A 90,777-nucleotide genomic window follows, 5' to 3' on the forward strand; every position below is an offset into this window, starting at 1 on the left:
GAGCAGGAACGGCAAGCGGTGGAGTCGGGGTGCCGGCGCCTCGCGGACATCCTGCGCCGAGCCGCCGACGACGGGCAGCCCATCCAGCCTGCCGCCCTCCCCGTGGTCCTGCAACCGCTCCCTCCTCCTACGCCCGGACCGGCCGAGGCGGCGGCCGCCATGGCCTTCATCCGGCGCCTACCGGGCGGTAACTGCGCGCTGGACCTGAACGGGAAGATCACGTTCATCACCCAGGAAGCGGCGGACCTGCTCGGCGCGCCCCTCTCGGACCTCTTGGGCTCCCTCCCCTGGGAAGCGCTGCCCTGGATGGACACCCCGACCATCGAGGACCACTACCGGGCCTCCGTGATCAGCCGCCTGCCCCGGACCTTCGTCACCACGCCCCCCTCCGGGCACAGCCTGCGCTTCGCCCTCTACCCGGACGACACCGGCATCAGTGTCCGGATCACCTCGGGAACCGACGAGCCCGCCTCCCCACCGCCCTCCCCGTCGACCCCCACCGCCGCGCCCAGCCGGGCCGCCGCCCTCTACCACCTCATGCACCTGGCGGCCACCCTCACCGAGGCCGCCCACGCCCAGGACGTGGTCGAGCAGGCCGCCGACCAGCTCGTCCCGGCCCTCGGAGCACAAGCCATGGCCCTGATGGTCGAGGACGAGCGGCGCCTGCGCATCGTCGGCTACCGCGGATACCCGGCCGAACTCATGGCGCGCTATGACGGCGAACCCGTCACCTCCGAAACCGCCACCACCCACGTGCTGCGCACCGGCACGCCGCTGTTCTTCGGGGACGCGGGAGCGCTCCTGGCCGCCTACCCCTCGGTGGTGATCGAGGACGGGATGGCCGCCTGGGCCTTCCTGCCTCTGATCGCCTCCAGCCGGCCCGTCGGCTCCCTCGTCCTCGCCTACGCCCGCCCCCGCCACTTCGCGCCGGGCGAGCGCGCCGTCCTGACATCGATCGCCGGCCTCATCGCCCAGGCCCTGGACCGAGCCCGGCTCTACGACTCCGTGCACCACCTCGCACACAGCCTGCAGACCAGCCTCCTGCCCCACGCCCTGCCACACGTCCCGCACCTCGAAGTGGCCGCCCGCTACCTGCCCGCGGCGCAAGGCCTCGACATCGGCGGTGACTTCTACGACCTCATCCGCATCGACGACACCACCGTCGCCGCCGTCATCGGCGACGTCCAGGGCCACAACGTCAACGCCGCCGTCCTCATGGGACAGGTCCGCACCGCCGTCCACGCCACCGCCGGGGCGCCACCGGCAGAAGTCCTCGCCCGCACCAACAGACTGCTGACCGACCTCGAGCCGGGACTGTTCACCAGCTGCCTGTACGCGCACATCGATCTGGCCCGCCACACCGCCTGCCTGGCCACCGCCGGCCACCCACCACCCCTGCTGCGCCACGGTGACGGGACGACCGACATCCTCGACCTGCCGCCCGGTCTCCTGCTGGGCATCGACCCCGACGCCGGCTATACCGCGACCGAATTCGCCTTCGGCCCGCCCTCCCTCCTCGCCCTCTACACGGACGGCCTCGTCGAAACCCCGGGGCAGGACATCGACGAGGCCATCGGCGAAGCCGCCGCCCGCATCACCCGAGCCCCCCACCGGCAGCCTCTCGGCCTCCTGGCGGACGACCTGATCCACCACGCCCGGCACGCGGCACCCCGAACCGACGACATCGCCCTCCTCCTGCTGCGCTCCCGCGAACCCGGCATGCCCTCCGGCTGAATCAGCCGCGCGGGCGAACGTAGACCGGTCCGTGGCGGGCTTGTTCCGCGACGACGCCCACGGCTTCATGTGCGCCTGGCACTACGTCAACCACTACCTACGACAACCGCTGAGAGCCACCGGCGTCATGACGGTCCGCGGCGCCCGGCCTCGGCCGGGCGCCCAGGTGCCGCTCGCGGCACGCCGTATCAGTCAGCGCCCGGTGCCGACCGCAACCGATTCGATGACGCCCTGCCACATTCTGTGATACCCCTCGCGAAGCGGTCCGCCCACGAGGTCGAGGATCCGTGCGGCCGCATCGATCAGTGACGCCGGGTCTCCTGTCTCGCACAGGTGACGGTGTCCGTCGAGCAGGGCGCCGCCGTGCTCCCCGTCGGCCTCCAGCAGACGCCGGGGCAGCCACTTCCCGCCGCCCACCCATGCGCGGTGGTGGTCGAAGAGGAGGTCGGCGGCGGCGTTGACGACGACCCCGGCGACGGCGAGGCGCTCGATGGGGTCACCCGCGTCCCCCAGATCGTCCACTGCGTCCGTCAGCCCGTACCTCTTCGTCTCGACTGCCGCCGGCTCCAGCGCCGGCGGGCCGCCGCGGAGGTCCGCCTCCGCCAGCGCCCGGGCCTGACCGGCGGCCCCATCGAGGTCGACCAGGACGAGACCGGTGGCATACACGCTCTGCAACACCGCACGACGTGAGGCGACGTCCGCGGCGAAGAGTTCCGCGAGACCGGCACGGGTGTGGATGAAGAGCTCCACCAGGCGCCCCTCGACCCGGAGCGTCTCCCGACAGGTCTCGCCGTCGTCCCCGACGAGCACCGCGAGGTCCAGATCGCTGCTGGCGGTCGCGCGCCCCATGGCGGTGGACCCGCCCAGGATCACCGCGTGCGCATCGGGGAAACGGTCTTGCACAAGACGTCGGGCCAGGTCGATGGGGTCCAGATCCATGGCCGTCAGTATTTCATGCCCGCCCGGTCGCTAGCAGGGGGCCGAAGTGCCGCTCTGGCGGGTGAGGTTGTCGTAGGACATCCAGCCGGAGGTGTTCGCGCTGGCCATGCGGACGTAAGTCCACTTGTTGCCGTACGCGTTGACGATGTAGCAGTGGAACAAGAGCTTCGTGCCGGTCTTTGCCATCGAAACGGACGGGCACGACTGGTACGGCCCGGTCACGATGTGGAAGTTGCCGGACATGTAGCCGTAGGAGCCCGAGGACGCCTCCTTGTGGCTCCAGCCGGTGCAACTCGTCGACACAGGACTCGGCTTGGCCGTCGAAGGCGCCGACGTCTGCGGTGCCGCGCCGCTCGGGGTCGCCGTGGGCGCCTTGCCCTTGGTCTTGCCCGGCTTCGCCGAGGGAGTGGCGGACGGCTTCCCGCTGGAGGAGGGCGAGGACGAGGGGGCGGGGGTGAGCTGCGGCTGGGCGGTGTGCGTCGTATCCGCGCGCGCGGCGCCGTTGTCGCCCACCATGGCGTAGGTGATGCCGCCTCCCGCGAGTACGACGGCGGCCGCCGACGCCGCGATGACGGTACGGCTGCGCCCCCGGGGGCGGTCGCCCGAAGCGCGACCCGCGGCCGGTGCGCCGGTCTGCGGAACCGTGTTCGGCTGGCCGGCGTACGGAGTCGGCGGTGCGGGGTGGCCGGCGTAGGGCGGCTGCGGTGCGGGGTGGCCGGCGTAGGGCGGCTGCGGTGCCTGGTGCCCGGCGTAGGGCGGCGGCTGCGGTGCCGGGTGCCCCGGGTAAGGGGACTGCGGCGCCGGGTGGGCGGCGTAGGGCTGCTGCGGGGAAGGCTGGGAGTAGGGCGCGCCGTACCCGGGCGGAGGCGGCGGGACGACGGCGGGCCCCACTGAGGGGGTGGTGGGCACGGGGGCTACCGGGGGAGCCGCGGGGGCGAAGTTCATGGTCCCGCCCGCGGCCACCTGTTCCAGCATCTCGCGCGCCTGGCCGGCGGCGGGCCGGTTCGCCGGCTCCTTCGCCATCAGCGCCTGGAGCACCGGCGCGAGCGGGCCCGCTCGCCGGGCTTCGGGCAGCGGCTCGGTGACGATCGCCGCCAGCGTGGACCACGCGGACGTGCGACGGAACGGCGACGTTCCCTCAACGGCGGCATAGAGCGTCATACCGAGGGACCAGATGTCCGACGCGGGGCCGGGCTCCTGGCCCTGCGCGCGCTCCGGCGGGAGGTAGTCGAGGGAGCCGACGAGCTCACCGCTGCGGGTCAGCTTGGACATGGCCTCGTCGCCGGCGGCCTCCAGGGTGGCTATGCCGAAATCGGTGAGCACGACCCGGCCGTTCCGCTCCAGCAGGACGTTCCCCGGCTTGACGTCCCTGTGCAGGACACCCGCCTGATGGGCCGCGTCGAGCGCGTCCATCAACTTGGCGCCGATCGCGGCGGCTTCGCGCGGCTCCAGCGGGCCGCCCTTCGTCAGCACATCGTCGAGCGAGGGCCCGTCGACGAGTTCCATGACGATGACGGGCAGGCCCTGATCCTCCGTCACGTCGTGCACGGTGACCACGCCGGTGTGCCGGATACGGGCGGCGGCCTGCGCCTCGCGCTGCATCCGGACGCGCAGATCGGCCAGCTCGGCTCCGGAGGTGTCGGTGTAGGCCCGCATGATCTTGACGGCGACCTCGCGGTTGAGCATCTCGTCCACCGCCCGGGCGACCACTCCCATTCCGCCGCGCCCGATCACGGCGGTCACCCGGTACCGCCCTCCGAGCAGCCTGCCGATCAGCTCTCCGCCGTTCGCCTCCCCCGCCGTCACCGCACGCTCCGTTCGAACCTGTCCGTCAATTCGTTTACTGGGTGGGCCCAAGAGTAAAGGTAGGCGCCGGAGGAGGTCGCACGGCGGGGTGGGCGCAAGGGCTTGCCCGTCGCCGTCGGGTGGCGGAGGGTTGGACGCGGGACGTACACAAGTCGGGGGGAGCAGAGGTGGATCCGGATCCCGCGGCTCGGCCGAACCCGGTTGAGGTGCACTTGGAGGCGCAGGCCTCCGGAACCGCCAGCGTCTACCAGGCCGCGCGGGACCAGCACTTCTACTTTGTCGACGGTGTGCGGTACGTGCGCCGCACCGTTCCGGGCGTGGTGGTGGGGGAGTGCCCCTACCCGGGACTGGCCGCGTTCGGTCCCGAGCAGGCGGGGTGGTTCTTCGGACGGGACAGGCTGCTCGCCGAGCTGACCGACCGGCTGGGCCGACGCCTGCGCACCGGCGGGGTGCAAGTGGTCATGGCTCCGTCCGGGGCGGGAAAGTCCTCGCTGCTCCGGGCCGGTCTGCTGCCCGGGCTCGCGCAGGCCACCCTGCCCGGCTCCGACCGGTGGCCGACGCTGCTGTTCACTCCGACGGCCGACCCGCTCAAGGCCCTGGCCGTCCAGGTCGCGTCGCTGACCGGCGCCGACCCGGCCCGGCTGGCCGGGGAACTCGCCGCGGACCCGCTGCCGGGCCTCGCCGCGCTGTCCCGGTCGCTGCGCGGCCGGCTCGGGGAGGCGGGCGGCCGTCGCGTACGGGTTGTCGTGGTGGTGGACCAGTTCGAGGAGCTGTTCACCCTGTGCGGCGACGAGCAGGCGAGGCGCACGTTCATCGACGTACTCACCCGGATCGCGGGCGGCGGCGACGGGGAAGAGCCGCTGGGGCTGGTCGTCGTAGGGGTCCGGGCGGACTTCTACGCGGCCTGCGTCGACCATCCGCAGCTGCGCGCAGCGGTACAGGACGCGCCTCTGGCGGTCGGCCCGATGTCCGATGCGGAACTGCGCGAGGCGGTCCTCCACCCCGCCCGGGCAGTCGGCCTGGACGTCGAGGACGGGCTGGTCGGGGTACTGCTCCGCGATCTGGGAGCCACGGCGAGGACCGGTACGGCCGGATCCGCGGGATCGTCCGCGGCGGGGCGATTACCGCTGCTGGCCCACGTGTTGCGGGCCAGCTGGCGGCAGCGAAGCGGCAGCACGCTCACGGTCCAGGGGTACGAGCTCACCGGCGGTATCCAGCACGCCGTCGCCCGTACGGCCGACGAGGTTTACGACGGCCTGGACCTGGAGGGACAGCGGCTGGCCCAATGGCTGTTCCTGCGGCTGGTCAAGATCGGGGACGGGACGGAGGACACCCGCCGGCGATTGTCCCGCGCCGAGCTGATGAACGGCAGCGCCGACCCCGCGACGCTCGCGTCGATCGTGGACGCGTTCACCCGGAAACGACTCCTCATCCAGCAGCGGGATACCGTCGAGATCAGCCATGAGGCCCTGCTGCACAGCTGGCCCCAGCTGCGTCGCTGGATCGACACCGACCTCGCCGGCCGGCTGACCCGCCAGAACCTGGAGGAGGCCGCGGCCGCCTGGGACCGCGGCAACCGCGAACCGTCGCTGCTGTACCGGGGCAACCGGCTGGAAGCCTCTGCGGCCTGGGCATCGGAGCACCCGGATGACCTGAGTTCCGCCGCTGAGGCGTTCCTGCGCGCGGCGTCGCGTCAGGAGGAGCGCACCCGACGCCTGCGACGCCGCGTGATCGCCGGGATCACGGCTCTGGCGCTGCTCGCCTCCGTCACCGCGGTCTTCGCCTTCCGCCAGAGCGCCCACGCCCAGGCCGCCGCCACGACGGCCATCAACAACCAGATCTCGGCGCAGGCGTTGCAGCTGGCGGACACCGATCCGTCCCTCGCCGCTCAGCTGACCCTGCTCGCGCACCGCAGGGCGCCGAACCAGGACAGCGCGTCACGGCTGGTGAACCTGGAGAACACCCCGATCGCCACCACCCTGCCCGTATCCGGCGAGGACGTCGCGGCGGTCGCCTTCAATCCCCGCAACCCCGTCCTCGCCACCGGCAGCCGGGACGGCGTCGTGCGGCTGTGGAACACCGGCGACCCGCACCGTCCGACCGCGCTGGGCCTACCGGACAACGCACTCACCGGCCCGGTCGACTCGGTGGCCTTCAGCCCCGACGGGCACACCCTGGCCGCTGGAACCGCCAACGGCACCGCCAGCTTGTGGAACGTGACCGACCCGCACCGCCCCGCCCCTCTCGGCGTGCCCGAGACGGGCTCGCCCGGGCCTGTCGGCTCGCTGGCCTTCAGTCCCGACGGAAGCACCCTCGCCATCGGAAGCAGCGGCGGCGGCGACGGCCGCGGCCACGGCAGAACGGTATGGCTGTCGAACATCACCGACCCTCGCAAACCGGTGCCACTGGGCCCGCCGCTGACCGGTTTCACTGCGGCCGTCAATTCGATGGTGTTCAGTCCGGATGGGCGTGCGTTGGCGGCGGGTGGTGGTGATGGCAGTGTTCGTTTGTGGAACGTGAGTGACCTCGGGTCCCCGTCCGCGCTGGGCGGTCCGTTGGCCGGGGGGAGTGGGCCGGTCAACTCCGTGGCGTTCAGTCCGGACGGCCGTACGGTGGCGGCCGGCAGTGGCGACGGCAGCGTCCGGCGGTGGAACGTGAGCGATCTCCGAGCTCCGTCCCCGCTCGGTCACCCCCTGACCGGCCCCACAGGAGCGGTGAACTCGGTCGCGTTCGGGCCGGACGGGCACACCCTCGCCACCGCGAGCGTCGACGGCACCGTCCGGCTCTGGGATCTCGACGTGGAGGCGGCGATCGAGCGGATCTGCGCGACAAGCTCGGGCGCCCTCACCCGCGAGCGGTGGAAGCAGTACGCGCCCCAACTCGCCTATGAGGAACTGTGCAAGGCCTGACTGATCCCCGCGTCGCCCGGGTCAGTTGTTCTGGACCAAGGCCGGACCGTCCGAGCCGAGTGTGAAGTCGGTGGTGGAGCTCGGGGCCTTGGGCGCGACGATGTGCATGGTCGTGTAGCTCCCGCCGGTCAGGCCTGCCACCGTCACCGTGGCGGCGTAGGGAATGCTGGTGCCGGCGGCGCAGTTCGGCTGGCAGTTGTTCTGCCACATCTGCCCGGTGGCCGCCGCGGTCGGCCGGCCCCAGTTCGACCACGTCAGACCCGTCAGCACCTGACCACCGTCGCCGCAGAGCAGGATGTACGTGTCCGGCTGCGAGACCGGCTGCGCGCCGCAGTCGTAAATGACGGCCTGCGCCGTTCCCTCCGGCGTTGTCGTCACCGGGCTCGGCGCCTCCACGGGCGAGGTGGATTGCGCGGAAACCACCGGTGAGGGCGTCGATGCCGGACTCGTTCCGTGGCTGCTGCACCCCGACACCCAGAGCAGTAACGCCGTTGCGCCACCTGTGGCAGCGAGAACCTTCACACCTCGCCGCCGGTCGGTCTTCCCAGTCGTCTGCTGCACCATGGCCCCCCAGGCAGTCACGAACAAGCTTCGAGAATCAGACGGGAAACCAGCGTACTCATCCGCAGGCGTCCAGGAAATGCGCCGGCGCGCCTGGCGCCCCGCGGGCCAGGCGGGACTTTTAGAACATTCCTAGATCACGGCGCTCTTGTACATGATCGTGGTGGTGCGGGCGCCCGACGTGCCGCCCGCGAAGCCGTAGCACAGCCGCGGGCTGCCGCCGACGACCTGGATCGCCATGCCCTCCGGCTCGCGGTAGACCAACGACTCGCCCGAGGTGATGTGTCGTTGCTCGACGATCTTGCCGGTGTTCATGTCCACTGCGGTCAGGTGGGCGTTGCCGGAGGTCTTCGGTGCTCCGGGGAAGCCCTGCTCCTGGCACCACTTCACGAAGGCCGGGGACGGGGACGGCGGCAGCTTCTTGTCGAAGTCCACCCGGTCGCAGTTGTTGTAGGCATTGCCGTCCAGCATGTACAGGTACTGGCCGTAGGCGGTGTAGCCCTGGAAGATGCCGGTGTACTGCTCGGTGGCCCAGGTGTTGTCGGTGAGGCTGTTGCGCACCTGCCCGGTGTAGCTGAGCGCGGGCTGGGTGAAGGTGGCGAGCGGGGTGTACTTGCGCGCGAGGACGTCGGAGAGCGCGTACACGTAGTAGCGCATGGCGCCGTTCGTCTTGCAGCGCTGGACCAGCCGGTTGTGGACCGGGTCGATGGCGCAGGTGACGTTGGCGGCGCCCTGCACCAGCAGGTGCTTTTCGATGCCGGCGGACTGGGGGGTGAGGGTGGCCCCGTCGACGAACTTGATCCGGGCGAGCTGGAGGCCCACCGCGTCGCCGTCGGTGACCGGGAGTGCGTCCACCTCGACCCACAGCCGGACGTAGGTCGCGGTGGCCTCGGCGGCGATGGAGACGCCGTGGCCCCAGCCGAGGCCACCGCCCTCGGTGAGGTTCATCGCACCCAGCACCTTGCCCGTGAGGTCGGTCTTGGTGATGCGCAGGCGGCCGTTCTCGGTGGAGTCGCCGCCGGCGAGGACCTGGGCGAGGTAGATGTGCCCGCGTACGTTGTCGAAGGCGAAGGACTGGAGGACCGTGTTGGGGTAGATGTCGTCGTTCCACAGCAGGGTGTGGACGTCGCCGGCGAGGCTGATCCGCTCGGAGGCCGGCACGGCGGCGAACGCCGTCCCGCTGCCCAGCACCGGCGTGGCGGCTGCGGCAAGAGCCGCACCGCCGCTGAGCCGGAGCAGCGAGCGGCGGCTCAAGGCACGCCCGGTGAGGCCTATCTGACGATCACTCATGGAAATGTTTCCCCCATCTCGTAGGGCGTGCAAGGCACTTCGGTGGGCCGTTGGGCCGGGGGCCGTAAGGCCGATCATCACTATAGGTTGAGCCTTCTGAATGTGCTCATCTGTCACATCCCTAGCGCAAGTACCTTCCACACCGCGATCGAATCTGACAGCATCGTCCGCTATCCGGTACCTGCGGTCCGGATGGGGGAGGACAAGCACAATGATCGGCTTTGTCGTGCGCCGGTTGCGCGGGCGACTGCCGCTCGCAGCCGCCGTATTGCTCACGGTGCTCATCACCACGACCGCGCTGACCGCGCTGCTCGCATTCACCCGCATGGTGGGAGAAGCCGGGCTCCGCCAGGCGCTGCGCGGTCCGGACCACGCCCGGACCACCGTGGTGGTCGCCGCGGAGCACCCTGCGGGCGCCCGTGCCAAGGACGACGAGGCCGTACGGGCCTTCGCGCCCCGGCTGTTCGGCCGGCTGCCGGTCAGCGTCGAGAGTGTGGCGCGCAGTCGTTCGTACGGGCTGCCCGGCGCGCACGCCCCCGGCAAGGACGCCGATCTCACCCTGCTCGCCGCCTTGGACCGCTCCCGCGTACGCCTCCTCTCGGGCCAGTGGCCGCAGCCCCTCGCGGACAAGTCCGCCCGGATCCAGGTGGCCGTGCCGCAAGCGGTGCTGAACCGGCTCGGACTCGCCGGGAACGCGCTGCCCGCCGAGGTGCGGCTGGACGACCGCTACGGCGGGGCCCCGCTCACGGTGCGGGTGACCGGTGTCTACCGGGCGGCCGAGCCGGACTCCCCGTACTGGCGGCTCGACCCGCTCGGCGGCCGGGAGATCCAGGTCGGCAGCTTCACCACTTACGGCCCGATGCTCGTCGACGACTCCGCGTTCACCGCGGGCGGGATGGCGCAGAACGGCCGCGCGACGCTGCTGACTGCCGACTTCGCCGCCGCGGACATGGCCGACATCGAGGCGGTCCGGCAGGCCGCGGCCGGTCTGAGCGAGGCGGGCCCAGCGGCGGGCCCGGCGGCGGGCCCGGCCGCCGGTGCGAGCGCCGGTGCGACCGCCGCCGGTGCGACAACCGGCGCAGCCGCCGCGCCGCTGAGCGCCGCCGGAATCCAGGCCAGAACCGAACTCCCGGCGCTGTTCACCGAACTGGAGTCGGCCACCGGAGTGGCCAGATCCACCCTGCTCGTCGGGGCGCTCCAGCTCGGCGTGCTGGCTTCGGCCGCCCTACTGCTGGTTGCGCACCTGATGACGGAGCGCAAGGAGGCCGAGCGGGTCCTGCTCACCGCGCGCGGCGCCTCCCGGCGACGGCTGGGGCTGCTCACCGCCACCGAGTCGCTGCTGCTGGCCCTGCCCGCCGCCGTCCTGGCCCCGCTCCTCACTCCGCCCTTGCTGAGCCTGCTCGGCCGGTTCGGCCCGCTGTCCAGGGTGCCGCTGGACACCTCAGGTGGCTGGGTGCTGTGGCCGGTCGCAGCCGGCTGCGCCCTGGCATGCGTCGTGCTGGCCACCCTGCCCGTCGTGCTGCGCGGGGCGGCCGCCGCGGCGCTGCGCCGCAGCGGCAGCCGGCAGGCCCTGGTGGCGGGCGCCGCCCGGTCCGGCGGCGACCTCGCGCTGGTGGTGCTCGCCGTCCTCGCCTACGGGCAACTCGCCCAGCACAGCGGGGACGGGGCCGGCCCGGAAGCCGACGCCGGCGGTCTGGGAATCGACCCGGTGCTCGTCGCGGCGCCGACCCTCGCGCTCTGCGCCGGCACCGTACTCGTGCTGCGACTGCTGCCGTTGGCCGCGCGGCTGGGCGGGCTGATGGCCGCCCGGGGCCGCGGGCTCGGCCCCGCGCTCGTCGGCTGGCAGCTCGCCCGCCGTCCCAAGCGGGCCACCGGACCCGTCCTGCTGCTCGTCCTCGCCGTCTCCAGCGGGGTTCTGGCCCTCGGCCAGCACACCGCCTGGACCGCCTCCCAGCGCGACCAGGCCGATTTCGCCACCGCCGGGGGCCTGCGCATCACCGGCAGCGACCTGTCCGCCATGAGTCAGGGCGGCCGGTACGCGGCCCTGCCCGGCGGCGACCGGGTGATCCCGGTGATCCGCGCCGAGCAGACCCTCCCGGGCGGCCGGACCGGTACCCTGCTCGCGCTGGACGCCGCCGGGGTGGCCGAACGGGTGCCGCTGCGGGCCGACCTGCGGGACGGGCGCCCGATGCGCGAGCTGTTCACCCCGCTGTCGGTGGCCGCCCCGGGCGCCGCCGGATTCGTCCTGCCCGGGCAGCCACAGCGGATCGACCTCGACGTGGCCGTGAAGGCGGACCCCGCGGGGTCCGGCCGCCCCGGCCTGGGCCTGCTGCTGCGCGACCGGTTCGGTCTGACCCACCGGGCGCCGATGGCCCGGCTCCCGGAGAGCGGCGAGGGCACCGTCTCGGTGGATGTCGGCTCGATGGTCGACGCCCCGCTGGGATCCGCGGCCGCGCCGCTGAGCATCGCCGGGCTCGTCCTCTCGTTCACCGCGGAACCCCTCATGTACGACGCGAGGGAAATGGCGAAGGAGGTTGGCGGGGAGCTGATGGTGCGCCGGATCGCCGTGGCCGACTCGCCGGGCGGCAAGGCGGTCCCGGTCGAAACGCCCACTCCCGCCTGGCACCTGACGGCGTCGAAGTCCGAGAGCGGTTCCCGGACCGGGGAACTCCTCCAGAACGGAGGCGAGTTGCTCCGGATGCGCTACCAGGGCGGCTGGCCCTACGCGGTCGGCGGGATCCAGGTGTCGGCGACCCTCGGCGGCGCGCCCGCGACCGAGATCCCCGCAATCGCCACCCGCGCCTACATCGACGCGCTCGGCGCCGCCGTCGGCGACCTGGTCCCCGTCCCGCTCGGCACCGAGTCCATCCCGGTCCGGATCACCGCCGCAGTGGGCTCGCTGCCCGTGGCCGGGGACAGCGCCCTGGCCATCGACGTGAGCACCCTCGGGCGGCTGCTTGCCGCCCGGGGCGGCCAGGGACTCCCGCCGGCCGACGAGTGGTGGCTCCCGGCTGCCTCCGCCGACGACCCGGCCCCGGCCCGGGCCGCCGCGGAACTCCGGGCGGGCGCCGGCGCGCAGCGGGTGCAGTTGCGGGAGGAGGTGGCCGCCGGGCTGCTGGACGACCCGCTGAGCGCCGGACCGCAGGCCGCGCTGGCGGCCCTCGCACTGGCCTGCGCGGTGCTGGCGGCCATCGGCTTCGCGGCCTCCGCCGCGGCCAACACCCAGGAACGGTCGAAGGAGTTCGCGGTGCTGCTGGCATTCGGCGCCCCGCGCCGGGGACTGACGCGAACGGCTGCCGCCGAGAGCGGTGTGCTGGTCGCCCTCGGGACCGGTGTCGGGCTCGCGCTGGGGGCGGCCATCGTGCACCTCGTCGTGCCGCTGGTGGTGCTGACCACGGGCGCACGCCGCCCGGTGCCGGGTGTACGGGTGGATCTACCGGGAGCGGAAACGTTGCTGCTGGCTGCCGCCATCGCCGCGGTACCGCTGCTGTCGGCCCTGTTCGGCGGCCGCCGCAACCGGAACGTCTCGAGCGCGGCCGCCCGGCTGCGGCACGTGGAGGAGATGTGACCAGCCCGGCCACCGAGCCGTCGCCCCAGCGCACCCGCCCCCAGCGCACCCGCCCCGCCCCATGGGTGCGGACCCGGCTGCGCACCGCGCCGCTGACCGCCCTGCTCGCCGCGGCGCTGGCGTTCGTCGCCGTCCTGCTGGCGGCCGGCCTGCCGCGCGCCCTGGACCAGGGCTCCGACAAGGCACTGCGTGCCTTCCTGCACCGCCAGGGCCCCGGCCCCACGAGCCTGTTCGCCACCGCCACACCCCAGTACGGAGCGCAGACCCCGCAGGACCTGGACGACGTACTGTCCACCCTGCGCGCCCGTACCGGGCCGGACTTCGCCCTGGCCGCCGACGGAGCGGTACACGGCACCCGCGCCATGAAACCGCGTGCGCTGGCCACCCCGGGACTGGCCCGCCCCGAGGGCGTGGACCCCGTGCTGAACCTGTTCCACCTGCGCGAGAGCGCCGCCCACACCCGGCTCGTCGACGGGCGCTGGCCCAGCGGCGGCGCCGCCGACGGCCCGATCCCGGTCGCCCTGTCCAAGAACGCCGCCGACACCCTCGGAGCCAAGGTCGGCACGGTCATGGAGGCCGTCCCCAGTATCTCCGGCCCGATCAGCACCGAGGTCGTGGGCGTCTACACGGTCAACGACCCGGCCGAGGGCTTCTGGACCGACCTGCTCTGCCTCACCCGCGCCTGCCCGAAGTACACCGACAGTCGCGAACCCAAGAAGTACTGGCAGGTCTCCGCCCTCGTCGGGCCGGACGGGCTCGGCCGGCTGGCCCCCTGGGGCGAGCGCGCCGAGGACTTCTGGCGGCTCCCGGTTGACACCGGCGCGCTGCGCGCCGACCGACTGCCCGCCGTCCGGGGTGAGGTCGCCGCGTACGTGGCCGGCCCGACCGCCACCGCTCTGGCCGGCGAGACCGGGCGGCGCGATCTGCGGATCACCTCACAGCTGCCGGAGCTGTTCACCAGGGCACGGGCGCGCCAGCAGGCCGCCGCGCCGCTCTCCGCGATCGGCCCCGCCGGGGTCGCCGGGGTGGCCCTCGTGGTGTTCTGCCTCGCCGCCGGGCTCACCGGGGACCGGCGGGAGGCCGAACTGCGGCTGCTACGGGCCCGGGGCGGCTCGCGCCGTGACATCGTCCGCCGTGTCCTGGCCGAATCAGCCGTCACCGTGCTGCCGGCCACCGCGCTCGCGACCTGGCTCGCCGTCCTGCTGCTGCCGACGCCCCGGCTGACCGCCTCCCTGATCACGGGCGCGTCCGTCGGGCTCGTGGCCCTGCTGGCTTTTCCCGTACGGGCCTTCGTGCTGCTGTCACCGCGGCGCGGGCCCGCTCCCCGCCGCCGGCTGGTGGCCGAGCTGCTCGTCCTCGCCGCCACCGCCGCGGCCGTGTTCGAGGTGCGGTCGCGCGGGATCAACCCCGCAGGTGACGATCTGGACCCGCTGTTGGTCGCGGCCCCGCTGCTCATCGCGTTGTCCGGCGGCCTGCTGCTGGCCCGCGTCCAGCCCCTACTCGTAGGGGCCCTGGCCCGCGCCGCAGGACGGCGGTCCGGCCTGATCGGCTTCCTCGGACTGGCCCGCGCCGCCCGGGGTACCGGCGGCCGGGCGCGGCCTTCAGTGCTGCCGCTGATCGCCCTGCTGCTCGCAGTGATCACGGGCGGATTCGGGGCCACCGTGCTGTCGGCGGTGGACACCGCCCGGCTCCAGGTGGCCCGGCTCGGCGCGGGCGGCGACGCCCAGATAGCGCCGCCGGCCGGGGTCCCGGTCTCGGCGGCCCTGGCCAAGGCGGCGGACGCGCTGCCCGGCGTACGGGCCTCCCTCGCCCTGTGGAGGGACACGGACGGCTACGTCTTCGACACCCAGCGCGGCTCCGTCAAGGCCACCGTGGTCGTCGCCGATCCGGTGACGTACGCGGAAATCGCCCGGACCGTGGGGCGCGGGCAATTCGACCCGGCGGTGCTGAGCGGCGGTTCCCCCGAGTCCATACCCGCGCTGTTCAGCAAGGACCTGGTCGCGCAGGCCGACGGCGGTGTCTACCGGGTGCGCTTCGCCGACGGCGAGGAGTTGCGGGCGAAGGCCGCCGGCGTGATCGACGGCACTCCCGCTCTCCCGGACGGGAAGGCCATCGTCGTACTGCCGGCCGGTCCGGCCACCGCCCAGTACCCCAAGTCCGCCCGGCCCACCCACTGGCTGGCGGTGGGCGCGATCGACGACGCCGAGCTGCACGCGCTGGTCCGCGCCAATGCCCCGGCGGAGGCCGCCGACAACTACCTCGTCAAGACCAGCGCGGCGGCGTCCGCCGAGCTTGCCTCTGATCCTTTGCAGCGTTCGGCGGACCGGTTGTTCTGGGCCTCCGTCGCGGGTGCCGCGGGTTTCGCCCTGCTGTCCGTACTGCTCACCCTGGTCCGCGCCGCGCCCGAACGCGCCGCGCTGCTGGCCCGGCTGCGGACCATGGGCCTGCGCCCCCGCCAGGGCATGGCCCTGATCCTGGCCGAGGCCCTGCCCCAGGCGATCGCCGCCGCGGCCGGCGGCGGACTCCTCGCCGCCACCGCGGTCGCCCTCCTCGGCCCCGCCGTGGACCTCACCACACTGGTCGGCTCCCCGGTCCCCACCGGCCTGCACCTCCTCGCCCGGCCATTACTCACCCAGACACTGGGCCTGGCCGCCCTCGTCACAGCAGCCGTATGCGCCGAAGCAGCCATATCCGGCCGACGCCAGATCACCACCGAGCTCAGAGCGGGAGACCAACGGTGACCAGCCCCACACCCACCTACCAAGAACTACAGGCACAGGCGCTGGCCGCCGCCCGGCCCCGCGCCCACACCGCCGGCACCGCCATCACCTGCGACCGTCTCGTGCGGATCTTCAGCACCGACGGCGTCGAGGTCCAGGCCCTCCAAGGCCTCGAACTGACCGTCACCCAAGGCGACCTGGTCGCCCTGGTCGGCGCCTCGGGCAGCGGCAAATCCACCCTCCTCAACATCCTCGCCGGCCTGGACGTCCCCACCGCCGGCACCGCCACCGTCGCCGGCTACGACCTCCTCGAAATGTCGGCGAAAGACCGGCTGCGCTATCGCCGCGAAGCAGTCGGCTTCGTCTGGCAGCAGACCGCCCGCAACCTGATGCCCTTCCTCACCACAGCCCAGAACATCGCCCTCCCCATGCAGTTGAAGGGCGGCGGCCGCAAAGCCACCCGGCACCGGACCACCCAGGTCGAGCGCCTGCTGGAAGCCCTGGAGATCAGCGACCTCGCCCACCGCCGCCCCACCGAACTCTCCGGCGGACAACAACAACGCGTCGCCATCGCCGTCGCCATGGCCAACAACCCCGCCGTCCTCCTCGCCGACGAGCCCACCGGCGAACTCGACTCCGAAACCGGTTCCGCCGTCTTCGAGGCCTTCCGCACCGTCAACCGGGAACTCGGCGCCACCGTCGTCATCGTCACCCACGACCCCCTCGTCGCCGGCGAAGTCCGCCGTACCGTCGCCATCCGCGACGGCCGTACCAGCAGCGAAGTACTGCGCCGCACCGTGACCGACGAACACGGCGAGGAATCCGTCAGCGAACGCGAGTACGTCATGCTCGACCGCACCGGACGCGTCCAGCTCCCGCACAAATTCCTCCAGGCCCTCGGCATGGAACACCGCGTCGCCGTCGACCTCGCCCCCGACCACATCGCCATCCGCCCCGACGACGCCGACGACCCCGACGAGTCCGGCAGCGCACGCTGACGACGCCTTCGACGCCCTGAGCAAGGCGCGCGATGCGGCGGGCCCGCCGCGGGCGGACAGTGGAATTACCAGCCAGCTCGCGGGACCGACTCAAGGAGCAGATCAGGGCCCCGCCCTCTCTGCTCCCTCCCGGAGGCACCCATGTCACGCACAGCCGAGTGGAAGATCCGTCTCTACCTCGTCGAGGAGGACGCCACGACGACAGCCCGCCTGGAACTCGACACCGGCACCACCAAGCTCACCGGCCACGGCCTGGCCCGTTGCGCCCCGGACGACACGGACGTCCCGGAGATCGGCGACGAACTGGCCGTGAGCCGGGCCATGAGCGATCTCGCCGCGCAGATGCAGAAGGCCGCCTACGGGGACATCGAAGCGAGCATGTCGCCTTCACACCCTGAATCCGGCGCACCTCGGGCGGCTTGGCTGGACACGGCGACTTCCTAGCGCCCCGATCCACGGCGCGCCCCGATCCACGGTCGGCCGGTTCTCAATGGACGCTGAGCACCTCGGACGCCGGTCGCCGGGGTGTCGCCCGAGGTTCCGAGCAGGGCGATGTTCGGCCGCCGCTCGAAGGCGGCCGACTCGCGGTCCGGTACGGGACGCCAGGCGCCGAAGTCCCGGACGGGGGCGCTCGTGCCGTACTGGCGGGGCCCGAACGCATCGGCCGGGATGCCCTCCGTCGGGGCTCCCTCGCCGGGCGCGCCGGTACGGGTCCAGCCGGCGGTCTCGGCCCGCAGGGCGGGGTTCGTCGCCTCGCGGTATTCGGAGTCGTGGACGAGGCCGAGGACCTCGTCGATGTGCCAGGCGTCCGGAAGGGCCAGCCGACAGCCTTCGAGAAGAGCCTCGGCGCACAGGCCGTCTTGAACCGCGGCCGGGATCTCCTCGTCGGTGAAGGGGAACCGACTGGTGTGCCGGCGCCGCAACGCGGGGTGGAAAGCGGCGAGGTCCAGCTCCGCGGATCCCAGTTCCCCGAGCCGGATCTCCGCCAGGTACCAGGGATCGTGCGCATCGGGCAGCAGCCGTACGACCGGCTGCCAGCCGGCGTGGACGGCGGCCAGCCTGAGGCTGAACAGGGCTGCCGCGCAGCCCAGATGGAGCGCGCGGTTGTCAGGGTCGGCCTGCGGCATGATGCGCGAGGAGTCCCCGTACAGCTCGATCGTGCCGTCGCCCTCCCGGAAGACGAACTTCCACGGCTGGGCGTTGTGCATGGAGGGTGCGGTGACGGCGTCTTCGACGAGGGAGACGACTGCCGCCGTGTCGACGGGCTGTGCGGACATGGCCTCGTCCTGTCTGCCGAGCGGTCCTGGTCAGAAGGCCGGAGGGGACTCGTCACCGCCCATGTCGAGACGGAAGGGCGGATACTCGTCGGTCATCAGTGCCGAGTACGCGACGACCCGCAGCACCCAGCGGTTCAGCCCCACGATGAGGTCGAACAGGTCGCGCGGGTACTTCTCCGTGAAGGCCAGCGTGACGACCGCGATGAGGGCCAGAATCCCGATGAGACCGCCTCCGGCCCATCCGCCGCGCGGTGCGCCGGTGAAGAAGCAGATGACGAGGTAGTGCGGGATGGCCAGCAGCCACCACTTCACCAGCACCAGCCCGCGCGAGAGGCGCTCGGGGTAGGCGACGTCGAGCCGCGCGGGGTAGTCGGGCTCGGGGCCGAGGCTGAACGGCGGGTACCGGTCGGTGCCGAGGGCGCCGTAGGCGTAGTACGACACGCGCCACGACCAGCGCAGCACTCCCACGTTGAAGTCGAAGAGGGCGCGCGGGTAGCGCTCGGTGAAGAGGATGGCGAAGAAGGCGATCACGCTGACCACGAGGAAGGCGATCCACAGGAAGAACAGCACGATGTAGTGCGGGATCGCGAGGATCCACTTGACCAGCCACAGCCACCGGGACAGCGGGCTGTCCAGTTCCGCGGTCACCTTGACCGGGCGGTATGAAGCGATGCCCATCGTCATGGACCGTCACCGCCCTTCGTTCACGGCGTCGCCGACGTACCCGAGGTACACGAGTGATGTGGTTCTACGGTGTTTCATCGCTTCTCCACCCAGTATGGGTACGACTGGGCGCGAAGGCGCGGCGTACGCCGTGCTGCGCCGTGCTGCGCCATGCACAGGGCCGCCCGGGGGACGGAACGCGCCTTGGCGGGGCCTGTGGGCCCTCGCGGGGCGATCGCGTGCGCGGGATGATGGCGGCAGCCGCTCTGAGGAGTGCCATGCCTTCGCTTCGGAGATTCCCTCTGAAGCCGCCCGCGCTGACCGGCTACCGGCGCGGCTGGCTCCGGGGCGACCTGTTCGCCGGGGTGACCGTCGCCGCGTACCTCGTTCCCCAGACCATGGCCTACGCGGGCGTGGCGGGGCTGCCGCCCGTGACGGGCCTGTGGGCCGCGCTGCCCGCGATGGTGCTGTACGCGCTGTCGGGCTCGTCGCGGCTGCTGTCCGTCGGGCCAGAGTCGACCGCTGCCCTGATGACCGCCGCCGCCGTCGGCCCGCTCGCGGCCGGCGACCCGGCGCGGTACGCCCTTCTGGCGACCGGGCTCGCGGTGACCGTCGGGCTGCTGTGCCTGGTGGCCTGGGCCGTCCGGCTGGGCTTCCTCGCGGACCTGCTGTCGCGGCCCGTACTGGTCGGCTACCTGGCGGGCGTGGCCCTCATCATGATCGTCGACCAGCTGCCCCGCCTCACCCGCGTCCCGACCCAGGAGTCCGGCTTCTTCCGCGAGGCGTGGTCCTTCGTCCGCCACACACCGGACGTCCACTGGCCGACACTGGTACTGGCCCTCGCCGTCCTGGTCTTCCTCTTCGCGGCGCCACGGCTGTCCCGGACCGTCCCCGGCCCACTGATCGCCGTGGTCCTCGCCACGGCGGCGGTGGCCGCGTTCGGCCTGGACGGCCGGTACGGGATCAAGGTGATCGGCGCCGTACCGGCGGGGCTGCCGTCCCCCGCACTCCCGCCCCTCGCGGATCTGCCGCAGCTGCTCCCGGCCGCGCTCGGCGTCCTGCTCGTCGGCTACTCGGACGTCGTGCTCACCGCGCGGGCCTTCGCCGCCCACGACGACCCGCGGCCGCTCGACGCCAACCACGAGCTGTTGGCCCTGGGCGCCGCCAACCTGGGAGCCGGAGTCCTGCACGGCTTCCCGGTGACCAGCAGCGCGAGCCGTACCGCCCTCGCCTCCACGGCGGGCGCCCGCAGCCAGGCGTACTCCCTGGTCGCCGCCCTCGGCGTGCTGACGGTGCTGCTCCTGCTCGCCCCGGTCCTCGCGCACACCCCGGCGGCCGTACTCGGGGCCATCGTGGTCTACGCCGCGGTCCGCCTGATCGACCTCGGTGAATTCCGCCGCCTGGCGCACTTCCGGCGCCGCGAACTCCTCCTGGCACTCGGCTGCACCCTCGGCGTGCTCGCCCTCGGCATCCTCTACGGGGTCCTCGTGGCGGTGGCCCTCTCCGTCGCGGAACTCCTGGCGCGGGTCGCCCGCCCGCACGATGCCGTCGAAGGCCTCGTCCCCGGCATCGCAGGCATGCACGACGTCGACGACTATCCCCGGGCCTGGACCATTCCGGGGCTGCTCGTCTATCGCTACGACTCGCCGCTCTTCTTCGCCAACGCCGAGGACTTCCGCCGCCGCGCCCTGGCCGCCGTCGAGGAACAGCACGAGCCCGTCGAGTGGTTCCTTCTGAACGCCGAGGCCAACGTAGAGGTCGACATCACCGCCCTCGACGCCGTCGAAGCCCTCCGCCGGGAACTCGTCCGACGCGGCATCGTGTTCGCCCTGGCACGCGTCAAACAGGAACTCCGGGAGGACCTCGACGCCTACGGCCTCATCGCCTCCATCGGCGCGGACCGGATCTACCCCACCCTGCCGACGGCCGTGGCCGCCTACCGCGCACGCAAGGCGGCCGGCGGCAGCGATTCTGGTCCGTGAGACCCGGGACCGGGCTCTCGGTCACCCGACGCGCCCGCTGCCCGTGCCCATGGGGCCGGGGCGCGGGTCCACCTGGCGGAGTTCTGCGAGGAGTTCGCTCTGGCCGGCCAGCAGCTCGGTCAGGATGCGGCGAGCCGCACGCAGGAGGTCGGCGACGTCACCCCCGCGAGGGCGTAGCTGACGGTGGATCCCTCGCGGGTGGAGACGACGATGCCCGAGCGGCGCAGCACCGCGAGCTGCTGGGAGAGGTTGGACGGGGGCGACCGCCAGGTCGAGGTCCTTTTCCGCCGCCGAGGCCCCCAGGGCCCATACCGCTGGTGTAGTCCACCAGTGCGGCACCCAGCGCGCCAGGACGCGCCGGACCTGTGTGGGGCCGCTAGGAGTAAGGCGGGCGAGGGAAAACCCGGTGCCGTGGCCGGGCCCCGCCCCTACACTCACTTCTGCGCGCCGACACAAGATCGCGGTGCGTGTTTCGTCGAGTGAGCCGAATGAGGGGAGCCAGGCCGTGTGTTACCGCATCGCTGTCTTCGTTCCCCGGTCGCGGTACGACGTGATCCTGGTGTCCTCGGTTTCCCGGTGACGGCTGCGCGGCCCTCATCGGATGTCCAAGACGACGTAACGAAGACCTGACTGCTTCCGGCTGGTGAGCCGACCCCGCGGTACATCCGGGCACGTCCCGGCCGCGGAGGGTCGCGCCCCGCGCCCTGTGTCGTTTCGTCCGGAAATCGCGCCGCCCTGAATCTCCAGCCCTGAGAAAGGCCTTGGGCCATGCGCACCAACGCACCCACCGCTGTCCGAAACCTCGGCATCCTCGCGCACGTCGACGCCGGCAAGACCACCCTCACCGAACGAGTCCTCTATGCCACCGGCGCCACCTACAAACGGGGCGAGGTCCACGAGGGGACGACCGTCACCGACTTCGACCCACAGGAACGCGACCGCGGGATCACCATCTTCGCGGCGGCCGTCAGCTGTACCTGGGACGGCCACCGGATCAACCTGATCGACACGCCGGGACACGTCGACTTCTCCGACGAGGTGGAACGATCGCTGCGCGTGCTCGACGGAGCCGTCGCCGTCTTCGACGCCGTCGCGGGCGTCGAACCGCAGAGCGAGTCCGTGTGGCGGCAGGCCGATCGCCACGGAGTGCCGCGCATCGCGTTCGTCAACAAGATGGACCGCGTCGGTGCCGACCTGGACGCGGCCGTCGCCTCGTTGCGGGACCGGCTCCATGTCGTTCCGCTGGTCGTCCATCTGCCCATCGGGCAGGAGGGCGGATTCTCCGGTGTGGTCGACCTCGTACGCATGCGCTCGCTCGTCTGGGGCGCGGGCGAGGCCGCCGGGCCGGAGACGTGCGAGACGGGCGCCGTGCCCGACGCCCTGCGCGAGGAGGCGCTGCGGCGTCGACGGCTGCTTGAGGAGCAGGTGGCGGAGCTGCATCCGGCCGCCCTGGAGGAGTACTGCGCCACGTCGGCGCTCTCCACCTCCACGATGGTCACCGCACTGCGCGAGCTGACCTGTGGCGGTGAGGGCGTGGTCGTGCTGTGCGGATCGGCGTACCGCAACCGCGGCGTCGAACCGCTGCTCGACGCCGTCGTGGCCTACCTCCCCTCGCCGGCCGATGTGCCGCCGGTACGCGGGACCAGCGGGATCCGCGGAGCGACGGAGGAGGAACGTATCGCCGACCCGGCGGCGCCCTTCGCCGCGCTGGCCTTCAAGGTGAACGCGACGGCGACCGGACGCCTGACCTGTCTCCGCGTGTACTCGGGAACCATGAGGAAGGGGGACACCGTGCTGGACGCGACGGCCGGCCGGACCGAACGGATCGGACGGATCCTGCGCGTGCAGGCCGACCGCCACGCCGACGTGGAGCAGGCGGTGGCCGGGGACATCGTGGCCGTGGTCGGGCTCAAGTCCGCCCGCGCCGGGGCAACGCTGTGCGCACCGGACGCACCGCTCGTCCTCGAACCGCCCACGGTCGCCGCACCCGTGGTGTCCGTGGCGGTCGAGGCGAGCAGCAGCGCCGACAGCGGCCGGCTGTCCTCGGCGCTGGCGCGGCTGGTCGAGGAGGATCCGTCGCTGGCGGTACGGACGGATCCCGAGACCGGCCAGACGGTGCTGTCGGGCATGGGCGAACTGCATCTGGAGGTCGCGGTGGAGAAGATCCGCCGAAGCCACGGGCTGCACATCGGCGTCGGCCGTCCACGCGTGGCCTACCGGGAAACGGTCGCACGCGGGGTGTCGGGACTGGTGTACCGGCACGTCAAGCAGGACGGCGGCGCCGGCCAGTTCGCCCACGTGGTCCTCGATGTCGAGGCCCTCGAAGGCGACACCGGTGACGCCGGCGGCACCGGCACCGACGGCGGGTTCGTGTTCCGCTCGACCGTCGTCGGCGGCCGGGTGCCGCAGGAGTACGTCCGCGCGGTGGAGGCGGGCTGCCGCGACGCGCTCGTCGAGGGACCCCTCGGCGGCCATCCGGTGACCGGGCTCCGGGTCACCCTGACCGATGGGGCCACCCATCCCAAGGACTCCTCGGAGATGGCGTTCAGGGCAGCGGGCCGGTTCGCGCTGCGCGAGGCCCTGCGCGCCGCCACGATGGAGCTGCTGGAACCGGTGGTCGAAGTCGTGGTCACCGTCCCCGACGAGGCGGTCGGCGGCGTGCTCGGCGACCTGGCGGCACGGCGCGGACGGGTCTCGGGCTCGACCGCGAGGACCGGCACCACGGCGGTCACCGCATCCGTGCCGCTGGCCGAGCTCTTCGGGTACGCGTCCCGGCTGCGCAGCCGAACCCAGGGCCGCGGCACCTTCACCGCCCGCCCCACGGGCTACGCCCCCGTGCCGGCGGCGGTGTCCGCCCAGGTTCTGACCGCGTAGCACCGCGAGCACGGCCCCCGACCGCCACACCGGTCCGGGGCCGTGCCCGGCGGCGAGGGCCGCACCTGTGCAACCCCGCAAGACCCCGTTCCGCACCGGGCTCACCGTCACCCGGAGGCTTCGTCGTAGCAGGGGCCTCACGCCGCCATTACAGGCGGTCCAGCGGTACCGCGGCGTAGGTCTCCCGCAAGGCGCCGATCACCGGGTCGTCCACGCGGAAGGCGACATCGTCCACGGCTGCCACCGGCCGCACACCGATGGACGTGTTCGTCGCGAACGCCGCCCGCATGGAGCGCAGCCGGCCGTCCGTCATCGGGGCGGTGACCTGCCCTTCCCGGCCGGCCCGGAGCAGCCGCATGGTGGTCCCCGGCAGGACGTCGGCCTGCGGCCACACCACGGTCCCGGCCTCGTCGACGAAACCGATGTTCCACGTACAGCCCTCGGAGACGAGCCCGTCCGCCCCGACGAAGAGCACGTCGTCGAAACCGGCGAGCCGCGCCTCGCGCCGCATGCGCAACTGCCCGAAGAGCGAAACGTGCTTGACCGAGGGCGACTCGCGCTCGAAGCGGAGCCGCCGCACGCGCAGCGCAGGCAGCGGGTGGCCGGTGCCCGGCGCGGGCCGGGTCGTCACCAGCACACCGGGCCGCGCCGCACGCTCGGGGGCCGCCAGATTCAGTTCCGGGTCGAAGACGGTGACCCGCACCGTGACCGCCCCGGTGTGCCCCGCGGCCTCCCTGCGTACGCACTCCCGCACCCACTCGGGATCCAGCTCCGCCCCGAACACCGCACGGCAGTCCCCGACCAGCCGGGCGAGGTGCAGGGCCAGCCCCCGTACCCCGCCGTCCTCCACCACCATCGTCGTGAAGTGCCCGTAATTGGTCAGCGCGAGGGCTTGCAGGGCCTCGGGGGAGGCCGCGGAGCCGTTCAGGGTTGCCATACCGGCAGTCTGCACGCCGTGAGCCGGCGATTCGCCCGGGGGTTCCCGTACCGCCGCCTGGTGAGGGATGCCGAGGGGATGGGACGCTCCCTAGCCGCCGATGTCCCGGCTGCGGAAGTCGTCCAGCGTCTCGCGCCGGACGAGCAGGCGGGCCATGCCCTCATGGACCGCTACGACCGGAGGGCGGCCCACCATGTTGTAGCCGGAGGCCATGGACAGCTGGTACGCGCCCGCCACCGGCACCGCGAGCAGGTCGCCGGGGCGGATGTCGCCGGGCAGCTCCACATCGGCCGCGAGGACGTCGCCCGCCTCGCAGTGCCGGCCCACGACGGTGGCCGTACGCGGACCGGCGCTGGACTGCCGGCCGACGAGGCGGGGTGCGTAGCGCACCCCGTACAGGGCGGGGCGGGGGTTGTCGCTCATACCGCCGTCCACGGCGACGAACACCCGGTCGCCGGTGTGTTTCACCGCCAGCACCCGGTAGAGCGCCACACCGGCCGGCCCGACGATGGCCCGGCCGGGCTCCACGACGAGCCGGGGCATGGTCAGTCCGGCCGCCGCGCAGCTCGCCGTGAGCTCGCTACGGAGCTTGCGGGCCAGGGCCGTGAGGTCGAGCGCCGGCTCGCCGGGGCGGTACGCGATGCCGTGGCCGCCGCCCATGTCGATCTCGGGCAGCGTGATGCCGTGGGCGTCGCGGACGCGGGCCATCAGGCCCACCACCCGGCGCAGGGCCGCGACGTACGGTTTGACCTCGGTGATCTGTGAGCCGATGTGGCAGTGCAGGCCCACCAGTTCGAGCTGCGGCTGACCGAGGATCCGGGCGATGGCGTGCTGTGCCGAGCCGTCGGTGAGGGACAGCCCGAACTTCTGGGCGTCCGTACCGGTACGGATCTTCTCGTGGCCGCCGGCCGAGATACCGGGGACCACCCGGACCAGCACCTTCTGGTGGCCGTCCGGGCCCACGGCGGCGGCCAGCCGCGCGATTTCGGACGGGCCGTCGATGACGATGCGGCCGACCCCGAGCCGCAGCGCCGCCTCGATGTCGCGCGGGGACTTCGCGTTGCCGTGCAGGACGATGCGTTCCGGCGGGAACCCCGAGGTGACGGCGAGTTCGAGTTCACCCGCCGAGCACACGTCGAGGCCGAGCTCCTCCTCGTCGACCCAGCGGATCACGGCCCGGGACAGGAACGCCTTGGCGGCGTACAGCACTTCGGCGTCCGGGAAGGCGCCCCGGTACGTCCGGCAGCGGGCCCGCACCTCGCCCTCGTCCAGCAGATACACCGGGGTGCCGAAGCGGTCGGCCGTCTCGGCCAGCGACACCCCGCCGACGGCGAGGCCGCCGTGGGGCAGACGACTGGTGGACGCCGGCCAGACGGACAGGTCGTCCGCGCTCGACACGACCTCGGGCACAGGGGTGATGGTCATGGAACCCCTCCCCTTCAGACGGCCTGGACCGGAAGCCGGCCCGGCTCGGCCGGCACCCGGACGACGGCCGCGGCCGACAGCGTCGGGTCTACGGTGACCAGCCCCGCGCCGAGCGGCTCGCACAGGGCCCGCAGCGCGGACTCGGAGAGCCTGATGTACGCCTGGCCCTCTCCGAGCGTGGCCGCGAGCCGGTCCGCGCTGGTGAAACCGACGGCCGTACGCGTACCCAGCGGAGTACGGAACAGCCGGATCACCGCCTCCGTCCCCCTTCCCGGCCGGACGGGCACGTACAGAGGCCCGGCCGGGACCTGTTCTTCAGGATCCGGATCGTCGGTGTACTGGAACAGACACATGGGGCCCTCCCTGAGGAACCGCGAACGACTGGTGACGCCCCGAGTGCCGAGTGCATGGAGGCGGTCCGGGGCGGCGTACCACCGAAGCTATCCCCGCTTCCGCGCCGTCCGCGCCGGCCCTTTACGGCACTTTGATGGTGACCGGGCGATTCCATACACGTCGCTGACGCAGAACGCGTGTAACAAGGCCGAGCCACACCTCCGGTCAGCGACGACGGGTCAGGGCGTCGACCTCGCGCCTGAGGAACGTCTCACGGCACAAGTCGAAGTGATCGACGCGCCGCAGGTCGAAGACCTGCCGGATGCCCCGCTGCCGGGCCAGCCCCACCACCTCGTTGAAGTGCCGCTCGAAGTGGGTGGAGAAGAGCACTCTCAACGTGCCGGACACCGCCTGCAGTTGTTCGAAGCGCCGGAAGAACAAGTCGTACTGGCCTTCGGGTTCCCAGTACCCCCACAGGTCGCAGGCGTAGCGCTGGACCAGGTGGAGGTCCTTCTCGGTGATCTTGTGCAGGTACTCGCAGATGTTCTGGAACTCGATCGGGGACTGCGGGATATTGACGATGCGCTTGAGCTCGGCGAGCGGTTCCTCCGGGTTCAGTTGTGCCACGCTGCCGGTGATGATCATGGTCGAGTGGTTGATGTTGGGGTCGAGCAGGAGCGCGGAGGACACCCGCGGCTTGCGGTCCGGATGGTCGGCCCACAGCTCGGCGAGCTGGAAGAGCATGTCGGCTCCGACCGAGAACCCCACGAGAGTGAGTTTCTTGTTCGGGTACTGCCGGCACAGGTTGTTGATGGCACCGTTGATCAGGTCGGTATGGGTGGCGAGCCCGATGGCGCGGTAGCGGCCGTCCCGGGCCTCGTCGGCGTTGTGGCCGAACGCGGTGATGGCCACGGTGTGCTGGGGGGCCACGTTCATGAAGGACCGGAAGTCGCCGGCGTCGAGACCGAGGCCGTGGAGCAGGACGACCAGGTGCGAAGAGGACGTGCGGCGTTCGATGTAGCGCAGTTCGCGGCCGATGACGGCGTGGTCGGACGGGAGATCGCCGTCGAAGTCGTCGGCGTGGATGTCGAAGGAGCTCGCCACGATCTCCCGGTGGAGTTCCCGGCGGCGCTCCAGCCTTCCCCGGGCCCACCACGCGGCGGAGAACACCGCTGCGGCGGCCAGGACGACGAGCGTGCCGCCGGCCACCACATGGGACCACGTCCAGCCGATCATGTCGCGGGCCTCGTCGCTGTAGATGCCGATGAGGAGGCTGCCCAGACCGCCGGCGCCGGCGATCACGGCCCGGCGCCGGGAGACGAGGGCCGCGAGCTCCTCGGTGTCGAAGGGCATCACGAACTCCGGTCCACGCCGGTCAGTTCGGCGAATCCGGGGCCGGTCGTCACCCGTCCGACGAAGTGGGCGTCGGACACGTCGGCGACGTGGAGCGGGCTCCGCCCGCCGGTCAGATAGCCGCGGACCTGTGCTCCCATGCGGCGCAGTTCGTGGCCGGGCTCCATGCTGAGGAACAGTCCGGGCCGGCCCAGGCTGCTCGTGATGGCTGCGATGACTTTCTCCCTGGTCGGCTCGTCGTACTGGTACAGCACGAAGTTGCAAGTGACCACGTTGATCCGGTGGGTGCGGAGGAAATCGGTGAGGGCGGGCAGGTCGAGGATGTCGAGTGCCGAGATGCCGATACCGCCGGCGGCGGATTCCGTCTGCTCCAGGGACCAGACCACTTCCGAGAAGCGCTCGGTGTAGTACGCCGAGGGACCGTGGCAGGAGCGCACCCAGTCCAGGGTCGGCAGCGGTGGGGCGTCGACGCCGTAGCGTGCCGTCAGCGGGATGGGCCGGAAGCGCGGCGCCTGCGGGTCCCACTCCAGGCCGGGAGCGAAGCGTTCGAACACGGCGCGGTTGTTCAGCTGCCGGGGCAGCAGTCCGATGCCGGTCCCCATGTCGAGCAGGCGTACCTCGTTGATGCGGTGGTGCTCGGCGTAAGCGCCCAGGACGAGCTGGGGCACCAGAAAACGGCGGGCACCGGTATAGGAGTTGGACTGTTCGGTGACGACGGAGGTGATCTCGTCGTGGTGCCGGCGCAAGGCCTCCGCCAGCAGGTTCGCGCGCTCCGCGGCCGGCAGTTCGGGCTCGAAGACCGCGGCGGCCCGGGGATTGTTCACGGCCACGACGCGCAGGGCGATGCCCAGTAACGTGATCAGGTGAGAATCGCTCATCAGTGGTCGGGAGCGCCATACGGCGGCCAGCAGTTGATCCACGGAAGGGTCGGGACCGGCCTCGGCCAGCAGTGCCATTGACTCGTGGACCACGGACCAGCCGTGGTTGCCCTGTTGGTGCAGTTGCATGTCGGTCAGCGTGCGCAGAAGCAGGTCTTTGCGGTCGGACATCATCGGTGTGCCCCTCTCGTTCGACTGATTCGACCTGTTCGTCAGCTCTGGTGGAACGGAAGGCCGGGCGACGGTCACCGAGGTGGGACAGTCCGCTGGTAGGACCGGAATCGACGATATTTTTCTCCGCCAATACGGCAGCCGGGCGACTATCATCTGATGAGGCCTGAGGATTCGCAATGGTGTCCAGTGCGCCGCCGAGTCCCTTCCCCGCGCTGGATCCTAGTGAGCATATGCATTCCGGCACATGTCACGCAGTGTTGGTCTAGAGTCACTGGCGCACCTGCCGCACACATCTGCCAGAGGAAGGTCTCGATGGCCTCTACGTTGGTATCCGGTCATGTGATCGATGAGCGAACATCGACCGGCCTGAGGTATCTCGAACGCAAGGCCAACTCGGACACTCTGACGGTCTTCTTCCACGGCCTCGGACTCGACGCCACGGACTACCTCGGCTATCTCCGCAGGCACGACAGCCACAGCATCGCGCTGAACCTGCGCGGCTATGAGCCGGACGGGGCGGACGGGCTCCCGCCGGTCAGGCTCGCCGCGCACATCCGGATGGCCGCCGCCTTCGTCGAGGAGGTGAGCCGGGAGAACGCGGACAAGAAGGTCCTCCTGGTCGGGTTCTCGCTCGGCGCCGACCTCATCCTGCAACTCGCCGAGCACTGGCAGAGCCGGGGGCTGGCAGCGCCTCCGATCCACGCGGCAGTGCTCCTCGACCCCAACGTCAACCAATCGACGATGACCATCTCGCGGCTCTTCGCGGAAGCCGATCCCCATGATCCGGTACCGGCCTTCAAGCGGCTGGTCAATCTCGCCCCGGACAAGGACGGATTCCGATCACTCTGCCACTACCTGGCGAAAGTCGCACCCAAGGATTTCGGACAGCTATCGCAATTGTCCCGGGACATGATCACCTATTGGGGCCCGACGGGATATGACCAGTTCGGAACTCGCCTGCACAATGTGACCCAAGTGGCCGATCATGTAAGACTCGTCCTGTCCGCCGCATATCGGGAGCACCTTCCGGCCATGGACGCGGCGGTACGGCGGTGTGGCGACGGTGACAGGATTTCCGTCGAACTCACCCAGCTCGATCACTTCGATTTGATCGGTGAGGAGACACTCGCGCGCGAATTGGCGCCGTTCACCGGATGAGGTGCGTCAGTTCGCGCCCCAGCCGCCGTCCAGGGGGATGGACGTTCCGGTGATGTAGCCGGTGTGGGGCCCGCACAGCCACAGGGCCGCCGCCGCGACCTCCTCGGGCTCGATCAGCCGTTTGATGGCGGACCGGGTCAGGAGCACGTCGGAGAGGACATCGCCGGGGCTGATGCCGTGCGCGGCGGCCTGGTCCGTGATCTGGTCCTCGACCAAGGGCGTACGCACATAGCCGGGGCTGATGCAGTTGCTGGTCACGCCGTACGGGGCGCTCTCGATCGCGGTGACCTTGCTCAGCCCCTCCAGGCCGTGCTTGGCCGCGACGTAGGCGGACTTGTAGGCGCTGGCCCGCAGCCCGTGAACGCTGGAGATGTTGACGACGCGGCCCCACCCGCCGGCGTACATGTGCGGCAGCGTGCGGCGCAGCAGCAGGAACGGCGCGGTGACCATCACCTGCTGGATCAGGGCGAAGCGCTCGGGCGGGAACTCCGTGATGGGGCAGACGTGCTGGAGGCCGGCGCTGTTGACCAGGATGTCCACGGCGGCGGGCAGCGCCGCGACGGCCGCCGGGTCGGACAGGTCCGCGGTGTGTGCCTGCCCGCCCACGGCGTCGGCCACGGACTCGGCCGACTCCCCGTCCCTGTCCACCACGTGCACGGTGGCTCCGGCCGCGGCCAGGGCCACCGCGCAGGCCCGGCCGATGCCGCTGCCTCCGCCGGTGACCAGCGCGACGCGCCCCCGCAGATCCACACCGTCGGGGCCGGCCGGAGAGTTCGGGCGCAAGGCAGGGGATTCGCTCGTCATGGCGAAACAGTAGGCACCCCCGAGGACATCGCCCATGGCGCGCGACGCCACACTCACGGAGCCCGCCATGGCGCACCCGCACACACCCTCCGGCCGGGCCTGTCACCTCTGGGCCGCGGCAAGCCCCAGCCGTGCCGTACAGGCGACGATCAGTACGTTGGCCTGCGGGTAGGCGGTGCACAAGTCGTGCGCCCGGTTGACGGCCGCGCGCGGCGTTCAGGATCGCCTCCTCACTGGCGGCGCAGTGAACGGAGCCGTCCTTGGCCAGAGTCGGCGGCTCGTAGGGTCGGTCGGGATCGGCGAGCCAGTTACCGAGAGTGGCGATGTGATAGAGCATGCGGCAGTTATAGCGGCCTGGCGATCAAGCTCCCGCCGCCCCGGCCGCCTCCGCCCCGGGGTTGTCGGCGCCGCCGTCGCCGTGCCACGAGCGCCACAGGGCGGCGTAGGTCCCGCCCGCGGCGACGAGTTCCTCGTGGCTGCCGAGTTCCGTCAGCCGTCCCCCGTCCATCACCGCCACCCGGTCGGCGTCGTGGGCGGTGTGCAGACGGTGCGCGATGGCGATGACCGTGCGCCCTTTCAGGACGGCGGCGAGCGCGCGCTCCGTACGCCGGGCCGTCCGCGGATCGAGCAGGGCCGTGGCCTCGTCCAGGATGAGCGTGTGGGGGTCCGCCAGCACCACGCGCGCCAGGCTGAGCTGCTGCGCCTGCGATCCGTCCAGCTGATGCCCCCGCGCACCCAATTCGGCGTCCAGCCCCCGCGGCAGCCGCTCCGCCCAGTCGGCGCCGACGGCCGTCAGCGCCCGCGTGAGCTCGGCATCGGTCGCGTCGGGTGCGGCGAGCAGCAGGTTGTCCCGTAGCGTGCCGAAGAAGACATGGTGCTCCTGGGTGACCAGGACGACCTGGCGGCGCAGGGTCTGCGGCGGCAGATCGGAGACGGGGACGCCGCCCACCGACACCGTGCCGGCACTCGGAGTGTCGATTCCCGCGAGCAGTCTGCTCAAGGTGGACTTGCCCGCACCGGACCGGCCCACCACGGCGAGGCGTTCACCCGGTCGTACGGTGAGATCGACACCGCGGACCACATCGCTCTTCCCGTCGTACGAGTAGTGGACGCCGCTCAGCTCGATCCGATCGCCGCCCGGCCGGGCGCTCGGCCCGGCGGCGGGCGCGGCGCCGGCCCCGCTGTCGAGTGCCACGCCCAGCCCTTCGACGCGGGCGAAGGAAGCGCCGCTGCTCTGCAGCTGCTCCACCCACTGCAAGATCATGTCCAGCGGCTCCGCCAGCTGCCGCAGGTACAGGACCGCGGCGACCACCGCGCCGAGCGTGACCATGCCGCGTTCCAGCAGCAGAGCGCCGACCAGCAGAGCGCCGACCACGGGAAGGACATGGGAGGTGTCGACGGAGGGGAAGAGCACACTGCGCAGCGAGAGGGTGCGCATGCGGGTGCGATGGCTGTGCTCGATCCTCTTCAGCGACGCGGCGATGTGACGCTCCTCAAGCCCGAACGCCTCGATCGTGCGCGCACCGGAAGCGGTCACGGACAGCTGCTCGGCCAGAGCCGAGTTGCCCGCCCCCTCCGCCAGATACGCGGCATGCGCCCGGCGCAGGTACCAGCGCGTCGCGAACCAGATGCCGACGAGTCCGGCGAGGCCGCACACACCGAGCAGCGGATCGAGGAGGAACACGGCGGCAAGGATCAGCGGTGCCTGGATCCCGGCGATGAACAGATCGGGTCCCGCGTCCCGCACAGCGGTTCCCACCGCACCGACATCGCTGGTCCCGCGCACCGTCAGGTCGCCCGTGCCCGCCCGCTCGACCACCGACACCGGCAGGGCGAGGGCACGGTCGACGAACCGCTCGCGCACCCGGGCCAGGGTCCGCTCGCCGAAGCGGTACCCGACCAGCCGGGCCCAGCGGGCCAGCAGGAGCTGCGCCACCGCGGATATGAGGACACCGACCGCCAGCCGGTCGACGGTGCTCACCGTCGCCCCGGCCTGGACCTCGTTGACGATTCGACCGAGCAGCCAGGGCCCCGCGAGTCCGGCGGCCACGGCCAGCGTGTTCAGGGCGAGCATCGCCGCGAAGGCGTAGCGGTCCTGCCGTATGAGGCCGCAGGCCGCGCTCACGAGCCGCGCTCGCGCCGCGACGGGCAACGCATGTCCGTCGGCGCTCCGGCTACGGCCGCTCATCGGGCACTCTCCTCGGTCCGGAGCTCGTGGCGGCGGGCCCCCTGGCCCGGTACGGCGACGCTCTCCTCGTCCGCTTCACGGGACACCAGCCGGCGGTACCCGGGCTCGGCGGCCAGGAGCGCGCGGTGCGTCCCGGTGGCGGCGACCCGGCCGTCGACGAGATAGCAGACGGTGTCCGCCCCGTCGAGCACCAGCGGCGAGGTGGTGGTGACGACCGTCGTCAGACCGGCCCGATGCGTGCGCAGCCCGGAGGTGACGGCGGCTTCGGTGTGCGCGTCGACAGCGGAGGTGGGTTCGACGGCCAGCAGGATCTCGGGTGCGGCGAGCAGCGCCCGGGCCAGCCGGACGCGCTGGCGCTGGCCGCCGGACAGGTTGCGCCCCTGTGAGGTGACGGCGGAGTCGAGCCCGTCTGGCAGACCGAGGACGATGTCACGGGCCATCGCCGCGTCGACGGCGCGCTCCACGGCGCCGGCCGGGCGGTCCGTACGGCCGCTGACCAGCTCGCGCAGCGAGCCGGCGAACAGCGCGGCCGCGTTGTCGGCCACCAGGATCCGTTCGCGTACCTGGGTCAGGGCGATGTCACGCAGCGGAACTCCGCCCCACGTGCTCTGCGAGTCGACGAAGCGGCCGAGGCGTTCCACCACGGTCGCCGACTCCCCGGGCCGGGCGGACGCCAGCGCCGTGAACCGGCCGGGTGCCACCTCGACACCGGAGACGGGATCGTGCAGTACGGACGCCCCGTCCGGTGCGTCCAGCCCTGCCGCGGGATCGTCGGAGCTCGGCTGGAGAGCGAGGAACCGGATGAGCCTGCGGGCGGCGACCTGGCCGCGGCTGAGGTCGTATCCGCCCTCGATGAAGGACGACACGGGGACGACCAGCACCGCGGTGTAGCCGTAGACGGACACCAGCTGGCCCGTGGTGATGGAGCCTTCCGCCGCCATGCGGGCTGCCAGCCAGGTCACGGCGGCGAGGAAGACCGTAGGCAGCCCGACGGCGAGTGCCTGGATCCAGCTGGTGACCGTGCCGACCCGGTATCCCTCGGCCTGGACCGCCCGTGAATGACCGCGGTACCGCTCGGCGTAGGCCTCCTTGCCGCCGAGACCGCCCAGCACGCGCAGCCCCTCGACCAGGTCGACCAGGCGGGTGGTGAGGAGGCCCTGCTGGTCCCGGTACGCGGTCTCGGCGCCCTGCAGACGTCCCATCAGCGGGCCGACCAGCACCGCGAGTACCGGTACGCCCAGCAGGACCACGACGGCGAGGAGCGGCGAGACGGACAGCAGCAGGGCCGCCACCACGAGGTACGCGAGGGCGGCCCCCACGCCCGGTCCGGTGATGGTCAGCACGCTGGCGATCTGCGCCACATCGCCGAAGCCGATGGCGAGGACCTCGCTGGACGACATCCGTCGTGGGAGGACGGCACCGAGCCGGGTCGCGTGCTCGGTCACGACACGCACCGAGCGGAACGCGGCGTCCATCCGGACCTTCGTCATGACGCGGTGCCGCATGATGGCCAGCCAGGCGTTCAGCACACCGACACCGAGCAGCGCGGCCGTCCAGCCCAGCAGCACCGAGGACCGGCCGGGCGTCAGACCGTCGTCGATGGCCCGTGACAGCAGGTACGGAGGCAGCATCAGGGCCACCATCCACCCGCTGCCCAGCAGCGAACCGGCGAGCACCCGGCGGCGCTGGCAGGTGATCAGCCACCAGATGTATCTCAGAGGGCCGGTTGTGTCCGGTCTCCCGGGGTGGAGCGAGGGATCGGCCATCGGGTGGACGCGCCCGCGCCCGGCCGTGCGCACGCTGGACTCGGTCATCGCTGGTGGTCCCCTCCCTCGCGCCGTGGTCCACCGTCCGAGAACCGGACCCGGCCATCAAGATCATGATGGCGCGGATCCGGCTCCCGCAACAGCCCCGGCGCCCCACCTCAGCTGCGCACGACCATGTCCTCGAAGGACTCGAGGCGCTTCCAGCGCTCGGCGGGCGCGCGGGTCACGGGCATGAGGTCCGCGCCGGGCAGCGGCCCGAAGTCGAGGCCGGTGAGCTGGACGATGTCGGTGACCGGCACCTGGAAAGTGCGGAAGGCCCCGAGCGGCGGCGGATCGCCGGGCTTGGCGCCGGCCATCGCACGCTCGTAGTCACGGGTGAGGTCGGGGCTCTGGTCGAGGATGTACGCGGTCGAGGCGAGCTTGCCGCCCTGGATGAACGCGGCCACCTTCCAGAACCGCAGCGGTACCTGCATGCCCCGGTAGGGCGGGTCGGAGTCGTGCAGGACCGGGCCGGTCATCACACTCAGCTTGCGGTCGAACTCGGCGGCGTGGTCGAGGAGGTAGTTCTCCAGGCCCTGCCACAGCTGCTTGCCCTGGTTGAAGACGTCCGCCTGGGGGGCGGCATTGGTGAAGTGGAACGTGTCGACGTTGGCGCGGTTGGCCTCCGCCGTGGCGCCCCAGACTGGGTCCAGGCGGCGCACGAGGTGGCCGCGGTCCAGGGGGTTGTCGCGGTAGATGTCGTTCCCGCACTGGTGCGCCTGCGGCACCCGGGGGTCGAACTCCCACTTGTCGTCACGGGGCACGTCCTCGAGGATCTTCGCGCCGTCGATGCAGACGGCGGTGGAGGCGGCCAGCCGGCGGTCGGGGCGGAACACGACGGAGAAGTGCGTGTAGGGGAGGACGACGGTCTTGATCCCGGCGGTGGAGGGCTTTGGGAGGGGGATCGTCGGACCGAGGAACGCCGGGTCGTAGCCGGTGCGGTCGTCCAGGCCGGTGCGGGGGGTCGCGGAGGTCGCCGTCGGATCCGGTGGCGTCTCAATTGCGTTCATAATATGGGATTACCACGCACGAGGGATCATTCACGGTGCCGCGCGCCCGGCCACCCGAACAGCGGTCCGGCCGGGCGGGAACCGGATCGCCGGCCCCTGCGTCGTCGTACGGTGCGGTGTCGTGCACGTGATCACGACGCGAGGAGGTGCCGAACCGGAGAAGCATGGGCGGACGATGGGCGGACAAATGAAGCTTGCGGACCACAGGCGGGGGTGGGTTCTCGCCGCGCTTTCCGTGCTGACCGCCTGCCTGCTGGCCTTTCACGCCGCGGTCCCCAACACGGCCGGCCGTCCGGGCAGCCTCCTGGAGACGTTCCTCCCCTGGCTCGGCTTGACCATCCCGGTACTGCTGGGCCTGGCGCTGCTGCGCCGCTCGGCCGTCGCGTCGTTCGCGCTGCTGCTGCCCGTCGCCGCCTGGGTCGGCCTCTTCGGCGGCCTTCCGGTGTCCGGCCACGATCAGGCTCACGACGTCGTCGCGGTTCAGCACAACGTCAGCGATGAGAATCCGGACCCGGCGGGCACCGCGAGGGCCCTGGCCGGAACGCACGCCGACCTCATCGCCCTGGAAGAGCTGACGCCCTCCGCCGCGCCGCTCTATGCGGCGGCCCTGGCGGCGGACTATCCCCATCACACGACCGAAGGAACGGTCGGACTCTGGTCGAAGTATCCACTCGCGGACGCGCACCCGGTGGACATCAGGCCGGCGGGGGTGGGGGAGGGCTGGAACCGCGGACTGCGGGCGACGGCCAGGACGCCGCGAGGGGACGTCGCCGTGTACGTGGCCCACCTGCCTTCGGTGCGTCTCGGCCTTGCGAACGGATTCAGTTCCGTACGGAGGGACGAGAGCGCCGCCCTGCTCGGCGCAGCGATCGCCGCCGAGCCGCTGGACAGGGTGATCCTGCTCGGTGACCTCAACAGCACGGTGGACGACCGGGGACTGGCCCCGGTCAGCTCGCGGCTGAACGTGCCGGGCTCGGGGTTCGCGTTCAGCTGGCCCGCGGCTCTGCCCCTGGCCCGGATCGACCAGATCATGACGCGGTCCGCGACCGTCACCCACCTCTGGTCGCTGCCCGCCACGGGGAGCGACCATCTGCCCGTCGCCGCCCACATCAGGCTCTGAGGGGTGGTTGACTGACCGGATGCCGCTCGACGACTACGGCGTACTGGCCGGAACCCTGCACCGCCACTTTCGCGGTCGGCCCGATACACAGGGCCGCTGGTTCCACGTCAACCTGGAGGTCGACGCGCCCGCGGGCCGGTACCGGTGCGCCATCGACGTGGACAGCGAGCAGTCCGGCACCGGCGTGCAGTGGAAGGTCCTCACCCTCGCCGCCTCGGTCCTGGACCCGGCGTCCGCGCTGCCTCCCGGCTACCACAACCTCGCCCGTACGCCGGGATCGGGCGCCCTCGACCATCTGCGCCACCCGGCCTTGAACGGCCGGCGCGGCTGGGGGCTCACCTGGCTGGAGGCGGCCCTCGACCGGCTGAACCCGCCGCGCCCCTGGATCTCGGGCTCCTGTCGTGAGGCCTCGGCGGCGCTGGAGGCCGTCCTCGTACCCGGCCGGCCGGTCCTCGTCTTCGGCCAGCCGTTCGACCACGGGGGTCTCGGCATGCGCAACATCCACCAGAATCAGGGAGACCCGCACGGCAGCCGGTGGTGGGACGCCAACGGCAGCTGGCAGGACGGCGCGACGATGACCCGCAGGGACGACGGCTGGTACGACGCGTTCCTGTCCCGGTTCTCCACCCAGGAGACGGGCGGAGAGGGGGGACGCGGCCGGAACCGGTAAGGGCCGCCGCCCCGGAACGCCGACCGCGGCGCCCGGAACGCCGACCGCGCGGCACCACGCAAGTGCTACCGCGGCGCGCCGTGCGGCGGGAACGCGGGTGCGGCAGGCGCCGGTCCCAGGGTGGTCGTGCCGGGCGCCGCGCGGTGGCCCAGCCCCGTCCGGTACGCGTCCAGGGCCGCCTCGATCCGGCCCGTACGCCGCAGCAGGTCACCCAGCAGCCGGCACAGATCGGCGAGGTCGCCCGTCGCCCCGCTGCGTTCGAGCAGAGCCAGCGCCTGTACGTAGTGCTCCTCGGCGGACTCCGTCTCCCCGCGCTCCTCCGCGATGAGGCCGAGCAGCCGGTGCGCGCCGCCGGCGTGTACGGCGCCGTGACTGTCCCCCAGTTCCAGCAGCGCTGAGACCAGCCCTGCTGCCTCCTCGTACCGCCCGAGCCGGCGCAGTACATCGGCGAGTTCGACCTCCACCTGGGCGGTGTAGAGGGCGGCGCGCTTGGCCGCCAGCATGTCCCTGGCCGTGCGCAACTCCCGTTCCGCCGAGGCGAGGTCACCGTTCTGGGCCTGGACGTAGCCGCGCATCCAGTGGCAGTGGGCCAGGTCGGTCCGCAGCCGCAGCTGCCGGTAGACCGCCTGGGCTTTGGCGAGAGAGACGTCGGCGTCGGCCACGCGCCCCTCGGCGAGGAACGTCCGCGCGACCTGCCGGTGCATACCGGCCACCAGTGCCGGATCGCTGACCTGCGGCGCCAGCGCCAGGGCGAGTTCGGCGGCGTGGGCGGCGCGGGCGTGCGCCCCCATGTCGATGTACGGCCCGATGACGGCGGCGTAGAGCAGCAGCAGCGCCTCGGGGTCGGCCAGCCCGCTCGCGTTGAGCTCGTCGATGGTGGATTCGAGGAGATAGCAGGCGTAACGCAGCTCGCCGGCGAGCAGGTGCGCGACGGCGCGCCCCCGGATCGGGCGGGCGCGACGGGGCAGCGGCTGTCCGGCCAGCAGGCGTTCGGCCGCCTCGAAGTGCCGTACGGCGTCGGGGAGTTCACCAGACTCCAGGGCGCAGTCGCCGAGGCCCAGCAGAGACTCCGCCTGCTCGTCAGCGAGGCCGAGGTGCTCCGCGTCGGTCAGGAGCCGCCGGTAGCGGACGGCGGCCTCGTCGGCGGCGCCGGTGGCGAGCGCCTGCTGGGCGTCGGTCAGGGCCAGTCGCAACTCGGTGGCCAGGTGGGCGGGGCGCCCGGTGGTCAGTTCCTCGTACGAGGTGCCGAGGCGCCCGGCCAGGAAGCGCAGCGCGGTCTCGGAAGGCCTGACCTTCCCCGACTCCAGTGTGGAGATGTACGCCGAGGTGTAGGCGGGGTCCGCCAACTGCTTCTGTGTCAAGCCGCGTTCGGTGCGCATGCGCTGAACCCGGCGGCCGATCTCGGCCGGTTCGTCCATGAAAACCCCCTGGTTGCTCCAACTCCCCAGTATTCAGGGGGAGCCGTCCATTGCGCACGCCCCGCACGGCACCTAATTTAAGCAACCGATTCAGCATGCTTACGCATCCGCTTAAGTTCCTTTTCCTGAGGAGGACTTCATGGACTCAACCATCCGCCGGGCCCTGCGGCGCGGAGCCGTCGCGACGGCCTGCGCGGCCGTCGCCCTGCTGACCGCCGGCGGTCCCGTCGACGCGGCCACGGAGCCGCCCGCACCGGTGAAAGCCCGGGTGAAGGTCGAGATACCCGGGCCGGAACACGGCCATGACGCTGGATCCGGCTACGCCCGCGTACCCGCGGCAGGGCGGGAGAAGGCCGCGCCCCGGCTCTCGGAGGCCGAGCGGCAGGCCGACGGCGACGTCACCAAGATGATCGACAACGGCTCCACGGCCGACCGCCTGGACGTCGTCGTCATCGGTGACGGCTACACCGCCGCCGAGCTGGACCGGTTCCACGCCGACGCCCGCCAGAAGTGGTCGGAGGTGGCGGCGGTAGAGCCGTACACGACGTACCAGAACCTCTTCAACGTGTGGACGGTCGACGCTGTCTCCCACGACTCCGGCGTCTCCGGCGACCCGACCCCCGCCACCGTGCGCGACACCGCCCTCGGTTCGTACTTCTGGTGCGAGAACATCGAGCGGCTGCTCTGCATCGACCAGCCCAAGGTGGACGCGTACGTGGCTAAGGCGCCGGCCGCCGACCTCGTGATCGTGCTGGCCAACAGCGCCAAATACGGCGGGGCGGGCTACAACGAGGCCAGCGCCACCCTCGGCTACGAGGGCATATCGACGGCCTCGGCAGGCAACGCGAAGTCCGGCCAGGTCGCCATCCACGAGACCGGCCACTCGCTGGGCAAGCTCGCCGACGAGTACTTCTACCCCGGCCTCCCGGACTACGAGAAGTACACGGGCCCCGAGCCCGCCGAGTCCAACACCTCCACGCTGACCGCCGGCCCGATGGCCGAGCAGCGGACCAAGTGGTACCGCTGGCTGGGCGAGGAGTCACCCGATGGCGGCAAGGTTGGCGCGTACGAGGGCGGCGGCTACTACGTCACCGGGCTGTACCGGCCCACCGACAACTCGATCATGCGGGTCCTCGGCAAACCCTTCAACCTCCCCGGCGTCGAGTCGATGATCGCCGGGTTCTCCCGCCACGCGAGGCTCGTCACCCCGATCACCCCGACCGACCGCACCCTGCGGCTGCGGCACACCGCCAAGGCCGCGGTGCCCCGGCTGACCGGCGCGGACGGACGGCAGCTCGTGGTCCGCTGGTACCTGGACGGCCGGGAGCTGAAGCGGTTCGAGGGCCGGACCGAGGTGCGTGTGGCCGAGCTGTGGCTGCTCGACCTCCGCACGCACAAGCTGTCCGTCACGGCCGAGGACCGGACGCCCTCCGTGCGCGACCCCCGGATCGCCCGCGCCCTGCGCTCCACGGCCGAATGGAGCGTCCGCCTCTAGAGCGCCCCTCAAGCCCCCTTCAAGACCACCCCGTCAAGCCCCCCGGCCTGGCGGGGTGGCTGCCTAGGCCCGGTACACGCGCAGGTCGGACACCTCGTAGCTGATCTCCGACACGCCTTCCTCGGGGGCCGGATGGTAACGGCCCGCGCAGATCGACAGGTTGACGATGAGGTACGCGTGCCAGCCGCGGCCCACGCCCTTGCCGTCGGAGAAGACCCGGGCGCCGTTGACCCACCAGATCACCGACTTCCGCCCGAACTCCACCCGCAGGTCGACCCAGGCACCCGGGCGGACGGTCGGGTCGCGGTAGTAGCGGTGCGCCTGCCTGACGTGGTTGGACAGTTCCAGCAGATCCGGGTTGTCGGGGTGGTACTCGAATACGTCGATCTCCTGGCCGCCGTCCCGCCAGGTCCAGATCGCTGGCCAGGCCCCCAGCCTCAGCGGGAGCCGCACGCGCGCCTCCAGCACGTCGCCCGTGCGGACCTCGAAGCCCTGGTCGCTGCCCTCCGTGGTCAGCAGCCCGGTGTCCCAGTTGCCGTCCGGGCGCGGGGTGGCCCGGAAGATGCCGTCGCGGCTGTAGGAGGGGTCGTCCACCAGGTAATCCAGCTTGTTGTCCCCGGGGTTGACCGGCCCGCCGTCGGGATACGCCCAGGACCGGCCGGCGACCCACTGGTCGGCCGATCCGAAGTCTGCGGTGAACACCAGGGCCCTGCGGTTCCCGATGGCCTCCTCGGCGGGTGCGCCGCCTCCGCCGCCGGAACCCCGAAGGAGGGCCCGCAACCATTCGATCGGTCCTGCCAGCACGATGCCTCCACGGGTGATCGGTACCTCAGGAGGAGTTGTGCCCCCAAACGGAGGAGCATATGCCGATTGCCTTACGTTGAGTGTCTGAGTAACTACTCAAAGCGAGAGGCGGTTGTACGGAGTCCGATGAGAACGTGTGACGAGATGTCATAGGAGGCGTTCGGGTGGTGTGCCCGCGCATCCGCAACTGGGAGTTCCGCCTCCGGCCTCCTCGGTGGCAGTGACGACACACTCAATGCTGGAGGTCCTTGTGGTCAGTTGGAGGCATTCCCCGGTCGCGATGACGGGCCGGGAGCCCGTGGTCGATCCCTACCGCTTCGCGGGCGCGGACTTCGACTGCTGCGACACCGCGCAGTACGGCTGGCGCGACGGGGGCCGGCAGGACGTGGAGCCGCGCGCTGTGGACCGACGCCGCCTTGATCTGCATATGGCGCTCACCGCCGCGGGGATCGCCCCGGCGGCCGCCGATCTGGCGGCGATCGAAGCGCTGTGCACGCTGGACGACATGACGAGCGCGGCCGTCCAGCGGTGGCTCACTCGCGATGTGTGATGCGCGTCACGTTGCTCTGAAGCGGTGGGACCCCGATCCTTTATCCGCGCTTCCGGCTATCCGGGCTAGTGTGCGACCACACATCTGCAAGGGCGCAAGGTGCGAGGGGGCGCGAGATGAGCGGTGTCGTGATCCACGTGGCTGCGGCCGGCGGGGGTGCCGCGGTCACGTTGGAGCTTGGCCCGGGGGCCGTGGCCCGGTTCGGACGGGGTGCACCCGATCACCCGGTCGAACTCTTACTCGGGGACCGGTCCGTGCCTCGGCTGGCGGGTGAGATCCGGGCGTGCGACGACCACTGGCAGTTGAGCAATTTCAGCAGCACACAGAGCTACGTCGTGGAGAACCCGGAGGGCGCGGGCGAGTACTTCCGCGTGGCGCCGCGCCGGATCGGCGCGCCGGTGCCCTTCGAGTTCGCGCGCGTGGTACTGCCCTCGCAGGGCGCCCCGCAGAGCTTCCAGGTCTTCGCACCGGCCCACATGTACTACGACGCGATGCCGCTGCCGGCGACCCCGGCGACCGCCACCCTCATGGCCTTCCCGCTGGACGAGTCGTCCACGTACTTCCAGGTCCTCGTGGCCCTGTGCGAACCACGATTACGCGACGTGTCGGTGTCCGCCGTCCCCACCACCCGTCAGGTGGGCGAGCGATTACGCGCCCGCCCCGGGTTGCAGGAGATCACGGAGGCAGGGGTCAACTTCCACATCGACTACCTTGCCCGGAACAAGTTACGGGTGCGCCAACCGGCCGCGGACGGACAGCGGATGGACGGCAAACGCGAAGCCGTCGTCTCCCTCGCCCTGCGGTTCGGGCTCGTCCGGGAAGAACATCTCAGCCTCCTGCCGCCGCGCCCCACCGCGATCTCCGTGGTCGCGTCATGACGGGCTCCGCGGATCACCACGACGGCGCGACGGCAGTCCCTCCCGGATACCGGGTCGGCGACTGGGAGATCACGGGCTTCCTTGCCGCGGGCAGCTGGGGCAGTGTGCACCTCGCCCGGCGTCTCGGCCCGGTACCCGACGGCGAACCGGCCGAAGCCGCCGTCAAGTTCCTGTCCACGGCAGGCCTCGCCCCCCGGCAGGCACGAGCACTGGCCGAGACGGCGGATCGCGAGGTGACCTTCAGCCGTATGACCGAGCACCCGTATCTGATCCGGGTCCTCGACACCGCCGTCATCTCCGATCCCGACTCACCCGCGCTGGACGGGGCAGTCGCCCTCGTGATGGAACGCGCATCCCGCAGCCTGCTCGACGAACTGTCCACCCCCGCCGAGGGGAACGCCGCGGAGGCGCTGCCGCGCGACGCCGGTGCGCTCCTGATCCAGATCGCCGAGGCACTCGCCTACCTGCACGAGTCCGGCTGGGTCCACGGCGACCTGAAACCGGGCAACGTCCTGCTCATGGCCGACGGCACCGGCCGCCTCGCGGACTTCGGCCTGGCAGCTCAGATCGAAGGCACGCACGGCTACGCGCCACCGCTCGGCTCGCCCGACTACCTTCCGCCCGAGCGCCGCAGCGAGCAGCTCAGCGAACGGGGAGTCGTCACCCGCCCGGCCACCGACATCTGGGCGTTCGGCATCACCGCCCACCAGGTGCTCACCGGAGGGGCCTTCCCCTTCCCCGGCGCCACACCGGCCGCACGCGCCGCGGCCGCCCAGGAGTACGCGGAGGGCAGGACCCGGCTGCGCCTGGGCCCGGAGATCCTCCCGGCCTGGCGCTCGGTCCTCACCTCGTGCCTGGAGGTCGACCCCGTCGTCCGATCCGGACACACCATGGAGTCGCTGCTGCCCCGGATCCGCGCCGCCGTGCGGGAGACCGCCCCGCGCAACCGGCGTCGCGGCAGGTGGCTCCTGGCCGCCGGTGCGCTGGTCTCGGCGGCCTCGGGGGTGGCCGTGTGGTCCGGGCTCCTCGGCGGCGGCCAGGCCCAGGCCGCCACGGTGCGGATCCATGTGTTCAACATCGACGGCAACTGCAAGGACCAGACCGAGCGTCTGCGCGCGTGCAGCCTGGGCCTGGCCCGGGACCCGCACCTCAAGTACGACGCGAACAACGTGGTCTCGCACCGGGTCTGGCACGGTGACGTGCTCAAGACCGACTGCGTCGTGAACGACGGCGACCGGGTGGAGGACGAAAAGGGCATCGGGACCCCGCGCTGGTACAGCATCCGCTTCGACGATCCCGCCGAGGGCCGGGCCTGGCTCCCGTCGGTCCGCACCCACGACGATCCGAAGGTACCCGTCTGCGAGGACACCACCGGAGCCTGAGCCTGACGTCATCCCGAATCCCGACAGATCCCGTCCGATCGATCAGATCGGGCGGGATCTTGTCGTTTTCTGGCGCGAGGGTGGACCAATATGACTGGGAATGAGCCATCCTCCGAAACGGGGGCGCCGGCCCGCGCAGGGTGCGGGCCGGCGCCCCGGGGGAGGCTGGCCTGGTGCGCCCTGCCGCCGCCCTGTGTGTTCCGCCGATACCGGGGCGGAGATGAACGGGGCGGCATCGGTCATCGAACACCTCGGCCGGAGCGGATCCGGCTCGCCGCTGCACGTTCACCACAACGACGACGAATGGTGGTACGTCCTCGACGGGGAGATGACCTTCTGGGTGGCCGGCGGGTCGGCGGCATCGACTACCCCCTCGCCCCGTTCAACGGCTGGTACATGGGCACCGAGATCGGCGCCCGCAACCTGGTCGACGAAGGCCGCTACAACCTGCTGCCCGCCGTCGCCGCGTGCCTCGGCCTGGACACCACCAATGAGAGCACGCTGTGGCGCGACCGCGCGCTGGTCGAGCTCAACGTCGCCATCCTGCACTCCTTCCAGGCCGCGGGCGCCCGGATCAGCGACCACCACACCGAGTCCCGCCGCTTCCTCACGCACCTGGCCAAGGAGGAACGCCAGGGCCGCACCGTACCCGCGGACTGGAGCTGGATCGTCCCCCCGGTGTCGGGTGGCATCACCCCTGTCTTCCACCGCTACTACGACGACGCCGACCAGCGCCCCAACTTCTACCTCGACGGCCGCGACGGAGTATCGGACCGGGGCGGATGCCCCCATCAGCAGTGACGCCGACGTACCGGCGCCGCTACTGCGGCAGGCCGAGCACCAGGAGGATCACGGTCAGCGGCGGGAGCAGCGCGCACCACCCCACCGCCCGGCGCGCGGTGGCGAAGCGGCGACGACCCGGAATGAGCCAGGACGCCAGGAGCAGTGCGGGTGTGGCGGTGAAGGTCGCGAACAGGGCGCCGCTGACGACTCCGAGGGTCTGATCCAGGGCGAGGGAGCAGTTGTCGGGCCCGCAGCTGTCCGTGGCCATCGGAGCGAGTCCGCCGAACAGGAGCGCCACCGGTACGAGGATCACGGCGAGCACCGTGACCCACACGGGTGCCGCCGAGGAGTTTTCGTCAGGGTTCAGGTCGTTCATGAGGCCAGTGAACCGCCTGGCCGGGCCGGAACACCTCGGGCCGCGTACTCAGGCGGCGGTGGTGGTCGTACTCATGTTTCCCCCCGGGCATCGGTCAGCGGGTCGGGGGAGGGGTGTGGACGCGGATGCGGAGCTGCTCGGTGAGAGCGTCTCCGAGGGCGGGGTCCGCGGGACCGCTGTGGTCGATGCCGAGCTGGGCCGCCAGGTCGGTGGTGTGGAGGAGGGCGGCGGCCTCCAGGAGCCGGGCGTAGGCGTCGGCGGCGCCGCGGACGCGCCGGCGAGCGGTCAGGGCGAGCACGGCGGCGAGCGGGGCGGCGGGCCACCACCACGCGGTCAGCGGGGCGTACAACAAGGCCCAGCCACCCAGGGTGGTGGCGCGGGTCAGGGCCTGTTCGGCGGCGGTGATCTCGGTGCGGGTGTCCTCGGGCAGGGTGAGCCACAGGTGGGGCCACAGGACGGCGAGGTCCAGGTGGTGATCGCGCTCCAGGCGGACGGCGACGGCGTGGATGCGGTCGCCGCTCCAGGTGGGCCGGTCCGGCGCCTCGGCTGAGATACGCAGCATCGCGTGGTGCGCGGCCCGGCGTGGAGCGGGGTCGGCCCGGCGCTGGTCGAGGGCGAAGGCGCGGGCGTCGGCGTCGAGTTGTTGCCCGTAGCGGTGCGCGGCGGCGGTCCATCGGGCGTGGCGGCGGTTGACGCGGGTGTGCGCCCAGAACCGCAGCGGGCGCGGCCAGGTGCGCCAGTCGGCCGCCAGCGCGGTGTGCTGGACCAGCGTAGCGAGGCCCTGCGCAGCCAGGCCGGCCGTCGCCGCGACGGCGAGGACCACGCCGAGCAGGACGGCCTGTCCGCCGAGGGTGGTTGCCGCGGGCGTCTGCGCCCAGTGGGTGATCCGGTCGGTGAGGCGGGCGTGGTCCAGGGCGTGAGCCTGCCCGAGGGTCTTGGCGGCTGTGGCGATCGCCAGGAAGAGCGCCCCGGGCAGGACCAGCAGCGTCAGCCAGCGCTCGGCGAGTTTCTGCCCCAGGACGCCGAGGAACCCGTCCACCACTACAGCCGCTCCCGGCGCAGCGCCCGGCCGCTGATGCGGCAGGGGCGCGCGCCGGGGCCGTCGGGCCAGCTGTAGCGCGAGCACTGGCCCGTCGGGCACAGCAACACCCAGGCCTCGGGCGCGGCCGAGTCGATCCCGATCGGACTCAAGCCCCGCACCCGGCCCTGGATTCCCGCCGCGTCGCCCGCGGCCAGCAGCGCCTCGTGCAGCGCGGCCAGTGGCGCGGTCAGATCCACTCGGTCGAGCAGCGCCGCCATCAGGCGATCGAGGGGCGCCGCGCCGCCCCCGGCGCCGTGTGCCGCCTCCAGGTTCGCGCGGATGCGTTCCACCTGGTCGCACACGTACGCCAGTTCCTCGCGCTGCTCGGCGCTGCGGCCGTCGTGCAGGTCGGTCACTCCATGCCTCCCCGTTCGTCGCCGAGCCCCTCGGCGCGCTGCTGTGCGGCTACCGTGTCCGAATTTGACCGGCTCGGCCAACTTGCCGTCTATCTTTCACAGTTGATGATGTCGCAGTGAGGGGTGGGGCGCATGCGAAAGCGTGAAGAGCTGCTGGCAGCGGTGCGGGCGCGGGTGGAGCGGGTGGCCGCCACGGGAGACCCGTCCGCCGTGCTGGAGCCGACCGCGCTCGACGAGGCACGCCGCCTGGAGGAAGACATCGCCCACGACACGGGCGTACCGGATCAGGAAGCCCAGCGTGCCCTGGGCTGGCTCCACTACCGCCGTGCTCAGGCGCTCGGACCAGGGCAGGGCGAACAGGACCGGGAGGCCGCGGTCCGCTTCTTCGGGTGGTCCTTCGTTGTGGGAGTGGACAGCCTGCCTCAGCCGCTGCTCACTGCCCTCGCCGCACAGGCGGCCTATGCCGCGGAGGGCCTGCTCGATCTCGCATTGCGCGCCAAGGATCCCGCACTTCTGACATCGGCCGTGACATTGCTCGGACGTATCGTGCGCAACCTCCCCGACGGCCACCCCGACCGCGCCAGATGCGAGTCCAACCTCGGTTCCGCCCTTTGCGAGAGGTTCGAGCGGACGGGGGAGCTGGCGGATCTGAACGAGGCGGTGGAGCTGAGTCGTGCCGCCGTCCGGGCGACCGCCGACGACCACCCCGAGCGTGCGGGCCGCCTGACCAACCTGGGCACCGCCCTGCGCGCGCGGTTCAACCGCATCGGTGACCTCAGGGACTTGGACGAGGCGGTGGAGGCGAACCGAGACGCCGTGCAGTCCGCGCCGCCCGACTACCCCGACCGTGGGCGCGTCCTGTCCAACCTCGGCGTCGCCCTGTGGGCGCGGTACGAGCGGATGGGGGACCCGGCGGACCTGAACGAGGCGGTGGAGCTGGGTCGTGCCGCCGTCCGGGCGACCGCCCACGACCACCCCGAGCGGGCGGGCCGCGTGTCCAACCTCGGTATCGCCTTGTGGGCGCGGTACCAGCGCACGGGGGAGCTGGCGGATCTGGATGAGGCGGTGGAGCTGGGTCGTGCCGCCGTCCGGGCGACCCCACCCGACCACCCCAACCTCGCCATCCGCCTGACCAACCTCGGCAACGCCTTGGAGGCCCGGTTCGAACATGTCGGGGAGTCGGGGGACCTGGACGACGCGGTGGAGACGCGGCGCGCCGCCGTCCGCGCCGCGCCCCGCCACCACCCCATCCGGGCGGGCCTCCTCTCCAACCTCGGTATCGCCTTGAAGGTGCGGTTCGAGCGGATGGGGGAGTCCGCGGATCTGGATGAGGCGGTGGAAGCGGGCCGTACCGCGGTCCGGGCGACCCCACACGACCACCCGGCCCTCGCCATGCGGATGTCGAGCCTCGGCAACGCCCTGCGCGCGCGGTTCGAGCACGCGGGAGACCTCAAGGATCTCGACGAGGCGGTGCAGGTGAGCCGAGGTGCCGTCGAGGCCACCCCGCACGACCACCCCAACTACGCCAAGTGCCTGTCCAACCTCGGGATCGCCCTGCGTGCGCGGTTCGAGCGCACGGGGGACCTCAAGGATCTGGATGAGGCGGTGGAGATCGGTCGCGCGACCGTCGGGATCTCCCCGGACGACCACCCCGACCACGCGACACACCTGAACAGGCTCGCCAACGCCCTGCGGGTGCGGTCCGAGCGAACTGGCGGACCGGCCGACCGGGAAGAGGCGGTGTCCCTCTGGGAGCGGGCGGTCGAGGTGGAGACGGGCCCGCCGTCGATGCGGCTCCATGCGGCGCGTGCGGCGGCGATGCTGGCTGCCGACTCGGAGCCCGGCCGGGCGGCCGGGCTCCTGGAGCGGGCCGTGCTGATGCTGCCTACGATCGCACCACGTCGACTGCGGCGCGGTGACCAGCAGCACGCCCTCGACAGCCGCAAAACCGCGGGTCTCACCGCCGACGCGGCCGCCCTGGCCCTGGCGGACACGAGCGGCACCTCGGGGGAACGGGCCGCCCGGGCACTGCGCCTGCTGGAGGCCGGACGCGCCGTACTCCTGTCCCAAGCGCTGGACAGCCGAAGTGACCTGACCGACCTGCGCGACCAGTACCCCCACCTGGCCGCACATTTCTCCGAGCTGCGCGAGCTGTTGGACCAGGACCCCGCCACGGCGGCCACCGCGACCGGTGCGGACCGGCGAGGGAGGACGGGACGTGAGCGCCACCAGCTGGTGGCGGAACTGGACGAATTGCTGGGGCGCATTCGAACCTGCGAAGGGTTCGCCGCCTTCGGCCTGCCCCCCACCCTCGACGACCTCCTGGCCGAAGCCGCGCACGGCCCCGTGGTGACGTTCAACATCAGCCAATACCGCAGCGACGCGCTCCTGCTCACCCGCGATGGCGTCACCTCATGCCCGCTGCCCGGACTCAGTCTGGACACCGTCCTCGACCGGGTCACCGCCTTCCGCGGGGCACTGGCCGAGGCGGCAGCGCCCGACGGCGACCGGGTGACGGCGCAGCGGGCGCTGCGTCAGATCCTGGAATGGCTCTGGGAGACGGCGGCCGAGCCGGCCCTCACCGCCCTGGCTGCCTCGAGCGAAGTGAGTACTCCCTCCCAGAACGGGGAAGCGCTGCCACGCGTGTGGTGGGCACCGGGCGGGCTCCTCGGGCTGCTGCCCCTGCATGCCGCCGGCCACCACACCGACCCCCAGGACGGCCCTGGCCGCCGTACCGTTCTGGACCGGGTGATCTCCTCCTACACCCCCACCATCCGCGCCCTGCGCCACGCGCGTCGGCGCCGTTCCCGGCCCGCCGACCAGCTGCCCGCCGACCAGCCGCGGTCCCTGGTCGTCGCCATGCCGACCACCCCCGGCCATACCCCGCTGCCCTACGTCGCGGAGGAAGCCCGCCGGATCCGGGAGCTCCTGCCCCGCCCGGTGCAGCTCACCGAACCCGCCCCGGCACCCGACGGCACCGCTCTCCCTCCCAGCGCCGACACCCCGACCGCCACCGCCCAAACCGCCGACTTCCCGACCGCCGACTTCCCGACCGCCGCGACCGTCCTCGCCCGCCTCCCCGAGTGCGCGATCGCCCACTTCGCCTGTCACGGCGCGAGCGACGGGACCGACCCGTCTCGGAGCATGCTCCTCCTTCACGACCACGCCACCACACCGCTGACCGTCTCCGCGCTGGCCCAGGTCAATCTCGAGCGCGCCCGGCTCGCCTATCTCTCCGCCTGTGACACCGCGAGCCTCAGATCGGGCCCGATCGACGAGGCCATCCACCTCACCAGCGCTTTCCAGCTCGCCGGCTTCCCCCACGTCGTCGGAACGCTGTGGCCGATCGACGACCGCCTGGCCGTCGAGGTCGCCGAGTCCTTCTACACGCACCTGACCACCGGCCCGGCCGGAACGCTCGACCCGGATCAGGCCGCCACGGCCTTGCACCACACCATTCGAGCGGTGCGTGACCGCTACCCGGCGACCCCCTCGCTCTGGGCGGCCTACCTCCATGCCGGCGCGTGAACAAAAAGGGGCAAGCGCGCCAGAACGGCGCGCTCGCACACAAACGACCTATGAAACGGGCTCCCTGCGTCGGCATTGTCCGGATCAGGTGCTGGGGGTCGCGCTTCGGTCTCCCGACCGTTACGCCTCTCAGCCAGACCGTCGACGTCGGCCGCGGCGGACACCAAATCATTCCGCCCAAGTCGGCTACTCCGGTCGAGCTCCCTCGCTCGCCTCATAGGCCTGCTAACAGAATAGTCCTGTTTGCACCAGATGGAACGGCCTATGTCGGTATTTTTCATCGGCCTGGGGGAGGGGTGGCAACCCCGTGGGGCGTGGCTATTCGAATCGACTGGTGTCGCCCGCACCCCGGCGTACGATCTCGGCCTCGCCGCTGGAGAAGTCGATGACCGTGGTCGGCTCGGTCCCGCAGTCGCCGGAGTCGACCACGGCGTCCACCTCGTGGTCGAGCCGTTCCTTGATTTCCCAGCCCTGCGTCATCGGCTCGGCCTCGTCGGGCAGGAGCAGCGTGCTCGACAGCAGCGGCTCACCGAGTTCGGCGAGCAGCGCCTGGGTGGCGACGTGGTCGGGAATGCGGACCCCGACCGTCTTCTTCTTCGGGTGCAACAGCTGGCGCGGCACCTCCTTCGTCGCGGGGAGGATGAAGGTGTAGCTGCCGGGTGTGGCGGCCTTGATCGCGCGGAACACGTCGTTGTCGAAGTGCACGAACTGGCCCAGCTGCCCGAAGTTCTGGCACACAAGGGTGAAGTGATGACGGTCGTCGAGGTTCCGGATCGACCGGATCCGGGATACGCCGTCGCGGTTTCCCAGCTGGCACCCGAGCGCGTAGCAGGAGTCCGTCGGGTACGCGACGAGCCCGCCGGAGCGGATGCTGGCAGCGATGCTGCTGATCGTGCGCTGCTGAGGGTTCTGGGGGTGAACGTCGAAGTACTTCGCCATCCGCTGAGCCTACGGGATCGGGGCGCGGGCACTCCGATTGCGTGCGGGTGCCCCAACCAGGTGTCCGTGGCGCAGGCGGAATGCGGACATCATCCCCCTACGGGCCAAAGCGCAGGTGAACAACCGGAGTCGACGCCGGAGCCGTTCCCGGACTGGTCGGAGCCGCAACGGTCCGTATGGAAATGAACATTCCGCTCCTCTGGCGCCGTGCGGAAGCAGTGGCTGATTTCGATATATGAGGCATGTTGCCCTTTTATCGGACTGATAGTTTCCGCGAGTTGATCTTGCTGTCTCCCTGTCAGGGCCCATCGTGGGGCGGCGCGGCGACGGCACCACTCGCGCAAGGAACCCACATTGCTCCGCCACTCGCTTTCCCGGCCGTCCCGCCTCGTCACCCGCGCCGCGGCAGCGGCCGTACTCATCGCCCTGCTGCCCGCCGTCCCGGCCACCGCCGCCGAGACACCGCACCTCGACGCCGTCGAGCAGGCACTGCGCCAGGTTTCCCCCGGCCTGGAAGGCCGCGTATGGGAGCGCACCAGCGGCAACTCCCTGGACGCGTCGGCGCCCGGCCGGGGCGACTGGCTGCTGCAGACCCCCGGCTGCTGGGGCGACGACACCTGCGCCGCGCGGCCGGGAACGGAGCGTCTGCTCTCGAAGATCACCGAGAACATCTCCCAGGCGGAGCAGACCGTCGACATATCGACCCTCGCACCCTTCCCCAACGGCGCGTTCCAGGACGCCGTCGTCGCCGGTCTCAAGGCCTCGGCCGCCGGCGGCAACAAGCTCAAGGTGCGCATCCTGGTCGGGGCCGCGCCGCTCTACCACATGAACGTGGTGCCGTCGAAGTACCGGGACGAGCTCGTCGCCAGGCTCGGAGCAGACGCGCGGAACATCGACCTCAACGTTGCCTCGATGACGACGTCCAAGACCGCGTTCTCCTGGAACCACTCCAAGATCCTCGTGGTCGACGGCCAGTCGGTGGTCACCGGCGGCATCAACAGCTGGAAGGACGACTACCTGGACACCGCCCACCCGGTGGCTGACGTCGACCTCGCGCTCAAGGGTCCGGCGGCCGCCTCCGCAAGCCGCTACCTGGACGAACTGTGGTCCTGGACCTGCCAGAACAAGAGCAACATCGCCAGCGTCTGGTTCGCCTCCTCCAACGGCGCGGGCTGCATGCCGTCCCTGCCGAAGAGCACCGCGAGGACCCCGGCGCCCGCGGGCGACGCACCGGTGATCGCCGTCGGCGGACTCGGCGTCGGCATCATGCGCAACGACCCCGCCTCCACCTTCCGGCCGGTCCTGCCCACCGCCCCGGACACCAAGTGCGTCGTAGGCCTCCACGACAACACCAACGCCGACCGCGACTACGACACGGTCAATCCGGAGGAGAGCGCCCTGCGGACCCTGATCTCCAGCGCCGACCGGCACATCGAGATCTCCCAGCAGGACCTCAACGCCACCTGCCCGCCGCTGCCCCGCTACGACATCCGCGTCTACGACGCCCTCGCCGCCAAGATGGCCGCCGGCGTGAAGGTCCGCATCGTCGTCAGCGACCCCGCCAACCGGGGCGCCGTCGGCAGCGGAGGCTACTCGCAGATCAAGTCCCTCTCCGAGATCAGCGACACCCTCCGCGACCGCCTCGCCCTGGTGACCGGAGACCAGCGCACGGCCCGCACCGCCATGTGCTCGAACCTCCAGCTGGCCACGTTCCGCAGCTCGGCCGCTGCGAAGTGGGCGGACGGCCATCCGTACGCGCAGCACCACAAGCTGGTCTCCGTGGACGACTCCGCCTTCTACATCGGGTCGAAGAACCTCTACCCCTCCTGGCTCCAGGACTTCGGCTACGTGGTCGAGAGCCCCGCCGCCGCCCAGCAGCTCACCACCCAGCTGCTGAACCCCCAGTGGCACTACTCCCAGCCGACCGCCACCGTCGACTACGAACGCGGCATCTGCCAGGCCTGACGTGACCTGACCTGACCTGACCTGACCTGAAACGCGAAGTGGTGCCACCGGAAGCTCCGGTGGCACCACTTGCGGCGCCTGTCAGTCGTTGATGCAGACGTTGGCGGCCGCCGGGTTCAGCACCCCGATGATGTTGACGCTGTTGCCGCAGATGTTGATCGGAATGTGGATCGGCACCTGGACCACGTTGCCGGAGAGAACGCCCGGCGAGCCGATGGCGACGCCGTGGGCCTCGCTGTCAGCCGCAGCGGCACCGACACCGCCGAGCGTCGCGCTGAGAACCAGGCAAGCCACGGCGGCCACGGTACGGATCTTCATGTGGGTCTCCCATCGAATGAGGGTGTGCGGACCCATCCCACCGCAGAGCCGGTGTGAGGCCCCGGCATTCACCCACTCGTGGGCCGTGGTGCGGAGGAGGAGCCGGTCGCGGCGACCGGGGCGGCGGTCGGGGTAGCCGTCGGGGTCTCCGGGCCGCAGGTCACTTCGTCACGCGGGGTGTAGTGCGTACGGAACGTCTCCCGGTCGACCTCCTGGCCGCCCTGGACGAAGACGCGGTCGACGGCGACGTCGAACCCTTCGAGCGGGGTCTGCACCTCGCAGGTGGGGCCGGTGCCCGTGCGCTTGCCCGGCGGTGTGATGTTGGTGCGCGGGCCCTGGGTGGCGCGTATATCGTCGTACTTCTTCGTGCCCAGGAGGGTGATGGTCACGGAGGTGTCGGTCGACTCGGCCTGGACGTACAGCGCGTGGCCGGTGTCGTTCTTCCAGCGCAGGTCGAGGGTGCCCCAGGCGACGGTGGCCTCGCGGCCTTCGGGGTACCGCTCGATGTAGAAGGAGTGCGCCCCGTGCTCCACCGGCTCGACGCCCGCGAAGAACATGGCGTTGTACATGGTCGTCGCGACCGCCGAGACGCCGCCGCCGGGCGACTTCACGTACTGGCCGTTGTTGATCATGATGCCGTCGACGAACCCGTTCTCCTTGGTCCGCTCGCCGACCGTCTTGTTGAAGCTCCACGTCTCGCCCGGGAGGACGACGGAACCGTTGATCAGCTCCACGGCGCGCCCGATGTTGGTGCTCCGGTAGGGCGCGGCCGGGAAGGCGACGGTGAAGGAGGAGACCTTTTCCTTGATCCCGAGGCGCTGCGCGGCCTCGGCCGTCAGGCGTGGGTGGACGATCGTCGCGGCCAGCTCCCCGGTACGGGCCTCACCCGAGCGCGTCAGCAGCGGGAGGACGGCCTCGCGGAGGGCCTTGGCGGTGACCTGTGTGCCGCTGCGCCCGTCCTCGGTGACTACCGCCCGGTTCGCGGCGTCGACGCGGAAGGTGACGCCTCGCGGCTCCGGGGCGGCCGAGGCCACCTGCCGGGAGACCGCCGGGTCGGCGAGCAGCCCCTTCGCGTCGAGCTCCGGCACGAGGCGGCCGTGGCCGTCCGGCGTGAGCGTCAGGTACCTGCCGAGCACCTCCGGGCGAATGACGATGGGCTTCCCGGCGAGGGTGAGGGTGACCGGGCCGGACATCGCCGGCTCGGCGAACTCCTTCATGGCCCGTGCGACCTCCTGCGGGCCCACGGCCGGAGGCTTCTGCTCCACCGGCAGCGCGACCGGGCCGGCCTCCGGGCGCAGGTAGGCGGCGCGGACGGTGTCCGCCGCCCGGTCGGCCCGCAGGGCGACACCGGTGACGGGGGCGTTGACCTTGGCCGTGCCGTCGTCGAAGGTGATGGCGCCGTCGCGGGCCTCGCGTCCGGCGGCGGCGAGCCGTTCGAGGGCCGCCGTGCCGGAGGGGTTGTCCACGCGGATCACGGGCTCCACGTCGCGGTCCTTCTCCGGGGCGAAGAGGCGTCCGATCACGGTGAAGGGGTCGGATCCGGTGTTCGAGGCGCGCTCGGTGGTGGACGTGGAGTCGAGGGACAGGCCGAAGGAGGCGGGGGAGGCCTTCTCGGTCCGCTCGCCGATCTTCAGCTCCATCGGCGCGGCCGCGGCCGGGCCGAGCTCGCGGTCCAGGACGGCCTTGGCCTCGGAGCGGCTCATGCCGCCGATGTCGACACCGCGCACCCGGGTGCCGTCGGCTATGTCGTCTCCGGCCACGGCCAGGCCGGTGACGTAGAGGCCGCCGAAGGCCAGTACCGCGGCCCCGCCCGCCAGGGGCAGGGTCATCCGCCAGTTGTCCGTAAGCCGGTGTGCACGTCGCATGTCTCTCCCGGTGGCGCTGGTAGTCGGTGTGGTGCCTGGCACCCCACCCGAGGACCGAAATGGGCCAGACCGGACACAAGCATCAGCGAATTCGGACGAAAAGGGTCAAAAATGTGCCGATGCTCACGACGGGAGACTGGTCGGCGCAGGACGGGATTCGCGCCCCAAAAGAAAGGCCACTTGCCCGGGATTGGCCCTGTGTCGATGAGATCGGGATGCCACACCGTAGGTCCGTTGGTCTTTGGCCCTGAAGAAAAGGATCCACTGGTGTCCTTCGCCCCTCCTCGCCCCGCAAGCCGCCTCACCCGTCGGCTGCCACAGCTCTACGTGGGACTCGCCCTGTACGGCGCGAGCTCGGCGTTCCTGGTCCGCGCGGGGCTGGGGCTGGACCCGTGGGACGTCTTCCACCAAGGGCTCGCCGAGCGCATCGGCTGGAGTATCGGCACTGTGTCCGTGGCCGTCGGAGCGCTGGTCCTGCTGTTGTGGGTGCCCCTGCGGCAGCGGCCAGGGCTCGGCACCGTGTCCAATGTGTTCGCCGTCGGCCTGTCCATGGATGCCACGCTCGCCGTACTCCCGGACGTGCACGGCGCCGTGCCGCAGGCGGCCCTGCTGGCGGCGGGCATCGTCCTCAACGGTGTCGCCACCGGCCTCTACATCGCCGCCAGCTTCGGGCCGGGGCCACGTGACGGCCTCATGACCGGACTGCACCGCCGCACCGGACGGTCGCTGCGGCTGGTGCGTACCGGGATCGAGCTCACCGTCCTCGCGGCCGGCTTCCTGCTCGGCGGCACCGTCGGCATCGGCACCGTCGCGTACGCGCTGGCCATCGGCCCGCTGTCCCAGCTCTTCCTGCGCGTGTTCGCCCTCCCCGAGGCGGAAGGCCCGCTTGCCGGCCGACCGGCCGATACCCCGGAACCGGCCGTTGCGAGCTGCTGACGCCCGGTGTGACGGAAGGGTCCGCCACCGAGCGACGGATGTGACGGAAGGGTCCGCCACCGAGTGACGGACCCTTCGCCTCGCGCATGCACGGACCCTTCGCCTCCGCGCCGAGGGTGCGTCAGATTCAAATGCTGAAGGGCTTCTGGTCGAGGAAATCCTGGCTGGGTGTGCCCGTGGTGTAGAAGTTCGGGCTCTGGTTGGGGGGCATGATCTTCTGGATGCCGCGATGGAATTCGCGGTATCCACCGAGGAACCCGCCCTTGTCCCACGCCTTGAGCAGTCGCTCGGTGAACAGCCCGTTGACGCTGCCGTCGGAGGCGACCTGGTTGTCCTGGCAGGCGGCGATCAGGATCGCGTCCGGTACCCGGCCGTTGTTCGCCTTGGCGGCCTTGAGCTCGCGCTGGAGCTTCTCGTAGTGGTCCCGGTCGCGCTCGAAGAGCTGCTGCTGCTTCGGCCATGGCATCATCCGGGCCGCGGCCTCGATCTGCCCGGGGTCCGCGGTCTGGAACTGTGCCTCCAGTGCCTGCGGCGTCAGCGTCTCGCGGACGGACTCGATGGCCGTGCCGCTGTGGCAGCAGTCCAGCAGCACGAAGACCCGTACGCCCTCGGCCAACTGCTGGAACTCGCGGTACAACTCGTCGTCGAGGAACTGGCGGTCGAAGAACACCAGCGTCTCGTCCTGTCGGTCGACCTCGATGTCGCCGCCCGCGAGGTTGGCCATCTGACCGCCGTGCCCCGAGTACGTGAAGAGCAGGATGTCCCCGCTCTTGAGCCGTTTGGCGGCCTTGCGCAGCTCGGCGGTGATGTTGTCCGCCGTTCCCTTCTCGGTCAGCACCAACGTGTCCTCGAACCCGCTGGCGCGGGCCAGCGCCGCCATGTCGCGGGCGTCGTTCTCGCAGGCCACGAGCTGTCCGTCCCACCCTTCGTACTTGGTGGGATCGACCCTGTTGAGGCCGACGTGGAGGGAGATACCTGTGGGCACGGGGACTCCTTGGAGGGGGAGGAGTGGGGGTCGCCAGCATGGGTTCCCGTGGCCGCCGCCGTCTGAATCAGGGCTGGCCGCTATTCGGGTGGCGGGGCGGCCGGATGCCCGTGTGCGGCGGAGGTGGGTTGGCCCCACCTCGGAGCGGGTGGGTAGCCGGATCCCCCCGCGCGACCGCATCCGGAGATGCTGAGCCCGGCAACGAACCACTCGATTCCCATCGAACCCACAGGAGTTGTTCGTGCCGAGCACGCATCCCACGCGTTCCCTTCCCTCCGGCGGCAGCGCGTCGGTCGACGGCCGTACCCGCACCTACACGGCCGCCGTCACCGACGACGGCCGCGCCGCCAACATCGCGGTGACGGTCAAGCCGGCGACCGAGGCGGCCATGCGGCGCGTGGAAGCCGCTGTGGACGCGGCCTCTCCGTTCGCGCTGGAAATCGAACACATGATTGAATTAGGGGATGGCAAGTACTTCCTTCCCCGACGACCTGGTCGAGCTCCAGGCCCAGTGGCTCCGCACCTACCGGCACCTGGCCCGGCAGCCCGCCGCCGAAAGCGCGACCGCGCTCCGGCGGCGCCTGATCGCGCTCTCCTGCCGGATCTCCGCCCACCCCTACTGGGCGTGCCCGGGCAGCTCGGCGGCCGACCGGGTCGAGCTCCGCCGTCTGACGAGGGCCCGCGGATGGGTGAGGGCGGCATGAGCGGCGGGGCCGGGCTTCGCCTCGTCGTGTTCCCGCCGGACCAGCACGGCCGGCGGCGGGTGCGCTACGGCGGGCAGAGCCTCGGTACCGCGCACCGGATGAGCGACATCCCCGTCTTCCTCGCCGGCGCGGGAATGGAGAACGCGGAGGACCTGGATCTTGCCGACCCCGAGCTCGTGGAGTGGCGCGGCGGAGGGCCCGAGGTCTGGCCGGCGTCACCGTCGGGGTGACCTTGATGGCAGCGGGCTCATCGCAGTGAGTACGGTCTGTTCATGCACATCGATGGGGCGGGCCGGCAGCAGCGGGGGCATGTTCTTCTCGTAGCGGGTGATGCCGCCGTCCGGCGTCGTGCCGTTCAGGTCGCGCCGAGTGCGAACCTGGCGGCGCTCGGCGTGGTGCCCCCCGAGCTGTTGCTGAACAGTCAGGTCCCCAGCGACACCACGTACCTCGACGGGGCCCGCGACCCCAACACCGTGCTGATGCGGCTGCGTGCGGCCGCTGCCACGCCGGGCCCGCTGCTGGTCTACCTCTCGGGCCGGCTCACGCTCGACCGGCGCGGCCGCCATCTCCACCTGGCACTGGCCGGCACCGCGGCATCCTCGGTCCGCTACACGGCGCTTCCCTGGGAGTGGCTCGGCACCGAACTGCGGTCCCGGCCCGCCGGGCTGACCACGGTGGTACTCGACCTCGTCGCCGACAAGCCCGCATGGCCGGTGCTGCAGGAGTACGGAGGCCTGCCCGCTTCGTCTTCCGCGGAGGTGTACGGAGTGGTCCTCCCGCCTGCCTTCGCCGGCGGCGGCAACACGGTCAGCTCCTACACCCGTCAGTGGATCGACCAGCTGCGCCGCAGCCCCACCCGACCCGCCAACCTGCACCTGCACGCCTTCTCGGTGGGGGCCGCCGCTCTGCCGCCGGGCACCATCATCCTGCCCGCCACCCGCGAGCTGGCCGCCCCGACCACCGCGGGGCGGGCCGCCTCCCCTTCTCCCGCTCCCGCTCCCGCTCCGGCGGTCACACCGGGTCCGGCCGCGCCTGGGCCGGTCACACCGGGTCCGGCCGCGCCCCCGCCGCAGGACCCGAGGCCCCACATCCACGCCCTGGCCGCCACCGGCCGGCACGGTGAGGCGGCCACGCTCGCGCAAGCCTGGGAGCAGCATGTGCTGCAAACCCACGGGTGCACCTCGCCGGAGGCCACCCACTGGGCGGAGATCCGGGCCGACCTCGCCCGGATGGCAGGCAATTACCGGTCGGCGACCCAGCTCTGGATCAACGTCGGCCGAAGCCGCCTGTCGCAGCAGCCCCCGGACTCCCCGGAGGTGCTCGCCGCGGCGGCCGGCGCCCTCTACTGCTGGACCCAGCTCAAGGACCGGGCAGCAGCCCGCGACGCCGGTCCCGAACTCATCCGCCTGCTGCGTGCCCTGCCCTCACTCGAACCCCGCCTCCTGCGGTTGAGCCAGCAGCGGCTGGAGTTCCTCAACGGCATGGTGGCCCAGCGCTGAGTCCTAGGCCCTGTCGTCAAAGTCCCGCCTGGCCTGCGGCGCCCGGCACCGCACCTCGCCGCGTTGTCGGGGCGCCCGAGTACGTCCAGTACACGGGCGCCCCTCCGCCTTGCGATGCACGGCGCCGGACGCCGCAGGCCTTACCGGCGCTACTTTGACGACAGGACCTAGTGGCCGGCGGACGTCCAGCCCTGCTGCCGGAGGCGGTCGAAGCCGTCCAGGAGGAGGTCCAGGGCGAACTCGAACTCGAACTGGTCGTCACAGCCTTGGCCCACGACGGTCTTCCCGTCGTGGGCCACCGACTTGGCCAGTTCCGTGACGTAGGGGTATTTCTCCGCCATCTCCCGGAACGCGACCTCCTGGACTTGCGGGTCGAGGCTCGGTGAGTCGTCGAACAGCTCCTGGGTGAAGCCCAGTACGCGGCTGCCCATGGCGTGCATCGCGTGGTGGGTGAGGTCGAGGGAGAAGCCGCCGAGCCGGAACATTCCGATCACCGAGTCCATGTACTCCAGGACGGCCGCTGCCGGGTGGGTTCGCGACTGGATGACTTGAGATGCCCAGGCGTGCCCCAGGAGGGCGCGTCGCGCCGAGAGGACGCGCCGGCGGACCGCGCTCTTCCAGTCGGATCCGGCCGCCGGGGGGTCGATCTCGCCCACGACGATCTCCACCATGCCGTCCAGGAGTTGCTCCTTGTTGGCGACGTGCTTGTAGAGCGCCATCGGTACGACGCCCAGCTCCTGCGCGAGCTTGCGCATGCTCAGAGCCTCGATCCCGATGTCGTCGGCGAGTGCGACGGCGGCGCGCAGTACCCGGTCCCTGTTCAGGGGTGCCCGGCGCGTCGCCTCCGGCTGCTGAGTCATCTCGGTGAGCTCCCTTGTGATCAGTCGTGGACCGCCCGTCCCGTCTTGACGAGTGTACGGCGTACGCCTAACGTGAGCGTCAGGTGTACGGTGTACACCAATCAAGGGGAGGTCCAGGTCCAGATGAGCTCAACCAGAAGAGTCGCGGTCGTCGCAGGCGTGTTCTTCGTTGTCACCGAGATCGCCGCGATCGGCGGGCTCGCGCTGTACGGCCCCGTTCTGAAGGGAGCTGATTACGTCGTCGGTTCCGGTGGCGCTGACACCCGCGTGTTCCTGGGGGCGTTGTTCGAAATCGTCCTGGCGATGGCGGTCGTCGGCACCGGGGTCACCCTGTTCCCGGTCATCAAGAGGCAGAACGAGGGGGCCGCCCTCGGCTATGTCTGCGGTCGCCTTCTCGAAGCCGCCGTCATCGTCGTCGGCACCATCAGCGTTCTGTCGGTCGTGACCCTGAGGAGGGACTCCGCGGGAGATGCGGGCGCCGATACCGCGTCCCTCGTCACGGTCGGCAAAACCCTGGTGGCGATCCACGACTGGACGTTCCTCTTCGGGCCCAACTTCATCCTGGGGGCGAACACGCTGGTGCTGGCCTGCCTGATGTACAGGTCGGGCCTTGTGCCCCGGTTCATCGCCGTGTTGGGGCTGGTCGGGGGACCGCTGATCTGCGCTTCCGCGACCGCCGTGATGTTCGGGCTCTACGAGCAGGTCTCCGTGGCGGGGTCCCTCGCGGCCATCCCGGTATTCGCCTGGGAGGTGACGCTTGCCGTCCGGCTCATAGCCAAGGGGTTCAACCCTCTCCCTCACTGCGCTGAGCGTACGTCCGGGTAGAGGCCCAGGTACCGGAACGCGCCCGATTCGACCCGGTACAGGTGGGCGGTGCGGTCGCCGGACAGCACATGCGTGACGGCGTCGAAGCCCAGCTGCTTGACCACGCCCTGATACGTCGTCCGGAAGATGCGGCGGGACAGGCCCGGACGGTCACGCCCCTCGCCCTCCAGGCCGCTCAGGGCGGTGGCGATCAAGCCCACCGCGTCGTACGCCTCGGCCGCCCAGCGGGCCGGCGGTTCGCCGTACGCGGTCCGGTGGGCGGCGACGAACTCGGCAGCGGCGGGCACCGCCGGCGAGTCGGTGAAGAAGGCGCCGAACAGCCAGCCCTCCGCCGCCGGACCGGCGGCGGTGAGGAACGCGGCCTCCATCGCCTGCTCGACCGCCAGGCGCGGGCCCTGGAATCCCGCCGCGGTCAGCGCCCGCGCCAGCTCGGCGGCGCGCTCCGGCGACGTACCCGCGTACACGGCGGCCTCGGCCCGTGCCCCGGTGAGGGCGCGTACGGCCCCGGCGAAGTCGGAGCCGCCCTCCGGTATCCGGTGGACGCTCACCGTGCCCTGCGACGGCGGGGACTGCTGGAAGGCACGGGTGAGCTGCCAGGCGGGCTCGCCGGTCCCGGAGTCCTCCACCACACCCGTACGGTGTGCCGGGCGCACCCGGGACAAGTAGTGGAGCAGCGGGAGGGCCATGCTGTCGGCGCCCGCGCGGGTGTCACACAGGGTCCGCCATTGCGACTGGGCGGTCTGCACGGTGTTCACCGAGACCAGCAGCTGGGCGAGATCCGCCGCGAGGCAGGCGGCGGCCAGCTTCGGCACGGCCGCGTCCCAGGTGGGGCCGATGAGAGCGACCACCGTGGGGTCGGCGATCAGCTCCTTGGCGGCCTGTCCGGCGCGTGTGGCGTCGCCGCCGTCGTCCGCGGTGCGCACGGCCAGCCGGAAAGTGGCGTCCGCCCGGGCGTTGTGCCGCTCCACCGCCAGCCGCATGCCCCGCTCGTGCGCCTGGCCGGTCGCCTTCCCGGGCCCGCTCAGGTCGGCCTGCAGGGCGAGGGTGAGAGTGGGCAGGTCACGGGCGCGCGGCGGCGGTGTCTTGCGCCCGCCCCGCTCGCGGTAGCTGAACCAGGCGATCGGGGTGCCGGCGGCGACCAGGGCGCCGCCGGCCGTCAGCAGACGCCTGCGGGTGAGGCGGCCGGGGGTGAGGCGGCCGGGGGTGAGGTCCCGGCGGGCCGCGGGCGCGTCGGCCCGGGTGGGCTCCGGGGCGGGCAGGTCCAGGGCCCGGGTGGAGAGTTCGGCGATGAGCCGGGGCAGCGGCGCCGGCAGCCAGTCCCCGGCGCCCGCCGCATCGCCGCCGAGGAGGGCGCGGAGTCCGGCGGGAGCCGGCCGGGCGGCCGGGTCCTTCGCCAGGCATGCCGCGACAGGTTCCAGCAACTCGGCCGGAACGTCCTCGAGTTCGGGCTCCTCGTGCACCGTACGGAAAACCACCGCGGCCACGTGCCCGCCGCCGAAGGGGCCGCGCCCGGTCACCGCGTACACGAGGACACAGCCGAGGGAGAACAGATCGCTCGCCGGGCCCGGCGCGGGGCCGCCCGCCCGGGCCTGCTCCGGTGCCAGGTACCCCGGCGTCCCGACGACCGCGTCCACGGCCGTCAGTGTGGTCGCCCCCGCCGCCCGCGCGATCCCGAAGTCGATCAGGCGGGGCCCGTCCGGGGCGAGCAGGATATTGCCCGGCTTGACGTCGCGGTGGACCAGGCCCGCGGAGTGCACCTCTTCCAGTGCCTCGGCGAGCCGCGCCCCCAGCGTACGGACGCTGGCTACGGGCAGTGGACCGTACTGCCCGACGGCCTCGGACAGTGAGGGCCCCGGAACGAACGGGGTGGCGAGCCAGGGCTCGCGCGCATCCGGGTCGGCGGCGACCACAGGGACCACCCAGCGCCCGGACAGCCGCCCGGCGGCCTCGGCCTCACGGCGGAACCGGGCGCGGAAGGCCGGCTCCGCGGCGTGGTCGGCGCGGATCACCTTGACCGCCAGCAGGGCGCCGGTGGGGGACCGGCCCAGGTACACGGTGCCCATGCCGCCCGAGCCGAGGCGCCCCAGCAGCCGGTGCCCGCCGATCGCGGCCGGGTCGGACGGGGCGAGAGGCCGCATCCGCTGCTACCCCGCCGGGAGTTCGGCGGCCCGCCCCGCGTAGCGGATCCGGCCGCCCTCCACCCGGTGGAGGAAGTAGACGTTGCCCTTCACCTGCCGCAGCTCGTCGAAGGCGTACTCCTTCGCCAGGCCCCGGAAAGTCCCCTGGGGGAGGGCGGTCAGCAGCTCGGCGCGGGACGGGCGGCCGCCCGCGCGCACGGCGGTCACCAGCCGGTCGATCACCAGGCTGGTCGCGTCGTAGGCCTCCGCCGTCCAGATCTCGGGAGCGGAGCCGTACGTCGCCCGGTGCGCCCGGGCCACTTCCGCGACCTCGGGTGCCTCCGGGCCGGTGTACGGCGCGAGGAACTGCCAGCCCTCGGCAGCCGGGCCGGCGGCGGTGAGAAACTCCGGGCCGGCGGTGGTGTAGTCGGCGGCCCGGGGCCCCTTGAACCCGGCGGCGGCCAGCAGCCCGGCGCACTTCGCGGCGCCGACCGGGGTGCCGGAGTAGAAGAAGCCGTCGATGCCGTGGGCGAGCATGTCGGTGACGACCGGGGACAGGTCCCGGATACCGCGCGGCACGACCCGCGAGTACAGCGTGGCCTCCGGCGAGAAAAGGCCGAGGGTGCGGCTCAGGTGCAGGACCGCCTGCCACCCCTCGGAGTCGCCGGCACGGTCGCAGAGGACCCCCAGACGGCGCACGCCCTGGTTCCGCGCCAGCTGGAGGTTGACGGCAGAACCCTGACCCAGCGAGAGAGCGCAGTTCTGGAAGAAGCTGCGCCGGTCCGCGATGCCGAAGCTGATGGCCAGGGCCGACACGGTGAGCAGGGGCAACGCCGCCTCCCCGTACAGCTCCAGACAGGGGATCACCGACGCGTTGCCGGTCGGGCCGATCACGGCGAGCACATCGGGCTCGCCGATGAGGCCGGAGGCGGCGGCCGCGGAACGGTCCGCCCGCCCCGCGTCATCGGCGGTGGCGACGGTCAGCGTGAACGGCTTGTCCGTACGGGAGTTGAAGGCGGCGACGGCCAGCCGTACGCCGCGCTCCTGAGCCAGCCCGTACGCCTTCTGCGGGCCCGAGAGGTCGGCGTGCACCCCGATCAGCCACTGCCGGGCGGCCGGCCCGGCGGCGGAGCCGGCCTTGCCGTCGTCACGCAGCGCCAGCCAGCCGGCCACGCCGCCGCCGGCCGCCAGCAGCGCCCCGCCGGAGGCGAGGGCGAGGAAACGCCTGCGCGACGGTGTGCGCCGGTCGGCGCCGGTGCCGGGGGCGGGTGCGGCGTCCGGGTCGGCGGCGGTCTCCTCGATGCCGGGCAGGGCGAGCAGCGCGGCGGCGCGTTCCGCGATCGTGGCGACGACCGCGTCCGGCAGCCAGTCGGTGCCCTCGCCCGGGGCGTCCTCGGCCAGCGCCTCGTCCAGCTCATCCGTGGTGGGGCGGATGTCGGGGTGCTTGGCGAGGCAGGTCCGCAGCAGGCCGGCGAGCTCGGGGTCGGCGAGGACCTCCGGGCCGAACTCCGGCTCGTCGTGGACCGTGCGGTAGAGCACCGCGTCCACCGCGCCCGTACCGAAAGGCAGCCGGCCGGTGGCGGCGTACGCCAGCAGGCAGCCCAGCGAGAAGACATCGCCCGCCGGTTCGGCGGGGAAGCCGCCGGCCTGCTCGGGGGAGAGGAACCCGGGCGTGCCGAGGACGGCGTCCACGGAGGTCAGGGCGGTGTGCTCGCCGCCGCGTGCGATCCCGAAGTCGATGAGCCGGGGCCCGTCCACGCCGAGCAGCACATTGCCGGGCTTGACGTCCCGGTGTACGAGACCCTGCTCGTGCATCACGCCGAGGGCCCTGGCCAGGGACTTGCCGAGGAGCCGTACGGCTCGTGGCGGGAGCGGCCCGTGGGCGGCGACGGCCTCGGCGAGGGACGGGCCGGGAACGAACGCGGTGGCCAGCCAGGGCTCGGCGGCCTCCGGGTCGGCGCCGGTCACCTGCACGGCCCAGGGGCTGTCCACCCGGGCGGCGATGGACGCCTCGCGGCGAAAACGCGCCCGGAAGTCCGCCTCGTCGGCGTACTCCGCGCGGATCACCTTGACGGCGGCGAGCGCCCCGTCGTCCGTACGGCCGAGATAGACCACCCCCATGCCGCCGGCCCCGAGGCGCCCGAGGAGGCGGTATCCGGCGATCCGGGAGGGGTCGGAGGCGTGCAGTCGCTCCATCAGCCGGCCGCCTTTGCAAGAGCCTGCTTGGCCTGGAGCAGCATCCGGCTGGTGCCCTGGACGACGAGCGCGTTGAGGGCCTCGTCGGTGAAACCCGCCGCGTTCTTGCCCGCGATGGCAACCGTCACCGGTCCGAACTGTGACTGGTACCAGATGTAGCGGTAGGGCCCGCCGCCCTCCTCGCTGACGTACTGGCCGGACTCGGTGAAGGCGTCCTCGGTCCAGCCGTTCGTCTGCTCGCCGAGGTAGGTGGAGGCGCCCAGCAGGTTCTTGAGCTCCTCGCCGTCGCGCAGCACCTGCCCGGGGCATCGAAGGAGCTCCTCCATCGCCTCCGCGGTCTCCCAGCCGGACTCCTCGCGGCTGTGGTGGATGGTCACCGTGGCGTTGATCTTCACGCGGCCCCGGCCGTCCCCGGCCGGGATGTGGAAGTACCGGGTGCTGGTGGCCAGGACGTCATCGGGCAGGCCGGCGGTCTGCCACGCGCAATCCTGGTCGAGTACGGGCCAGCGCCCGGGACCACTCTCGAAGGGAGAGCTGCGCACCACCTCCGGCCCGAAGGCCGCCTCGTCGATGACGATCCGCCCGAGGAGGGCGCGGGCCTCGGCGGCGTTCTTCGGCTGCTTCGACTCGTCCAGCTCGGGTACGAGCGGTGCGGCGGACGCGGGGGGAGCGCCGGACGCGCTGGGCGTCGCAGCCTGAACGCCCGGGCTGCCCGACGCGCGCGGAGTGCTGCTCGCACCCCCGTGCGCCGCCCCACCGGTCGAACACCCGGCGAGTACGAGTATCCCCGCCGCCACGCAGCCACCGGCGCGCAGCACGAAACGCTGTCTGTGTAACTCAGGCCCCCGCACGGCGCTGATCGTACCCCGCTGCTGTGCCCGGCAAATGCCTTATTGAAAAGCCGAGTTGGCACCTGTCAACCGAGGTCCACCGCCGGTCGGCCCGCGAGCTGCTCCGGCGGCTGCGGCGGGGTGTAGCCGCGGGTCCGTACGAGATCCCGGGTGAGCTGGGCGAAGGCGCGCGAGGCGGCACTCCGGTAGGCGTTCTCCCGCCGCAGGAGGGCGACGGTGCGTTGCGGCAGGGGTGGTTCGAGCGGGATGGGGCGGAGGGAGGGGTGATCGTGGGTGATGGCGTCGGGCAGGACGGTGGCCAGCGGGGTGCGCTGGACGATCTCGGTCAGGGCCTGGATGGAGTTGGCCTCCACCGCGACGCGCGGGCTGACGCGCTCCTGGGTGAAGTAGGCGTCGATATGGGCGCGGGTGGCGAAATCCCCGCTGAGCAGCGCGAGATGACGGTGCACCAGTTCCGCGACGGGCAGCGGCCGGCCGTCATCGTGGCCGGCGTCGGGTCGGTGGGCGCCGGTGACGAGGCTGAGGGTCTCGGTGAACAGGGCGGTAGCGGCGATGCCGGGCAGGTGGGGGCCGTGGAAGGCGATGCCGAGGTCGAGGTCGTCGGCCAGCAGGGCCGACTCGATCCGGTCCTGCGGCATTTCCTTGACGTCCACGGCGATGCCGGGATGACGGGTGTGGAGCTCGGTGATGAGGGGGCCGACCAGGTAGGCGGTGAAGGTCGGGGTCACCGCGAGGCGCAGGCTGCCCTGGGAGAGGTCCTGGACGTCGGCGACGGCACGGTCGGCGGCGGCGAGCTCCCGTAGGGCGCGGCGGGCGTGGCCCACGTAGATCTCCCCGGCGTCGGTGAGCCGTACGGCGCGGCCGCTGCGGTCCAGCAGCTGCACGCCCACGGTCCGCTCCAGCTGCTTGACCTGCTGGGAGAGGGTGGGCTGGGAGATCCGCAGGTCTTCGGCGGCGCGGGTGAAGCTGCCGTGTTCGGCCACGGCGAGCAGATAACGCAGATGACGCAGTTCCAGGACCATGGGAACAACTATAGATGTCATCGATAGAAGTCATGTGTATTGCGTCTTGGACGCTATAGGTCCAGGTCATGCAGGGTGGATCTCGTCAGCCCCACAGGCCGACACCCAACGAAGGGAGCGACCATGCAAGACCTCGCCGAGGGAGTCCAGCGCTTCAAGCGCGACATTTTCCCCGCCAAGGCGGAACTCTTCGCTCACCTCGCCGACCACCACCGCCCGACGACGCTGTTCATCGGCTGCTCCGACGCCCGTGTCGTGCCGGAGCTGATCTGCGGCAGCGAACCCGGCGAGCTGTTCGTGGTCCGCACGGCGGGCAATCTCGTACCCGCCTACGCCCCGGGCCGCGACGGGATCGCGGCGAGCATCGAGTACGCCGTGGCGGTACTGGGCGTGTCCGACATCGTGGTCTGCGGCCATTCGGCCTGCGGGGCGATGACGGCGCTGGCCGAGGGCCTCGATCTGACCGCGTCCCCCGCCGTCGCCGGCTGGCTGCGGCACGCGGACGCCTCCCAGGCCCGCGCCGCCGCTGCTGCCGAGACCGCTGCCGAGAGCGGTGCCGACATCGATGCCGGCGCGGGCAAGGTGGAGGCGCTGGTGCGCCAGAACGTGCTCGCGCAGCTCGCCAGCCTGGCCACCCATCCCTCGGTCGCCCACGCCCTCGCCGCGCACACGGTCGCACTGCACGGCTGGGTCTACGACATCGCGACGGGCGGCGTCGAAGAGCTCGACCCCGCGACCGGCCGCGGCACCACGATCGCGGCCTGACCCACACCGCACCCGAGGCACGGTCCCATCAGCCACCCCCGGCACTCGCCTCACCCCGAGACCGGCGAACGGACAAGGAAGCCCCGCACATGATCCACGCACAGTTCGACCCCACCGCCCGCCAGACGCTGGCCGCCACCGCCGTAGAGGCCAAGATCCGCAAGAACGTGTCCTGGCAGCAGATCGCCGACGCCGCCGGACTGTCGGCCGCCTTCGTCACCGCCGCCGTCCTCGGCCAGCACCCCCTGCCCGCCGACGCCGCGAAGGCGGTCGCCGAGCTGCTGGACCTGGACGACGACGCGGTGACGCTGCTCCAGACCATCCCCACCCGCGGCTCGATCCCCGGCGGCATCCCGACCGATCCGACGATCTACCGCTTCCACGAGATGCTTCAGGTGTACGGCACCACGCTCAAGGCTCTGGTCCACGAGCAGTTCGGCGACGGCATCATCAGCGCGATCAACTTCAAGCTGGACGTGAAGAAGGTCGCCGACCCCGACGGCGGCGAACGCGCCGTCATCACCCTCGACGGCAAGTACCTGCCGACCAAGCCCTTCTGAGGGCCGGCCACCACGCCGCCCGGGGCCTCCCACGGCCCCGAGCGGCGATGTCCGGTCTGCCGCCCGGTACCACGGCACACGCCGCGACCACCGCATCTCGCCAATCCCGCAATGCCTCATGAGGCGGCCGGGATTCGAGCAGATGATAGGCGAGTTGGCACAAGCTGATCGCCGTGCACGGCCGACCGGCGCACCCATAGACGCGAAGGAAGTTGTCCATGACCGACATCCGCATCGGCGTCCTCGGCTACGGCCTCCGCGGCAGCCTCGCACGCACCGCACACCGGCCCGGCCGCGGCGCCGTCGTCACCGCCCTCGCGGACCCCGATCCCCGGGCCCGCGCGGAGGCCGCGGCCGTTTTCCCCGGTGTGCGCACCACCGCCGATCACGTCGAGGTCATCAAGGACCCCGACATCGACGCGGTCCTTGTCCTCACCCCCGACCACACCCACGCCGAGCTGACCTGTCAGACCCTCGTGGCCGGCAAGCCCGTCTTCGTCGAGAAGCCCCTCGACATCTCCGTGGAGCGCTGTGACGACATCCTGCGCACCGCCCACGAGACGGGCACCCGACTCTACGTGGGCCACAACATGCGGCACATGCCGGTGGTCCGACTGATGCGCGAGCTGATCGCGCGCGGTGAGATCGGCCGGGTCAGGACGGTGTGGATCCGCCACTTCGTGGGCTACGGCGGCGACTGGTACTTCAAGGACTGGCACGCCGAACGCCGGTACACCACCGGTCTGCTGCTCCAGAAGGCCGCGCACGACATCGACGTCCTGCACTGGCTGGCCGGCGCCTACGCCCATGACGTCCAGGCGATGGGTGACCTGATGGTCTACGGCGACAACCCGCACCGGCGCGCGCCCGGCGAGCCCAAGGCCGACGACTGGTACACCAAGACGGGCCACTGGCCCCCGCACACCCAGCGCGCCCTCAACCCGGTGATCGACGTCGAGGACGTCTCGCTGCTCAACCTGCGTCTCGGCAACGGGGTCCTCGCCGCCTACCAGCAATGCCACTTCACCCCCGACTACTGGCGCAACTACACCGTCATCGGAGACGCCGGCCGGCTGGAGAACTTCGGCGACGGTCCCGGCGGTGCGGTGAAGGTGTGGAACGGCCGTCGCTCCGGGTACCGGGCCGAGCCCGACGCGTCCTACGAAATCCCGGAGGCCCTGGAACAGGGCGGCCACGGCGGCGCTGATCCCCTCCTGATCGACGAGTTCCTCCGCTTCGTACGCGATGGGGGAGTGACCGAAACCTCGCCCGTCGCCGCCCGTATGGCGGTCGCCGCGGGCTGTATGGCTACGGAATCACTCCGCGACGGAGGTACGCCTCGCCGGGTGCCCCCGCTCGACCCGCGACTGGTCGCGTATTTCGAGGAGGGCCAGCGAGACCCCCGCTAAAGCATCCCGGCCCCGTTGGCGACGTAGAGGGCGGCGATCGCCGCCATGCACGCGACGACCAGCCAGGATCGTGCGCTCGTGTGGCGGCCTCTACGCGCGGAACGTCCGCGTTGCCTCTGTCGCGGGGCGCGGGCCGCCCTCGGCGCCGCCGGCGAAGGTCCCGGCGCCGTCTCGGCGAGCAGGCGGCGGCACACGGCGGCCAGCTCGGCCGTACCGGCGGACAGGCGCGCGACCGCCTCCGAACGGGCCGGTGCGGTCGTACCGCCGTCGAGTATCCGGCCGGCGCGCACGAGGACCTCGTCCCGGCCCGCGCTGGGGGCCAGGCTGATCCACCGCTGGACGTGCTCCCCCCGGATGACGACACCACCCGCCCTGGTCCGGTACACGGTGTGCTCCCGCCACAGCACGTCAGCCAACTCGTTTGCGATCTCGCGCAGTTGCGCGCTCATCGAGGCCCCCGCCCATTCGTCGATTCGAACAAACAGGGGATTTTAGCGGTAGCTGCTCCCGGCCCGCGTGGCGGGGCTGCGGTCAGGCGAGCGGGGCCGAGGCCGGGGTCTGGGGGAACGGGCTGGGGTCGGGGAGGGGGCCGGGTACCGGTGGCTCGGGCCGCGGGGGCTCGGGGGCCGGGAACGGCGGCGGGGCCGGGTCGGGAGGGGGCTCAGTGTCATTACGGGTGACGGGCATGTTTCCAGCTTCCCGCGACCCGAGCCGTCCCGCCTGCCGACACGCGCCGGACACGCCCACGGCACTAGCGGGTCGCGGTGTGCGGCTGGGGGCCGGAGGCGGAATGGGCCGGGAACGTCTCGGCGAGGACGGTGTCGAAGAGGGTGGTGACTTCGAGGGAGGTCAGACCCTGTTCCTGGGCCAGCCGCATCCATTCTCCGAGCCGGGCCCCCAAAGGGGATGCCGGTGTGGTCCGCGGGGTGGCCAGTGACCTGGTGACGAACGTGCCCGCCCCCTGCCGGACTTCGACGAGGCCCGATCGCTCCAGTTCGCGGTACGCCTTGAGCGTGGTGTTCGGATTGACCTGCGCGGTGGCGGCGACCTGCGCCGCCGTGGGCAGCTTGTCGCCCTCGGTCAGGGCCCCCATCCGCAGCGCCTGCTCCACTTGCTGGATGATCTGGAGGTAGGCGGGCATACCGCTGCGGCGTTCGATGCGAAACACGACCACGGTGCCCGCCTCCCTCTTTCTCGTCGTGGTGGCTTTTCAGCCTAGGGGGTCGTCAGATCTAGATCGGGCCGCGGCGGGTGCGCCAGAGGAACACGGCGACGAACAGCGCGGTCAGCGTCAGGTACAGCCCGACGGCGGTCCACTGCATACCGGCCAACTGGTCGTGGCCGAAGTACTCCCAGACGTTGTTCACGATCCCGAGCCTGGCCCGGCAGACCTCGGTGGCCTGGTCGTTCACGCAGGTGCCCCAGCCGTAGAGCTTTCCGGACGCCGTGCCGACCCACTGGTCCACCTGGACGACGTGGTCGAGCGTGGCCGGCTGCTCGCTGGTGAGCGGGTAGGTGAGGCGGCGCGGGGTGGCGAGCGTGTCCTTGAGGAGTTCGGCGGCCACCAGGACGGCGGCCGAGCCGAGGAAGGTGAGGACCATGGCGGCCACGACGCGCCGGGTCAGTGCTCCGACGGCGATGCCCAGCGAGGTGGTGAGCAGGCTCATCGCGATCAGCACCGGCACGGTGCTGTCGAAGGCGGCTCCGTGCAGCCAGTCGGTCGGGGTGAAGGGCCCGACCGAACCGCGCCACCAGGCGAAGAGCACGCTCAGGACCCCGGTGGTCACCGTGACCAGGAGGAATGCGAATCCCAGCTTCCACAGGAGCCAGCGCCCTCTGGGTACGGACTGGGTGGTGACCAGCCGGGCGGTGCCCTGCTCGTGGTCCGACGAGACGAGCGGGGCCCCGAGGAACACGCCGAGCAGCAGCGGCAGGTCTTCCAGGTAGCCCGCGAACTCGTTGAAGCGGTTGCTCATCGCGTTGTGCACATTGTTGTCGATGGCGTCGGCGGGCTTGGCGGGCCAGCCGGCGGCGTGCAGGGTGTCCAGCATGGAGCTGCGCTCGTAGACGATCCAGGCGGCGCCGAGAACGGTCACGGCGACGCAGGTGAGCAGCATGGCCCGGTGCTGGCGGACCATCAGCCAGGCCAGTCCGTGCAGCCGGCGGGGCCCCGCGGGCTTGGCGCTCTCCGCGGCTCGGGGGTGGGCGAGGGTGCTCATGCCGCACGCTCCTCTCGGTGGGCGGGAGTCGCGGTCGGGGAGAGCAGCGGGGGCGCCGCGGGGGAGCGGAGGTAGGCCAGCAGTACTTCCTCCATGCCGGGCTCCGTGGCGTGCCATTCGGGACTCAGCGGGCCCTGGCGCAGGATCAGCGCGGTGAACTGGCGGCCGGCGGTACGGGTCTCGATCACGGTGTGGGCGGCCAGGGCGTCGGGCAGGCGCTGGTCCGTGGTCACCCCGGTGACCACGGTGTGCATCGGCAGCAGCTCATCGCTGTCCCCGGCCATGCGGATCTGTCCGTCGGCGAGGACGAGCAGGTAGTCGCAGGTGTGTTCCAGTTCTCCCAGGTTGTGGGAGGACATCAGCACGGTGGTGCCGTGTTCGGCGGCCTCGGACATGAGCAGCGAGCTCATCTCATCGCGGGCGACGGGGTCGAGGTCGGCCATCGGTTCGTCCAGGAGGAGCAGTTGGGGCCGCTTTCCGAAGACGAGCGCGAACGCCAGCCGGGTCCGCTGGCCGCCCGAGAGGCTGCTGACCCGGGCGTCCAGCGGCAGCCGGCCCTCCCGTACGATCCGCTCGGCCACCTCCTGGTCCCAGCCCGGATTGAGTTCCTGGCCCATCCGCAGGGTCCTGGCCACGGTGAAGTTCTTGAACAGCGGCTTGTCCTGTCCCAGGTAGGCCCACCGCGGCATGGTGCCCGGGGCGTCGACCGGAGCGCCGAAGATCCGCAGCTCCCCGGCCGACGGCTCGATCAGGCGGGCCACCAGGCTCAGCAAGGTGCTCTTGCCCGCGCCGTTGGGTCCGACGAGGGCGCAGATGCGGCCGGCGGGAATCCGGAAGGAGCAGTCCCGCAGCGCCCACCCCCGGCGGTACCTCTTCCCCAGCCCGCGTGCCTCCAGCGCCCACCGGGTGTCGGCGGGCATGCCGGGAACGGTCAGATCGCGCACGCCTCCCCCTTTCCATGATTCCACTACATGATTAATGGAATCATGGCACACGCCCGCCGCATCGCGAAGCTCGACGACGCCGGCGCGTTCGCGGCGACCACCGCGGCGTTCCTGGGCTGAGCGACCGGCGCCCAGGGGGGTGGGGCCGGCCCGGGAGCGTTGATCCCGTCGTCGAAAGGGAAGAGGCGCTGTATGCCACAAGCATTTGCTCCCCTGCTCCGGGTCCTGCGCCGCCACCACGAACCCGCCGTCGTGCAGACGGTCCGCTCGACCGCGGCCGCCGTCGTCTCCTACGTGATCGCGCTCAGGCTCAGCAGCGAGCCCGCCCCCTTGACCGCTCCGCTCACCGCGCTGCTCGTCGTACAGGTCACCCTCTACTCCACGCTCACCACCGGGATCCGCCGGGTCAACTCCGTCGTGGCCGGCGTACTGCTCGCGATCGGCTTCAGCGCGCTGGTCGGACTGACCTGGTGGAGCCTGGGCCTGATCATCCTCGCCTCGCTCGTCGTCGGCCGGCTGGTGAAGGCGGGCGAGTTCGTCCCGGAGGTCGCGATCAGCGCGATGCTGGTCCTCGGCGTGACCAGGGTGGCGGACACGGCCTGGGACCGGGTTCTGGAGACACTGATCGGCGCCGCGGTCGGGCTCCTCTTCAATGTCCTGTTCGTGCCGCCCGTATGGGTCGGACCCGCGAGCGAGGCGATCACCGACCTCGCCGGGCGCATGCGCGCCCTGCTCGTGCACATCAGCGCCGAACTGGGCGACCACACCCCGGTGGAGAAGGCCGCCGCCCGCCTCCATGAAGCCCGCCGCCTCGACAACGACATCGCCCAGGTCGACGCCGCGTTGCGGCAGGCGGAGGACAGCCTGCGGCTGAACCCGAGGGTGCGCGAAGGCCTCCTCTTCCGGCTGGTGCTGCGCACCGGCCTCGACACGCTGGAGATCTGCGCGGTGGTGCTGCGCGTGTCCTGCCGGACCCTGACGGATCTCGCCAAGACCCGGCCGGCGGACCCGCTCCTCGCGCCCGACATCGCGCGAGCCCTCCAGGAGCTGTACGCCCATACAGCCGTCGCCGTGGAGAGCTTCGCCCAGCTCATCACCGCGCAGGTCAGCGCCAACGCCGAGGACGCCGAGGCCAGGCTCACCGAGGAGCTGAACACCGCCCGCCGCAGCCGGGACCGCCTCGCGATCCTCCTCCTGGATCAGGTCCGCGCCCATCCCGGGGAGTGGCAGCTGCACGGGGCGCTGCTTGCTGAAGCGGACCGCGTGCTCGACGAGCTGGGCGTGGAGAAGCGCTCCGAGCGGCTCATGGAGGAACTCGACCGGCACTCCCGCGAGCAGCGCGAACGCCACGCGCAACTGCACCGCCTGACCGGCCGCCTGCGCACCGCCCGGCCCGGCGGGCGGCGCACCCCGGGCGGCGAGTGACGCCCGGCGGGGCGGGTCAGCGTACCCGGGCGGCGAGTGACGCCCGGCGGCTGGTCAGCGTACCCAGGGCCGCCAGACCCGCTCGTTGCGCTCGACCCATTTCTTGGCCGCCTGCTCCGGGGAGAGCTTCTCCTCGGCGATCATCAAGGCGACCTCGTTCTGCTCGGCGACGCCCCAGTTGAACTTCGTCAGGAACCGCGCCGCCTTCCCTCCCGAATCGGCGAAGCGCGCGTTGAGGAACTTCTGCAGCGGCGTGTGCGGGTAGGCGCAGGCCACCTTCTCGGGGTCGGCGTCGCAGCCCTCCGTGTACGCGGGCAGCTTGACCTCGGTCATCGGGACCCGCTCGAAGAGCCACTGCGGTTTGTACCAGTACGTCAGGAAGGGCTTCTTCTCCTTCGCGAACTGCTTGATCTGGGTGATCTGGGCGGCCTCGGACCCGGCGAAGACCACTTCGAGGTCCAGTCCGAGGTTCTTCACCAGCGCCTTGTCGTTCGTGACGTACGACGGGGAACCGTCCATCAGCTGGCCCTTGCCCCGGCTCTCGGCCGTGCGCAGCTGATCGGTGTACTTGCCGAGGTTCTTCCAGTCGGTGACGTCCGGATGCGCCTCGGCGAAGTACGTGGGCACGTACCAGCCGATGTGGCCCGTCACGCCCAGATCGCCGCCGGGGACGATCGTCTTCTTGTCCTCGACGTAGCGCTTCTCCTGCTCGGGGTGGCCCCAGTCCTCCAGGATCGCGTCGACGCGGCCCTGGCTGAGCGCGTCCCAGGCGGGCACCTCGTCGACCTGGACGGTGTCCACGCGGTAGCCCAGCTCGTGTTCGAGCAGGTACGCCGCGACGGCGGTGTTCGCCTGCGCGCCGACCCAGGACTGCACGGAGAGGGTGACCGTCTTCGCGCCCCGCGCGGCGGCGTACGGGGAGGACTGGCGGGTCATGTCGGCGGCCCCGCAGCCGGTGACGACGGCGAGGGTGGTCGCGGCGGCGAACGCGGCGAGGATACGGCGGCGGGTGTGTCTCACGGGCTCGGCCTTCATCGGATCGATCGGCATCTCAGGCCTCCTTCGCGGGCTGGGTGACGCGGTCGAGCATCAGGCCGAGGCAGACGATCGCGGCGCCCGCCACGAGTCCGGTGGCCAGGTCGCCCTGGGCGAGGCCGAGGACGACGTCGTAGCCGAGCGCGCCACCGCCGACCAGGCCGCCGATGATGACGACGGCGAGGACCAGGACCACGGCCTGGTTGACGGCGAGCAGCAGGGCGGGCCGGGCGAGCGGCAGCTGGACCTGCCGCAGCTGCTGCGCACCGGTCGCGCCGAGGGAGCGGGCGGACTCCAGCGCGGCCGGGTTGACCTCGCGCAGCCCCTGCGTGGTGATACGGACGACGGCGGGCAGCGCGTAGACCACGGCGGCGGCGGCCGCCGGGGCGCGGCCCACGCCGAACAGGGCGACGACCGGGATGAGGTACACGAACTGCGGCATGGTCTGGCAGATGTCGAGCACGGGGCGCAGCAGTCGCTCCGCGCGGGCACTGCGGGCGGCGCCGACGGAGATCGCGAATCCGAGTACGAGGGTCACGGCGACGGCGGCGAGGACCTGCGAGAGCGTGTCCAGCGAGGGCTCCCAGACGCCGAGGACGCCGATGGCGGCCAAGGCGAGGACGGCGGTGAGGGAGGTGCGCCAGGTACCGACGAGCACTCCGAGGGCGGCCACCAGCAGCAGGAGCAGCCACCAGGGCAGGGCCTGGAGTCCGGTGCGCAGCGGGTCGAGGATCCAGCCGGTGAAGTGGGCGGCCCAATCGGCGGTGCCGCCGACGACGGGAACCCCGGAGTAGAGGTGGTCGGTCATCCAGCCGACGGCCCGGTTGACGGGATCGGCCAGGGACACGGTCCAGGATCCGGGCCACTGGGAGGTGCCCAGGATCCGGCCGAGGGTCGCGACGGCCACCGCCACCAGCAGCGTGAGCAGGCGCCCGTACCAGCCCGCGAACACCCGGCGCAGGAAGTGCTGTTCGGCGGTCGGCGGCGGGGTGGCGCCGAACCGGGCGCCCGCGGCGTCGGCCGTGCGGTCGAGGACGACGGCGAGCAGCACGATCGGGATACCGGCGGCGAGGGCCGCACCGACGTCGACGGAGGCGAGGGCCTGGTAGACGCGGTCGCCGAGGCCGCCCGCGCCGATCACGGAGGCGATGACGGCCATGGAGAGGCCCATCATGATGGCCTGATTGACGCCGAGCAGGACCTGCGGGCGGGCCAGCGGGAGCCGCGCGGTGAGCAGCCGCTGGCGTCCGGTCGCACCGAGCGAGGCGGCGGCCTCCATGACCCCGGCGTCGGCCTCGCGCAGGCCGAGCGCGGTGAGGCGGGCCATGGGCGGGGCGGCGTAGACGACGGTGGCGAGGACGGCCGCGGGTACGCCGATACCGAAGACCAGCACCATCGGCAGCAGGTACGCGAAGGCGGGCAGGATCTGCATGGTGTCGAGTACGGGGCGCAGGGCGCGCTCGGTCCGCGGCGAGAGCCCGGCGGCGAGGCCGAGCAGGCCGCCGACGACGACGGAGGCGGCGACCGCCACGACCATCAGGGCGAGCGTCTGCATGGTGGGGACCCACATGCCGAGCAGGCCGCAGACGGCGAACGCGGCCATCGAGGTCAGGGCGAGCCGGATGCCGGCGAGGCGCCAGGCGACCAGCCCGGCCAGGGCGGTCACGCCGGTCCAGCCGGCGGCGAGCAGGATGACGTACACCGCGCGGACGGACATCACGACGGCGTTGCTGACGTGCCCGAAGAAATAGAGGAAGAGCGGGTGGCTGTCGCGGTGGTCGATGATCCAGTCGCCTGCCCGGCCGAGCGGGGCCGACAGGTCGACGGCCAGAGCGGCCGGCCAGCCGCCCGCGCCGGGGTAGAGGATGCCGAGCGCGGTGAGCACGGCCGCGGCGACGGCGAGGGGCAGGACGCGGCGGCCGGCGCGGTGGTGCGACAGGGCTCTGAGGCGGCCGCCCGGCGGTCCCTCGGCCGTCGTAGCCGTGGGCCGGCCCTGCTGCCGCGGGATGCCCCGCGGCGCGGGTTCGCGGACGGGCGCGGCGGTCGCGGTCATCGCGGACCCCTCCCGGTGCCGGGTACGGGTTCTCATGCGGCCACCTCCCCGGTAGCCGGGGCGGGGACTCCGGCGACCACGGCGAGCAGCGCGGCGTCGTCGACCACGCCCAGGCATCGGCCCTGGTCGACGATCCGGGCGGGACCGCCGCTGCGTGCAACGGCCTCGATCGCCTCGACGACCGTCGTGGCGGGGGAGAGGGCCGGGCCCTGTTCGGCCTCGGCGGCCGTCGCGGGGCGCATGGCGCTGCGTACGGTGAGCACCTGCTCGCGCGGCACGTCGCGGACGAAGTCCCGTACGTAGTCGTCGGCGGGTGAGCCGACGATCTCTTCGGGGGTGCCGAGCTGCACGATCCGGCCGTCGCGCATGAGGGCGATCCGGTCGCCCAGGCGGAGGGCCTCGGCGAGGTCGTGGGTGATGAAGACCATGGTGCGGCCCTCCTCGTGGTGCAGCCGGGCCACCTCCTCCTGCATCTCGCGGCGGATCAGCGGGTCGAGGGCGCTGAACGGCTCGTCGAACAGCAGGACTTCGGGGTCGGCGGCGAGGGCGCGGGCGAGGCCGACGCGCTGCTGCTGACCGCCGGAAAGCTGGCCGGGGCGGCGTTCCCCGAGGCCTTCGAGGCCGACCTTGACGATCATCTCGGCGGCCTTGGCGCGCCGTTCGGCGCGGGCCATGCCCTGGATCTCCAGGCCGTAGGCAACGTTGTCCAGCACCGTGCGGTGCGGCAGCAGGCCGAAGTGCTGGAAGACCATGGCGGCGCGGTGGCGGCGCAGTTCGCGCAGCCGGGTCCGGTCCATGGCCAGGACGTCCTCGCCGTCGATTTCGAGGGATCCGGCGGTGGGCTCGATCAGCCGGGTCAGGCAGCGCACAAGCGTGGACTTGCCGGAGCCGGACAGGCCCATCACGACGAAGACCTCGCCCTTGCGGACGTCGAAGCTGACGTCGCGGACGGCGGCGGTGCAACCGGTGCGCTCGCGCAGGTCGGCGGCGGACAGGCCGGCGTGTTCGGAGCCGGGGACCTTGGCGGCCTCGGACCGGGGGCCGAAGACCTTCCACAGGCCGTTCACGGCGAAGACCGGGGGGCTGGAGTCCGCTCCGGAGGCGGTGGACATCGCGTCCGCCTCGTCCACGGGGCTCGCCGGATCGATCTGGTTCGTGGGGTTCATCGGATCGATCTGGTTCGTGGGGTTCATCAGGCATTGCCTCCCAGCAGCTCAGCGGCCTTTTCGCCGACCATGAGCACTCCGATCATCGGGTTGACCGCGGGCATCGTCGGGAAGACCGAGGCGTCGGCGATCCGGATACCGTCCAGGCCGCGGACCTTCAGGTCCGGTCCCACGACCGCCGTGGCGTCGTCGGCGGCGCCCATCCGGCAGGTGCCGGCCGGGTGGTAGACGGTGTGCGCCACGGAGCGGGCGTACGCGCTGAGCTCCTCGTCGCCGGTGATGTCGGGCCCTGGGCACACCTCGCGCTTGAGCCAGCCGGCCAGCGGCTGCGTCGCCGCGATCTGGCGGGCGATCTTGATGCCGTCCACCAGGGTGCGGGCGTCGTAGTCGTCCTCGTCCGTGAAGTACCGGAAGTCCAGGGCGGGTTTCACCTCGGGGTCGGCACTGGTGAGGTAGAGGCGGCCGCGGCTGCGGGGCTTGGGGATGTTGGGGGTCAACGACACGCCGTGCGCGGGGCGTTCGTAGCCGATCCGCTCCGGGTTGTCGGTGAAGGGGACTTGGTAGAAGTGGAACATCAGGTCCGGCCCCTGGGACTCGGGGTCGCGCCGTACGAAGAGCCCGGCATCGCTGTCCATCGCCGAGTTCTCGGGGATCGGACCGTCCGTCTCCCAGACGATCACCGACTCGGGGTGGTCGAGCAGGTTCTCGCCCACGCCGGGCAGATCGTGGACGACGGGGATGCCCAGGGCCTCCAGGTCCTCGCGCGGGCCTATGCCGGAGTGCAGCAGCAGCCGGGGGGTGTCCACGGCGCCCGCGCACACGAGCACTTCGCGGCGGGCGGTGACCAGCGACCGGGAGCCGTCCTTGGCCTGTACGTGAACCCCGCGCGCCCGCGTCCCGTCGAGCTCCAGGCGGTAGGCCCAGGTCTCCAGCAGCAGGGTCAGGTTGGGCCGGTCGTCCATGACGGGATGGAGGTAGGCCACCGAGGCGGAGGAGCGCTTGTTCGTCTCCGGGTGGTAGGCGAGGTCGAAGAATCCGGCGCCCTCGTGGAACGGCTTGCGGTTGAAGCCCTCGACGAGGGGCACGCTCAGCGCGTCCCGGGCCGAGTCCACGAAGTCGCGGGCGATGGCGTTCCGGTCGGCCTCACCGACCGGAACGATGTTGTTGAGCAGCTTGTCGAAGTACGGGTCCATCGCGGCGGCGTGCCAGCCCGCGGCGCCCGCGTCCGACCACTCGTCCCAGTCGGACGGCAGCGGCTTGAACGCGATGAGGGTGTTGTGCGAGGAGCAGCCGCCGAGGACGCGGGCGCGGCTGTGCCGGATGTGCGAGTTGCCGCGGGGCTGCTCGGTGGTGGGGTAGTCGTAGTCGAGCTCGCCGCCGAGCAGGCCCATCCAGCGGCGGAGGGTGAGGACGTCGGGGCGGTCGACGTCGCTCGGTCCGCCCTCGATGACGGCGACGGTGACGTTCGGGTCCTCGGTCAGCCGGGAGGCGATCACCGAGCCGGCGGTGCCGCCGCCGACGATGACGTAGTCGTACTGGTGCGTGTGCGTCGTCATTTCGGTGTTCCCTTTCAGCCCGCGAACCAGCGCACGGGGCGCGGAGCGAGGTTCTGGTAGACGTGCTTGGCCTCGCGGTACTCGGCGAGACCGGACGGCCCGAGCTCGCGCCCGACGCCGGACTTCCCGAAGCCGCCCCACTCCGCCTGAGGCAGGTAGGGGTGGAAGTCGTTGATCCAGACGGTGCCGTGGCGCAGCTGGCCCGCCACCCGGCGGGCACGGCCCGGGTCGGCCGTCCAGACGGCGCCCGCGAGCCCGTACTCGGTGTCGTTGGCGAGCGCGACGGCCTCGATCTCGGTACGGAAGGTCTCGACGGTCAGCACCGGCCCGAAGACCTCCTCCCGCACGACGCGCATCCCCCGGTTGCAGCGGTCGAGGACGGTCGGGCGGTAGAAGAAGCCCGGCCCCTCGGGGCGTTCGCCGCCGGCGCGCAGGACGGCACCCTCGGCGAGGGCGGAGGCGACGTAGGACTCGGTGCGCTCGCGCTGGGCGGCGGAGACCAGCGGGCCGCACTCGACACCGGGGTCGGTGCCGCGGCCGAGGCGGATCCTCTCGGCGCGGCGAGCCAGTTCGTCGACGAAGCGGGCGCTCACCGACTCCTCGATGATGAGCCGGGATCCGGCCGAGCAGACCTGGCCGCTGTGGATGAACGCGGCGTTCAGGGCCTGGTCGACGGCGGTGTCGAAGCCTTCCGCGGTGGCGCAGGCGTCGGCGAAGACGACGTTGGGGTTCTTCCCGCCGAGTTCGAGGGCGACCTTCTTGACCGTGTCGGCGGCCGCGTGCATCACCTTCGTACCGCTGGCGAGGCCGCCGGTGAAGGAGACGAGGTCGACGTCGGGGTGGGCGGCGAGCCGGGCGCCGACGGGATCCCCGGCGCCGGTGACGAGATTGGCGACCCCGGCGGGCAGTCCAGCCTCCACCAGCAGTTCGATGAGGACGACCGTGCTCAGCGGGGTGATCTCGCTCGGCTTGATCACGAAGGTGTTGCCCGCGGCCAGCGCCGGGGCCACCTTCCAGCTGGCCTGGAGGAGCGGGTAGTTCCACGGGGTGATCAGGGCGCAGACCCCGACCGGCTCGTGGACGACGACGCTGTGGATGTCGGGGGATCCCGCATCGACGACCCGGCCGCCGCTCTCGGCGGTGACGAGGTCCGCGAAGTATTGGAAGGCGGCGCTGACGCAGTCGACGTCGATGCGGCCCTCTTCGAGGGTCTTGCCCGCGTCCCGGCTCTCGATGAGCGCGATGCGCTCGCGGTCACGCTGGAGCAGCTCGGCCGTGCGGCGCAGAAGCGCGGCGCGCTCGGCGACGGGGGTCCGCGGCCACTGTCCGCAGTCGAAAGCGGCGCGGGCCGCGCCGACGGCCGCGTCGGCGTCGGCGGCGCCGCCCTCGGCGACCACCGCGAGCACGGTGGAATCGGCGGGGTCGAGGATCTCCCTGGTGGCTCCCGTTGCGGCGGGCCGCCACGTCCCGGCCGTGTGAATGGTCAGTTGCTCCGACACGACGTGCTGTACCTCCGGTTTCCGCACCGCGGCGAACCCGCGATGGTGGTGCAGTCGGCGCACGTGCCCGCTGTTCCCGAAGTCATGTCCCATCGGTCACTCGAAGTGACCGGAGTCACTCGCTGCTCCGTCGCGCGGGGACTTGGACGAATGCGGCGTAACCTGGTCGAAATGCCGTATCCGCCCGTGAGCCAGGGAGGCGGCGCATGACCGACCCGTACGGCTTCCTCAGGACTCCCCGGCGCCCCGTTCCGGCGCGCCCCGCGGATCAGCGGCTCGGCGACTGGGGGGAGGTGCACGCCGGGCAGGCGCTGCTGCCCCTGGTGTCCGAGCAGGCGAACCGGTGCATGGACTGCGGCATCCCCTTCTGCCACAGCGGCTGCCCGCTGGGCAATCTCATCCCGGAGTGGAACGCGTACGCGGCGCACGGCGACTGGCGGGCCGCGTCCGAGCGGCTGCACGCGACGAACAACTTCCCCGAGTTCACCGGCCGGCTCTGTCCGGCACCCTGCGAGGACGCCTGCGTCCTGGCGATCAACGCCGACCCGGTGACCATCAAGAACGTCGAGCAGACCATCGCCGACCAGGCCTGGGAGCGCGGGTACACCCCGCCGGCGCCGCCCGGGCGGCTCAGCGGGAAGACCGTCGCCGTCATCGGCTCCGGCCCGGCCGGGCTCGCCGCGGCCCAGCAGCTGACCCGGGCCGGGCACACCGTCGTCGTCTACGAGCGGGCCGACCGCATAGGCGGGCTGCTGCGCTACGGCATCCCCGCGTTCAAGATGGACAAGGCGCACCTGGACCGCCGTATCGCCCAGATGCGGGCCGAGGGCACCGTCTTCCGTACGGAGGCGGACATCGGCGGCCGGGCCGACGCGGCCGACCTGCGAAGACGGCACGACGCGGTCGTTGTCGCGGTCGGGGCCGCGGAGCGCAGGGAGCTGCCCGTGCCCGGCCGCGAGCTGAGCGGCATCCACCAGGCCATGGACTACCTGACCTGCGCCAACCGGGTCCAGGAGGGCGACCGGGCGGCGCCCGGGGTCACGGCCGAGGGGCGGCGCGTGGTGATCGTAGGAGGCGGGGACACCGGCTCGGACTGCCTGGGCACCGCACTGCGGCAGGGCGCGCTGTCGGTGGTCCAGCTGGACATCAATCCGGAGCCCGGCCCCGGCCGGCCCGACGCCGACCCCTGGCCGGTGTACCCGAAGGTGTACCGGATCTCCCACGCCCACGAGGAGGCGCGCGAACGCGACGGCGCCGATCCCAGGGTCTTCTCCAGCGCCACCGTGCACTTCGAAGGCGATGCGGCGGGCCGGGTACGAGCGCTGCACCTCACCGCGGTGGAACCCGCGCGGAGAAGGTCGCTCCCGGGCACGGAGCGGGTGATCGAGGCCGGGCTGGTCCTGCTGGCGCTCGGTTTCTCCGGTCCCGAGCGGGCCTGCGGCCTGGGCGGGCAACTCGGGCTCACGCGGGACGGCCGGGGCAACTTCGCGCGGGACGCGGGCTTCGCGGCCGTCGGTGAGCCGTCGCCGACGCGGCTGCCCGGCCTGCGGCCTGAAGGGGTCTTCGTCGCGGGTGACGCCGGACGCGGACAGTCCTTGGTGGTGTGGGCGATCGCGGAGGGCCGGGCGGCGGCCGCCGCGGTGGACCGCTACCTGACCGGCACGACGGCCCTCCCGGCCCCGATCGGCGCGCAGGACCGGCCCATGTCGGCGTGACCCCCGAGCCGGGCCACCCATCCCCCGGACAGGCCATCTCTACGGTCCCGAGGTGGATCTTGCAGGTTGGCCCCCTCAGCCCACACTCCACGACAGCGTCTGGTCGGCACTGACCAGGCAGGCGAGGATGACGAGGTCGGCGATGCCCAGGGCGAGGCCGAGGCGCGCACGGCCGGGGCGGCTGGTGCCACGGCGCAGGGCGAGGGTGGCGAGGACGATCGCGACCGGCCCGAGGACGAGGTTCATGGCGAGCGTGCCCACCAGGCCCAGCACGAACGCCGTGACGGCCATGGCGTCGGCGTCGCGGACGCCGCCGGCACGCGGAGCGGTACGGGTGGTGGTCATCGCTGGCGCTCCTGTCGTCCGGTCCCGCGTCGGGTCTGGGCGTGCCGTTCCCGGACTGCGAACAGCAGCAGCCAGCCGGCGATGGCCGCGGTCGCGCCGAGGCTGACGGGGGCGGCCACGTGGGCCACGGTCCCCAGGACGACGCCCAACAGCATGAGGGCGGCTATGAGGAAGAGCATCGTGCTTCCTTCAGGGATAGGTGCAGGGATGGGGTCAGGGATGGGTAACAGTTGTGCACTGACTACCTAGTCTAAAATGATGCATGCACACTTTGGGAAACAGGGGGGTTAACTTTCCGTCATGAGCCAGACCTCTGGGAGCCGCGAGGCTCAACGCCGCAGCACACACCGGGCTCTTCTGGACGCGTCGCTGTCACTGTTGGAGGAACGGAGCCTGGGCGCCCTGGGTCTTCGGGAGGTGACCCGCGCGGCCGGCGTGTCCCCGACCGCCTTCTACCGCCATTTCGGCAGCATCGAGGAACTCGGCATCGCGCTCGTCGAGGAGGCGCTGGAGAGCCTGCACTCGGCGGTCCGGTCGATCCTCGCGACCTCGGGCGATTCAGGTGATTCAGACGATTCGGGCGATGTGGGCGTACGGATCGACGCCGCAGTGGAGCTGATGTCCGAGCTGGTCCGCCGGTACCCGGCGCACCTCCGGTTCATCGTGCGCGAACGGTACGGCGGCGTACGGCGGGTGCGCGAGGTGATCGCCCGCCAGCTCGACGCGTTCGCGTCCGAAGTGGCCGAAAGCTTTCGTCACGACATGCCGGCCACCGGCTGGAGCCCGGACGACGTGCAGATGCTGGCCCGGCTGTACGTCGACCACATGGTGATGACGGCCTCCGCGTACCTGTCCGCGTCCTTGGAGGCCAACGAGTGGGCCGCCGTCACGCGCACGGCACGCAGCCAGCTGTGGCTGATCCACGCGGGCCGGGTGAACTGGCCCGCCGTGCAGCGCGACAGTGCGCCGCGCATTGTCGTCCCGTGACGGGTTCGCCGAGCGGGCCCTTCGCGCGCGAAAGCCGGGCAGGAGACGCACGGGCCGTAGTCGGAGAGTCGCCGCGCGCGTACCCCGCCCAATACCCGGGCTTCCCTACGCGCCGCCCTGCCGGTGAACCCCGCGCGCGCTGTCCGGAGTTGTACGGAGTCCTGTACGAGCCCGTCCGACCTGCGGGAACGCCCTTCCCGGCGGCGGCCGCGGGCTGGCTCTCTGGTGGAGCGCCGCCGGGTCTGCCGGGGCGTGGCACACCAATGCAGTGACCTCGTAGGGAGAACGACGATGCGCAAGACGACCACCACCCTTCGGTCCCGGGCCGGTCTGGCCGCCGCGGCGGCCGCCGTGGCCCTGACGGGCATGCTGGCCGGCGCCGGCAGCGCCGACGCGCGGGCAGCTACATCTCGTCCAACAGCGGGGGCGCGAACGTCCGTACCTGCGCCAGCACGGCCTGCGGCTCGATCGGCTACCTCGGCAACGGCTCCGGCGTCACCATGCTGTGCTGGGTCGACAACCAGTGGGTCTACCCGCCCTACTCGAACTACGCGTCCAACCGCTGGTTCCGCGTGTCCAGCGCCGTCGGCACGGGCTACGTGCACTCGTCGCTGGTAGCGAACCAGACCAGCGTGGGGCACTGCTGACGAACCACCATCATGGACCGCCCCCGCGCCGACCCGGCGTGGGGGCGGTCCGCGTCCCCACATCTGCGACTACCTCCTCGGGCTGACCCGTAGCCGACGCCGCAGGTCACGGCCGGCCCGCCCCGCTCCCGGTCGACACCCGGGCGCGGGCCGGGGAGGATGGAGGAGCGGGCACCGAGCGCGGCCGCCGCGATGCGTGTCGGCGCCGTTGCGGGCCGGTTACCCGCTCCCTGCCTCGTTTCTCCCTGAGGGGAGCACCATCATGCATCGACAGACCCGACGTGCCGTTGTTACTTCCTTGCTCGCGTCCTCGCTCGCGCTGTCCGGTGTGGTCGCCCTCGCGCCGGCTGCCGGCGCCGCGGTACCAGTCGCCAGCTGTACGGTCACACCATCGCCGGACGGGACGTCCGTCACCATCGCCGGCCAGGGTTTCACGCCCCCGCGAGACCTCAGTGACGGCGAATCCAGGGAGCGCCTGAACATAGACGCGAACGGCAACTTCCTGGTGAAACGCTTCCAGAAGAACGTCCACTACACCGTTCTCGCCGTCAACGAGAACCAGAACTTCATCTTCGTGAACTGCAAGGTCGTCCAGTCCGGCAAGAACACCGAGCGCGAGCGTGCTCAGGGCCGCAGGGACGGGCGAGAGGCCGGCCGCGACGCGGCCAGGGAGAGCTGCCAGGTCCGGCCGCGGCCGGACCGGAGAATCAGCCACACGGACGCCTATTGGGAGGGATGGACCGAGGGAGCCAACCGCGCCTTCGACAGGGCCTGCCACATCCGTTGAGCCTCCGCTCCGGGGAGCGTACGACGGCGGGGGCCGGCGCACACGGACGACCCGCGGCCGCGGAACGGGCACACCGGCCCGCGCATTTACCGCGCACGGCACGCGTACGCGCCACATACTCGTTCCCGTACTGCGAGAGAAGCCATCCCCGGGGTAGTGATCGTGCTGATGGCTTCAGGGGGCATGAGGGGGCGACCACGCATGGAGATGGACTCGACACCGCGCACCGACGATCAGGTATCCCGAAGGCTGACGCGAGACCGCCGCCATCTCGCGCAAGAGCTCGCACGGCGGGTGGTGACCGAAACGGCGGATCATGAAACACGGTACTTCGACCAGCGGGCCCGGGCCTATTTCCGCCCGCACCTTCCCTGGGCCGGCCGCCGGACCACACGATTCGATCCGGTCGGGCTGCCCGGGGAGTTGGTGACCCCGGTAGCCCTGGCGGTCGCCACAGCCTTGCTCGGGGCAGCCTCCACGGCAGTGGTGGCCAGACTGGAACGGACCTTCGGCGGCTGGCGTCGGCGTAGGCAGCGGGAGCCAGAGGCCGCGCCGACGAGCACCACCCCGGCCGTGACGACGGACAGCGGCGTGCCGACCGCTTCGTCGTCGACGGGGCTCAGCGCCGCCGACCTCGCGAACTGGCGCGCCATCGCGCTGACCGCCGCCCTTCAGTGCAACGCACCCGAAGGCCTCGCCCGGCGCGTCGCGGACGCCACGCTCGCCGGGCTCGTCCAGCATCTGGCCGAAGGCACGCTCCCCGCCGGTCACGCCGACGCCGGCGAAGGAACCACGGACAACGAGACCCCACCGGAACCGCCGGTAGCCTCCGCGGGCGACGGGGGTCCAGCGAGTTCAGCCGCCGGAAGCGGTGGCTGACCACCGCTGTGTTCCTGCGAGCGCTCCTGTTCTGGCTGACACTCACCGTCTCGGCCGGTGCCATCGCCTTCCCGGCCACACCCGAGCGGTACACCCAGGCCTCCTGGGGCTACCGAACATGCTCCAGCGAAGTGACCGACGTATACCTCGCCCTCCTGCCACTGACCCAGGAGGAGCGGCGCGCCGCCGAAACCCCCTTCTGGCAGAGGTCCTCCGTCCCGGACGTTTACCGCGACGAGGTGAACGGTGCCATCGAGCGACGCTGCCACAAACGGCCCGTCGACCACCCGGAGCGCCGTGCGGGCCTCGCCGTGGGCGTGTTGGCGGCCGGGGGGTTCCTCCTTTACTGGCTGCTGCCCTACCTGAGCATCCTTCGCCACGGCCTCAAGCCCGAGAAACCCCTCGGAACCTCCACCCGTCCGGACGGCACACCCCTTCCCAGCCTCGATGCCGCGATACGCGCTCTCGCAGCCGACGCGAACGTCAGGCCGCCCGCCGTGTTGGTCCACGCCGTCGACACGACCGTGAACGCCGTCGCCTTCGGCCACTGGGGCCGACGGTACATCGAAGTATCCGGCGGCCTGGAGGACCGGCTCAGGACCGATCCGGGAGGCTTCGACGCTTTGGTGCGCCACGAACTGGGCCACATCCGCAACCGCGACCTCGACGTCACTCAGGGAGTGACGGCGCTGTGGTGGGCCTTCGTCACTCTCGTCGCCGGCGCCTTCTGCCTCTCCTTGACGGGATACGCAGGTGAAGGCACGAGCCTGCGCGAGCTGTGCCTGCGGCTCGCCCTGCTCACCGGCGTCGTCTACGCCGCACGCAACAGCTATCTCCAGTCGCGCGAGTTGCACGCCGACAGGTTCTCCGCCGCCTGCCCGTCCGCCGCCTGCCCGTCCGCCTCTTACCCGTCCGCAGCCGCTCGGCCCGGCAGCGGCGAGACGGCCCGACAGGCACTCGACGCGCTCTTCGACGAATCGGCCAAGTCGCGCCCCGGGCGCGGCGGCCATACGGGGTTGTGGCCGTTCGCCACCCACCCCTCTCTGGCGCGCAGAAGGGCCGCTCTGGTCCGGCCCGCCCTCGCGGACGAACTCACCGGATGGGAGGTGGCCCTGATCGGCTGCCTTCTCGCGTTCGCCGTCAATCTGATTCTGGGACACAGCTTCGAACTGATGATGTTCGGGCTCCGTACGGGAATTCTCAAGCTCGACGATGTGACCACGCTCCGGCCGACGTTCGCCTGGACGGCCCTGCCCTTCCTCCTGGGGGCAGGCCCCCTGGTCGCCCTCGGGGTGCGGTACTCGGTCCTCGCCTGGGGCGGCCTCGGGGCCATCGGCCTCCGCCTGGCCGCCCGCCTGGCCGGGCTGGCGGCATGCTTCTGGGCAGGGCTGTGCCTCGGCTGCCTCATCTACCCGGGACCGATCACCGAACGCGCGGGCACGCCCACCGTCCTGCTGTGGCAGTCCCTGACCGGCACGGCGGCACTCGGCCTGGCACTGACATCGACCGCGACCGTCGCGCTCTGCGCGCTCCTGGCCCTCGGCTGCGAAGCGGTGCGACTGCCCCGAGGCCCCGCGATGTTCGTGACCGGCGCCTACGGGGCGCTGCTCGCCGTCACCGGATTCCCCACGGCGCTCGCTGCCGGCCTGGCGCCGTACCTCCGCGGCGTGGCGGTCTCCCTTCCGCTCGCAGGCGCCCTCTGCCTGGTTGTCCGGCGCCCCGCGCAAGCAGGTCCCCGCCGCGCCCTGGGAGCCGGCTACGGCACGGGAACCGTGACCCCGGCGGCCTCGCCCATGCGGCTCCGGCTCCGGCTGCTCTGCCACCTCACCACGCTGGGGATGACGGCCTGGGCGCTCTCCACCGCGATCAGGCTCCTCACCGACTTCGCGCCGAGATCGCCGCTCACCCTGGTCAGCCAACTCGGGCTGATGCTGTTCGTATTCGGCACCGGCGGGGCGGCCCTCGCCCCGCACGACACCGTGTTCCGCCGACGTACACAGGCCGCGGCGGCCTGCCTGGGCGCAGCAGCGCTTCTTTCGGCCGTGGAGCTGTTCGCGGACGGCCGGATCACACCGTGGCTGCTTCTGATCCTCATGGGGCCCGCCGCAGGCGTGGTCATCGCGTCCGAGAACTCGGCGGCAGTTCTCTACGACCTGCGCCACGGCAATGGACGGCGCGGTACTGACCCTCGTAGCCCTTGAGAGCCACCACACCTCAGTCGAGGCGCACGCAGATCGCAACCGGCAGCCTCGGCGACCAGGTCTGGGTGCTGTAGTCGTACGCCTGGGCGTAGCCGTTGTTGCCAGGGGCACAGGGAGCGGAGATGTTCGTCTCCAGGTAGACGGCTCCGCCGGGGACGCCGGAGTTCGTCTTCGCGGTCACGGTCCCGTGGTACTTGACCTGTCCGGAGTTGAACTTGACGGCCACATAGACCCTGCCTCCGAGGGTGAAGTTGCCGCCGCCGATCTTGAGATGGCCCCGGTAGGTGTACTGGAACAGATAGAGACCTGCGGGCGCCTTGTCCAGATCCGTCGGGGTCGACCCGGCAGGGGCGACCATGCCGACGGAGGTGGCGGCGGGTGCCGTCGCCGTCGCGGTCGGTGCGACCCCCAGGCCGACCACGGCCATCGCTGTCGCGGTCACCGCCAGGCGGCGCGGCCAGCGAGATGTCGAGAGCGGGAGCGTGCGCATGACTACTCCTTAAGAAGTAAGCCGCTAGGGGCGGGCGTTCAGGTAGATTTGCGGAGACCACCGGGTGCAGGAAGAACCGGTGAAGGTACCGCGGTTGCATGCCTGGACCGTGAAGTTGTAGTCACCGGACTCCGCGGTGATGGTCCACACCTTCCTCGGGCCACCTGCCAGCTCCTGCTGCTGCCAGCCTCCGGAAGAAGGCGACACGTAGCGGATGTATTCAGTCCTCCGAATGAGGAACTTCTGCTGATTGCGGCGCGGTAGGTAGGCGGGTCCTGAGGACGCTCGCACGGCAGGGCTGCGGCAGGAAGAATGACGGCCCTCGATATCGGCGGCGGCGTCCACGCACTGCGGCCCGGCGGAATACCCACACTCGCTCGAAAACTACTGATTACAGGATATTCCGGACGGTCTCAACCCGCCTGCTGAGCCGCCGTTCCGCAGCGGGCCCGGGCTGTGCGCTGTGGCGCGCGGTCTGTTCACCCGTACGGATGACCCCGCGGCTGGCAGACCGCAGACTGGGGCACGTATCGCCTGACCAACGGAATCTTCCCATGGACAGGACAACCTCATGCCCCTGCGCACCGCCCCTGCCGCCCTCGCCGCCAAGGGACACATCTTCACCATGCTGGATGTGGACGGCGACGGTGTCATCTCCCGGCAGGAGTACCTCGTTCGCCCCGAACGTGCGGCGGCGGCGCTGGGACGCGAAGGGGCCGACCCCCTCGTCCTGGCCGCGCTCGCCGCTCACGAGCGGGTATACGCGTCGATGGACGCGGACGGCGATGGAAGGGTGACATTCGAGGAGTACGCGGCGTGGGCCGGCGCCGAGGCCTTCGACGACGTATGCCGGCAGGCATTGGGATCGCTCTTCGACCTCGCCGACACCGACGCCGACGGAAACCTGAACCGGGCGGAGTTCACGCAACTGCGCGCGGTGCTGGGCAACACGCCGGACAACGCCGAGACGGCATTCGACGCACTGGACACCGACCGCGACGGACGCATCGACCGCGACGAGTACCTGGCCTCGATCCGCGCCTACGTGATCGAAGGCGCTTCGCCGATGGCCGAAGCCCTGCACACGGGCAGCCGCTGACCTACCTGGCCCGTAGCCCCCGCCCGGGTAACGGCGGGGGCCATTGGGCGAGTCAGGCGCGGGTGCCCTAGTACTCCAGCTGTAGAT

Annotated in this window: 75 protein-coding genes, 2 pseudogenes and 1 riboswitch (1 of these 78 cut by a window edge); of the genes and pseudogenes, 34 read left to right on the forward strand and 43 right to left on the reverse strand. The window is 71.7% G+C overall.

Going from position 1 to position 90,777, the window contains the following annotated elements; translation table 11 throughout:
• Positions 1–1,734 carry the 3' portion of a SpoIIE family protein phosphatase gene (locus tag J7I97_RS11470; RefSeq protein ID WP_308369334.1) on the forward strand. 462 nt of this gene lie to the left of the window's left edge, so 1,734 of the gene's 2,196 nt are visible here — the last part of the coding sequence; its start codon lies beyond the left edge, outside the window; its stop codon occupies positions 1,732–1,734.
• Positions 1,735–1,926: 192 nt separating this feature from the next.
• Here the strand turns inward: J7I97_RS11470 and J7I97_RS11475 are convergent, their stop codons facing one another.
• Together J7I97_RS11475 and J7I97_RS11480 are read right to left on the reverse strand one after the other, a co-directional pair.
• The gene (locus J7I97_RS11475; RefSeq protein WP_214933470.1) at positions 1,927–2,673 is read right to left on the reverse strand and encodes a nucleotidyltransferase domain-containing protein; all 747 of its coding nucleotides are present in this window, start codon (positions 2,671–2,673) and stop codon (positions 1,927–1,929) included.
• 30 nt (positions 2,674–2,703) lie between these two features.
• On the reverse strand, positions 2,704–4,479 hold the full coding sequence (locus tag J7I97_RS11480) for a serine/threonine-protein kinase (protein WP_214933472.1): 1,776 nt from the start codon (positions 4,477–4,479) through the stop codon (positions 2,704–2,706).
• 167 nt (positions 4,480–4,646) lie between these two features.
• On the opposite strand from J7I97_RS11480, the gene J7I97_RS39905 reads away from it, so the two are divergent.
• Positions 4,647–7,388: a WD40 repeat domain-containing protein gene (locus J7I97_RS39905; RefSeq protein ID WP_214933474.1), complete on the forward strand. Its 2,742-nt coding sequence runs from the start codon at positions 4,647–4,649 to the stop codon at positions 7,386–7,388.
• 21 nt (positions 7,389–7,409) lie between these two features.
• On the opposite strand, the gene J7I97_RS11490 is transcribed toward J7I97_RS39905, so the two are convergent.
• Positions 7,410–7,766, reverse strand: coding sequence for a hypothetical protein (locus J7I97_RS11490; RefSeq protein ID WP_214933477.1), 357 nt, complete (start codon positions 7,764–7,766; stop codon positions 7,410–7,412).
• A gap of 315 nt (positions 7,767–8,081) precedes the next feature.
• Positions 8,082–9,239: a hypothetical protein gene (locus J7I97_RS11495; RefSeq protein ID WP_214933479.1), complete on the reverse strand. Its 1,158-nt coding sequence runs from the start codon at positions 9,237–9,239 to the stop codon at positions 8,082–8,084.
• 211 nt (positions 9,240–9,450) lie between these two features.
• On the opposite strand from J7I97_RS11495, the gene J7I97_RS11500 reads away from it, so the two are divergent.
• The 4 genes from J7I97_RS11500 to J7I97_RS11515 all read left to right on the forward strand — a co-directional run bounded on the left by J7I97_RS11500 (position 9,451) and on the right by J7I97_RS11515 (position 16,969).
• Positions 9,451–12,807: an FtsX-like permease family protein gene (locus J7I97_RS11500; RefSeq protein WP_214933481.1), complete on the forward strand. Its 3,357-nt coding sequence runs from the start codon at positions 9,451–9,453 to the stop codon at positions 12,805–12,807.
• On the forward strand, positions 12,804–15,548 hold the full coding sequence (locus J7I97_RS11505; protein ID WP_214933483.1) for a hypothetical protein: 2,745 nt from the start codon (positions 12,804–12,806) through the stop codon (positions 15,546–15,548). Before J7I97_RS11500 ends, J7I97_RS11505 begins: the two co-directional genes overlap by 4 nt.
• The gene (locus J7I97_RS11510; protein ID WP_308365101.1) at positions 15,545–16,525 is read left to right on the forward strand and encodes an ABC transporter ATP-binding protein; all 981 of its coding nucleotides are present in this window, start codon (positions 15,545–15,547) and stop codon (positions 16,523–16,525) included. Before J7I97_RS11505 ends, J7I97_RS11510 begins: the two co-directional genes overlap by 4 nt.
• A 141-nt stretch (positions 16,526–16,666) precedes the next feature.
• Complete coding sequence (locus J7I97_RS11515) at positions 16,667–16,969, forward strand: DUF1876 domain-containing protein (protein ID WP_214933486.1); 303 nt, start codon at positions 16,667–16,669, stop codon at positions 16,967–16,969.
• Here J7I97_RS11515 and J7I97_RS11520 read toward each other — a convergent pair.
• Together J7I97_RS11520 and J7I97_RS11525 are read right to left on the reverse strand one after the other, a co-directional pair.
• Positions 16,966–17,802, reverse strand: a complete 837-nt coding sequence (locus J7I97_RS11520; RefSeq protein ID WP_214933488.1) for a nitroreductase family protein — start codon at positions 17,800–17,802, stop codon at positions 16,966–16,968. The two genes, J7I97_RS11515 and J7I97_RS11520, sit on opposite strands and share 4 nt — an antisense overlap.
• A 30-nt stretch (positions 17,803–17,832) precedes the next feature.
• The gene (locus tag J7I97_RS11525; protein ID WP_214933491.1) at positions 17,833–18,480 is read right to left on the reverse strand and encodes a DUF4389 domain-containing protein; all 648 of its coding nucleotides are present in this window, start codon (positions 18,478–18,480) and stop codon (positions 17,833–17,835) included.
• A 263-nt stretch (positions 18,481–18,743) separates the two neighbouring features.
• On the opposite strand from J7I97_RS11525, the gene J7I97_RS11530 reads away from it, so the two are divergent.
• Positions 18,744–20,447: a SulP family inorganic anion transporter gene (locus tag J7I97_RS11530; protein WP_214933493.1), complete on the forward strand. Its 1,704-nt coding sequence runs from the start codon at positions 18,744–18,746 to the stop codon at positions 20,445–20,447.
• A 21-nt stretch (positions 20,448–20,468) separates the two neighbouring features.
• On the opposite strand, the pseudogene J7I97_RS11535 reads toward J7I97_RS11530, so the two are convergent.
• A pseudogene (locus J7I97_RS11535) lies at positions 20,469–20,704 on the reverse strand (ArsR/SmtB family transcription factor); the annotation flags it as partial.
• Positions 20,705–21,215: 511 nt separating this feature from the next.
• Between J7I97_RS11535 and fusA the strand changes: the two are divergent.
• Positions 21,216–23,321, forward strand: coding sequence for an elongation factor G (gene fusA, locus J7I97_RS11540; RefSeq protein WP_214933495.1), 2,106 nt, complete (start codon positions 21,216–21,218; stop codon positions 23,319–23,321).
• Between the two features lie 148 nt (positions 23,322–23,469).
• On the opposite strand, the gene J7I97_RS11545 is transcribed toward fusA, so the two are convergent.
• The 5 genes from J7I97_RS11545 to J7I97_RS11565 all read right to left on the reverse strand — a co-directional run bounded on the left by J7I97_RS11545 (position 23,470) and on the right by J7I97_RS11565 (position 28,376).
• Positions 23,470–24,258, reverse strand: a complete 789-nt coding sequence (locus J7I97_RS11545) for an aminotransferase class IV (protein ID WP_214933496.1) — start codon at positions 24,256–24,258, stop codon at positions 23,470–23,472.
• Positions 24,259–24,348: 90 nt separating this feature from the next.
• Positions 24,349–25,683, reverse strand: a complete 1,335-nt coding sequence (gene lysA, locus J7I97_RS11550; protein WP_214933498.1) for a diaminopimelate decarboxylase — start codon at positions 25,681–25,683, stop codon at positions 24,349–24,351.
• A 14-nt stretch (positions 25,684–25,697) separates the two neighbouring features.
• Positions 25,698–26,036, reverse strand: a complete 339-nt coding sequence (locus tag J7I97_RS11555) for an SAV_915 family protein (RefSeq protein ID WP_214933500.1) — start codon at positions 26,034–26,036, stop codon at positions 25,698–25,700.
• A 205-nt stretch (positions 26,037–26,241) separates the two neighbouring features.
• Positions 26,242–27,369 (reverse strand): hypothetical protein, encoded by a 1,128-nt coding sequence (locus tag J7I97_RS11560; RefSeq protein ID WP_214933501.1) that lies wholly within the window; start codon positions 27,367–27,369, stop codon positions 26,242–26,244.
• Positions 27,369–28,376 (reverse strand): hypothetical protein, encoded by a 1,008-nt coding sequence (locus J7I97_RS11565; protein WP_214933503.1) that lies wholly within the window; start codon positions 28,374–28,376, stop codon positions 27,369–27,371. Before J7I97_RS11565 ends, J7I97_RS11560 begins: the two co-directional genes overlap by 1 nt.
• 357 nt (positions 28,377–28,733) lie before the next feature.
• On the opposite strand from J7I97_RS11565, the gene J7I97_RS11570 reads away from it, so the two are divergent.
• Complete coding sequence (locus J7I97_RS11570; protein WP_214933505.1) at positions 28,734–29,579, forward strand: alpha/beta fold hydrolase; 846 nt, start codon at positions 28,734–28,736, stop codon at positions 29,577–29,579.
• Positions 29,580–29,585: 6 nt separating this feature from the next.
• Here the strand turns inward: J7I97_RS11570 and J7I97_RS11575 are convergent, their stop codons facing one another.
• From J7I97_RS11575 to J7I97_RS11590, 4 genes are all read right to left on the reverse strand, one after another.
• Positions 29,586–30,383, reverse strand: a complete 798-nt coding sequence (locus J7I97_RS11575; RefSeq protein WP_214933507.1) for a 3-hydroxybutyrate dehydrogenase — start codon at positions 30,381–30,383, stop codon at positions 29,586–29,588.
• A gap of 361 nt (positions 30,384–30,744) precedes the next feature.
• Positions 30,745–32,571, reverse strand: coding sequence for an ABC transporter ATP-binding protein (locus tag J7I97_RS11580; protein WP_214933509.1), 1,827 nt, complete (start codon positions 32,569–32,571; stop codon positions 30,745–30,747).
• Positions 32,568–34,337, reverse strand: coding sequence for an ABC transporter ATP-binding protein (locus J7I97_RS11585; RefSeq protein WP_214933606.1), 1,770 nt, complete (start codon positions 34,335–34,337; stop codon positions 32,568–32,570). The genes J7I97_RS11580 and J7I97_RS11585 overlap by 4 nt, the downstream gene beginning before the upstream one ends.
• A gap of 158 nt (positions 34,338–34,495) precedes the next feature.
• Complete coding sequence (locus J7I97_RS11590) at positions 34,496–35,386, reverse strand: DNA/RNA non-specific endonuclease (protein WP_214933511.1); 891 nt, start codon at positions 35,384–35,386, stop codon at positions 34,496–34,498.
• A gap of 175 nt (positions 35,387–35,561) precedes the next feature.
• Here J7I97_RS11590 and J7I97_RS11595 point away from each other — a divergent pair, with 175 nt between their 5' ends.
• Together J7I97_RS11595 and J7I97_RS11600 are read left to right on the forward strand one after the other, a co-directional pair.
• Positions 35,562–36,506 carry an endonuclease/exonuclease/phosphatase family protein gene (locus J7I97_RS11595; RefSeq protein ID WP_374103703.1) on the forward strand — a complete coding sequence of 315 codons (945 nt, stop codon included), beginning with the start codon at positions 35,562–35,564 and terminating at the stop codon, positions 36,504–36,506.
• A gap of 19 nt (positions 36,507–36,525) precedes the next feature.
• Complete coding sequence (locus J7I97_RS11600; RefSeq protein WP_214933515.1) at positions 36,526–37,176, forward strand: DUF2278 family protein; 651 nt, start codon at positions 36,526–36,528, stop codon at positions 37,174–37,176.
• A gap of 65 nt (positions 37,177–37,241) precedes the next feature.
• Here the strand turns inward: J7I97_RS11600 and J7I97_RS11605 are convergent, their stop codons facing one another.
• Complete coding sequence (locus J7I97_RS11605; protein ID WP_214933517.1) at positions 37,242–38,594, reverse strand: helix-turn-helix transcriptional regulator; 1,353 nt, start codon at positions 38,592–38,594, stop codon at positions 37,242–37,244.
• Positions 38,595–38,733: 139 nt separating this feature from the next.
• Here J7I97_RS11605 and J7I97_RS11610 point away from each other — a divergent pair, with 139 nt between their 5' ends.
• Positions 38,734–40,089, forward strand: coding sequence for a M64 family metallopeptidase (locus J7I97_RS11610; protein WP_214933519.1), 1,356 nt, complete (start codon positions 38,734–38,736; stop codon positions 40,087–40,089).
• A gap of 63 nt (positions 40,090–40,152) precedes the next feature.
• Here the strand turns inward: J7I97_RS11610 and J7I97_RS11615 are convergent, their stop codons facing one another.
• Complete coding sequence (locus J7I97_RS11615; protein WP_374103706.1) at positions 40,153–40,812, reverse strand: beta-glucanase; 660 nt, start codon at positions 40,810–40,812, stop codon at positions 40,153–40,155.
• 316 nt (positions 40,813–41,128) lie between these two features.
• Here J7I97_RS11615 and J7I97_RS11620 point away from each other — a divergent pair, with 316 nt between their 5' ends.
• The 4 genes and pseudogenes from J7I97_RS11620 to J7I97_RS11635 all read left to right on the forward strand — a co-directional run.
• Positions 41,129–41,443: a hypothetical protein gene (locus tag J7I97_RS11620; protein ID WP_251058715.1), complete on the forward strand. Its 315-nt coding sequence runs from the start codon at positions 41,129–41,131 to the stop codon at positions 41,441–41,443.
• 116 nt (positions 41,444–41,559) lie between these two features.
• Positions 41,560–42,321: a serine/threonine protein kinase gene (locus J7I97_RS11625; RefSeq protein ID WP_214933521.1), complete on the forward strand. Its 762-nt coding sequence runs from the start codon at positions 41,560–41,562 to the stop codon at positions 42,319–42,321.
• Complete coding sequence (locus tag J7I97_RS11630; protein WP_214933524.1) at positions 42,318–43,703, forward strand: protein kinase; 1,386 nt, start codon at positions 42,318–42,320, stop codon at positions 43,701–43,703. The genes J7I97_RS11625 and J7I97_RS11630 overlap by 4 nt, the downstream gene beginning before the upstream one ends.
• Positions 43,704–44,051: 348 nt before the next feature.
• Positions 44,052–44,504 (forward strand): annotated as a pseudogene (locus J7I97_RS11635) (nitric oxide synthase oxygenase); the annotation flags it as partial.
• Between the two features lie 19 nt (positions 44,505–44,523).
• Here the strand turns inward: J7I97_RS11635 and J7I97_RS11640 are convergent.
• The 3 genes from J7I97_RS11640 to J7I97_RS11650 all read right to left on the reverse strand — a co-directional run bounded on the left by J7I97_RS11640 (position 44,524) and on the right by J7I97_RS11650 (position 46,299).
• Complete coding sequence (locus J7I97_RS11640; protein WP_214933526.1) at positions 44,524–44,862, reverse strand: hypothetical protein; 339 nt, start codon at positions 44,860–44,862, stop codon at positions 44,524–44,526.
• A gap of 94 nt (positions 44,863–44,956) precedes the next feature.
• Entirely contained in the window at positions 44,957–45,904 is a 948-nt protein-coding gene (locus tag J7I97_RS11645; RefSeq protein WP_214933528.1) for a hypothetical protein, read from the reverse strand.
• Positions 45,904–46,299, reverse strand: a complete 396-nt coding sequence (locus J7I97_RS11650; RefSeq protein ID WP_214933530.1) for a hypothetical protein — start codon at positions 46,297–46,299, stop codon at positions 45,904–45,906. Before J7I97_RS11650 ends, J7I97_RS11645 begins: the two co-directional genes overlap by 1 nt.
• A 132-nt stretch (positions 46,300–46,431) precedes the next feature.
• On the opposite strand from J7I97_RS11650, the gene J7I97_RS11655 reads away from it, so the two are divergent.
• Positions 46,432–49,827 (forward strand): CHAT domain-containing protein, encoded by a 3,396-nt coding sequence (locus J7I97_RS11655; RefSeq protein WP_214933532.1) that lies wholly within the window; start codon positions 46,432–46,434, stop codon positions 49,825–49,827.
• Between the two features lie 44 nt (positions 49,828–49,871).
• A riboswitch (TPP riboswitch) is annotated at positions 49,872–50,044 on the reverse strand.
• A gap of 101 nt (positions 50,045–50,145) precedes the next feature.
• On the opposite strand, the gene J7I97_RS11660 is transcribed toward J7I97_RS11655, so the two are convergent.
• A complete protein-coding gene (locus J7I97_RS11660; protein ID WP_214933533.1) occupies positions 50,146–50,766 on the reverse strand; it encodes an L-threonylcarbamoyladenylate synthase in 621 nt (206 codons plus the stop codon).
• Between the two features lie 354 nt (positions 50,767–51,120).
• Here J7I97_RS11660 and J7I97_RS11665 point away from each other — a divergent pair, with 354 nt between their 5' ends.
• Positions 51,121–52,731 carry a phospholipase D-like domain-containing protein gene (locus J7I97_RS11665; RefSeq protein WP_214933535.1) on the forward strand — a complete coding sequence of 537 codons (1,611 nt, stop codon included), beginning with the start codon at positions 51,121–51,123 and terminating at the stop codon, positions 52,729–52,731.
• 81 nt (positions 52,732–52,812) lie between these two features.
• Here J7I97_RS11665 and J7I97_RS11670 read toward each other — a convergent pair whose 3' ends face one another.
• Together J7I97_RS11670 and J7I97_RS11675 are read right to left on the reverse strand one after the other, a co-directional pair.
• The gene (locus J7I97_RS11670; RefSeq protein ID WP_214933537.1) at positions 52,813–53,049 is read right to left on the reverse strand and encodes a chaplin; all 237 of its coding nucleotides are present in this window, start codon (positions 53,047–53,049) and stop codon (positions 52,813–52,815) included.
• 68 nt (positions 53,050–53,117) lie between these two features.
• Positions 53,118–54,878, reverse strand: a complete 1,761-nt coding sequence (locus J7I97_RS11675) for a VanW family protein (protein WP_251058716.1) — start codon at positions 54,876–54,878, stop codon at positions 53,118–53,120.
• A gap of 303 nt (positions 54,879–55,181) precedes the next feature.
• Here J7I97_RS11675 and J7I97_RS11680 point away from each other — a divergent pair, with 303 nt between their 5' ends.
• On the forward strand, positions 55,182–55,850 hold the full coding sequence (locus J7I97_RS11680; protein WP_214933541.1) for a YitT family protein: 669 nt from the start codon (positions 55,182–55,184) through the stop codon (positions 55,848–55,850).
• Between the two features lie 127 nt (positions 55,851–55,977).
• Here the strand turns inward: J7I97_RS11680 and J7I97_RS11685 are convergent, their stop codons facing one another.
• Entirely contained in the window at positions 55,978–56,835 is an 858-nt protein-coding gene (locus tag J7I97_RS11685) for a caspase family protein (protein ID WP_214933543.1), read from the reverse strand.
• A 464-nt stretch (positions 56,836–57,299) separates the two neighbouring features.
• Between J7I97_RS11685 and J7I97_RS11690 the strand changes: the two genes are divergently transcribed.
• Genes J7I97_RS11690 through J7I97_RS11700 form a run of 3 tightly spaced genes read left to right on the forward strand, consistent with a single transcriptional unit; the run spans position 57,300 to position 59,038 of the window.
• Positions 57,300–57,539, forward strand: coding sequence for a hypothetical protein (locus J7I97_RS11690; RefSeq protein ID WP_214933544.1), 240 nt, complete (start codon positions 57,300–57,302; stop codon positions 57,537–57,539).
• On the forward strand, positions 57,536–57,769 hold the full coding sequence (locus J7I97_RS11695) for a hypothetical protein (protein ID WP_214933546.1): 234 nt from the start codon (positions 57,536–57,538) through the stop codon (positions 57,767–57,769). The genes J7I97_RS11690 and J7I97_RS11695 overlap by 4 nt, the downstream gene beginning before the upstream one ends.
• Positions 57,770–57,811: 42 nt before the next feature.
• Entirely contained in the window at positions 57,812–59,038 is a 1,227-nt protein-coding gene (locus tag J7I97_RS11700; RefSeq protein WP_214933548.1) for a hypothetical protein, read from the forward strand.
• 167 nt (positions 59,039–59,205) lie between these two features.
• Here J7I97_RS11700 and J7I97_RS11705 read toward each other — a convergent pair whose 3' ends face one another.
• Positions 59,206–59,898 (reverse strand): TetR/AcrR family transcriptional regulator C-terminal domain-containing protein, encoded by a 693-nt coding sequence (locus J7I97_RS11705; RefSeq protein WP_214933550.1) that lies wholly within the window; start codon positions 59,896–59,898, stop codon positions 59,206–59,208.
• Between the two features lie 72 nt (positions 59,899–59,970).
• Between J7I97_RS11705 and J7I97_RS11710 the strand changes: the two genes are divergently transcribed.
• Entirely contained in the window at positions 59,971–60,723 is a 753-nt protein-coding gene (locus J7I97_RS11710) for a DUF4386 domain-containing protein (RefSeq protein ID WP_308369335.1), read from the forward strand.
• Here the strand turns inward: J7I97_RS11710 and J7I97_RS11715 are convergent.
• The 4 genes from J7I97_RS11715 to cynR form a co-directional block, all read right to left on the reverse strand.
• On the reverse strand, positions 60,696–62,861 hold the full coding sequence (locus tag J7I97_RS11715) for a bifunctional serine/threonine-protein kinase/ABC transporter substrate-binding protein (protein WP_214933552.1): 2,166 nt from the start codon (positions 62,859–62,861) through the stop codon (positions 60,696–60,698). The genes J7I97_RS11710 and J7I97_RS11715 overlap by 28 nt on opposite strands.
• 6 nt (positions 62,862–62,867) lie before the next feature.
• The gene (locus J7I97_RS11720; RefSeq protein WP_214933555.1) at positions 62,868–65,036 is read right to left on the reverse strand and encodes a bifunctional serine/threonine-protein kinase/ABC transporter substrate-binding protein; all 2,169 of its coding nucleotides are present in this window, start codon (positions 65,034–65,036) and stop codon (positions 62,868–62,870) included.
• Entirely contained in the window at positions 65,036–65,854 is an 819-nt protein-coding gene (locus J7I97_RS11725; protein WP_214933557.1) for a hypothetical protein, read from the reverse strand. Before J7I97_RS11725 ends, J7I97_RS11720 begins: the two co-directional genes overlap by 1 nt.
• 98 nt (positions 65,855–65,952) lie before the next feature.
• Complete coding sequence (gene cynR, locus J7I97_RS11730) at positions 65,953–66,909, reverse strand: transcriptional regulator CynR (RefSeq protein WP_214933559.1); 957 nt, start codon at positions 66,907–66,909, stop codon at positions 65,953–65,955.
• A gap of 123 nt (positions 66,910–67,032) precedes the next feature.
• On the opposite strand from cynR, the gene J7I97_RS11735 reads away from it, so the two are divergent.
• The 3 genes from J7I97_RS11735 to J7I97_RS11745 all read left to right on the forward strand — a co-directional run bounded on the left by J7I97_RS11735 (position 67,033) and on the right by J7I97_RS11745 (position 69,643).
• Positions 67,033–67,674, forward strand: a complete 642-nt coding sequence (locus tag J7I97_RS11735) for a carbonic anhydrase (protein WP_214933561.1) — start codon at positions 67,033–67,035, stop codon at positions 67,672–67,674.
• 89 nt (positions 67,675–67,763) lie between these two features.
• On the forward strand, positions 67,764–68,234 hold the full coding sequence (gene cynS, locus J7I97_RS11740) for a cyanase (RefSeq protein ID WP_214933563.1): 471 nt from the start codon (positions 67,764–67,766) through the stop codon (positions 68,232–68,234).
• Positions 68,235–68,452: 218 nt separating this feature from the next.
• Entirely contained in the window at positions 68,453–69,643 is a 1,191-nt protein-coding gene (locus J7I97_RS11745; RefSeq protein ID WP_214933565.1) for a Gfo/Idh/MocA family protein, read from the forward strand.
• Here the strand turns inward: J7I97_RS11745 and J7I97_RS11750 are convergent.
• The 4 genes from J7I97_RS11750 to J7I97_RS11765 form a co-directional block, all read right to left on the reverse strand.
• A complete protein-coding gene (locus J7I97_RS11750; RefSeq protein ID WP_214933567.1) occupies positions 69,640–70,092 on the reverse strand; it encodes a hypothetical protein in 453 nt (150 codons plus the stop codon). The genes J7I97_RS11745 and J7I97_RS11750 overlap by 4 nt on opposite strands.
• A 302-nt stretch (positions 70,093–70,394) precedes the next feature.
• Entirely contained in the window at positions 70,395–70,784 is a 390-nt protein-coding gene (locus J7I97_RS11755; RefSeq protein ID WP_214933614.1) for a GntR family transcriptional regulator, read from the reverse strand.
• 91 nt (positions 70,785–70,875) lie between these two features.
• Positions 70,876–71,862 (reverse strand): ABC transporter permease, encoded by a 987-nt coding sequence (locus J7I97_RS11760; RefSeq protein ID WP_214933569.1) that lies wholly within the window; start codon positions 71,860–71,862, stop codon positions 70,876–70,878.
• Positions 71,859–72,806, reverse strand: coding sequence for an ABC transporter ATP-binding protein (locus J7I97_RS11765; protein ID WP_374195464.1), 948 nt, complete (start codon positions 72,804–72,806; stop codon positions 71,859–71,861). Before J7I97_RS11765 ends, J7I97_RS11760 begins: the two co-directional genes overlap by 4 nt.
• Before the next feature lie 192 nt (positions 72,807–72,998).
• Between J7I97_RS11765 and J7I97_RS11770 the strand changes: the two genes are divergently transcribed.
• Complete coding sequence (locus J7I97_RS11770) at positions 72,999–74,231, forward strand: aromatic acid exporter family protein (protein ID WP_214933571.1); 1,233 nt, start codon at positions 72,999–73,001, stop codon at positions 74,229–74,231.
• 54 nt (positions 74,232–74,285) lie between these two features.
• Here J7I97_RS11770 and J7I97_RS11775 read toward each other — a convergent pair whose 3' ends face one another.
• From J7I97_RS11775 to J7I97_RS11795, 5 genes are all read right to left on the reverse strand, one after another.
• The gene (locus tag J7I97_RS11775) at positions 74,286–75,167 is read right to left on the reverse strand and encodes an ABC transporter substrate-binding protein (RefSeq protein WP_251050527.1); all 882 of its coding nucleotides are present in this window, start codon (positions 75,165–75,167) and stop codon (positions 74,286–74,288) included.
• A gap of 115 nt (positions 75,168–75,282) precedes the next feature.
• Positions 75,283–77,319, reverse strand: a complete 2,037-nt coding sequence (locus J7I97_RS11780) for an ABC transporter permease subunit (protein ID WP_214933620.1) — start codon at positions 77,317–77,319, stop codon at positions 75,283–75,285.
• Positions 77,320–77,351: 32 nt separating this feature from the next.
• Complete coding sequence (locus J7I97_RS11785) at positions 77,352–78,431, reverse strand: glycine betaine/L-proline ABC transporter ATP-binding protein (protein ID WP_214933621.1); 1,080 nt, start codon at positions 78,429–78,431, stop codon at positions 77,352–77,354.
• An 80-nt stretch (positions 78,432–78,511) separates the two neighbouring features.
• Complete coding sequence (locus J7I97_RS11790) at positions 78,512–80,041, reverse strand: GMC family oxidoreductase (protein ID WP_214933573.1); 1,530 nt, start codon at positions 80,039–80,041, stop codon at positions 78,512–78,514.
• 14 nt (positions 80,042–80,055) lie between these two features.
• Entirely contained in the window at positions 80,056–81,540 is a 1,485-nt protein-coding gene (locus tag J7I97_RS11795) for an aldehyde dehydrogenase family protein (RefSeq protein WP_308369336.1), read from the reverse strand.
• Between the two features lie 206 nt (positions 81,541–81,746).
• Between J7I97_RS11795 and J7I97_RS11800 the strand changes: the two genes are divergently transcribed.
• Entirely contained in the window at positions 81,747–83,255 is a 1,509-nt protein-coding gene (locus J7I97_RS11800) for a glutamate synthase subunit beta (protein WP_214933577.1), read from the forward strand.
• A 75-nt stretch (positions 83,256–83,330) separates the two neighbouring features.
• Here the strand turns inward: J7I97_RS11800 and J7I97_RS11805 are convergent, their stop codons facing one another.
• Positions 83,331–83,600, reverse strand: coding sequence for a DUF4190 domain-containing protein (locus tag J7I97_RS11805; protein ID WP_214933579.1), 270 nt, complete (start codon positions 83,598–83,600; stop codon positions 83,331–83,333).
• Positions 83,597–83,779 carry a hypothetical protein gene (locus J7I97_RS11810; protein ID WP_214933581.1) on the reverse strand — a complete coding sequence of 61 codons (183 nt, stop codon included), beginning with the start codon at positions 83,777–83,779 and terminating at the stop codon, positions 83,597–83,599. The genes J7I97_RS11805 and J7I97_RS11810 overlap by 4 nt, the downstream gene beginning before the upstream one ends.
• Before the next feature lie 121 nt (positions 83,780–83,900).
• On the opposite strand from J7I97_RS11810, the gene J7I97_RS11815 reads away from it, so the two are divergent.
• The 5 genes from J7I97_RS11815 to J7I97_RS11835 all read left to right on the forward strand — a co-directional run bounded on the left by J7I97_RS11815 (position 83,901) and on the right by J7I97_RS11835 (position 89,101).
• Positions 83,901–84,587 (forward strand): TetR family transcriptional regulator, encoded by a 687-nt coding sequence (locus J7I97_RS11815; RefSeq protein ID WP_214933582.1) that lies wholly within the window; start codon positions 83,901–83,903, stop codon positions 84,585–84,587.
• 407 nt (positions 84,588–84,994) lie between these two features.
• A complete protein-coding gene (locus tag J7I97_RS40260; protein WP_374103707.1) occupies positions 84,995–85,234 on the forward strand; it encodes an SH3 domain-containing protein in 240 nt (79 codons plus the stop codon).
• A 262-nt stretch (positions 85,235–85,496) separates the two neighbouring features.
• Complete coding sequence (locus tag J7I97_RS11825; protein WP_214933585.1) at positions 85,497–86,021, forward strand: hypothetical protein; 525 nt, start codon at positions 85,497–85,499, stop codon at positions 86,019–86,021.
• 201 nt (positions 86,022–86,222) lie between these two features.
• Positions 86,223–86,900, forward strand: coding sequence for a hypothetical protein (locus J7I97_RS11830; protein WP_214933588.1), 678 nt, complete (start codon positions 86,223–86,225; stop codon positions 86,898–86,900).
• Positions 86,901–86,908: 8 nt separating this feature from the next.
• Positions 86,909–89,101, forward strand: a complete 2,193-nt coding sequence (locus J7I97_RS11835; protein WP_214933590.1) for a M48 family metalloprotease — start codon at positions 86,909–86,911, stop codon at positions 89,099–89,101.
• A 13-nt stretch (positions 89,102–89,114) separates the two neighbouring features.
• Here J7I97_RS11835 and J7I97_RS11840 read toward each other — a convergent pair whose 3' ends face one another.
• Positions 89,115–89,591 carry a hypothetical protein gene (locus J7I97_RS11840; RefSeq protein WP_214933592.1) on the reverse strand — a complete coding sequence of 159 codons (477 nt, stop codon included), beginning with the start codon at positions 89,589–89,591 and terminating at the stop codon, positions 89,115–89,117.
• Between the two features lie 24 nt (positions 89,592–89,615).
• Entirely contained in the window at positions 89,616–89,798 is a 183-nt protein-coding gene (locus tag J7I97_RS11845; protein ID WP_214933594.1) for a hypothetical protein, read from the reverse strand.
• Positions 89,799–90,162: 364 nt separating this feature from the next.
• On the opposite strand from J7I97_RS11845, the gene J7I97_RS11850 reads away from it, so the two are divergent.
• Complete coding sequence (locus J7I97_RS11850) at positions 90,163–90,690, forward strand: EF-hand domain-containing protein (RefSeq protein ID WP_251058718.1); 528 nt, start codon at positions 90,163–90,165, stop codon at positions 90,688–90,690.
• Positions 90,691–90,777 lie beyond the last annotated feature (87 nt).

The organism is Streptomyces sp. ISL-87, from assembly GCF_018614095.1.
In the GTDB taxonomy this organism is placed as follows: Bacteria; Actinomycetota; Actinomycetes; order Streptomycetales; family Streptomycetaceae; genus Streptomyces.

Excerpts from the sequence above, each read along its gene's own strand:
- J7I97_RS11670 (WP_214933537.1), bottom strand. The coding sequence starts at position 53,049 with ATGAAGATCCGTACCGTGGCCGCCGTGGCTTGCCTGGTTCTCAGCGCG.
- J7I97_RS11780 (WP_214933620.1), bottom strand. The coding sequence starts at position 77,319 with ATGACCGCGACCGCCGCGCCCGTCCGCGAACCCGCGCCGCGGGGCATC.
- J7I97_RS11805 (WP_214933579.1), bottom strand. The coding sequence starts at position 83,600 with ATGACCACCACCCGTACCGCTCCGCGTGCCGGCGGCGTCCGCGACGCC.
- J7I97_RS11640 (WP_214933526.1), bottom strand. The coding sequence starts at position 44,862 with ATGAACGACCTGAACCCTGACGAAAACTCCTCGGCGGCACCCGTGTGG.
- J7I97_RS11675 (WP_251058716.1), bottom strand. The coding sequence starts at position 54,878 with ATGACCCTGCCCCTGGCGGGCGGGGCCGCGGTACTGGCCTTCGGCGGC.
- J7I97_RS11720 (WP_214933555.1), bottom strand. The coding sequence starts at position 65,036 with ATGGAGCGACTGCACGCCTCCGACCCCTCCCGGATCGCCGGATACCGC.
- J7I97_RS11610 (WP_214933519.1), top strand. The coding sequence starts at position 38,734 with ATGGACTCAACCATCCGCCGGGCCCTGCGGCGCGGAGCCGTCGCGACG.
- cynS (WP_214933563.1), top strand. The coding sequence starts at position 67,764 with ATGATCCACGCACAGTTCGACCCCACCGCCCGCCAGACGCTGGCCGCC.
- J7I97_RS11825 (WP_214933585.1), top strand. The coding sequence starts at position 85,497 with ATGCATCGACAGACCCGACGTGCCGTTGTTACTTCCTTGCTCGCGTCC.
- J7I97_RS11760 (WP_214933569.1), bottom strand. The coding sequence starts at position 71,862 with ATGAGCACCCTCGCCCACCCCCGAGCCGCGGAGAGCGCCAAGCCCGCG.
- J7I97_RS11585 (WP_214933606.1), bottom strand. The coding sequence starts at position 34,337 with ATGGCCGATCCCTCGCTCCACCCCGGGAGACCGGACACAACCGGCCCT.
- J7I97_RS11545 (WP_214933496.1), bottom strand. The coding sequence starts at position 24,258 with ATGGCAACCCTGAACGGCTCCGCGGCCTCCCCCGAGGCCCTGCAAGCC.
- J7I97_RS11800 (WP_214933577.1), top strand. The coding sequence starts at position 81,747 with ATGACCGACCCGTACGGCTTCCTCAGGACTCCCCGGCGCCCCGTTCCG.
- J7I97_RS11575 (WP_214933507.1), bottom strand. The coding sequence starts at position 30,383 with ATGACGAGCGAATCCCCTGCCTTGCGCCCGAACTCTCCGGCCGGCCCC.
- J7I97_RS11515 (WP_214933486.1), top strand. The coding sequence starts at position 16,667 with ATGTCACGCACAGCCGAGTGGAAGATCCGTCTCTACCTCGTCGAGGAG.
- J7I97_RS11735 (WP_214933561.1), top strand. The coding sequence starts at position 67,033 with ATGCAAGACCTCGCCGAGGGAGTCCAGCGCTTCAAGCGCGACATTTTC.
- J7I97_RS11525 (WP_214933491.1), bottom strand. The coding sequence starts at position 18,480 with ATGGGCATCGCTTCATACCGCCCGGTCAAGGTGACCGCGGAACTGGAC.
- J7I97_RS11830 (WP_214933588.1), top strand. The coding sequence starts at position 86,223 with ATGGAGATGGACTCGACACCGCGCACCGACGATCAGGTATCCCGAAGG.
- J7I97_RS11655 (WP_214933532.1), top strand. The coding sequence starts at position 46,432 with ATGCGAAAGCGTGAAGAGCTGCTGGCAGCGGTGCGGGCGCGGGTGGAG.
- J7I97_RS11620 (WP_251058715.1), top strand. The coding sequence starts at position 41,129 with ATGCTGGAGGTCCTTGTGGTCAGTTGGAGGCATTCCCCGGTCGCGATG.
- fusA (WP_214933495.1), top strand. The coding sequence starts at position 21,216 with ATGCGCACCAACGCACCCACCGCTGTCCGAAACCTCGGCATCCTCGCG.
- J7I97_RS11785 (WP_214933621.1), bottom strand. The coding sequence starts at position 78,431 with ATGTCCACCGCCTCCGGAGCGGACTCCAGCCCCCCGGTCTTCGCCGTG.
- J7I97_RS11475 (WP_214933470.1), bottom strand. The coding sequence starts at position 2,673 with ATGGATCTGGACCCCATCGACCTGGCCCGACGTCTTGTGCAAGACCGT.
- J7I97_RS11715 (WP_214933552.1), bottom strand. The coding sequence starts at position 62,861 with ATGCGGCCTCTCGCCCCGTCCGACCCGGCCGCGATCGGCGGGCACCGG.
- J7I97_RS11850 (WP_251058718.1), top strand. The coding sequence starts at position 90,163 with ATGCCCCTGCGCACCGCCCCTGCCGCCCTCGCCGCCAAGGGACACATC.
- J7I97_RS11495 (WP_214933479.1), bottom strand. The coding sequence starts at position 9,239 with ATGAGTGATCGTCAGATAGGCCTCACCGGGCGTGCCTTGAGCCGCCGC.
- cynR (WP_214933559.1), bottom strand. The coding sequence starts at position 66,909 with ATGGTCCTGGAACTGCGTCATCTGCGTTATCTGCTCGCCGTGGCCGAA.
- J7I97_RS11745 (WP_214933565.1), top strand. The coding sequence starts at position 68,453 with ATGACCGACATCCGCATCGGCGTCCTCGGCTACGGCCTCCGCGGCAGC.
- J7I97_RS11580 (WP_214933509.1), bottom strand. The coding sequence starts at position 32,571 with ATGAGCGGCCGTAGCCGGAGCGCCGACGGACATGCGTTGCCCGTCGCG.
- J7I97_RS11625 (WP_214933521.1), top strand. The coding sequence starts at position 41,560 with ATGAGCGGTGTCGTGATCCACGTGGCTGCGGCCGGCGGGGGTGCCGCG.
- J7I97_RS11770 (WP_214933571.1), top strand. The coding sequence starts at position 72,999 with ATGCCACAAGCATTTGCTCCCCTGCTCCGGGTCCTGCGCCGCCACCAC.
- J7I97_RS11530 (WP_214933493.1), top strand. The coding sequence starts at position 18,744 with ATGCCTTCGCTTCGGAGATTCCCTCTGAAGCCGCCCGCGCTGACCGGC.
- J7I97_RS11750 (WP_214933567.1), bottom strand. The coding sequence starts at position 70,092 with ATGAGCGCGCAACTGCGCGAGATCGCAAACGAGTTGGCTGACGTGCTG.
- J7I97_RS11660 (WP_214933533.1), bottom strand. The coding sequence starts at position 50,766 with ATGGCGAAGTACTTCGACGTTCACCCCCAGAACCCTCAGCAGCGCACG.
- J7I97_RS11755 (WP_214933614.1), bottom strand. The coding sequence starts at position 70,784 with ATGCCCGCCTACCTCCAGATCATCCAGCAAGTGGAGCAGGCGCTGCGG.
- J7I97_RS11790 (WP_214933573.1), bottom strand. The coding sequence starts at position 80,041 with ATGACGACGCACACGCACCAGTACGACTACGTCATCGTCGGCGGCGGC.
- J7I97_RS11555 (WP_214933500.1), bottom strand. The coding sequence starts at position 26,036 with ATGTGTCTGTTCCAGTACACCGACGATCCGGATCCTGAAGAACAGGTC.
- J7I97_RS11840 (WP_214933592.1), bottom strand. The coding sequence starts at position 89,591 with ATGCGCACGCTCCCGCTCTCGACATCTCGCTGGCCGCGCCGCCTGGCG.
- J7I97_RS11705 (WP_214933550.1), bottom strand. The coding sequence starts at position 59,898 with ATGACTCAGCAGCCGGAGGCGACGCGCCGGGCACCCCTGAACAGGGAC.
- J7I97_RS11630 (WP_214933524.1), top strand. The coding sequence starts at position 42,318 with ATGACGGGCTCCGCGGATCACCACGACGGCGCGACGGCAGTCCCTCCC.
- J7I97_RS11570 (WP_214933505.1), top strand. The coding sequence starts at position 28,734 with ATGGCCTCTACGTTGGTATCCGGTCATGTGATCGATGAGCGAACATCG.
- J7I97_RS11815 (WP_214933582.1), top strand. The coding sequence starts at position 83,901 with ATGAGCCAGACCTCTGGGAGCCGCGAGGCTCAACGCCGCAGCACACAC.
- J7I97_RS11560 (WP_214933501.1), bottom strand. The coding sequence starts at position 27,369 with ATGCCCTTCGACACCGAGGAGCTCGCGGCCCTCGTCTCCCGGCGCCGG.
- J7I97_RS11500 (WP_214933481.1), top strand. The coding sequence starts at position 9,451 with ATGATCGGCTTTGTCGTGCGCCGGTTGCGCGGGCGACTGCCGCTCGCA.
- J7I97_RS11600 (WP_214933515.1), top strand. The coding sequence starts at position 36,526 with ATGCCGCTCGACGACTACGGCGTACTGGCCGGAACCCTGCACCGCCAC.
- J7I97_RS11590 (WP_214933511.1), bottom strand. The coding sequence starts at position 35,386 with ATGAACGCAATTGAGACGCCACCGGATCCGACGGCGACCTCCGCGACC.
- J7I97_RS11690 (WP_214933544.1), top strand. The coding sequence starts at position 57,300 with ATGGCAAGTACTTCCTTCCCCGACGACCTGGTCGAGCTCCAGGCCCAG.
- J7I97_RS11695 (WP_214933546.1), top strand. The coding sequence starts at position 57,536 with ATGAGCGGCGGGGCCGGGCTTCGCCTCGTCGTGTTCCCGCCGGACCAG.
- J7I97_RS11810 (WP_214933581.1), bottom strand. The coding sequence starts at position 83,779 with ATGCTCTTCCTCATAGCCGCCCTCATGCTGTTGGGCGTCGTCCTGGGG.
- J7I97_RS11520 (WP_214933488.1), bottom strand. The coding sequence starts at position 17,802 with ATGTCCGCACAGCCCGTCGACACGGCGGCAGTCGTCTCCCTCGTCGAA.
- J7I97_RS11565 (WP_214933503.1), bottom strand. The coding sequence starts at position 28,376 with ATGCAACTGCACCAACAGGGCAACCACGGCTGGTCCGTGGTCCACGAG.
- J7I97_RS11605 (WP_214933517.1), bottom strand. The coding sequence starts at position 38,594 with ATGGACGAACCGGCCGAGATCGGCCGCCGGGTTCAGCGCATGCGCACC.
- lysA (WP_214933498.1), bottom strand. The coding sequence starts at position 25,683 with ATGACCATCACCCCTGTGCCCGAGGTCGTGTCGAGCGCGGACGACCTG.
- J7I97_RS11700 (WP_214933548.1), top strand. The coding sequence starts at position 57,812 with ATGCACATCGATGGGGCGGGCCGGCAGCAGCGGGGGCATGTTCTTCTC.
- J7I97_RS11595 (WP_374103703.1), top strand. The coding sequence starts at position 35,562 with ATGGGCGGACAAATGAAGCTTGCGGACCACAGGCGGGGGTGGGTTCTC.
- J7I97_RS11775 (WP_251050527.1), bottom strand. The coding sequence starts at position 75,167 with ATGACCCGCCAGTCCTCCCCGTACGCCGCCGCGCGGGGCGCGAAGACG.